The 115,343-nt window shown below is 39.4% G+C and carries 84 protein-coding genes, 1 tRNA gene, 1 rRNA gene, 1 pseudogene and 1 riboswitch (1 of these 88 running past the window's edge); of the genes and pseudogenes, 70 read left to right on the plus strand and 17 right to left on the minus strand.

The window, feature by feature from the left end:
- The 6 genes from rrf to tsaD all read left to right on the plus strand — a co-directional run.
- Nucleotides 1-104 (plus strand): 5S ribosomal RNA (gene rrf / locus BW986_RS26265); the annotation flags it as partial.
- Nucleotides 105-170: 66 nt separating this feature from the next.
- A tRNA-Met gene (locus BW986_RS26270) sits at nucleotides 171-244 on the plus strand.
- A 197-nt stretch (nucleotides 245-441) separates the two neighbouring features.
- Nucleotides 442-894: a tRNA (adenosine(37)-N6)-threonylcarbamoyltransferase complex ATPase subunit type 1 TsaE gene (gene tsaE / locus BW986_RS26275; protein WP_076372375.1), complete on the plus strand. Its 453-nt coding sequence runs from the start codon at nucleotides 442-444 to the stop codon at nucleotides 892-894.
- Nucleotides 894-1,586: a tRNA (adenosine(37)-N6)-threonylcarbamoyltransferase complex dimerization subunit type 1 TsaB gene (tsaB, locus tag BW986_RS26280; RefSeq protein WP_076372377.1), complete on the plus strand. Its 693-nt coding sequence runs from the start codon at nucleotides 894-896 to the stop codon at nucleotides 1,584-1,586. The genes tsaE and tsaB overlap by 1 nt, the downstream gene beginning before the upstream one ends.
- 22 nt (nucleotides 1,587-1,608) lie before the next feature.
- Entirely contained in the window at nucleotides 1,609-2,061 is a 453-nt protein-coding gene (rimI, locus tag BW986_RS26285; protein WP_076372379.1) for a ribosomal protein S18-alanine N-acetyltransferase, read from the plus strand.
- The gene (gene tsaD, locus BW986_RS26290; protein WP_076372381.1) at nucleotides 2,058-3,071 is read left to right on the plus strand and encodes a tRNA (adenosine(37)-N6)-threonylcarbamoyltransferase complex transferase subunit TsaD; all 1,014 of its coding nucleotides are present in this window, start codon (nucleotides 2,058-2,060) and stop codon (nucleotides 3,069-3,071) included. The genes rimI and tsaD overlap by 4 nt, the downstream gene beginning before the upstream one ends.
- A 280-nt stretch (nucleotides 3,072-3,351) precedes the next feature.
- Here the strand turns inward: tsaD and abc-f are convergent, their stop codons facing one another.
- Nucleotides 3,352-5,271 carry a ribosomal protection-like ABC-F family protein gene (abc-f, locus tag BW986_RS26295; protein ID WP_076372383.1) on the minus strand — a complete coding sequence of 640 codons (1,920 nt, stop codon included), beginning with the start codon at nucleotides 5,269-5,271 and terminating at the stop codon, nucleotides 3,352-3,354.
- Between the two features lie 133 nt (nucleotides 5,272-5,404).
- On the opposite strand from abc-f, the gene moaC reads away from it, so the two are divergent.
- Nucleotides 5,405-5,911, plus strand: a complete 507-nt coding sequence (gene moaC, locus BW986_RS26300) for a cyclic pyranopterin monophosphate synthase MoaC (RefSeq protein ID WP_076372385.1) — start codon at nucleotides 5,405-5,407, stop codon at nucleotides 5,909-5,911.
- Between the two features lie 33 nt (nucleotides 5,912-5,944).
- A complete protein-coding gene (locus BW986_RS26305) occupies nucleotides 5,945-6,604 on the plus strand; it encodes a redox-sensing transcriptional repressor Rex (protein WP_034306345.1) in 660 nt (219 codons plus the stop codon).
- 29 nt (nucleotides 6,605-6,633) lie between these two features.
- Here BW986_RS26305 and BW986_RS26310 read toward each other — a convergent pair whose 3' ends face one another.
- Together BW986_RS26310 and BW986_RS26315 are read right to left on the minus strand one after the other, a co-directional pair.
- Nucleotides 6,634-6,846 (minus strand): YdiK family protein, encoded by a 213-nt coding sequence (locus BW986_RS26310; RefSeq protein ID WP_034306342.1) that lies wholly within the window; start codon nucleotides 6,844-6,846, stop codon nucleotides 6,634-6,636.
- Entirely contained in the window at nucleotides 6,843-7,568 is a 726-nt protein-coding gene (locus BW986_RS26315; protein WP_076372387.1) for a CPBP family intramembrane glutamic endopeptidase, read from the minus strand. Before BW986_RS26315 ends, BW986_RS26310 begins: the two co-directional genes overlap by 4 nt.
- Before the next feature lie 334 nt (nucleotides 7,569-7,902).
- On the opposite strand from BW986_RS26315, the gene groES reads away from it, so the two are divergent.
- Together groES and groL are read left to right on the plus strand one after the other, a co-directional pair.
- Nucleotides 7,903-8,187, plus strand: coding sequence for a co-chaperone GroES (gene groES, locus BW986_RS26320; RefSeq protein WP_034306337.1), 285 nt, complete (start codon nucleotides 7,903-7,905; stop codon nucleotides 8,185-8,187).
- A gap of 59 nt (nucleotides 8,188-8,246) precedes the next feature.
- Nucleotides 8,247-9,884, plus strand: coding sequence for a chaperonin GroEL (gene groL, locus BW986_RS26325; RefSeq protein WP_053533467.1), 1,638 nt, complete (start codon nucleotides 8,247-8,249; stop codon nucleotides 9,882-9,884).
- Nucleotides 9,885-10,645: 761 nt separating this feature from the next.
- Here the strand turns inward: groL and BW986_RS26330 are convergent.
- Nucleotides 10,646-11,296, minus strand: coding sequence for a GntR family transcriptional regulator (locus BW986_RS26330; protein WP_076372389.1), 651 nt, complete (start codon nucleotides 11,294-11,296; stop codon nucleotides 10,646-10,648).
- A 234-nt stretch (nucleotides 11,297-11,530) separates the two neighbouring features.
- Between BW986_RS26330 and BW986_RS26335 the strand changes: the two genes are divergently transcribed.
- From BW986_RS26335 to BW986_RS26360, 6 genes are all read left to right on the plus strand, one after another.
- Nucleotides 11,531-12,211, plus strand: coding sequence for an RraA family protein (locus BW986_RS26335; RefSeq protein ID WP_179086175.1), 681 nt, complete (start codon nucleotides 11,531-11,533; stop codon nucleotides 12,209-12,211).
- Nucleotides 12,212-12,314: 103 nt separating this feature from the next.
- Complete coding sequence (locus BW986_RS26340; RefSeq protein WP_142244750.1) at nucleotides 12,315-13,631, plus strand: MFS transporter; 1,317 nt, start codon at nucleotides 12,315-12,317, stop codon at nucleotides 13,629-13,631.
- A 46-nt stretch (nucleotides 13,632-13,677) separates the two neighbouring features.
- On the plus strand, nucleotides 13,678-14,859 hold the full coding sequence (locus BW986_RS26345) for an aminotransferase A (RefSeq protein WP_076372395.1): 1,182 nt from the start codon (nucleotides 13,678-13,680) through the stop codon (nucleotides 14,857-14,859).
- 27 nt (nucleotides 14,860-14,886) lie between these two features.
- Nucleotides 14,887-16,563, plus strand: coding sequence for a M20/M25/M40 family metallo-hydrolase (locus BW986_RS26350; RefSeq protein ID WP_076372397.1), 1,677 nt, complete (start codon nucleotides 14,887-14,889; stop codon nucleotides 16,561-16,563).
- 274 nt (nucleotides 16,564-16,837) lie between these two features.
- Complete coding sequence (locus tag BW986_RS26355) at nucleotides 16,838-18,262, plus strand: amino acid permease (RefSeq protein ID WP_076372399.1); 1,425 nt, start codon at nucleotides 16,838-16,840, stop codon at nucleotides 18,260-18,262.
- Nucleotides 18,263-18,804: 542 nt separating this feature from the next.
- Complete coding sequence (locus tag BW986_RS26360) at nucleotides 18,805-19,368, plus strand: RraA family protein (protein ID WP_142244755.1); 564 nt, start codon at nucleotides 18,805-18,807, stop codon at nucleotides 19,366-19,368.
- A 73-nt stretch (nucleotides 19,369-19,441) separates the two neighbouring features.
- Here the strand turns inward: BW986_RS26360 and BW986_RS26365 are convergent, their stop codons facing one another.
- Nucleotides 19,442-20,311, minus strand: a complete 870-nt coding sequence (locus BW986_RS26365) for a LysR family transcriptional regulator (RefSeq protein ID WP_076372403.1) — start codon at nucleotides 20,309-20,311, stop codon at nucleotides 19,442-19,444.
- A gap of 218 nt (nucleotides 20,312-20,529) precedes the next feature.
- Here BW986_RS26365 and acnA point away from each other — a divergent pair, with 218 nt between their 5' ends.
- The 13 genes from acnA (at nucleotide 20,530) to BW986_RS26435 (ending at nucleotide 37,931) form a co-directional block, all read left to right on the plus strand.
- Complete coding sequence (acnA, locus tag BW986_RS26370) at nucleotides 20,530-23,283, plus strand: aconitate hydratase AcnA (protein WP_260321000.1); 2,754 nt, start codon at nucleotides 20,530-20,532, stop codon at nucleotides 23,281-23,283.
- 134 nt (nucleotides 23,284-23,417) lie between these two features.
- Complete coding sequence (locus BW986_RS26375) at nucleotides 23,418-24,719, plus strand: CitMHS family transporter (protein ID WP_076372405.1); 1,302 nt, start codon at nucleotides 23,418-23,420, stop codon at nucleotides 24,717-24,719.
- Nucleotides 24,720-25,445: 726 nt separating this feature from the next.
- Complete coding sequence (locus BW986_RS26380; RefSeq protein ID WP_076372407.1) at nucleotides 25,446-26,447, plus strand: LLM class flavin-dependent oxidoreductase; 1,002 nt, start codon at nucleotides 25,446-25,448, stop codon at nucleotides 26,445-26,447.
- 115 nt (nucleotides 26,448-26,562) lie between these two features.
- Nucleotides 26,563-26,883 carry an ArsR/SmtB family transcription factor gene (locus tag BW986_RS26385; RefSeq protein ID WP_076372533.1) on the plus strand — a complete coding sequence of 107 codons (321 nt, stop codon included), beginning with the start codon at nucleotides 26,563-26,565 and terminating at the stop codon, nucleotides 26,881-26,883.
- Between the two features lie 18 nt (nucleotides 26,884-26,901).
- On the plus strand, nucleotides 26,902-27,855 hold the full coding sequence (locus BW986_RS26390) for a TIGR03571 family LLM class oxidoreductase (RefSeq protein WP_076372409.1): 954 nt from the start codon (nucleotides 26,902-26,904) through the stop codon (nucleotides 27,853-27,855).
- Nucleotides 27,856-27,895: 40 nt separating this feature from the next.
- Nucleotides 27,896-28,873 carry a nuclear transport factor 2 family protein gene (locus BW986_RS26395; protein ID WP_179086176.1) on the plus strand — a complete coding sequence of 326 codons (978 nt, stop codon included), beginning with the start codon at nucleotides 27,896-27,898 and terminating at the stop codon, nucleotides 28,871-28,873.
- A gap of 536 nt (nucleotides 28,874-29,409) precedes the next feature.
- Nucleotides 29,410-29,838, plus strand: a complete 429-nt coding sequence (locus BW986_RS26400; protein WP_076372413.1) for a DMT family transporter — start codon at nucleotides 29,410-29,412, stop codon at nucleotides 29,836-29,838.
- A gap of 15 nt (nucleotides 29,839-29,853) precedes the next feature.
- A complete protein-coding gene (locus tag BW986_RS26405; protein ID WP_076372415.1) occupies nucleotides 29,854-30,327 on the plus strand; it encodes a DMT family transporter in 474 nt (157 codons plus the stop codon).
- Between the two features lie 511 nt (nucleotides 30,328-30,838).
- Entirely contained in the window at nucleotides 30,839-32,332 is a 1,494-nt protein-coding gene (locus BW986_RS26410; RefSeq protein ID WP_076372417.1) for an aldehyde dehydrogenase family protein, read from the plus strand.
- Nucleotides 32,333-32,459: 127 nt separating this feature from the next.
- Entirely contained in the window at nucleotides 32,460-33,362 is a 903-nt protein-coding gene (dapA, locus tag BW986_RS26415) for a 4-hydroxy-tetrahydrodipicolinate synthase (protein ID WP_076372419.1), read from the plus strand.
- 35 nt (nucleotides 33,363-33,397) lie between these two features.
- Nucleotides 33,398-34,789 (plus strand): flavin monoamine oxidase family protein, encoded by a 1,392-nt coding sequence (locus BW986_RS26420; RefSeq protein WP_076372421.1) that lies wholly within the window; start codon nucleotides 33,398-33,400, stop codon nucleotides 34,787-34,789.
- Between the two features lie 433 nt (nucleotides 34,790-35,222).
- Nucleotides 35,223-36,599, plus strand: a complete 1,377-nt coding sequence (locus BW986_RS26425) for an MFS transporter (protein ID WP_076372423.1) — start codon at nucleotides 35,223-35,225, stop codon at nucleotides 36,597-36,599.
- A 405-nt stretch (nucleotides 36,600-37,004) separates the two neighbouring features.
- Nucleotides 37,005-37,931, plus strand: a complete 927-nt coding sequence (locus tag BW986_RS26435; protein WP_076372425.1) for a DMT family transporter — start codon at nucleotides 37,005-37,007, stop codon at nucleotides 37,929-37,931.
- A 52-nt stretch (nucleotides 37,932-37,983) separates the two neighbouring features.
- Here the strand turns inward: BW986_RS26435 and BW986_RS31385 are convergent.
- Nucleotides 37,984-38,316 (minus strand): annotated as a pseudogene (locus tag BW986_RS31385) (IS3 family transposase); the annotation flags it as partial.
- Nucleotides 38,317-38,675: 359 nt separating this feature from the next.
- Between BW986_RS31385 and BW986_RS26445 the strand changes: the two are divergent.
- The 8 genes from BW986_RS26445 (at nucleotide 38,676) to BW986_RS26485 (ending at nucleotide 51,082) form a co-directional block, all read left to right on the plus strand.
- The gene (locus BW986_RS26445; RefSeq protein WP_076372429.1) at nucleotides 38,676-39,545 is read left to right on the plus strand and encodes a MurR/RpiR family transcriptional regulator; all 870 of its coding nucleotides are present in this window, start codon (nucleotides 38,676-38,678) and stop codon (nucleotides 39,543-39,545) included.
- A 1,074-nt stretch (nucleotides 39,546-40,619) separates the two neighbouring features.
- Entirely contained in the window at nucleotides 40,620-41,339 is a 720-nt protein-coding gene (locus tag BW986_RS26450; protein WP_076372431.1) for an SH3 domain-containing protein, read from the plus strand.
- Between the two features lie 2,184 nt (nucleotides 41,340-43,523).
- Nucleotides 43,524-44,864 carry a sensor histidine kinase gene (locus tag BW986_RS26460; RefSeq protein WP_081395820.1) on the plus strand — a complete coding sequence of 447 codons (1,341 nt, stop codon included), beginning with the start codon at nucleotides 43,524-43,526 and terminating at the stop codon, nucleotides 44,862-44,864.
- A complete protein-coding gene (locus tag BW986_RS26465) occupies nucleotides 44,861-45,496 on the plus strand; it encodes a response regulator (RefSeq protein WP_076372435.1) in 636 nt (211 codons plus the stop codon). Before BW986_RS26460 ends, BW986_RS26465 begins: the two co-directional genes overlap by 4 nt.
- A gap of 326 nt (nucleotides 45,497-45,822) precedes the next feature.
- Nucleotides 45,823-47,154 (plus strand): peptide MFS transporter, encoded by a 1,332-nt coding sequence (locus BW986_RS26470; RefSeq protein ID WP_076372437.1) that lies wholly within the window; start codon nucleotides 45,823-45,825, stop codon nucleotides 47,152-47,154.
- Between the two features lie 749 nt (nucleotides 47,155-47,903).
- Complete coding sequence (locus BW986_RS26475) at nucleotides 47,904-48,437, plus strand: DinB family protein (RefSeq protein ID WP_081395821.1); 534 nt, start codon at nucleotides 47,904-47,906, stop codon at nucleotides 48,435-48,437.
- A 581-nt stretch (nucleotides 48,438-49,018) separates the two neighbouring features.
- Nucleotides 49,019-49,438, plus strand: coding sequence for a hypothetical protein (locus BW986_RS26480; protein WP_076372439.1), 420 nt, complete (start codon nucleotides 49,019-49,021; stop codon nucleotides 49,436-49,438).
- Between the two features lie 351 nt (nucleotides 49,439-49,789).
- On the plus strand, nucleotides 49,790-51,082 hold the full coding sequence (locus tag BW986_RS26485) for a helix-turn-helix domain-containing protein (protein WP_076372441.1): 1,293 nt from the start codon (nucleotides 49,790-49,792) through the stop codon (nucleotides 51,080-51,082).
- A gap of 157 nt (nucleotides 51,083-51,239) precedes the next feature.
- Here BW986_RS26485 and BW986_RS26490 read toward each other — a convergent pair whose 3' ends face one another.
- Together BW986_RS26490 and BW986_RS26495 are read right to left on the minus strand one after the other, a co-directional pair.
- Entirely contained in the window at nucleotides 51,240-52,661 is a 1,422-nt protein-coding gene (locus BW986_RS26490) for a M20 family metallopeptidase (protein ID WP_076372443.1), read from the minus strand.
- A gap of 58 nt (nucleotides 52,662-52,719) precedes the next feature.
- On the minus strand, nucleotides 52,720-53,964 hold the full coding sequence (locus tag BW986_RS26495) for an MFS transporter (RefSeq protein ID WP_076372445.1): 1,245 nt from the start codon (nucleotides 53,962-53,964) through the stop codon (nucleotides 52,720-52,722).
- A gap of 981 nt (nucleotides 53,965-54,945) precedes the next feature.
- Between BW986_RS26495 and BW986_RS26500 the strand changes: the two genes are divergently transcribed.
- The 4 genes from BW986_RS26500 (at nucleotide 54,946) to gnd (ending at nucleotide 60,062) form a co-directional block, all read left to right on the plus strand.
- Nucleotides 54,946-55,677 (plus strand): GntR family transcriptional regulator, encoded by a 732-nt coding sequence (locus BW986_RS26500; protein ID WP_076372447.1) that lies wholly within the window; start codon nucleotides 54,946-54,948, stop codon nucleotides 55,675-55,677.
- Nucleotides 55,670-57,214, plus strand: coding sequence for a gluconokinase (gntK, locus tag BW986_RS26505; RefSeq protein ID WP_076372449.1), 1,545 nt, complete (start codon nucleotides 55,670-55,672; stop codon nucleotides 57,212-57,214). The genes BW986_RS26500 and gntK overlap by 8 nt, the downstream gene beginning before the upstream one ends.
- Before the next feature lie 18 nt (nucleotides 57,215-57,232).
- A complete protein-coding gene (locus BW986_RS26510; protein WP_076372451.1) occupies nucleotides 57,233-58,579 on the plus strand; it encodes a GntP family permease in 1,347 nt (448 codons plus the stop codon).
- A gap of 79 nt (nucleotides 58,580-58,658) precedes the next feature.
- Complete coding sequence (gnd, locus tag BW986_RS26515) at nucleotides 58,659-60,062, plus strand: decarboxylating NADP(+)-dependent phosphogluconate dehydrogenase (RefSeq protein ID WP_076372453.1); 1,404 nt, start codon at nucleotides 58,659-58,661, stop codon at nucleotides 60,060-60,062.
- A 220-nt stretch (nucleotides 60,063-60,282) separates the two neighbouring features.
- Here the strand turns inward: gnd and BW986_RS26520 are convergent, their stop codons facing one another.
- Nucleotides 60,283-60,630 (minus strand): hypothetical protein, encoded by a 348-nt coding sequence (locus tag BW986_RS26520; RefSeq protein ID WP_076372455.1) that lies wholly within the window; start codon nucleotides 60,628-60,630, stop codon nucleotides 60,283-60,285.
- A 332-nt stretch (nucleotides 60,631-60,962) separates the two neighbouring features.
- Between BW986_RS26520 and BW986_RS26525 the strand changes: the two genes are divergently transcribed.
- The 3 genes from BW986_RS26525 (at nucleotide 60,963) to BW986_RS26535 (ending at nucleotide 66,245) form a co-directional block, all read left to right on the plus strand.
- Nucleotides 60,963-61,157, plus strand: a complete 195-nt coding sequence (locus BW986_RS26525) for a hypothetical protein (RefSeq protein ID WP_076372457.1) — start codon at nucleotides 60,963-60,965, stop codon at nucleotides 61,155-61,157.
- A gap of 1,177 nt (nucleotides 61,158-62,334) precedes the next feature.
- Nucleotides 62,335-63,027: a coiled-coil domain-containing protein gene (locus BW986_RS26530; protein ID WP_076372459.1), complete on the plus strand. Its 693-nt coding sequence runs from the start codon at nucleotides 62,335-62,337 to the stop codon at nucleotides 63,025-63,027.
- Between the two features lie 38 nt (nucleotides 63,028-63,065).
- Nucleotides 63,066-66,245, plus strand: a complete 3,180-nt coding sequence (locus tag BW986_RS26535; RefSeq protein ID WP_076372461.1) for a biotin/lipoyl-containing protein — start codon at nucleotides 63,066-63,068, stop codon at nucleotides 66,243-66,245.
- 290 nt (nucleotides 66,246-66,535) lie between these two features.
- Here the strand turns inward: BW986_RS26535 and BW986_RS26540 are convergent, their stop codons facing one another.
- Genes BW986_RS26540 through BW986_RS26550 form a run of 3 tightly spaced genes read right to left on the minus strand, consistent with a single transcriptional unit; the run spans nucleotide 66,536 to nucleotide 70,432 of the window.
- Entirely contained in the window at nucleotides 66,536-67,750 is a 1,215-nt protein-coding gene (locus tag BW986_RS26540) for a Ger(x)C family spore germination protein (RefSeq protein ID WP_076372463.1), read from the minus strand.
- Nucleotides 67,734-68,837: a spore germination protein gene (locus tag BW986_RS26545; RefSeq protein WP_076372465.1), complete on the minus strand. Its 1,104-nt coding sequence runs from the start codon at nucleotides 68,835-68,837 to the stop codon at nucleotides 67,734-67,736. The genes BW986_RS26540 and BW986_RS26545 overlap by 17 nt, the downstream gene beginning before the upstream one ends.
- 26 nt (nucleotides 68,838-68,863) lie before the next feature.
- Nucleotides 68,864-70,432 (minus strand): spore germination protein, encoded by a 1,569-nt coding sequence (locus BW986_RS26550; protein ID WP_397223193.1) that lies wholly within the window; start codon nucleotides 70,430-70,432, stop codon nucleotides 68,864-68,866.
- A gap of 1,019 nt (nucleotides 70,433-71,451) precedes the next feature.
- On the opposite strand from BW986_RS26550, the gene pbp4b reads away from it, so the two are divergent.
- Nucleotides 71,452-72,825 carry a penicillin binding protein PBP4B gene (pbp4b, locus tag BW986_RS26555; RefSeq protein ID WP_397223195.1) on the plus strand — a complete coding sequence of 458 codons (1,374 nt, stop codon included), beginning with the start codon at nucleotides 71,452-71,454 and terminating at the stop codon, nucleotides 72,823-72,825.
- Nucleotides 72,826-72,925: 100 nt separating this feature from the next.
- Here the strand turns inward: pbp4b and BW986_RS26560 are convergent, their stop codons facing one another.
- Nucleotides 72,926-74,647 carry an ABC transporter ATP-binding protein gene (locus tag BW986_RS26560; RefSeq protein ID WP_076372471.1) on the minus strand — a complete coding sequence of 574 codons (1,722 nt, stop codon included), beginning with the start codon at nucleotides 74,645-74,647 and terminating at the stop codon, nucleotides 72,926-72,928.
- A gap of 102 nt (nucleotides 74,648-74,749) precedes the next feature.
- Entirely contained in the window at nucleotides 74,750-75,751 is a 1,002-nt protein-coding gene (locus BW986_RS26565; RefSeq protein WP_142244753.1) for an ABC transporter substrate-binding protein, read from the minus strand.
- A gap of 114 nt (nucleotides 75,752-75,865) precedes the next feature.
- Between BW986_RS26565 and BW986_RS26570 the strand changes: the two genes are divergently transcribed.
- The 15 genes from BW986_RS26570 (at nucleotide 75,866) to cuyA (ending at nucleotide 97,067) form a co-directional block, all read left to right on the plus strand.
- Complete coding sequence (locus tag BW986_RS26570) at nucleotides 75,866-76,927, plus strand: FecCD family ABC transporter permease (RefSeq protein WP_179086178.1); 1,062 nt, start codon at nucleotides 75,866-75,868, stop codon at nucleotides 76,925-76,927.
- On the plus strand, nucleotides 76,927-77,952 hold the full coding sequence (locus BW986_RS26575) for a FecCD family ABC transporter permease (protein WP_076372475.1): 1,026 nt from the start codon (nucleotides 76,927-76,929) through the stop codon (nucleotides 77,950-77,952). The genes BW986_RS26570 and BW986_RS26575 overlap by 1 nt, the downstream gene beginning before the upstream one ends.
- A 257-nt stretch (nucleotides 77,953-78,209) precedes the next feature.
- Complete coding sequence (gene hutP / locus BW986_RS26580) at nucleotides 78,210-78,659, plus strand: histidine utilization transcription antiterminator HutP (protein WP_076372477.1); 450 nt, start codon at nucleotides 78,210-78,212, stop codon at nucleotides 78,657-78,659.
- Between the two features lie 114 nt (nucleotides 78,660-78,773).
- Nucleotides 78,774-80,291 (plus strand): histidine ammonia-lyase, encoded by a 1,518-nt coding sequence (hutH, locus tag BW986_RS26585; RefSeq protein ID WP_076372543.1) that lies wholly within the window; start codon nucleotides 78,774-78,776, stop codon nucleotides 80,289-80,291.
- Nucleotides 80,292-80,616: 325 nt separating this feature from the next.
- Nucleotides 80,617-82,014 carry an amino acid permease gene (locus BW986_RS26590; protein WP_081395826.1) on the plus strand — a complete coding sequence of 466 codons (1,398 nt, stop codon included), beginning with the start codon at nucleotides 80,617-80,619 and terminating at the stop codon, nucleotides 82,012-82,014.
- 1,018 nt (nucleotides 82,015-83,032) lie between these two features.
- On the plus strand, nucleotides 83,033-84,238 hold the full coding sequence (locus BW986_RS26595; RefSeq protein ID WP_076372481.1) for a quaternary amine ABC transporter ATP-binding protein: 1,206 nt from the start codon (nucleotides 83,033-83,035) through the stop codon (nucleotides 84,236-84,238).
- Between the two features lie 4 nt (nucleotides 84,239-84,242).
- Complete coding sequence (locus tag BW986_RS31150; RefSeq protein ID WP_076372483.1) at nucleotides 84,243-85,970, plus strand: glycine betaine ABC transporter substrate-binding protein; 1,728 nt, start codon at nucleotides 84,243-84,245, stop codon at nucleotides 85,968-85,970.
- A gap of 1,050 nt (nucleotides 85,971-87,020) precedes the next feature.
- Nucleotides 87,021-87,371 (plus strand): thioredoxin family protein, encoded by a 351-nt coding sequence (locus BW986_RS26605; protein WP_076372485.1) that lies wholly within the window; start codon nucleotides 87,021-87,023, stop codon nucleotides 87,369-87,371.
- Nucleotides 87,372-87,970: 599 nt separating this feature from the next.
- A complete protein-coding gene (locus BW986_RS26615) occupies nucleotides 87,971-89,170 on the plus strand; it encodes an FAD/NAD(P)-binding oxidoreductase (RefSeq protein ID WP_076372545.1) in 1,200 nt (399 codons plus the stop codon).
- A 59-nt stretch (nucleotides 89,171-89,229) separates the two neighbouring features.
- Nucleotides 89,230-90,660 (plus strand): MBL fold metallo-hydrolase, encoded by a 1,431-nt coding sequence (locus BW986_RS26620; protein WP_076372489.1) that lies wholly within the window; start codon nucleotides 89,230-89,232, stop codon nucleotides 90,658-90,660.
- 221 nt (nucleotides 90,661-90,881) lie between these two features.
- Nucleotides 90,882-92,057, plus strand: a complete 1,176-nt coding sequence (locus BW986_RS26625) for a MalY/PatB family protein (RefSeq protein ID WP_076372491.1) — start codon at nucleotides 90,882-90,884, stop codon at nucleotides 92,055-92,057.
- A 62-nt stretch (nucleotides 92,058-92,119) separates the two neighbouring features.
- Nucleotides 92,120-93,565 carry a sigma-54 interaction domain-containing protein gene (locus BW986_RS26630; protein ID WP_076372493.1) on the plus strand — a complete coding sequence of 482 codons (1,446 nt, stop codon included), beginning with the start codon at nucleotides 92,120-92,122 and terminating at the stop codon, nucleotides 93,563-93,565.
- Nucleotides 93,566-93,799: 234 nt separating this feature from the next.
- On the plus strand, nucleotides 93,800-95,278 hold the full coding sequence (locus BW986_RS26635) for an amino acid permease (RefSeq protein ID WP_076372495.1): 1,479 nt from the start codon (nucleotides 93,800-93,802) through the stop codon (nucleotides 95,276-95,278).
- Nucleotides 95,279-95,375: 97 nt separating this feature from the next.
- Nucleotides 95,376-95,753 (plus strand): RidA family protein, encoded by a 378-nt coding sequence (locus tag BW986_RS26640; RefSeq protein ID WP_076372497.1) that lies wholly within the window; start codon nucleotides 95,376-95,378, stop codon nucleotides 95,751-95,753.
- Nucleotides 95,754-96,074: 321 nt separating this feature from the next.
- A complete protein-coding gene (gene cuyA / locus BW986_RS26650; RefSeq protein ID WP_076372501.1) occupies nucleotides 96,075-97,067 on the plus strand; it encodes a D-cysteate sulfo-lyase in 993 nt (330 codons plus the stop codon).
- 446 nt (nucleotides 97,068-97,513) lie between these two features.
- Here the strand turns inward: cuyA and BW986_RS26660 are convergent, their stop codons facing one another.
- Nucleotides 97,514-97,696, minus strand: a complete 183-nt coding sequence (locus BW986_RS26660; protein ID WP_076372505.1) for a hypothetical protein — start codon at nucleotides 97,694-97,696, stop codon at nucleotides 97,514-97,516.
- Nucleotides 97,697-98,072: 376 nt separating this feature from the next.
- Here BW986_RS26660 and BW986_RS26665 point away from each other — a divergent pair, with 376 nt between their 5' ends.
- The 7 genes from BW986_RS26665 to essA all read left to right on the plus strand — a co-directional run bounded on the left by BW986_RS26665 (nucleotide 98,073) and on the right by essA (nucleotide 109,530).
- On the plus strand, nucleotides 98,073-98,987 hold the full coding sequence (locus BW986_RS26665; protein ID WP_076372507.1) for a nucleoside hydrolase: 915 nt from the start codon (nucleotides 98,073-98,075) through the stop codon (nucleotides 98,985-98,987).
- Nucleotides 98,988-99,599: 612 nt separating this feature from the next.
- Complete coding sequence (locus BW986_RS26670) at nucleotides 99,600-99,890, plus strand: WXG100 family type VII secretion target (RefSeq protein WP_034306171.1); 291 nt, start codon at nucleotides 99,600-99,602, stop codon at nucleotides 99,888-99,890.
- Nucleotides 99,891-99,986: 96 nt separating this feature from the next.
- Entirely contained in the window at nucleotides 99,987-100,226 is a 240-nt protein-coding gene (yukD, locus tag BW986_RS26675; protein ID WP_076372547.1) for an ESX secretion system protein YukD, read from the plus strand.
- A gap of 71 nt (nucleotides 100,227-100,297) precedes the next feature.
- Nucleotides 100,298-101,605, plus strand: coding sequence for a type VII secretion protein EssB (essB, locus tag BW986_RS26680; protein WP_076372509.1), 1,308 nt, complete (start codon nucleotides 100,298-100,300; stop codon nucleotides 101,603-101,605).
- A gap of 54 nt (nucleotides 101,606-101,659) precedes the next feature.
- Entirely contained in the window at nucleotides 101,660-106,141 is a 4,482-nt protein-coding gene (gene essC, locus BW986_RS26685) for a type VII secretion protein EssC (protein WP_076372511.1), read from the plus strand.
- Entirely contained in the window at nucleotides 106,134-109,061 is a 2,928-nt protein-coding gene (gene esaA / locus BW986_RS26690; RefSeq protein ID WP_076372513.1) for a type VII secretion protein EsaA, read from the plus strand. Before essC ends, esaA begins: the two co-directional genes overlap by 8 nt.
- A complete protein-coding gene (gene essA / locus BW986_RS26695; protein WP_081395825.1) occupies nucleotides 109,048-109,530 on the plus strand; it encodes a type VII secretion protein EssA in 483 nt (160 codons plus the stop codon). The genes esaA and essA overlap by 14 nt, the downstream gene beginning before the upstream one ends.
- A 366-nt stretch (nucleotides 109,531-109,896) precedes the next feature.
- Here the strand turns inward: essA and BW986_RS26700 are convergent, their stop codons facing one another.
- Entirely contained in the window at nucleotides 109,897-110,847 is a 951-nt protein-coding gene (locus tag BW986_RS26700; protein ID WP_076372515.1) for an ABC transporter substrate-binding protein, read from the minus strand.
- A gap of 3 nt (nucleotides 110,848-110,850) precedes the next feature.
- Nucleotides 110,851-111,396 carry a hypothetical protein gene (locus BW986_RS26705; protein WP_076372517.1) on the minus strand — a complete coding sequence of 182 codons (546 nt, stop codon included), beginning with the start codon at nucleotides 111,394-111,396 and terminating at the stop codon, nucleotides 110,851-110,853.
- Nucleotides 111,397-111,554: 158 nt separating this feature from the next.
- Nucleotides 111,555-111,773: riboswitch (cobalamin riboswitch) on the minus strand.
- Nucleotides 111,774-111,961: 188 nt separating this feature from the next.
- Here BW986_RS26705 and BW986_RS26710 point away from each other — a divergent pair.
- The 3 genes in view from BW986_RS26710 to BW986_RS26720 are tightly spaced (at most 38 nt apart) and all read left to right on the plus strand, a layout consistent with a single transcriptional unit that may run on beyond the window.
- Nucleotides 111,962-112,918, plus strand: coding sequence for an AAA family ATPase (locus tag BW986_RS26710; RefSeq protein WP_076372519.1), 957 nt, complete (start codon nucleotides 111,962-111,964; stop codon nucleotides 112,916-112,918).
- A gap of 38 nt (nucleotides 112,919-112,956) precedes the next feature.
- On the plus strand, nucleotides 112,957-114,111 hold the full coding sequence (locus tag BW986_RS26715) for a DUF58 domain-containing protein (protein WP_179086179.1): 1,155 nt from the start codon (nucleotides 112,957-112,959) through the stop codon (nucleotides 114,109-114,111).
- Nucleotides 114,108-115,343 carry the 5' portion of a DUF4129 domain-containing transglutaminase family protein gene (locus BW986_RS26720; protein WP_076372523.1) on the plus strand. It continues 963 nt past the right edge of the window, so 1,236 of the gene's 2,199 nt are visible here — the first part of the coding sequence; its start codon is at nucleotides 114,108-114,110; its stop codon lies off the right edge, out of view. The genes BW986_RS26715 and BW986_RS26720 overlap by 4 nt, the downstream gene beginning before the upstream one ends.

A 115,343-nucleotide genomic window follows, 5' to 3' on the forward strand; every position in this document is an offset into this window, starting at 1 on the left:
AGCGAAGAGGTCACACCCGTTCCCATTCCGAACACGGCAGTTAAGCTCTTCAGCGCCGATGGTAGTTGGGGGTTTCCCCCTGTGAGAGTAGGACGCCGCCAAGCTATAATCTTTGTATTCTTTTTGAGTGATCGGGAATACTATATTTATAAAAGAAGCATTTATACCGTCGCGGGGTGGAGCAGTCCGGTAGCTCGTCGGGCTCATAACCCGAAGGTCGCAGGTTCAAATCCTGTCCCCGCAATCATGAAAAAACGAAACTTAGGTTTCGTTTTTTTGTTTTATCCGAAATTCGAATAATTATGTCCCTAACTTATTTGTTTCTTCTTTTGAAACAAGGTAAACTACATATAGAATGGTTTTTATTCCATAATATTGCGTTTATGGTTCTCGACATGAACTTTAGGACGTTTTCCTAATAATGATAAAGGTGATTGATATATGCAACAGGTTGAATGGATTTCTCAGAATGAGGAAGAAACAGCGCGATTTGCGCATGAATTGGCACAAAAGCTTTCAAGTGGCGATGTACTGGCTTTAGAAGGTGACTTGGGTGCTGGGAAGACAGCATTCACAAAAGGGCTGGCTAAAGGATTAGGTGTTACCAGAATGGTGAATAGCCCTACCTTTACGATAATAAAGGAATATATGGGTCGATTGCCTTTATATCATATGGATGTATATCGGGTAAGTGAATCGGAAGAAGATTTAGGCTTTGAAGAATATTTTGATGGTGATGGTGTGACTGTCGTTGAATGGGCCCATTTAATAAAGGATCACCTTCCAAAGGAAATCTTGACCATTTATATTTATCGTCTGAGCGATACAAGTCGGCGTTTTGTTCTGGAAGCCAAAGGCGAAAGATATGTAAAGTTATGTAAGGAGATTATTTGATGAAGGTTTTAGCTATAGATACATCGAATTTCACATTAGGGGTTGCCCTGGTGAACGGGACTCAAGTAATTGGTGAGTATACGACGAACCTAAAGAAAAATCATTCGGTCCGGGTCATGCCAGCAATTGAAACACTGCTGAGGGATTGTGATACTGAACCGAAGGATTTGACTAAGATAGTGGTCGCTCAAGGCCCAGGATCCTATACAGGCGTCAGGATTGGAGTGACGATTGCCAAAAGCTTGGCCTGGACGCTTCAGATTCCGTTATCGGGTGTTTCCAGCTTAGAGGTTTTAGCAGCTAATGGACGTTATTTTAACGGATTGATCTCTCCCTTGTTCGATGCAAGAAGAGGGCAGATTTATACTGGATTATATGAAATGGAAAATAACTCTTTAAAGACAGTCATTGAAGATTGTAATATTCTATCCTCTGAGTGGGCGAATCAACTGAAGGAATTAAATCGTCCTGTTTTATTCGTTGGTCAAGATGTGGACATCCACCGGGATGCAATTACGGAAGCATTAGGTGATTTAGCTGTATTTGCTCCGGTACAGTCATATAACTCAAGACCAAGCGAACTGGCCTTCATTGGTCTTGATAAGACTGAAGTCGATGTTCACCAGTTTGTACCGAATTATATCCGCATGGCTGAAGCAGAAGCTAAGTGGCTTGAACAGCAGGGGAAATAAATAAGGAAAGCGACCGATTATTATGAGTAAAACATTGACGTTCCGAAAGATGAATACGGAAGATATCGACCAAGTGCTTAATGTGGAAAAGCAGTCCTTTACTTTGCCTTGGAGCCGGGAAGCTTTTTTTAATGAACTGAATCATAATCAATATGCTGTATACATGGTGATAGAGGATGAAGGGAAAATTGCCGGTTATTGCGGTGCGTGGATCGTCATTGATGAATCGCACATTACCAATATAGCGATATTGCCAGAATACCGAGGGCAAAAGCTTGGGGAAGCTTTGCTCAGGAAGATGATTGAAATCTCCATTTCGATGGGTGTGGTGAGGATGACGCTTGAGGTCCGTGTCAGTAATTCAGTAGCCATTTCGCTTTATGAAAAACTTGGTTTCCAAAAGGGTGGAATCCGAAAAAATTATTATACAGACAATCAAGAAGATGCTTATGTTATGTGGGTGAATTTTTCATGAAAAAAGATCAATTTATATTAGGAATTGAAACAAGCTGCGATGAAACTGCGGCAGCTGTCATAAAAAATGGAACGGAGATACTGAGTAATGTCGTGGCTTCACAAATTGAAAGCCATAAACGTTTTGGCGGTGTCGTCCCGGAAATAGCTTCCCGTCATCATGTAGAACAAATTACGATCGTTCTTGAAGAAGCACTGCTGCAAGCCGGTGTGACCTATGAAGACTTGGATGCCATTGCGGTTACAGAAGGTCCCGGACTTGTAGGGGCACTATTAATAGGCGTGAATGCGGCGAAGGCTGTAGCTTTCGCACATGGAATACCGATTGTCGGTACGCATCATATCGCGGGTCATATCTATGCAAATCGTCTTATTCAGGAGATCGAATATCCTGCGCTTTCTTTAGTCGTTTCGGGAGGACATACGGAATTGGTGCTTTTAGAAGAACCGGGTTCTTTCAAGGTGATAGGGGAGACGCGGGATGATGCAGCAGGTGAGGCGTATGATAAAGTGGCCCGAACCTTGGGGCTCCCTTATCCTGGCGGCCCTCATATCGATAGGCTTGCACAAGAAGGCTCACCAACTTTGAAACTGCCTCGGGCATGGTTGGATGGCAGCTATGACTTTTCTTTCAGCGGGTTGAAATCAGCGGTAATCAACACGTTGCATAATGCTGAACAGCGCGGGGAAAAAATTGAACCTAAAGATTTAGCGGCAAGTTTCCAAGCAAGCGTGATAGAAGTGCTTGTAATGAAAGCTGTAAAGGCTGCAAAGGAATATAATGTGAAACAGGTATTACTTGCTGGAGGAGTTGCGGCAAATAAAGGCCTTAGGGAAGCATTAACGGAAGCTTTCAAGGATTTACCTATGGATATATCCATTCCGCCCCTCTATCTTTGTACGGACAACGCCGCCATGATCGGTGCTGCTGGCAGTGTCATGTTTGAAAAGGGAAAACGATCTGGTTTGGATTTGAACGGAAATCCTGGATTGGATATCGAAGCATTTTAATTGACGAGAAGACAGGATACCTCACTTCGGCATCCTGTCTTTTTATCGTGTTTATAAAAAAATAGAATATTCTGTGGATAAAGTTTTTTGGATAATCATACTGCATGTGTATAAAGCGGTGTTTTTGTGGATAAGTGGATATGTTTCTGTGGATAATGTGCATAACTCAAATTAATGGCTAGTGAACGGTAAGTGGTTTGTTAACAATTTTGTGGATAACTTTCAAGCGACGTTTTGATTGGAAAAAGAAAAAGACTGAGTCAATTGACTCGGTCTTTTGTCATTCTTCCAGTTCAGTCCATTCTTCGAGAAGCTGGTCCAAACTTTCCTGTGCATGATCAAGCTTTGTTTGGACCTCCATCACTTTTTCATGGTCCTGAAAAACACTTGGATCACAAAGGAGATCATTATATTCGTTTATTTCAATTTCAAGAAGCTCCATGGCTGCCTCGATTTCCTCAATGCGCCGTTTTCGCTGGCGTTCAGCTTTTTTTGCTTCTTTATCAATTTTGTAATTTGTTTTTTCTACAGCTGCATCTAAAGTTTTAGCCTGTTCCTGCTGTTCGAGTGCTTGGATTTCCGCCTGCTCCTGTTTCTTCTCTAAATAGTAATCATAATCACCGAGGAATTCTTCGTTGCCGTCTTTGGAGAGCTCGATCACTTTCGTTGCTATCCGATTTATGAAATAACGGTCATGTGAAACGAAAAGAATGGTTCCTGGATAATCGATCAAAGCATTTTCAAGCACCAATTTACTATCGAGGTCCAAATGGTTCGTTGGTTCATCAAGAATTAAAAAATTCCCTTTTTGCATCATCATTTTGGCTAGGGCAAGCCGGGCCTTTTCGCCCCCGCTTAGTGTGGAAACGGTTTTCAAAACATCGTCCCCGCTAAATAGGAAATTACCAAGTACGGTTCGAATATCCTTTTCCGGTTTAAGGGGATAGTCGTCCCATAATTCATTGAGTACGCGTTTATTGGAAACAAGGTTAGCCTGTTCTTGATCGTAGTAGCTGACTTCTACGTTCGTTCCAAAACGGAAACCCCCAGAAAGTGCAGGCAGTTTAGAAATGATCGTTTTCAATAAAGTTGATTTTCCAACTCCATTTGGGCCAACAAGTGCTATGCTTTCACCTTTAGTCATCCGGGAGTTTATATTCTTTGATACCGTTTCCCCTTCGTATCCAATAGCCAAGTCCTGGAGGTGAAGTACCTCATTTCCGCTTTGCCTTTCAATCTGGAAAGAAAAATTCGCGGATTTTTCATCACCTTGCGGCTTGTCCAATACATCCATCTTTTCGAGCTGTTTGCGTCTGCTTTGTGCTCTTTTCGTGGTGGAAGCCCTGGTGATATTACGTTGGACAAAGTCGCGAAGCTTCTCTATTTCCCCTTGTTGCTTCTCGAACAGTTTCATGTCCCGCTCATAATCTTCCGCTTTTCCCTCTAGGTAAGAACTATAATTACCATGGTATTTTTTCATGTTATTCCGGGAAATCTCATATACGAGGTTTACTACTTTATCTAAGAAATAACGGTCATGGGAAACAATAAGGACAGCTCCCTGGTAGCTTTGTAAATATTGTTCAAGCCAAGAGAGGGTTTCGATATCCAGATGGTTCGTCGGCTCATCCAGAATCAATATATCCGGTTTCCTTAAAAGCAGTTTCCCTAAAGCAAGCCTTGTTTTTTGTCCACCGCTTAAAGTGGAAATTGGGGTAGAATAGTCAAAGTCAGCAAACTGAAGTCCATGCAATACGGAACGGATATCCGCTTCATATTGATAACCGCCCTTCTCTTTGAATGCCACCATCAAAGTGTCGTATTCATTCAGCACTTTTTGGTAAATTGTTTCGTTTTCAAAGATGTCAGGTCTGGCCATATCAGCCTCAAGGCGACGCAGTTCCTTTTCCTGCTCTATAAGGTCCGTGAATACAGTCAGCATCTCATCCCAAATGGTAAGTTCGGATTCCAATCCCGTATCCTGGGCCATATAGCCGATGGTGACGCCTTTTGGTTTGATTATTTCACCGCCATCATGGGAAAGCTGCCCAGCTATGATTTTAAGCAGAGTGGATTTACCGGCGCCATTTCGGCCGACAAGTGCAATTCGATCTTTATTTTGAACTTCGAGCTTCATATTTGATAAAATAAGTTCAGCTCCATAATATTTCGATAGTTGATTGATTTGTAATAAAATCATAGATTTCACCTCAATTGATTAATGTTAGTGTAACGTATTTTAGTTATTATCGGCAACAGCTTGGTTCCAAGCTAAAACAAAAGCTGTTACATAAAGTGGAATAATAGTGTATGATTTAGGAGGGGTTACTTAAATGGGAGACTTAACGCATTTTAATGAACAGGGCAGGGCCAAAATGGTCGATGTGAGTGCTAAGCCTGAAACAACCCGGACGGCAGTAGCTCAATCGAGCATTTTATTGAATGACGAAATATATGAATTGGTCACGAACCATAAAATGAAAAAAGGTGATGTACTGGCTGTTGCGCAAGTTGCAGGAATAATGGCCAGCAAAAATACATCCAATATAATTCCGATGTGCCATCCCATTGCTCTGCAAGGGGTCAATATAGCCTTTGATTGGGAAAAAGAAAATCAAGGATATAGGCTTAGGATTGAAACGGAAGCTAAGACAAAAGGGAGTACAGGTGTGGAAATGGAAGCGTTAACAGCTGCATCCGTGACTGCCTTGACTGTTTATGACATGTGTAAGGCCATTGATAAGGGAATGGTGATCGGGCCTACATTCTTAGTGGAGAAAACAGGCGGAGTGTCTAGTAGCGATTATAAGAGGCAAGTAAAACAAACAGATAGAGATTAAGATGAAAAGCATGTGTGAAAGCGGGGAAGAACAATGAACCATGACCCAAAGATACCGCAGGCGACAGCCAAAAGGTTGCCATTGTATTATCGATTTTTAAAGAACTTACATTCCTCAGGCAAACAAAGAGTTTCCTCGGCAGAGCTAAGTGAAGCTGTAAAAGTGGATTCCGCCACAATTCGCCGTGATTTTTCCTACTTTGGCGCGCTTGGGAAAAAAGGCTACGGCTATAATGTCAATTATTTATTATCCTTCTTCAGAAAAACACTAGATCAAGATGAATTGACCAAAGTCGCTTTAATCGGGGTAGGAAATTTAGGAACCGCTTTTTTAAATTATAATTTCATGAAAAATAATAATACAAAAATTGAAATGGCTTTCGAAGTTTCTGAAGAAAAGGTCGGCAAGCGAATAGCTGATGTGCCCATCTATCATATGGATCAAATCGATACACTATTGCAGGAAAATAATATTACTGCGGCTATATTGACAGTGCCTGCACAGGTAGCCCAAACGATAACCGATCGTCTAGTCAAAGCCGATATAAAAGGAATATTGAATTTCACACCTGCACGGCTGACTGTGCCCCCATCCATAAGGGTTCACCACATTGACCTGGCCGTGGAGCTTCAGTCGCTCATCTACTTCCTGAAACATTATCCTGTAGTGGAAGAAGCCGCATTGGAGGAATGAAAAAAACGCTGCATCATTGCAGCGTTTTTTTATTTTTTCTTATTTTTTTGTGCAGCTTTAATCTTAAAGTGCAGCATGATCATGCGCAATCCCGATCCAAAATCAAGAGTTGCAATAAGGACCAGTATGTAGGCAAAGAGTCCCCATCCGGAAGAATTGACGGTTTGAATCGCGATGGCGGTAAAAAGAGCTCCTAAGCCTGCATAGATGATGCCCATGAATAATGGTGATTGACGTTTCATAATAAACCTCCGATGAAGGCCTGTGCAGTATCTAGCATCTTCTCAATATCCTCCCGATATACCACTTGAAGGATGATAACAAGCGTATTCATCGCAATATGAGCGCTCATGGAAACGAGAATGCGGCCTGTTTTCGCATAAAGGAAAGCAAAGGTGAAGCCCATTGCCGTATATAAAAGAAGATGTTCAAATTCACCATGCGCCAAGCCGAAAATAACTGAGCTGATTAAAGCTGAAATAAAGAAGTTAAAGCGTTTATGAAGTGATCCGAAAATGATTTTCCGGAAAATTAATTCTTCCAATATAGGTCCAATTACTGAAGTGACGAAAATAACCATGGGGACTTTGTAAATGAGTGAGATAAGTTGCTGCGTATTTTCAGATTCAGACTCCACCCCAAGCATTTGTTCAATGCTGCCGGCAATGCTTTGTGCAAAAAGTGCCATGAACACTCCTGCAATTGCCCATAATATGGACATCTGGACGGAAGTTTGATTTCTCGTGTCCAGCTTTTCCCTCATATCTTTTCTCATTAAAAAAAGAATCAAGAATAAAGCAGCGAGAAAACTGAAAACTATCCAGTATGCTGCAGATTTCACTTCGAGTTCATCTGCCGGCATTCCGGTATAAGACCCGATCAGCATGAAAATGGGTACCCCAACAATACTGGATAATTGCATGGCAATATAAGTGATGATGACGAACCAATATTCTTTTTTCAAAAATGAAAACTCCTTTTATAGTCACCCATCCCGTTCGGAACGTTCCTGATATGGGGACAATCTATAAACGCATACTCCAAAATGGTATCAAATATTGAGGCAGAACACCACTTAAAGGTACCCCTAACATAACATTTCAATTACATTATTAAGGAAAACATTATGCTAATGTAGTTTACCCGTAATTTATCAGAAATTAATAAAAAATTTTCAATAAGATACTTGCAAAAAAGGCTCGGTTTATTTAATATTATAAATGTGTTAGCACTCGATGATGAAGAGTGCTAATAATCATGAAACAAATTATCGAGAGAATATGAGGAGGTTGTTTCACTTGTTAAAACCATTAGGTGATCGCGTTATTATTGAACTAGTTCAAACTGAAGAAAAAACTGCAAGCGGTATTGTTCTTCCTGATACTGCTAAAGAAAAGCCACAAGAAGGTAAGGTAGTCGCAGTTGGTACTGGCCGTGTCCTTGAAAATGGCGAACGTGTTGCTTTAGAGGTTGCCCAAGGCGATCTAATTATCTTCTCAAAATATGCAGGTACTGAAGTTAAATACGAAGACACTGAATACTTAATTTTACGTGAAAGCGACATTCTAGCTGTTATCGGCTAATTATACATCATACTTAACTGAACGAAAATTTTCTTAAAATTTTAGGGAGGTACTTATAAATGGCTAAAGAAATTAAATTTAGTGAAGAAGCTCGCCGTTCCATGCTTCGTGGTGTGGACGCACTTGCAGATGCAGTTAAAGTAACGCTTGGACCAAAAGGTCGTAACGTGGTTCTTGAGAAAAAATTCGGTTCACCGCTTATCACAAATGACGGTGTGACAATCGCTAAAGAAATCGAATTGGAAGATGCATTCGAAAACATGGGTGCGAAATTGGTTGCTGAAGTAGCAAGCAAAACAAACGACGTAGCTGGTGACGGTACAACTACTGCAACGGTTCTTGCACAAGCGATGATCCGTGAAGGTCTTAAAAACGTAACAGCTGGCGCTAACCCAATGGGTATCCGTAAAGGAATCGAGAAAGCGGTCAATTCAGCAATTGCAGAATTGAAAGCCATTTCCAAACCTGTTGAAAACAAAGAATCAATCGCACAAGTTGCTGCCATCTCTTCAGCTGATGAAGAAGTGGGCCAACTGATTGCTGAAGCAATGGAGCGCGTTGGTAACGACGGCGTCATCACTATCGAAGAGTCTAAAGGTTTCACAACTGAATTGGACGTAGTAGAAGGTATGCAGTTCGATCGCGGATATGCATCTCCATACATGGTTACTGATTCAGATAAAATGGAAGCTGTCCTTGAGAATCCATATATCTTGATCACAGATAAAAAAATCACGAATATCCAAGAAATCCTTCCTGTCCTTGAACAAGTTGTTCAACAAGGGAAACCGCTATTATTGATTGCTGAAGATGTAGAAGGCGAAGCGCTTGCAACTCTTGTTGTGAACAAACTTCGTGGAACATTCAACGCTGTTGCGGTTAAGGCTCCTGGATTCGGTGACCGTCGTAAAGCAATGCTTGAAGACATCGCAGCTCTTACAGGCGGCGAAGTGATCACTGAAGAAATCGGACTTGATCTTAAATCTGCAACAATCGATTCATTAGGCCGTGCGTCTAAAGTGGTTGTTACAAAAGAAAATACAACAATCGTTGAAGGTTCTGGAGACACAGCTCAAATTCAAGCTCGTGTAAACCAAATCCGTGTTCAATTAGAAGAAACAACTTCTGAATTCGACCGTGAAAAATTACAAGAACGCCTTGCTAAATTAGCTGGTGGCGTAGCGGTAATCAAAGTTGGTGCAGCTACCGAAACAGAATTGAAAGAACGTAAACTTCGTATTGAAGATGCATTGAACTCCACTCGTGCCGCTGTTGAAGAAGGTATCGTAGCCGGTGGTGGTACAGCACTTCTTAACGTATACAATAAAATCGCTGAAATTCAAGCGGAAGGCGACGTTGCAACAGGTGTGAAAATCGTTCTTCGTGCAATCGAAGAGCCTGTTCGTCAAATCGCTCACAATGCCGGTCTTGAAGGCTCTGTAATCGTAGAGCGCCTTAAAGGCGAAGCAGTAGGCACTGGCTTCAATGCAGCTACTGGACAATGGGTGAACATGATCGAATCCGGTATCGTCGATCCTACTAAAGTAACTCGTTCAGCTCTACAAAACGCTGGTTCTGTAGCAGCTATGTTCTTAACGACAGAAGCTGTCGTTGCTGACAAACCAGAACCTGCAGGCGCTGGCGGAATGGGCATGCCTGACATGGGCGGCATGGGCGGAATGGGCGGCATGATGTAATCATCGCTTAAATCCCTTATAGGGGTTTAACGAGGATTCAGAATGAATGCTCACCTAACATGTGAATATCTTTAAAGTTGAAGGCCCCCCACAGTTTACTGTGGGGGGCTTTTTTCTTCACTGACAATCATGGTGCAATTGGAATGGAGTTTATAAATCGTTTGAAAGATAAACGAACTATTTATTTACGGGAATTTGAAGAGTACAGAAAAATCAGTTGAGAATGATGTTGCTAGAAGAATTTCTCTTCATTACTCCTTTGTGGTATTTATTGGAAGTGTTCTCGGTGACCTTTTTAATAGTGAAAGATTAGATGTGTTTCTAAACGCAAAGGAGGCACTTTTCTACACTATATATAATGAGAACAAGGCAGTAGATAGGCCTTTTATTGAGAGTGATTCAAAGCTTACTCTTTAGATTGCACCCAATTAAGTTATCTCCATTTAACAAGTACGAAACCAAAGTCAACTCTGGCTTATCGCCTTCATTTTGCTTTGTAATATAAGCCCTGCTTTGAAAAGAAGTTCCCTACAAAAAAAACCGTTAGAGTTTATGTCAGTAATATTCAAAAAGTCCACACCAATTATAGGTGTGGACTTTTTGAATATTACTTTGCAGTGTAATGAGTTACTTACAATAATATTTTTGATAAACAACAATTCAAATTGTAAATAGTGTTGTTTGTCTTGTAGAGAATGACAGATGATGTCAGTCCTTTTTTGGATTTTTTTGACTAGCATCACTCAATACTGCAGTACTATTCAAGAATCCAGGAGCGTTTTTCTGCCATATTGTAAGTGTTCTTCAATATGTCGAACGACTTCTTCCGTGTTGCCTTTTTCCAGGGCCTCTACAATTAATAAGTGTTCATCATATGTTTGTTTTAGGCGATCTATTTTTTTCTTTAATACTTCTTTTCCGTAAAATTTCAGTTTTTCTCTAATGCTTATAAATATCTCAAGCATTTGTTCATTTTTATTAATCTCCATTATTTTATGATGGAACCTCATATCGTATTCAAGTGCTGAATAGGAATCTTCATTTTTTATATACTCGTATTGCTGGTTTAAGATGTCATATAGTTCTTCGATTTGGTGCTTTTCAATAATTTGTGAAAGCTTTCGTAACGCAAATGTTTCAAGTGCAATTCGTATTTCATACACTTCATTGACTTGTTTTACAGAAATATCACATATATAGATACCTTGCTTTGGATGAATGCGGACCAATCCATCATGTTCTAAACGCTGAAGGGCAGACCGGATGGGAGTCCTGCTCATTTCTAACTGTTCACTAAGATCCCCTTCTTTAACGAATTCTCCTGGCGATAACTCTCCGTTCATAAGTAGTTTCTTAATCATCTCATAAGCTCGATCTTTTAAAAATTGTCGTTTGGGTTGGTTTATGCTCATTTTATCTATCCTTTTAAAAAGTATTAATACTACATAATAGTATATAAAAATTAAAATCAACAATGAATTTCTTTAGTTACTTTATTCTATCATATAAATCATGCATTTAAATTCAGAATAGATTGACTAATGAGTTTATCTGTTGTATACATATAATATACAACATAAATACAACAAGTCAAGAGAGGCATAATGTTAGTGATTGATAGCGTTTACAGAGAAAGGATGAATGTAATGATAACGGTAAATTCTATAACTCCAAGACCAAAACTTGAAGAAGTAAAGAAATTGGGAAATATTTCACCAAGTGATTATGGGCATCATTTGAATTTCCAATTAATCAGTACTAAGAAAATCAAGCCTTTATTCCCGATTGAAAACACATTTGCTGGGCCTGCAGTGACGGTCCGAATCCCTCCAAATGACGGTCTATTAGTTTATAAGGCACTGGATTTAGTACAGCCTGGTGATGTAGTTGTGATTGATATGAACGAAGAAGAGCGTTTTGCATGTTGGGGAGAAATTACGACAAGAGTTGCGATGGAAAAAGGAGCTATTGCTGCGATCATTAACGGGCCTGTTACCGACACTAAAATAATTAATAATTTGCAATTCACCGTGTTTTCTTACGCGATTTCACCTTTAACTACCAAGGTCTATAGTATTGATGGCGACGTAAACGTACCTGTATCCATTTCAGGATGCATCGTTAACCCTGGGGATATTATTGTTGGAAGTAATGATGGCTTGTTAGTTGTTCCACAAGAAGAAACATTAAGTTTTATTGAAATCGGCAAAAAGGAAGAAGAGGCAGATGAAAAACGACGCCAAGAGTTGCAAGCTTTAGGCGTTGAAAAATACCTTCGCCGTTTCGATCCTCTTTGGGAAAAGATGTTAGTTAATAATCAGAATTGACCTATTTACTAAAAATACTTATTTCTTTCACCTAGGCTCCCAACATAATCCTGTTTTATACTTTTTTCAGTTATCAATTCTTATAAAGGAAGTGGATAAAAAGATGAAGCCAGGGAAAATCGAAAAACAGGTAGAATTAATCACCGAATCTCAAGGCAAGGAAAGAAAAATTGGATTACGTTGGGGAATGGGTTTGATCTTTTTTATTATAGGTTTGATAGCGTACATGGATCGAGCCAATCTATCTGTGGTCGCTAAACCGATGATGGATGCTTTAAATATGAACAAAGTTGAATTTGGACTTTTGTCTTCCCTCTTTTACGCAGGATATTGTATTGCTCAAATTCCAGGTGGGATGCTAGCAGAAAAATTCGGGTCAAGGAAGATCATTATAATAGCGATTACCTGGTGGTCTGCATTTACAGCACTTTCAGCTGCCTCTACGTCTTACGTTGTATTATGCATTGTAAGGTTTTTATTTGGTGTTGGGGAGGGTCCAATGTATCCAGCCAACGCTGTCTTTAATTCATACTGGTTCCAAAAACATGAAAAGGGACGCGCAGCAAGTGCATTATTAGCTGGTTCCTTCTTCGGACCTGTTATAGCACCAGGAATTTCAGTGGCTATCTTGCTGCTTTTTGGATGGCAAGGCGTTTTCTATAGTTTCGCTATTCTTGGCATTGGGATTAGCTTAATTTGGTATATTGTAGGGCGTGATAAACCAGAAAATCATCCCTGGATTTCTGAAAAGGAAAAAAAACTTATTTGTGAAAATCGAAGCATCACCGGAACAGTAAAAAAAACCGCCCCGTGGAAGGTGTATCTAAGAAACATCAGATTTTGGGCAGTTGGGATACAATACTTTGTCGTTATCTATATGAACACCTTCTTTTTAACATGGTTACCTACTTATTTAATGGAAGCACGAAACTTCTCATTAAAAGAAATGGGGGTAGCGGCAAGTTTCCCTTGGCTGGCTATTTGTTTCACTGTTCTTGCTGGAGGCGCCTTATCGGATATCATCTTACAAAGAACAAACTCAAGAATGAAGGCCCGAGGTAGTCTAGCCTTGACCGGATTCATTTTTTTCATTATCGGATTGTATTTCGCTGCCTTCTCCACTAGTCCTTGGATGAACGTTGTCTGGTTGACACTAGCACTTGGCGCTCTTGGGCTGCCAATCGTGACTTCTTGGGCAACCGCAAACGATTTAGGTCAAGAATTCGCAGGGTCTGTCAGTGGTTGGATGAACCTTTGGGGAAGCATTGGTGGAATAACGTCTCCGATTATCTGCGGATGGTTTGCACAGGAAATGGGTTGGAATACAACCCTTTTAATCAACATCATCCCTATCGGACTTGCTATATTCTTATGGTTTCTCATTAAACCTGATCGTCCATTAATTCCGGCTGAAAATTAGAAACACCATGTAAAGATCAAAATAAATAAAAAAGGTGATAGGACAAATGGAAATTTCGATAAATAAAAGCGTCTCAACTATCAAGATTCCCGGTATAAGAACATTTTCCAACATGGTGATCCATTATACCGATGCGATTAATCTTACCCTTGGTCAGCCGGATTTCGCAACTCCTGAACATATAAAAGAAGCTGCAATAACAGCGATTAGACAAGATCGTACAGCCTATACACATAACGCGGGCCTATTGAGCCTACGGAAGGCTGCCGCAGATTATGTATTTCAAAAGTACAATCTCGTCTACAATCCTGAGGATGAAATCATTGTAACAAATGGTGCAACTGAAGCCATTGATAGTGCGTTCCGAACCATTTTACAAGCAGGGGATGAAGTCATTCTTCCCTCTCCCATTTATCCTGGATACGAACCGTTAATTACATTATGCGGAGCAGTTCCGGTTTACGTTGATACGTCAAAAAATTCTTTTAAAATGAATGCTGAAATGATTAAGAATAAACTAACGGAACGAACACGCTGCATTGTTCTTTGCTCACCTTCAAATCCTACCGGAAGGATGTTAAGTGAAGAAGATATCGTTGAAATTGCTAATGTACTTAGAAATAAAAACATCTTTGTTGTTTCAGACGAAATCTACAGTGAACTGTCTTATGATAAAAAGCATTGTTCAATTGCCTCTGTTCCAGGTATGAGGGAGAAAACTATCGTCATTAACGGACTTGCAAAATCCCATTCTATGACAGGTTGGAGAATTGGTTTTACTTTTTCGCCTTCCTTTTTATCTAGCCAGATGTTAAAAGTCCATCTTTATAATTCAGTATGTGCCAGCACAATTAGCCAATATGCGGCAATCGAAGCTTTAACCAAAGGGAAGGATGATCCGAGCCAGATGGCTGAAGAGTATCGAAAAAGAAGAGAGTACATCTGCCAAAGGCTCTCTGACATGGGATTAGATGTGATCGAACCAGATGGCGCCTTTTACGTATTCCCTTCTATAAAAAGTACAAAGATGAAATCGTTTGATTTTGCGTTGAAGCTACTCCAAGAGACAAGTGTTGCAGTTGTTCCTGGCGATGCGTTTTCAGAGTTTGGAGAAGGGTACGTAAGGATTTCTTATGCGGCTTCTATCGAAACGCTTGAAGAAGGATTAAATCGAATGGAGCAATTTGTTCATTCAATAAAGTGTAAGTCGTTAGCAACTAATAAATAAAAAAAATTTTTTAAGGAGATAACAATCATGTACAACGAAATTTACAACATGACAATGCCAGAAAAAGTAGAAGCGCTTACACGTGCTCTTGTAAGTATTAACAGCATTAACGGAACAATTGGCGAGGTGGAAGTGGCTAACTTTGTAAAAGAAACTCTTCTTAGCTTTCCCTATTTTCAACAAAACCCATCTCAAGTATGGGAACAGCCGGTTCCAAACGATATACTAGGCCGGAAAAATATTTTTGCTTTAGTCAAAGGGAAAACTGAAACTAAAGATACAATTATTTACCATTCGCATTTGGATACGGTTGGTATTGAAGATTATAGCAACATGAAAAAAGATGCGATGAATCCCGATGCGTTAGAGGATTTTTTCAAAATGTATGAATTTGACAAAGATGTACAAAAAGATGCTCAATCAGGAGAGTGGCTGTTTGGAAGAGGGGCCGTTGATATGCAAAGCGGGATCGCAATACACATTGCAAATGTTCTCCACTTTTCCGAACATCCTGAAGAATTAACGGGTAATATTCTGTTAATGGTGAACCCTGATGAAGAAAGCCAGCATAAGGGAGTGATATCTGCCATTGCTGAGTTGAATCGATTGAAAGAGGAGCAAGGGTTGTCTTATACGGTAGCCATTAATGATGACTTTATTACTCCTTTATACGATAATGACCCTCACCGCTATATTTATACGGGAGCAGCAGGTAAGCTTCTGCCGAGTTTCTATATTTATGGTCGCGAGGCCCACGTAGGTGAAACGTTATCCGGTATTGATCCAAACTTTATTGCGGCTGAGATAACGCGCCGTGTCCATAATAACCTGGATCTAGCCGAAAATATTGACGGTGAATTGGTTCTCCCACCTTCTTGTTTGTATCAACGGGATACAAAAGAATTTTACAATGTTCAAACCGCTACTAGTAGCTACCTCTATTTTAATTACTTTGTTTATAAAGCGACAACGAAAGAAGTCATGGATAAGTTAACTGCTGTAGCATTTGAGGCCTGCAGGGAAACAGAACATGTTCTATTCAAGCATTACAACGATTTTCTCATGCGAACTGGCTTGCCACCGAAGACACTATCCTGGAATATTGAAGTAACGAGTTTGGCCGATTATGTGGATGAGTTGGAAAAGATGGGTATTAATACAGCGGAAAGAATGAAGAAAGTGCTTAATGAGAATGAAAATTTAGAGCCAAGAATGCTTTGCTTCAAAATTGTCGAAGCCTTACAGGAACTTGATCCTAATAAAAAGCCGCGGGTTATCATCTTTTTCGCGCCACCTTATCTTCCGCACAACTATTTAAATCAAGATAATGAGAGGGACGCTAATCTGGAAAATGCGCTTAAAGAAGTATTAGAAGAAGTAGAAAAAGAAACCGACGAAAAGTTTGCGCTGAAAAAGTTCTTCCCCTATTTGGCAGATGGTAGCTTTTTATCATTGCACGAAACTGACGAGGACATCCTGTCGTTATTAAATAATTTCCCAGAATGGGAGTCCATTTATCCTTTGCCTATAAAGGACATTCGTAATCTCAATATTCCGTCTATCAATATCGGGGTATATGGAAAAGACGCTCATAAATGGACAGAACGAGTTTATAAACCTTATACTTTTGGCGTTTTACCTGGACTTTTAAGAGATGTAACTCTTAAGTTATTTAAAAAAAATGAGGGAGTTTTCACTCGGTAATATAATGTTTTCAGAAGATAGGGAGTAGAAAGAAGTTCTTATTCCTTCCTATCATTCCTAATAATTAATGTCTATTAATCATGTGTGTTTTAATAAAAGCTATCGAATTATTTTAAATAGGAGGGGCTGAAAGTTAGAGTAGTTTACTCTATTTCGAGGCTTTTGCAAAAGTAGAAATAACTCCTTTCTTAGAAATGTCTACGAAAGGTGGAATTAACTTTCCTAATATTTTCATGTTTGGTTTTATTAATGATATAAGAAAGAGTGATAATAAATGGGAATGATACACAGGGGAAACGATGAATTAAAGCGTACGATGAAAAGCAGACATTTGTTCATGATTGCACTTGGTGGTGTCATTGGAACTGGATTATTTCTCGGGTCAGGATTTACAATTAGTCAGGCAGGACCCGGAGGAGCCGTTCTTGCTTATGTACTAGGTGGGTTTCTTATGTATCTTGTTATGCTTTGTCTCGGTGAATTAACAGTAGCTATGCCAAATTCAGGCTCTTTTCAAGCATATGCTACGAAATATATTAGTCCTTCAACCGGATTTACGATTGGCTGGCTTTACTGGTTAAGTTGGGCGAATACGATTGGATTAGAATTTACATCTGCAGGTATTCTTATGCAACGTTGGTTTCCGGAAGTTCCTGTTTGGATTTGGTGTATGGTATTCGGTATTATCGTATTCTCAATCAATGCATTGTCCACTCGCAGCTTTGCAGAAACAGAATTTTGGTTTTCAAGCATTAAGGTGACTGCTATTGTTCTCTTTATAATCCTTGGGGGAGCTGCTATGTTTGGTTTCCTTAACTTAAATGGTGATGAATCTGCCCCATTTTTTTCGAATTTTACAGCTGGCGGTGGCCTCTTCCCAAATGGGATTCTCGCCATATTTTTAACAATGGTTACTGTGAACTATTCTTTCCAGGGAACTGAGCTCATTGGCATCGCTGCTGGAGAAAGTGAAAATCCAGACAAGACACTTCCTCGCTCCATTCGAAATATCATTTGGCGTACTATGTTTTTCTTTGTTTTGGCGATGGTTGTACTTGTTGCACTAATACCGTGGAAAACTGCCGGATTAGTTGAAAGTCCGTTTGTTACAGTATTTGATATGATTGGAATTCCATATGCTTCGGACATTATGAATTTTGTTATCCTCACCGCTGTTCTATCTGTAGCCAATTCAGGACTGTATGCAGCATCAAGAATGCTCTGGTCACTTTCTAAAACTGAAATGGCCCCATCTTTGGTAGGTAAATTATCTTCAAAAGGTATTCCGTTGAATGCACTAATTATCACAATATCCATATCAGCACTCTCACTTCTTACTAGTGTCGTGGCTGCAGAAACTGTCTATGTATGGCTTATTTCTATTTCTGGTGTGATTACCATTGTCGTATGGATGTCTATTTGTGCATCACAGTTCTTTTTCCGAAAACGGTTTATAGCAGAAGGTGGAAATGTAAACGATTTAAAATTTAGAACACCTCTTTATCCACTCGTTCCGATTCTTGGATTCGTGTCATACGGTATTGTACTAATTAGCCTTATTTTTATTCCTAATCAAAGACTAGGACTTTACTGTGGTATACCTTTCATGGTAGCCTGCTATATTTATTACCACGTAATAATAAAGAAGAGAAAAAAGCGCAAAACTGGTGAAGACAATGAACTTGGAAAAGCACAATGAGTTTATTGTGGATTACCCGATATACCCTAGAACCATTTTATTTATAGCATCTTAAAGGACACTTTTACATTCTTTAAATATATTGCTACTAACATTTTGAATAGATCATTAGGTCCTGTGTAAAAGAAGATGTTTAGACATTTTTGTCTAAACATCTTCTTTTAATCTTTTTATTAATACTTTTTCAGGGGTAGTCTGCCCGCTTAGAAAACAATTCAGAATGAAAAATTCGAATGCCTTTTTAAAAATTTTTCCAACTGTAACGCAGCGTTATGCCCTTGAATTGGAAACCAACGATAAAAAAATAAGGGTGAGATTTTATAAAGGTAACTAAATTGAAATAGGCAGGGTTAAATATGTCCATTCGAATTTTAAATAGATAGATATGAAAAATTTGAATTATTTATTTATTCCTCCTTTTATTATAATGAAATTAAGTCATTTATATAAAAATTTTCCAATTAATTTGATAGAGAGGTGTGTTTGTATTGTGTATTATTGAAAGGTTTTCAGAAATTCCTACAACATGTATATCAGATACCATGAAAGGACTTAATAACTTATCTCCTACCATTAAGCCAGTTAAAGATGATTATCGAGTTGCAGGGAGAGCTTTTACAGTAAAAATGCCTGTAGGTGATAATCTTGTTGTCTTAAAAGCAATTCGTGAGGCTAAACAAGGGGATGTTTTGGTTATTGATGCAAAAGGAGATACGTATCGAGCGATAGCAGGTGATTTTATTGTTGGTATGGCTCAAACATTGGGGATTAATGGGATTATTGTAGATGGAGTAGTACGCGACCTTGAAGGTATTAAGTCATTGAATTATCCAGTGTTTTGCAAGGGAACAACTATTGCTGCAAGTGGAAAGGCGGGTATGGGTGAAATTAATGTCCCCATTTCCTGCGGTGGGACAACGATACATCCAGGAGACATTGTTGTTGGTGATATTGATGGAGTAGTCGTAATTCCTAAACAGTTAGAAGAAAAAGTTTTGGATCAATCATTAGAAAAACTAGAAAAAGATAATGAGCGAGCAGAGAAAGTTTCAGGTAATCGAGAAGAAATAAGAAAATATCTAGATGAATTTATTTCAAATAAATAGTTTTTTTAAAAAAATGAACATTTGAAGGAATAGAAGGTAACACTCTATCCTTTCAAATGTTTTTTTATGAAATTTAAAGTGAATAAACATTTAAGGTTTTTACAAAATCCACAAATGCCCGGACAACATTCATATCTACTGATTCTTTATAATAAAACATCCATGTTTTTTGGGTTAAGCTATTCCCTTTCTTGTCTTTTAAGTCAATTTTATGAATATCTTTTATGCCATCCAAAAAAAGAGAAGGCATAATAGCATAGCCCAACCCGTTCAAAACCATTTCCTTACAAGTATCACCTTGGTCAACTGACATCGCGATGTATGGAGGCTGGGAATAATGTTCTGCCCACCAATTTTCAATGATTTGCTTATAGAGTTGATCTGTTCGGTAGTCGATTCTAGGGAGATTGGGAAGATCAGATAGGTTTATTTCATTTCTGGATACAATACAAAGCTCTTCTTCAAATAGTAAATGCTTTTCATCCGGCCAACTATAATCTCCGCGGATAAATCCGACATGAGAAACTTGATTATAAACTAAATTGAAAATATCTTTGCTATAGCCTGTGTCTACTTGAAACTCAACATCCGGATGTCGTTCTTTAAACAACTTTAATAAGAGTGGTAACTTATATTTACTAATAAAATTGGAAACACCCAATCTTAACGTTCCAGATACACTATGGTTAAAATTTTCTAGATCTTCTTTAATTTCGCGGAAAGAATTGATCATTTCTTCGGCACGCTTAGCTAAATATTCCCCTTCTGGAGTGAACCGCACTCCTTTTATTCCCCTATCAACAATTTTAACTCCAAATTCCGTTTCAATTTGCTTAAGGCGTTTTGTTAGCGTTGGTTGGGCAATAAATAGGCTTTGTCCGGCCTTTGTAATACTTTTTTCATTAAATAATGTATGTAATATAAGCCAGTCACGATCATCCATTTGCTTTAACTCCCTTAATTTTATCTTTATTTTAAAATTGTGTAACTATTCATGCAACTACACTTGAACAATAACATAAACAGTAAAATTTGAAAAATGACCGATGATTTAATATATAAAAGTTTCATGGCAGCCTATGAAATATTGATATTATTCGCGTAAGGAAATTTAAAATAAAATGAAGTTAATTAGTAATTACCAAAGGGGTTGAACGAAACTTGTTTAGTGGAATTGAAGAACGGTTTAATGTTCGGTCAGAGATTGTCATTACTGGAAAGATATATAGTTATTATCGAATTAAAACATTAGAGGAAAATGGATTAGGTGATATTTCCCAATTACCTTACTCAATAAAAGTATTATTAGAGGCTGCCATCAGAAATTATGACGGTGTAAGTGTAACTGAAGGGCATGTGAGTACATTAGCAAATTGGTCAGTCAAACGAGAACCAAATCAGGAGGTTCCTTTTAAACCTGCACGTGTTCTTCTTCATGATACAACTGGATTACCAGCAATGGTTGACTTAGCCGCGATGCGTGAAACAATGAATCACATCGGCGGGAACGTAACGGATATTAATCCATTAATACCGGTAGATCTTGTAGTTGACCACTCCGTAACTGTTGACTATTTCGGCAGACAGGATGCGATGCAGCTAAATGAAAAGGTTAATTTTGAAAGAAACATGGAACGTTTTCGTTTTCTCCGCTGGGCTCAGGGCTCCTTTAATAATTTTTCTGTAGTTCCTCCAGCAACGGGGATCATGCATCAAATTAATATGGAGTATCTATCATCAGTCGCAGCCACAAAGGAGGATTGTGGTACAACATTAGTGTATCCAGATTCACTTGTAGGAACCGATTCACATACAACAATGGTAAATGGACTAGGTGTGGTGGCTTGGGGAGTTGGAGGAATTGAAGCAGAAGCGGCAATGTTAGGTCAGCCAGTCTATTTTGTTATTCCTGAAGTAGTTGGATTCAAATTAACAGGATCACTCCAGGAAGGTGCAACTGCAACGGATGTTGCACTAACAGTTACAAGTCTCCTTAGAAGAAAAGGGGTTGTAGGTAAGTTCGTAGAATTTTTTGGACCTGGAGTAGGGGAAATGAGTATAGCTGACCGTGCAACTGTTGCCAACATGGCACCAGAGTATGGTGCGACAATGGGCTTCTTTCCTGTAGATCAGGAAACTTTGAACTATTTGAGGGTAATTGGTCGCAGTGAAGAGCAAATAACGTTAGTTGAGGCTTATTATAAAGCCCAAGGTATGTTTATGGAAAAAGATAGCTCTGAACCCGTTTATTCTGACTTAGTTGAACTCGATTTATCTACGATAAAACCATGCCTTGCAGGACCTAAACGCCCTCAGGATAAAGTGGAATTGACTGAGATGAAACAAAATTTTAATGAAGTCGCCCGTTCACCGATTGAAAAAGGTGGCTATGGATTGAATGAACTTGATTTAACAAAAGAGGTCCAAATTGAGCATGTTGTTAATGGAGAATCTGTAATTAAAAATGGATCAGTTGTTCTGGCAGCTATAACAAGCTGTACAAATACATCAAATCCGTCTGTATTGATCATGGCAGGTCTTGTGGCCAAAAAGGCTGTGGAAAAGGGGCTGCAAATACCTGCTTATGTGAAGACCTCGTTGACACCAGGATCACGTGTTGTAACAGACTACTTAGCGGAATCAGGGCTTTTAAGACATCTTGAAACACTTGGCTTCCATATAGCAGGGTACGGTTGTGCAACTTGTATAGGTAATTCAGGACCGCTTATTCCTGAAGTCAGCAAAGCAATTGTGGATCACGATTTAGTTGTCGCCGGTGTACTATCGGGTAATAGAAACTTTGAAGGCCGCGTTCATCCTCAGATTAAAGCAAATTATTTGGCATCACCGCCATTAGTTATTGCATATGCACTTGCAGGAACGGTTGATATTGATTTTTCAAGTCAACCCATTGGTTATAATCAAGCAAACCAGCCTGTTTATTTGCGAGACATTTGGCCTTCTTCAATAGAAATTGGGGAATTGTTAAATAATTCTGTTCGACCTGAATTATTCAGAGAAAGATATAAACGGGTATACGATGGAAATGTAAATTGGAACTCGATTCATATTCCTGAAGGGAATTTATATGATTGGGATCAATCTTCAACATACATTCAAGAGCCGCCGTTCTTTAAAGATCTTCCAGTGCAGCCTGCAGATATAAAGGAAATTAAAGGTGCCCGTCTAATTGCAAAGCTTGGTGATTCAGTAACTACTGATCATTTATCTCCTTCTGGAGCAATTAAGCCGGATAGTGCTTCAGGAATCTATTTACAACAGCAAGGAGTGAAAATTAAAGATTTCAACTCTTATCCATCGCGACGTGGGAATCATGAGGTTATGATTCGAGCGGCATTAGCTAATCTAAGAATTCGAAATCAATTAGTCCCTGGATCTGAGGGAGGCGTTACTAGATGCTTTCAAACGAATGAAATTACATCCATCTATGAAGCTTCCTTAAAGTATCAGGAAAATGGTACGCCATTATTTATAATTGCTGGTAAAGAATACGGTACTGGAAGTTCTCGTGACTGGGCTGCAAAAGGACCATATCTTCTTGGGGTAAAAGCAGTTATTGCAGAAAGTTTTGAGCGTATTCATCGAAATAACTTAGTTGGAATGGGTGTTCTTCCTCTTCAATTTTTAGAAGGCCAAAATGCCTCATCTCTTAATATTATTGGAAATGAAACGTTTGAGACTGTTGGTATGAGTAATGAAATTAAACCGGGTCAATTGATAAAAATAAAAGTGATTCGTGAAGATGGCAGTTCCTTTGAATTTGAAGTTATTGTTCGTCTTGATAGTTCGATAGATATTCTTTACTACCATAATGGAGGGATTATGCAAACTGTTATACGCCAATTGGTTAAAAAAGAAGAAGGCAGTTTAGAACCAGAAGTCTTCCATAAATAATTATGGGATTCATTTTTTAATGGAGATTCAAGCAGTCATTTAGTCTTGGATTTCCGATTTTTCTCATAAATGTACTTTTATTAATCGTAGGTAAATTAGATTGTAAGCGATTTCAATTGATCAGGGGGGATTTGGTGATTGCTTTATTAGGCTTTTTAATGATGATATGTTTTATCTTTTTTATAGTCACAAGAAGGATGTCTGCTTTGACAGCACTGATTGTTATTCCGCTACTCTTTGCTATAGTCGGAGGATTTGGAAAAGATTTAGGCCCCATGGTATTAGAAGGATTAATGGGTGTAGCTCCTACAGGAATTATGCTAATGTTTGCAGTCATGTATTTCGGGATAATGATTGAAGCTGGATTGTTTGAGCCACTAATATCTAAAATTCTTACTATTGTCAAAGGCGATCCTTTGAAAGTAGTGATTGGCACAGCTGTTCTTTCAAGTCTAGTTGCTTTAGATGGAGATGGTACAACAACCTATATAATAACGGTGTCAGCGATGTTGCCTCTTTATATCCGTTTAGGTATTAATCCACTCATCTTAACATGTGTATCAATGATGGCCTTTGGGGTGATGAACATTCTTCCATGGGGAGGACCTACTGCAAGAGCAATTAGTGCACTGAAACTTGATGCGAATGAAGTTTTTCTTCCTCTTGTACCAGTAATGTTAGGTGGTTTTCTATGGGTATTGTTCACGGCATATGTTTTGGGCAAAAAAGAACGTAAAAGATTAGGGATTCTTGATCTTGATTTGTCACAGCATTTTCTAGCAAATCAAGAGCAAGCCTCGGCGGTAGAAATAGATTTAAAACGGCCAAAATTTATATGGTTCAATCTATTGTTAACGCTTTCACTCATTGTTGCTCTTGTCCTAGGCGTCCTACCTCTACCGGTATTGTTTATCATGGCATTCTCACTGGCTTTATTAGTTAATTACCCTAATTTAGAAGTACAAAAGAAAGTGCTTTCTTCTCACGCTGACAGTGTAGTAATTGTTGTTGCTTTAATTTTTGCCTCGGGTGTTTTTACAGGAATTCTGTCGGGAACACACATGGTTGATGAAATGGCTAACAGTCTAATTTCAATAATACCTGAGCAACTGGGTTCATCTTTTGCGCTCATTACAGCAATTACAAGTCTTCCTCTAACATACGTAATGGCAAATGATCCTTATTATTTTGGAGTATTACCTATTATAGCTAAAACCGCCGCGGCATACGGAGTGGACCCAGTTGAAGTTGCACGAGCTTCTGTGCTGGGGCAACCGATTCATGCGATGAGTCCTTTAATTGCTTCGACTCATTTATTGGTAGGGATGGCAAAGGTGGATTTTGGTAAACATCAAAAGTTTATTTTAAAGTGGGCAGTAGGAACATGTGTAGTCATGATTCTTATTGCTTTAATCACAGGAGCTATTTCTTTATAGAGTTTATTCCAGGGAGCGATTCTTTACTCGTATGTAATAAAAGGGTGAATGAGGGCCAACCTACGATAGTACTGAAAGCAGTAAATCATTGCGAGTAGCAACCTATCACGCTCTGACAGCACAACAAGACTACAAGCAAGCCAAGGAGTACAGGGCTATGGTAGAGACAAAGAGAAAATCCCAAGATCAGGAATATATATGTCTCGTAGCGAAGTCAAGACCAAGCAGGCCAAACAATGATTGCGTTTTTTTAGGTGAATGGGAGCCATCTAAGTAAATTAAGGAAGGCAGCTAGAACCCCGCGAGTCGTAACCTATGCTAGTTCACAAGTACTTTGCAATCTCTAATTGGTATAGAAAATCCACTATATAAAACGTTACAAGCTTAGCACCTTAAACAGGTGCTTTTTTATTTGCTACCATACATATACCTAGATTTTTCTATCGAATAAATTAAAGATAAAAATCAACTTCTTAACTAAATACTCGACCAGACCGAAATTTATTAAAATTGATTTTATCTAAAAACTGAAAGATAAAAGGAAAATATATATTGGTTGACAATATCAATAAATAACTATAATATCGGTATATCGTAATATTGCGATTAACTCATCGGATTAGTCTTTCCGATAGACGAATAACTCAAACAAAAATATCGGTATATTGGGATTTACCGATAATAAATTGTTGTTCGAACTAATAAATAATAGAAAGGAGAAAACTAATGAAAATTAGTTTATTAGATCAAACTCAGTTATTAGAAGGCATTTCAGCAGAAGAAGGTTTTGCACAATCGGTTGAGTTGGCAAAATACGTTGATAAGTTAGGATACCACCGTTACTGGTTATCAGAACATCATAGTACAGATGCGTTAGCTGGAGCTTCTCCTGAAATTCTTGCTAGCCATTTGTTAGCTAAAACAGATAATATAAAAGTAGGTACTGGTGGTGTTATGTTACCACACTATAGTTCATACAAAGTAGCAGAGAACTTTAAGGTGATGGGTGCACTCGCTCCAGGTAGGGTAGATATTGGTGTAGGACGTGCACCTGGTGGTCATCATTTATCATCTATAGCCTTGCAAGGTGAAAGAGCTAGAAATGTTGATATTTTCCCTGAACAAATTGATCAACTGTTAGAATATCTACAGGACAGGTTGCCTGATACCCATCCTTTAAGAGGTTTAGAAACAACACCTGTAATAGAGAAAAAACCGGATTTATGGATACTTGGTACAAGTAATTCTTCAGCCCTTTTAGCTGCAGAAAAAGGATTACCTTATGCCTTTGCGCAATTCATTAACTATCAGCCAGGTGGAATGGAACAGGCATTAAAGTTATATGTCGATAACTTTAAACCATCAAAATATTTAGATAAGCCACAAGTATTGGTAACCATGAAGACTATTGTTGCAGACACCGATGAAGAAGCAGAAAAAATTGCCGAAAGTGCATTGCGGTTTAATTACTACTTACACCGCGGGCGACTTACACGTCTAGTAGATCCAGAAAGAGCATTGTCACATGTAATAAATCCGTCTGAAAAACGAGAAATAGAAACTGTCAAAGAAACCTATATTATTGGTTCTAAAGAAACTGTAGCTCAAAAAATAAAGGAATTAACGAATAAGTTCTCTATTGATGAACTAATGGCGATTACTCCTATTTATGATTTTGAAAAACGAAAACGCTCCTTTAAATTGTTAAAAGAAGCTGTTAGGGAATAATTATCTTCCTCATTGGCCTCTTTTTGAACTTACATGCTGAAATGTAATTTTTTCTAAAAGGAGAGTATCTTGTCTAAAGAAAGGATGCTGGTTAATGATGGGAAATCAACAAGAGATGAATGATGAAAAATTAGTAGATATGTTTAAAGCATTATCAAATGCAACTAGGTTGAAAATTTTAAAAATGCTAAAAGAGCCGGAAAAAAATTTTCCTCCTCAAGTCCATATCCATAAGGGAGACGATTTCTTAGGAGGGGTTTGTGTGGGCGATATACGAGATAAGATAGGCCTGGGGCAGTCAACGACTTCTCAATATTTAGCGCTGTTGCTGCAAAGCGGTCTTTTAGAGATGAAACGAATTGGCCAGTGGACCTATTACCGTAGAAATGAAGAAGTGATTAAACAATTAGAAGGTTTTATCGGTAAAAACCTGTAATATGATAGGAGGGATTATATGAGTCTCGAACAGCATAGGGCCTTTAATCGGATGTATCAAAGAGATAAAATGACTCTTGGGTTTTTAACACCTTTTGAACCGATGACAAATCAGCCTCCAAGAATGGAAAATACAGTCGAACTCGCTCGTAAAATAGAAAATTTAGGGTTTTCAGCAATTTGGTTGCGGGATGTTACAATGCATGACTTTAATTCCAACGATCATGGGCAACTTTATGATCTATGGATTTATTTAACTTACCTAGCTGCTCATACAAATCATATTGCAATAGGAACATCAAGTGTGGTTCTTCCGTTGCGTCATCCCGTTCGAGCAGCAAAAGAAGCAACGTCTGTCGACCGGTTGTTTCCTGACCGCCTAATTATGGGAGTAGCTTCAGGAGACCGACAAAAAGATTTTACTGCTTTAGGAATAGAGAGAGAAGAGAGAGGTCGCATATTTAAACAGAGTTTTGATTTCCTTAATCGATTGCTTAAGGAAGAACACCCAACGATTGATTCTACCCTAGGTGTCATAGAAGGCAGGAGTATGAAATTAATGCCAAACCCTGTTACCAGCATTCCAACAATGGTGACAGGGTTTAGCCAGCAATCCATTGAGTGGATTGCAGAAAACGGGGACGGCTGGATTCAATACCCACGCAGTATTGAAGAGCAAGCCTCATTAATTCGAAATTATCGTGCACTAGCAAACATAAAAAGCCCGGGAGCATTTAAACCGTTTACGCAAACTTTATATATCGATTTATCTGAAAATCCCGATGAAAGACCATCGCAAATTCCGTTGGGTTATCGTCTAGGAAGAAACCACTTATTGGAATTATTATTTCAATTTCAAAAAATCGGAGTGAATCATTTGGCATTCGTCCCTTATTTTGCTAGACGGCCAATGGAAGAGATGATTCAGGAAATTGGAGAAGAAATCTTACCCCATTTTCCTACACATGATTGATGATACTACTTTGAGAAAATTGATAGGAGTGAGAAATAAAGTGAATATAACTAATAATTTTAACACTGAATTCAGTGAATATGGCTCTAATCGTGCTGATATTGAACATATCTTTCTCACGTTTTCAAAGGCCCTTGAGTTAAATGATATATCTTCGATTAAAAATTACTTTACACGAGATGCAGAAGCGAATTTTAGCCATTTAGGTCAATTTAAGGGTATTGATGCAATCGAAGCAGGTTTGAATTATAGTGGACCTGAACTCGATTTGGTAAGGTATAAAATAACTAATTCATACGTAGCTGTATCTGATGATCGTGCTCAACAAAGTGTGTACCTTATGGGTGTTCTCGCTAATGATAGCGGAAATGGAGTACTTGACAGTTTTTTATTCGGTGGCCATTTTGTGAACACGTATGTACGTACCATTGAGGGTTGGAAAATTTCACATCTTCGGTTTGAACTCGATTGGCAGAGCGGCAACAAAAACTATGTAATGAATTGGAAGTTGGCTGATGGTACGGTCGGTTGGCATCAGAAAAAAGTAGCTCCGACAATACTAAGCGAGTTAGATGCACCTTGGATAGTTTTTCCAAATCCTGACGAGCGTGGGACTGACGAAGAGCAGGTCGCTGAAACGTATATTCGCTATTCATGGGCATTGGACCAAGCTGACTTTAGCTTACTGACAACTGTATTTACTGAGGATGCAAAAGCAGACATGTCTCCATTTGGCCCTATGAATGGACGTAAGGAGATTGTCAGTTTGTTGAAAATCTTGCGTTCGGGACAACCCTACATGCAACACGCAGCTACAAATTTTCGTGTTAACGTTACCGGAGATACTGCGACAATGGATATCTATCGAGTTGTTCCATTCATCCCGAATAGGGAGACCTTAGATGCTACGATTTTTGGTGCTCGTTATGAAAGTCGACTACGCCGTGATGGGGGGGTATGGAAGTTCGAGTGGCTTCGCTATATTCCAGGTTGGATTCACGGGGACAAAAGTTTTTAGGAACAAATACTTTATAGACCTATTTACGTTCTTACAAAAGCAGAAACATTACTTTAAAAGTTAGAGTTAAAGTAAATATATTCGGAGTGTATAATTATGAACGAGGTACAAGAGAATATTGTAAATATCGGTTTGGTATAAATCGTGGCGTCTTTATGTTTTCTTAAGCACGTATACGGTGATGAAAAAGATTATGGAAAATTTGGGAAATAAGGATTAGTAATTAAACTTCACAAGTTTTGGATAAACATAAATAAAACACAAACTTGAATGTTTCTCCTTTGTTTTATTACCTTGTCATATAAGGGAGATCATAAGTATAAGCATTTTTATCGATAAACTTTCATTGTCTGTATAATAGGTTATTTCTTTTAGCTTCCACTCTTTCTATATAAACATTATAAAGATATGCTAGACGAGATGAACAGACGTGATGCCTGCAACCTGAACGAGTTGCCCGCTAAAGTAATGTATAAAGAGGGGATCAGACAAAATTACATGCATGTGCATACATGCGATTAGATTGGAGAATATTCATGAAGGTACTATTTTATTTTTTAGCCCTTGTAGCAGGTGCTTCATTAAGTATTGAAGGGGCAATAGGGGGAACATTAGGACGAAATATAGGTGCGATAGAAACCACCTTATTTATGTTTACTATAGGGTTTATGACTATATTATTAATTACGTTGTTCTTTGGTAAAGGTGATTTAAGTCAGGTTTTCAAAGTACCAAAGTGGAAATTGCTTGGTGGTAGTTTAGGAAGTTTCTATAATCTGATGCTTGTCATTAGTGTGCCAATCATTGGAGTAGGAATTTCAGTTATTGCTGCTCTTGCTGGGCAGATCGTTATGAGTACAATGATAGAACATCATGGGTGGCTCAGATCCTCCAAAATTAAATTCAATAAAAATAAAGGTATTGCGATTGTATTAATAGCTGTATCGCTCTATCTTGTAAATTAAAAGGAGAGGTATCTTATGAGTATTCTTATTGTTATTCTTACGCTTATATCCGGAGCAGTTTTAGCAACACAGGCCCCAATTAATGCAGCTTTTGCAGCAAAAGCAGGATCGTTTGAAAGTACATTGGTTAACTACTTCTTTGGAACTGTAATAATGGTGATTGTAGTGGTTCTTTTTGGAAAGGTAGATATGATTGCTATTTCTGAAGCACCTACTTGGCAGCTTTTATGTGCTTTTTTTGGATTAGTATACGTATTACTATCGATTATTACTGTTCCAAAAATTGGAGTAGGTGCTGTCGTTATTTCGGTTATTATTGGTCAATTAGTAACTGGCATGGTAGTTGATAACTTTGGATGGTTTGGAAATGCGGTCATTCAATTTGATATGAAACGTTTAGCAGGTTTAGTACTAATGTTTATAGCACTTTATTTTACTCTGAAAACTGAACCTAAAACGCAACGGGCTCAAGAACAAAAAGCGGCATAATGATTCGAGACATAAAAGAACTAAAAAGTGAATGAGGAGAAATGAAAGAAAGGCTTTACACATTATAATTCTAACATATGGGGAAGCCCTGATGAGTATCAGGATGGAATATATGGGACTTTTAGATTACTTCAATTGTTATTGAACTGCATTAGTTGGAAATCAGAGCTGTCTTTAAGGCAGCTCTTTCTTTATGCAACTATCGATGCAGTTTAGTGCAATAAGGACTTTAAATGGCTATATAAAACAAAGAGGACCAGGTATTTTTCTATTAATGCAAACTATTTTTTCATATGCTGAACTCCCTTTCCACGCTCACCTCGGTTCTCCTATACCCGAATGTAAGATGTTGCGAATATAAAAAATGAATAAATATATTCCCTTTTTAAAAAAAATGATTTACAATCATTCGTTTTGTTGGTAAGATTTGTTTTAATAAATAATTTGAAAAATTCAGTTATTTATCGTTTTAAAACAGAAAATTTTAAAACTAAAAGGAGAGGTAAATAAAATGGAGGCAATTGATTACAATTTAAAGCCGAAAGTAAAAAAATTCTTGGAAGGATTTATCGGTCTTTATATTAATGGAGAATACGTACCAGCGGTTAATGGAGAAACATTCGATGTCATTAACCCTGCTAATGAAGAAGTGATTGCACAAGTTAGCGAAGCACAAACTGAAGATATCGATATTGCAGTAAGAGCTGCAAGAAAAGCATTCGATGAAGGTGAATGGTCAGAAATGAAAGCGGCTACACGTTCGCATCTTCTTTATAAGTTCGCAGATCTTTTGGAGGAAAACCGTGAAGAGCTTGCGCAACTTGAGTCCCTTGATAACGGTAAGCCATATAAAGTCGCACTAACAGATGATGTTGATGGATCAATCCAACACTTCAGGTATTACTCTGGTTTCGCAACGAAAATCCAAGGAAAAACGACACAAGTATCGCCGGAATATGTGAATTACACTGTGCATGAACCTGTTGGGGTTGTAGGCCAGATTATTCCTTGGAACTTTCCTCTTTTAATGGCTGCTTGGAAGCTGGGATCAGCTCTGGCTGTTGGTTGTACAGTGGTTATTAAACCAGCAAGTGAAACACCACTTTCTCTGCTCTATATAGCAAAGCTGTTCAAAGAAGCTGGTTTTCCAGACGGCGTTGTTAACATCACTCCTGGCTCCGGTAGAGTTGCTGGAGAAGCAATTATCACTCATAAAATGGTGGACAAATTGTCGTTCACTGGATCAACAGCTGTCGGAAAAGAAGTCATGAAGAAAGCGGCAGATCAAATCAAAGGAGTCACGCTCGAACTTGGTGGTAAATCACCGGCAATCATCCTGGAGGACGCCAACCTAGAAGAGGCAATTGAAGGGGCATTCAATGGTACGATGTACAACCATGGTCAAAACTGTAGTGCTTGTACACGTATCTATGTTCATCGTAAACATTACGAACAGGTAGTGCAGGCATTGGCAGAACGTGTGAACATGTTGAAACTGGGCCCGGGAATGGATCCGGAAACAGATATGGGTCCCCTTGTCTCAGCAAAACAGCAACAAACTGTTCTTGGCTACATCGAGCAAGGAAAAAGGGAAGGCGCACGTCTTGTTACGGGAGACGAAAAAGCATTTAATAAAGGTTATTTTGTTCAACCAGCGATCTTTGCTGATGTAGAAGATGACATGGCCATAGCGCGTGAAGAAATCTTTGGTCCAGTAATGTCGGTTTTGGTTTTTGATACTGTTGAAGAAGTTATTAAAAGGACAAATGATAGTGATTATGGTTTAGCAGCTAGTATTTGGACAGAAAATATCAAAACCGGTCACTATATTTCCCGTAAACTACAAGCCGGTACAGTTTGGATTAATGATGTTGGTCTTGAGTGGGAGTCAATGCCGTTCGGCGGTTACAAACAATCTGGCATTGGACGCGAAATGGGCGGAGAGTATGGCTTAGAGAACTACACGGAAGTGAAAAGTGTATATGTGAATATTAAACAAAAGTAGACATGGGAATTTTAAAATCATGTAAATCCGTTATAGCTACACACCTATATAGATAGATGTAGCTTTTCCAATAAAGAAATCAATTGGTAGAAATTTTGTTTAATTAACATTTATGAGGAGGATAATTATGTATAAACCTTTTGGAATGATTCCAGCTTTGCCAACACCTATGAATGAGGATAAAAGTATTGATTTTAAGGGGCTTGAACAGCTAATAGGACATTTGATAGATGGAGGAATGAACTGTCTTTTAGTGGGAGGAAGTACTGGAGAATACTCACTAATGAGCATGGAAGAACGAAAAGAAGTAATTAAATTTGTGTGTGAAACATCAAACGGCAGATTACCTGTCATGGCGGGGACAGGATGCCATCGAACAGAAGATACAATTGAACTTACTAAATACGCAGCCGAAGTTGGTGCAGATTGTGCCTTGGTCATTAATCCTTATTATATGACAACTAGCAGACAAGGAATCATTGATCATTACAAGGCAGTAGCGGAAAACTCTAGCATTGGAATTGTAATCTATCATTATCCGGATGCTACAGGCGTTGAACTTGATCCAGAATTAATTAATGAAATAAGTCAAATAGATGGAATTGTCGGTATTAAAAATACTGCCGATGGACAGCATACCTCTAAGCTTATTGCATTGACTAAAGACAATCCGAACTTTGCGGTCCTAACTGGATTTGAGCATTTAATCTTACCTACATTGGCATTAGGGGGACATGGTGCTATTGGAGTAGTCCACAACTTGGCTCCGAAAAAAATAGCAAAACTATATGATTTGATCGTAAATGAAAACAACTTAAAAGAAGCGACTAAATTAAATCAGGAATTGCTAGTTTTATATAATGCTATTGAAGAAGAAACGATTCCAGGAACAGTAAAGGCAGGCTTGGAAGCACTAGGATTATCAGGAGGATCAAGTAGATTACCGTTAGTGCCTGCTTCCGAAAAGTTCAAGTCAAAAATTGAAACAGTATTAAATGAATTAGGGGAACTAGGAGTGAAACAGCATTAATTGAATGATAAATACACAAGATGGGAGGAAATCCAATGAAAGATGTAATTATAATAGGCGGCGGACTTGCTGGTTTGTCTGCTGCCTGGCGCCTACAACACCATGATATTTTACTTTTGGAATCCGATGATCGTATTGGTGGGCGTGTACGATCTGAACGCCGAGGAGATTATTGGTTAAATTGGGGCGGACATCTATATGCTGGAGCTGGTTCAGCTACAGATGAATTATTTCAATCTGTAGGAATAACTGCATTACCTGTACCAGGAATTTTAACTGCAATGTCTTTGAATGGGAAGTTGCTTTTAGATGGTCCAGTTGAACTGTATCCATTTAGGGCCCCTATGGCATGGAAAGCTAGATTTGCTATGATACGTGCAGGTGCTAAAGTGCGTGCAGCTGTTATCAAGTATGGCAAAGTAGCAAAAAAACGTCCGGGAGAGGACTATAGAGTTCGACAACAACGAATTTTAGAATTTATGGGTGATCAAACCTTTGCCGAATTTACTGGTAAATTACCACCGGATGCAGATGCAATTTTTAGACCTACAGTTAGCCGTTCGACCGGCAGTCCTGAGACAATGACTGCAGGATCAGGTGTAGGATATTTCCACACTGTATGGAACAAAGATGATGGGTTAGGGAGAAATATTGTTGGGGGAGCATCAACGCTTACGAACACGATTGCAACAACATTAGGTGAACGGGCTCAACTAAATGCAAAAGTTTCAGAGGTTCTTCAGAAAGAAGACTCTGTTGTCGTACACTATACTCAAAATGGCGTGAAGCATGTGGTGGAAGCACGTTATGCAGTCCTCGCGACTCCTGCCACAATTACAAAAAAAATAGCGAAAAACATTGACCCGGAAATCGCAGACGCTCTTGGTCAGGTTAAATATGGTCCACATGTTAGTGCAGCATTTTTAACAAATGAAACAGGACCTCAAGTTTGGGATAATGTATATTCTTTTGCTACGCCTAAAAGGTCATTTGACATTATTCTTCATCAATCTAATCTAGTCCGTTCAATAGAAACTGAGAGACAGCCAGGTAGTAGTCTTATGACATTTTCACCGGGGGAAAGCGGGCGGCGGCTAATTGATAAATCTAATGAGGAAATCATTCAAATATATTTGAAGGATTTAAATGAAATATTTCCTGGTTTTAGTGATCATGTAGTGGAGGCTCACGTAGAAAAATTTCCATTCGGATCAGCTTATATTTTCCCAGGTCGTGCAGAAATACAACCAGTTTTAACAAAATCTGCGGGCCGATTGTTCTTAGCAGGTGATTATTTAGGCTCCTATTATACTGAAACAGCTATTCAAACAGGATTCACTGCAGCCCAGAGTATTAATAGCTTCCTGGATTTCGAGCTTCCTGCATCCCAAAAAGAGCAGAAATTCAAGACTGTAGTTTCTAATTAATTACCATGGTTTTGTTGAGAGAATCAGTTAAACTCATTTAAATCTTCGTCAGTCCAGCAGGTGCTGCATTCGTTCATTCGCCGGAGTTCCTTTTCTTGCTCTTGAGACAGAAAAGGAGTCTTTCCTGGTGCGCATTCCCGGTGAAGCCCCGTTATGGTTGCATTTCTTGGCATACTCGGAAATTGTCAAGTGAAGGTATTATAAATATTTAACCATTTTAAATGCATCCACATCTTTATCCATTCTTTTAGGAGCAGTGTGGACAGAAAAAGGTCGTTGTTAAATCCTGCGTGACTCATATTAAATCCAGTCTTACAATATGTCGAAATTGATGCGCAAAATGGAAGCGTTATCTTTTTGACAAAGGTAATATTTCGCTATTAGGAACAGATGAATCGAAATAAAAATATCTTTAATAATTGGGAGGGAATTTATGAATAAAGTCCGGACAATGGAAGAGCTTCCTTTAAGTAGATTCCATTTTAAAATGTTTGCCTACGCCAGTGGGAGTACATTCATCGATGGGTATATTATCGGAATTATTGCGGTAGCACTTTCTGCCATGCAGTCCCAATTCGATATGTCTTTAACCATGATGGGGTTGATTGGGATGGCAACTCTTGCGGGTATGTTTGCTGGCGGAGTAATAGGGGGCTATCTAACAGACCTTATTGGCCGGAAGAAGATGTTTCTCATCGATATGCTTATCATGGCTATTGTGTCAATCCTTCAGTTTTTTATCAACGATCCCATTCAGTTAGTCATTTTACGATTTATTTTAGGTGTTGCAATCGGGGCAGATTACCCAATTGCAGGAGCCTTGATGGCGGAATTTTCTCCGAAAAAAAGTCGTGGTTCCTTGCTTGGAGGGCTTAATGGACTCTGGTATGTCGGTTACGCCATTTCCTATTTGGTCGGTTTCTTATTGCTGTCCGTAGGTGACACGAGCTGGAGATGGATGCTTTTAAGCAGTGCTGTTCCAGTAATCCTCATGCTTATCGCACGTTTAAATATGCCAGAATCCCCTCTTTGGCTGGCTAGCAAAGGAAGACAAAAAGAAGCAAACGCTATTGTTCGGAAAATATTCGGGGATCATGTCATCATGTCAAATGAACCAGAGACCAAGGAGAAAACCACCTTTCTCGAAATGTTTCGAAATGGTTATGGAAAATGGATATTTTTCGTGTCTGCTTTCTGGTCGCTTCAAGTCATTCCAACCTTTGGAATAGGAACCTATATCCCTGAGATCCTTGCACAATTTGGTTTTGCTAATGGAACGAGGGAATATCTGGGATCGGCAGTCATTAATATCGTCTATCTTGTCGGCTTGCTTCCTGCCCTTTATTTAATCGAAAAATTCGGAAGAAGACCTACACTTATTGTTCCGTTTTTAGTATCTGCCATCACTTTATTCGTACTGGGAGCAACCTCTGGATTGAATACATCGTTTGTTTTTATCCTGGTTCTCTTCATAATATATGGAACGTTCAATACTGCGATGGGAGCTCATGATTGGATCTATCCGAACGAGCTTTTCCCAACCCATATCCGGGGTACGGCAATGGGCTTTATCACAGGAGTAACCCGTATCGCCTCTGCCATTGGTACGTTTTTCTTCCCGTTCATTTTGGAGAATTATGGGTTGGCAGCTACGTTGTATATTTGTGGGGCTTTGTTTTTCATTGGATTTTTAGTTTCTCTCTTCATGGCTCCGGAAACAAAGAATATGAGTCTAACGCAAACCAGCTCCATCAACAAATCCGGAAACAAAGGACAAGACAGCTTCGCATCGAAAAAATACATTAATTAGAAAAGGGAGAACTTTTTAGAACAGCAAAAACACGAGTTAATTAAAATTATTGTCTGGCAGGAAAAGTGCTGACAGGGGGTGAAACCGAAGGGGGGAAATGGCAAAAACCAATGAGATGTTGAGTTTCTGGAGAGGGTTTGACCCGGCTGGTGGCAAAGTGACTGGCCGGCCTCATTCCCTGTATGGTGAAAGATTTACATCTGGAATTTTAGCCATGCCTTATTGAAACCACTAGTCATCTTCCGCCTAGACGGATAGGTGGCTTTAAATTTGAAGTTCTATTTATGGGGCGGAACTCCAGAAGATTGAAATGTTGTCTTGCTTCAAGCGGATGGATTACACTAAATGGGAGATCATTATTTTGATGACTTAAATTAGCGTACAACTGAATAGGAGGTGAATGATATGAAAAAATTGTCGGGCCTGAGAATTTACTTCATTACAATTGCTGGTGCGGTATGTTGGGGACTTATTGGTTTATTTATTGCTCCATTGTATGCTCGCGGCTTCACGGCTTGGGACGTGGTTGCCATTCGGGGTATCTTTACCTTTGTTATCTTAATTCTACTTATGGCAGTTTTTTATCGTGATCAGTTACGTACCAGATTAAAAGATCATATTTTTTTCGCTGGTGCGGGAATCTTTAGTATCGCCTTATTTAACTTTTTTTACTTTGAAGTTTTTTCCCAATCGAGTTTATCCCTTGCAGTAACACTTTTATATACAGGTCCCTTGTTTGTAACCATCCTTTCTCGGCTCTTTTTTAAAGAGCCCTTGACGATTCGTAAAGGCTGGGCACTTGCTCTTGCTATTACAGGTTGCGCATTTGTCGTAGGTCTAGTGCCATTTGGCCAAGAAAGTATACCTATGAATACCTTGTTAATGGGGATTTTATCTGGATTTTGTTATGCGTTGTACAGTATTTTCAGTAAACCTGTAACGAAACGGTATTCTGCTTTGACAATTACCACGTACACATTTTTTTATACGAGCATTTTCATGTTTTTGACAAGTGACATAATAAGAAAGACTGATCAATTTCAATATGCAGATGTTTGGATGTCAGCGGTGTTGTTAGCGTTAGTATCAACGGTTGCAGCTTTTGTTTTGTACACTTCAGGACTAAAGTATTTAGAAGCCAGCAAGGCTTCCATTTTAGCGACGATAGAACCCATCGTCGCAGTAGTAACTGGAGTACTTTTTCTTGGGGAACATCTGCGGGGATGGCAGGTGTTAGGGATCGCATTGGTTTTGTATTCAGCAATCCTTGTCGCAGGGGGACGGTCTAAGGTTAAGAAAGCTTTTGATTACAATGATGGACTGGAACGATGATTCTTTATACATAAAGCGTATCTAAACCCTCCATTTCTTACACATTATTTAATTAGGCAGCCTCGAAGGCATGAACCCGGTAATCCACCGGGCTCATGCCTTTTAATTTCTCTTTGATTCGTCTGTGATTGCAGTAATGAATATGAACTTCTACTTCTTGTTTGAAATGCTCCATGCTGTCGAACTTCTGTATATAAAAGTAATGCAGATTTAGTAAGCCAAAGAAGTTTTCCATGGTGTCTAAACAATTTCCTTTTCGGGACGCATTTTGAGTAAGAACATGTAAGATTTCATTTGGTGAGCCAGCCTTGATCCGAATGAAGAATGGGGGAATCTTTCGACACGGGTCGCTAGTGGCTTGGTCAAGCATCTTGGAGTTAAGGGATAGATCGCAGGGTGATAAGATATGTAGGCATCCAAATCAGGATAGGAGAAAACCAAGATGAGAATGCATAAAAAGCAAACAAATTTGGTTATTATACTAATCTAATAACCAAATGCCTCCTCCCCAAACTCCCGTAAGAACCACTTTAATTTTCCCATATGCATATCCATTCCCCCGACTGCCTTATCCTATAAAAAGTAGGCTGATCAGGAGAACTGATTAACCTTATAATACGAAGCGGCGCCATCCAGAAGTGTCCTTTTTGAATCCGGCCATTTTCTTGAATATAAGATATAATGGACCCAAGGTTGATCAATTTTGACGGAAAATCTGCAAATCGAATGTGAAAGGGGATTTAAATGAGCTTATATAATCAAACAGCAACAATTAATAAAATTGTTGATATTAAAGATTCTTTACCAAAAAAACAAAGACAGTTATGCGATTATATTCTGAAAAATTATCAGTCAATAGGATTGATAACAATTAAAGAGCTTGCCAATAATGCCAATGTTGGAATTTCAACTGTAGTGCGTACGATAGAAGCCTTAGGATATGAACATTTTAATGATTTACGAAAAGATATTTATGATGAATCGGTGCCTTCCGTCTCAAAATGGACATTGAAGAAGTCTTTTACAGAAATAAAAAAAGAGGGAGGGAAGGTTCCAACTTTAGTGCAAGTTTGGAAAGAATCAGTCAATTTATTAGACAAATCATTGGATTCAACTTTAATGGAAAATTTCGAAAATGCAGTTGATTGCATTGAAAAATCAAGTTATATCAATGTTTTGGGTACTCGACCGTATAAAGCAACTGCATTATATTTCGAACTGTTGCTTGGGGAATTCTATCCTAAGATAAGGCAACTAGGACATGATACGGAAGTGATTTATGATAGGATCTTGCAATTTGAAAAGGATGAAACTTTAGTGGTTTTTGCATTCGAACCCTACACTAATCGAGTTATCGAAGCAGTTAAGCTGACCTATGAACTAGGCAATAAAATTATATTGATAACAGATCATATCTCCTGTCCAATTATTTCATATGCGTCTGTTACGTTGAAAGTAGAGGTTAGTGAAGAACAATTTTCAGTAATACCTATTATTGCATTGATAGATGCATTGGTAATTGAAATTGGTAAAAGGTCATCAGAAGAATCGATTAAAAAGTTGAAAAGACTTGAAAAAACACTTATAGAAAAGAATATAACGTTTACTTATTAAAACTAGAAAAACAATTATTTTATCCAATGTAATATGGGGTACAAGCTAAATTTAAACTGGCAGCTCATCAACACCAATTGGCGGCTATTTGAATGTCATTCCATTCTATAAACAATTAAATATTTAAGGTTAAATGATTATGATAGCTAGTCTTATGAAGTCTTGGACAAACAAAAAAACGGCAAGCATTAACTTATTTCCCGATTCCTCATCTTCTCTTAATGAAATAAGCAAATCAGTCAGGCCAATCCACTTATTGTTATTCCTCTACTATATCGTGATAAATGCTTTTTATTCTTTAACATACTCATTTAGCGCATATGCGTTGTTATTATGGATTTGGCCAAGGATCGCTTTCAAAGGAAATAAAAGATATAGCAGTTCAAATTGGATTTGAGCAATCTTTAACATTGTACAGTTTACCTTTGTGTTTAATTTTTATTATTAATGCTGTTATTTTAGCTGTGTATTTTTCATTAGCTGAACAAAAGTGGAGGATAAAACAAGAGCATCATTATGCGCAATTAGAAGCAATGCAGTCAAGGTCAGGACGGGAAGCGCTATATCTGGTCCTTGATTTAAAAACCCCTCTCACAGCAATTGAGGGGCTAAATCTTATATAATACGGACTATAGTAAGTATCGAAAATAATAGAAGAAACTGATCGAAAAGAAGCCTTTGCTCAACAGGATCAAAGGCTAAATTGTGATTCGGAAATAAACATCAATAAAAGAGAGAGCTTTATAAAGTATTAGCTCTCTGCACATAAATGTGTGTATTTAAAATGGATGCTAAGGACTTCTATTTTTTTTGCCCGAAAAAACATTTCACTACGGGATCAGGCGTCAGGCCCAACCAGATGTAACACCCACAATGGATAAGGATAGATAGAGGCTATGCAAGAGAAGGAGGGAAGCGAATAGATGATCTAATCCTAGATGGAAACAGAAGAAAGGAAAAGGAAATCTTATCGGTATCCCTAACAACTCTTCTTGATAGGCTATACTTATCTAGACAGAAAATTTAAGGTCAGGTAGACTACAGATACAACTAGTTAAAGAAAAGAGGTCCGATATGCGACGTGATATACAACTGAATGAACGAGCTTTCTCATCCAAGGAAGTGGCAGAAGAAGTGGGGATTGCAACTCCCACTGTTCGAAAGTATGGTCAAATCTTAGAGCGGAATGGATATGAGTTTTTGAAAGATGGAGATCGACGTATCTTTGTTCAATCTGACATCGTAGCGCTTGTAGCGCTACGCGATACGGACAAGCCCCTAGACGATACAGCTAAAGACCTTGTATCTCAACAAAAAGAAAGATTAGAAGCATCCAATGAAACACAGATAGCGATACCCGATACATATGAAAATTTACCCCACGACCCCAATCAATTAAACGAGGCCCTAATGTTTTTAGTCAATGAACTCGCAGCCACACGTGAAATGAATGTCCAACTGACAAACGATATGTCAGAGCTTAAAACAAAGGTTTCCCGGCTCCAGCAGGATCACCATGTTATAAGTTCTAGTATTGGAAATTCAGCGCAAAGAACTAATGCTAAAATTGACCAATTAACTGACCAATTAACTGAACAACAAAATACCCATTACGAAACATTGCTGGAACAAGAAAAACAAAAAAGTGAACTCTTACAAAAAGAAATACAAAATATGCGGGACGAACAGAAAAAAGAATGGAATTCACAAAATGAATTTAATAAACGTTTAGAAGTGACTATACAAAAACGTTCCGAAAAATGGCGGGGGCTTTTCTCCATATTCAAAAAATAGGGTGACTGTTAAGTTTTTGCCTAGCTGTGTATTGATTTGATGAAGAAACATTTGATGGATAAAAACATTGAGATGCGAATCCTCAAAACTTAAAAAAATTCATAGTGTCATATACGATTCGCGTAGCTTAAAAACAGAATTAAGAAGAAGTATTCAAACTTTACAGGATTTGGCACCTGTAAGAGCTCGGCGATACAATGTATCGGACGTTCTACCAAAGGCAAACGAAGGCTCAATTGAAATTCATTGGAGATTTGTTTAAGCGATATGCATCTAAAACAAGAGTCATCCTTACTATAGTTGCTCCAGACAGGGGTGTATCGCTGGGCGATATAACTTGCAAATAAATTCGAAACCTTTAGGTTTAATAGAAAAGCGGCGTTCGATATACAAACAGGATATACATCCGAATGAACGAGTATTCTTTTCTAAGGAAGTGGGGATGCAAAACCCACGTTCAAAAGTATGGTCAAAACTTAGAACGAAACGGATATGAGTTTTTAAGATGGCGGTTGCCTATCTTTATTCAATCTGACATCGAATCGCACATTGCGTTACGCGATACGGACAAGTTCCTAGAGGATACAGCTAAAGACCGTGTGTATCTCCAAAAAGATAGATTAGATGAATAAATAAAACAGAGATAGCGATACTCGATATATATGACAATTTAACCCATAATTTCAAGCAAATAAAAGAGATTTTAATTGTTTTAACCAATGAACTCCAGCTACGCTTGAAATGAACGTCCACAGACAAAGGATATTTCTCAGCTTAAAACAACGGTTTCGAAGCTCCAGCAAGATCCATGTCCCTAATAGTGTTCCTCAAGAAAGGGGCTTATCGGTTCTTTTATGTGTTGCGTATCGCTGGGCGATATAACATGAAAATAAATCCACAGAATCTTTATCTTTAATAGAAATGGAGGTCCGATATGCGACAAGATATACTCCGAATGAATGAGCATCCTCTTCTAAGGAAGTGGCAAAGAAGTGGAGATGCAAAATCAATGTTCGAAAGTAAGTTTAATACTTAGAGCGAAATGGATAATTATTGTTAAAATATGGAAAATAACTCCCCTTCGTTCAATCCGATATCGAAACGCTTAAAGCGTTACGCGATACGGACACCCCCCCTAAACGATAAAGCAAGAGACACTTATATAAAGAAAAAGAAGGATTAGATGGATTCAATGAAACAGAGATAGCGATACCCAATACATATGAAATTTAAACCCATGTTCGCATTTAATTAAAAGAGAGCTTAATTTTTAAACCAATGAACTCGCAGCTACGCGTGAAATGAACATCTCACTGATAAACAATATGTCATAGCTTAAAAATGAACAACAAAAAACCCATTACGAAATCTAAGGCAATCTTATCAAAAGTGTAAATTCTTTTGTTCCAACTATTCAGAATCACTATTTTCAAATTTCAACAATTTCCCGAGAAATATCTACAAATTCTGAGTAGATATCGACAAAGTTAGAATCTTCTAAAAGATGTAGTAAAACATAAGAAAAAGTAAAATGACAAAATTCTTAGCCAGGCACACTTATTGGATGAAATTGATATTCTATGCAGTAATTATGATGACGCTTTTTTAACTTATATACAAGTTGCCAAAGAGAGCTTCTTTATCGAGCATAACGAAGAGTTTAATATTAATGAAGTTAATACATTGGTGAAAGTCATGACCAAATGAGCTGTTACTTTATTAAAACTGAGGGATAACGGCTGTGAAAATGGGAAAAAATGGTTTTTCACTGATTACTTGTTTAAAAAAGAGCCATCGATATCCTTTTCATCTATGAATTCAATCTCTCTTTGGACAGACTTCACGCCTTGATGAAGTTTGTCATTTTCAGCCCAAACAGATCATCTCCACTCCATAGATGATCTGTTGGGCTGTTCGAAATGTTTTTAATCCAAGCATAGAACGGACTCTCTTATTCATCTCAGGAACAATATTGATGGACGTAACGCAAAATGGTTGTTTGAGATATGGGTAAGCCTCGTTCAATTTTTACACCATAACCCATTTTTTTGTAATTTTCATAATTACGTTGAATTGCGTATAATGGGATAATGGAAGGGGATACATACATTTAAATAATACGAAATGAAAGAATGGTTATCATTCTATTCTATAAGCAAATAATCTATTAAAGGTGAAATGATTATGATAGCTAATCTTTTGAAGTCTTGGACAATATGGATGAAAATTGGAGTAATGTTATTCGGAGTATTCTTATTATCGTGGCTGGGTCCTGACGAAATTGGCCTTACTGATTTGCTTATTTCATTAAGAGAAGATGAAGAAACAGGAAATAAGTTAATGCTTGCCGTTTTTTTGTTAGTGTCTTTAAATACAGTTTTAGCTTTGTTTCATTATATTGGTGCACTGCTGTTGGGAGACGAAATCGGTGATCGTTTAAACCGTCCATGGTTAAAGATCATCATTCCTCTTATTGTGATTCCTCTCGACTATATCGTGATAAATGCTTATTATTCTTTAACATACTCTTTTAGCGCATATGCGTTGTTATTGTTGTTAGCAATCTTATTATTGCAAGCCTTTGAAAAGGATAGGCTAAAGCCAATTATTAAAACGATTATTTGTTCTCAATTAATCTTCGGGATTGAATGGCTGAATGAGATTCCTTCTTTATCCCAATATGGATTTGGCCAAGGGTCGCTTTCAAAGGAAATAAAAGATATAGCAGTTCAAATTGGATTTGAGCAATCTTTAACATTGTACAGTTTAACTTTGTGTTTAATTTTTGTTATAAATGCTGTTATTTTAGCTGTGTATTTTTCATTAGCTGAACAAAAGTGGAGGATAAAACAAGAGCTTCATTATGCGCAATTAGAAGCAATGCAGTCTAGATCAGGACGGGAAGCACTATATCTGGTCCACGATTTAAAGACACCTCTCACAGCAATTGAAGGGCTTAATTCTTTAATTAGTTTGAAAGTGGACGATTCTAAAATTAAAGAATATTGTCAAAAGATTTCATCATCGATTCATTCCGTCAGCGACATGATTTCCGAGATTTTATATGATGATAAAAAACATTGGTGCCGTATAAAAGATTTAGTTGAATACGTGAAAGCAAGCAGACTGAGCGGGACAAACCTTAATTTGAAAGTAGACTTTCAAACAGATCCTGAAATTAAAATTTTAATTAATAAAATCCGAATGACAAGGGCATTAGTGAATTTAATTGACAATGCTTACGATGCAGTGAACGGAATGGAAGATGGAAAGATTTTGCTTAAGATAAAAAACTATGAAAATGAACTTTGGCTGGGCGTATCAGATAATGGGAAAGGGATTACACCTAAAGAGCAGGAGAAAATATGGAAAGCTGGGTTTAGTACAAAATCGCATCCAGGGATGGGGTTAGCTTTCGTACAACAAGTTGCTAAAGGACATGGTGCATCATTGGAAATTGACAGCAAGCTTGGACACGGGACAATAATTTGGATAAAACTAGCTGAGAGGAGTGTGTCAAGATGAACATTTTAGTCATTGATGATGACGCATCAATTCAATATATGCTAAGTGAAATTTGTGAATTTGCCGGCTGGAATGTAGATACGGCTAACAATGGAAAAGAAGGATTAATTGTGTTTGCAGAAAAAGGAGCGGATGTTGTTTTAGTTGATTATCATATGCCGGAAATGGACGGAATAAAAACAGTGGTTGGGCTTCGTAACCTTAATACTGATGTTCCGATTCTTGTATTAACCGTCGATGAACGACAGGAAATCGCTGATCGCTTTCTTGAAGCAGGCGCAACAGATTTTGCATTAAAGCCTGTAAAAGCGCCTGATCTGATTTCAAGAATTCAACTGCATGCACGCCTTGCAAAATTAACTCAATCAGCTACGCAGCAAAAACCCAGTGAAGAAAATGATGTATTTGTAACAAAGGGAATCAGTAAAAGAACACTTTGTCACGTTAGTGATTTTTTACATTCTAATCGTGAACCTTTTTCTGTTGATACAATTTCTAAAGAAGTTGGTTTGGCTTATCCGACCGTCTATCGCTATATTATGCATTTACTTGATGAAGGAAAAGTAGAAATTATTGTGAGTTATCAAAAAATAGGAAGACCGAAAAATTTATATCAATGGATTGTTGAATAAAAAACTGCCTTAATACAAGGCAGTTTTTTATTATAATGGGCTTATCCGTTGCTACGCAGATCGCTAATGCAGCAGACTTTTTTTCTTTTTTTTCTGTATTTTTATATTTTCTGATAATATAAAATTATTTTACAACACTAAAGATTCTAGAAAATTCACATGATTTCATTGAACGTCATTATTTAAGCAATAAGAATTATTCATTTCACATTATAGAAGTTTGCCATCTGATTCTTTTTGCACCAGAGACAAGATTAAAAATGTAAACGCTTACTGATGATGAGTTGGATGGTTTGATATTTAACCATATTTAGGGGGACTTTATTATGCAAGCAATTTTAAAAAATGATGTTCAGCAGCCAAACGAGTCCAGGAAAAAGCATCCCGCTGGACTGTATATGCTGTTTGCGACTGAGGCATGGGAGCGCTTCAGTTATTACGGAATGAGAGCAATTCTTGTTCTTTACTTAACAGCAACTGTTGTAAACGGAGGGCTTGGAGTCGACAAATCTACGGCTATGGGCATATACGGATTCTTTACTGGTGCCGTTTATATTACGCCAATGATTGGCGGATACTTAACTGACCGTTTCATAGGCAGAAGATTGGCGATCACGATTGGCGGCATTTTAATGGCGCTTGGTAACTTTTCGCTATTCGCGAGTCAGAGTTTGACAGCGCTATACATTGGTCTGGGTTTATTGATTATCGGCAATGGTTTCTTCAAGCCAAACATCTCGACAATTGTTGGTGATCTTTATGAAGACAACGATCCGCGTCGTGATGGAGCTTTCACCATCTTCTATATGGGTATTAACGTTGGGGCTTTCTTCGCACCATTGGTAGTTGGACTTATGAGCTATAAATATGGGTTCTTGACAGCAGCACTTGGTATGATTGTAGGGCAGTTGGTTTTCAACTTATTAGGCAATCGCTATTTAGGTGATATCGGTAAAGAACCTACTGGTAAACCGGAAGTTACAGCTGGTCAAAAATCAGCTGCACCGTTAACGAAAAGAGAACAAAAACGTACAGCGGCTATCGTGATTTTGGCAGTATTCGTTATTGCGTTCTGGGCCGCTTTCGAGCAGGCAGGAAGTTCATTGACATTGTATGCTAATGACCAAATTGATCGGAATGTATTTGGTTTTGAGGTTCCAACTGCCTGGTTCCAATCATTGAACCCATTATTCATCGTGATTTTAGCGCCAATTATGTCTGCTTTATGGTACAAGCTTGGCAGCTCAAAACGCGGTGACTTAAAAACTCCAACGAAGATGGCTCTTGGTTTAGTCACAGTTGGTTTAGGTTTCTTAGTATTGCTTCCTGCAGTTATGTATACAGGAAATGATACCGCGCTTAAAGTAAACATCCTGTTCATGATTGTAACGTATTTCCTTCATACATTAGCCGAATTAATGATTTCGCCAGTTGGTTTATCAATGGTAAGTAAAATTGCTCCAATCAAGCTTGCCTCTCTTCTAATGGGAGTATGGCTGGCAAGTTCGGCGGTGGCTAATATGGTGGCTGGCCAATTGGCTGCATATACGCAGTCTTTAGGTTATCTGGAAATCTTCAGTGTAATTGGTTTTGTAACAATAGGTTTAGGTATTGTATTATTGCTTCTTTCGAAGCCAGTAGCAAAGCTGATGAAATAATGAGAATAGGAGCTGACCCAAAAGGCGCATAATGTGCCTTTTGGGTCGAGCTTTTTTATTTAGTGAAAAAAATAAAAGAATCGGTCTAAACTGGTCGGCTTCGGTGAAGGAAATCCATCCAATTTGTTCACACCCATAAAACAGTAATAAAACAAGTGCACATCATTTTACATAATACGGACTATAGTAAGTATCAAACATAATAGAAGAAACTGATCAAAAAGAAGCCTTTGCTCAACGGGAGTAAAGGCTTCTTTTTGATCAATAGAAGAGAGAGCTTTTGTAAGGTATTAGCACTCTGCACATAATTGTGTGTATGTAAAATGGATGCTAAGGACTTCTATTTTTTTTGCCAAAAAAATCATTTCATTCTAGTTTCCAGTGAAATAGGTAAGGGAAGTATGTTTATTATTAGAATCCCCATAAAAGATAAATAGTATGGGAGCTTGAATCATTTAAAGTTATAGAGCATTTCGCTGTAATGTGGAATGCTTCTTATTTTGTCTGAAATTAAAAGGACTATCATATAAATAATAACAATGCTGCGGCGGCTTATTGAACTAACGGGGCAGGTAAGTTGAAGAGTGCTGTTTGACCTTTGTTCAGCAATTGACCATATTCTTGAATAAAACAGAAGGGATTATTTGTAAGTGAGTCGAAGTTAATTCAGAAGATGTTATTTAGTTTAGCATGGGGACGTACTACTCAACATTAAGGAGAAAGAAATTATAAAGAAAGAGGGAAATCTATTGGATACAAAAGAGATATTGAAGCGATTCGAACAGGTGGCTACATACTATATTGAAGAGTTAAGTAAATATTCGCTAGATGAGTTTACAAGGAAGCCTTCTGAGGATGAATGGTCATTAGGACAAATGTACAATCATTTAATAAAGAGCACCCTTCATCTTCATTTGAAAGCCATTAAGCAATGTGTTAATGGCACTACTTCCGATGGCGGTAAAAAAACAAAAATGGGCGAATCGATTTTCAAAGAGGGAACGTTTCCTCCAAACAGGTTAAAAGGTCCGGATACACCGGATTTCACACCGCCGAATCCTACAGGAAAAGAAGAAGTAAAGGAAGGACTGCTTCAAATCATTGAGAAAATGCAAGAGATAGAGAGAAAGCTCTCTGACATTCCGGCCAGCCAGAAAGTTCAGCACCGGAGAATGGGATATATAAATGCAGAGGAATATTTTCAGCTAATCGAAATGCATTTCCGGCACCACTTACGGCAAAAAGAACGTATCGATCAGTTTCTTTTAAAAGTAAGTAAATAATCTTTATTGCTGAAGCAGTTATTGACCGCCGGAATATCAGCAAGAGCCCAGTTGAGGGAGTTTAAAGAGCTGAGAGGGTGCCATTCAAGTTAAACCAATAAGCAGTTTACAACGAAGGTTGATTATGAAACTGTTGAATGACGAATAGAATTGTTCCGTTAAAGATCCCTTTAATGGAGTAACGAAAAAAGCCCAATTTCTCAATTTTAATACTGAGAAATTGGGCTTTTTAGTATCGAAATTTCCTTAACGTTATAAATCCGCGTTTTCCTGACGTTACCCCTTATAGAACTAACGAGTGCTTTAGCTTAGGATCGGAGCTGTCTTTAAGGCAGCTTTTTTCGGGGCAGGATAGTTCAATAAAAAACAAAGAAACAACGGTAAAGAAAAAGGGCGAGGATAGAAACAATTCGAATTCACAAAAAATGATTTGAGGTAAAGCAATTCTCCTTTTTTGTTACTTATAATTCAAATGGGGTGAGGGAATTACATGTTTTAAAAATAAAAATGGACAAGCACACAAGCGCTCAACATATAAAAAAATAAAATAATAACATAATGGATGAGAGGGGATGAATCACTTGGGCAGTAAAAAAGATGATAAGTATAAGAAGGACAAGAAGGACAAGAAGGACAAGAAGGATAAGATGGACAAAGATAAATACAAAAAGAACGATGATCATAAAGATTCAAAAGAATGTATTTCCTTCAAGCATGATAAAGATGGGCTAAAAATTTATATCAATATTTACAATACTAATAATCTTGCAAACGAAGGAAGCAATGCAGGGATAAAACAAGAAGCATCAGAAGGCTCACAGAGCTACACTGGTGCAGATGGGGAGCTTGCAAGTCAAGGCGGACAGATTGCTGGTAAAGATGGTCAAAACGCAAATCAATTTGGACAGGTTGCTAAAAAGGGTGGAAAGAATAAAATAAAAGATGCAAAAAATAGGCCAGGTACTAGCGAAGAGTCTGTTGGAGATGAATCAGAAGCTTAAAATTGGTTAAATCTTGGGGATAGAGAGTGACTGTGGTAGTTACTCTTTTACTTATTTTGAAACTTAATTAACTTTATTTGTTATAATTTTCCTGCACGGGATGTCATCTGTCATTTGCTCATAGGGGCTTTAAAGATTAGCACTTCATTGATAACAATATTATTATCTGAAAATGTGATGTAAGAAATCTTAAAGCATGAGAGTTAACAGTAGGCCATAATAGGGAATGTCCGATTAACTTTGAAAAAGATATTCCTGTTACATACTTTTGATATAATTAAGTCGGAACATAGAGTGGAAATTGAATTTCTGTCGTAACTTATGATTTAACATGAAAAAGGAGGGTTATTCTTGAAAATTCGTCTAGGACTGTTGGGTGCAGCAGACTCCTTTGAAATTATTCAGTCCGTTATAAATAAATATCCGGAAATCATTTGTACGCCCATTGAGTGTATAACAGAAGAGGACTTAAATGAAAAGGTACCTCCTCTTTTGGAAGAAGTCGATATGTGGCTTTGTACAGGTCCAATCACCTATAAAATTGTGCAGGAGTGGAAAGGAATTGAAGCTCCTGTATTTTTCGTTACATATACAGGTTCTACTCTGTACAAAACTGTCTTGCAAGTGTTATATGAACAAAAAATTGAAGTTGATAAGATCAGTTTTGATTCATGTGATGGCTCTATGTGGGAACAAGCCTTACAGGAGGCAGGGATAAAAATTAAGCCGCGATTTGTAGAATCGGAGATGATTTCTTTAGAAGGCTTAGTGCAATATCATTTTGAACTTTGGAAAAGTGGTAAAACTGAAGCTGCCATCACTGGCCACCCTATACATCATGAACTTCTACGTCTCGGTGTTCCTGCTTATCGAACCCTTCCATCAACTATGGCCGTTGAGGCAGTGCTTACTAATATACTTCGTACTTATGAAATGTTACATTTTAGAGCTACTCAGATTGCTGTACAAATAATTGAAATTGATTCTTTTGTTGGGCTGACAAAGGATACATTTTCTACTGATGACATTTTTAGAATTGAGATTAAGTACATGGAAAAGTTACTATCATATACAAAAAAAGTACATGGTTCAGTTAAACCTTCAGGATTTGGACGTTATGTTATTTTCACCACAAGAGGGTTATTACAGGATATTACGGGGAATTTTAGCCGGGTACCAGATATCCATGAATTTGATCAGGCCAGTAAAGAAGCAGTTACTTGTGGAATAGGTATAGGGCAGACTGTATATGATGCTGAAATTAATGCAGGAAATGCCTTATTACACGCTAAGGAATGCGGAAAAGGCACATGGATGGTTTGTTTTGATGATAAAAAGATAGCAGGACCGTTAGGAAAACCAGAGCAACTTACTTATTCCTATACATCAGAACAATTGGAATCGGTAAGTCAGCAAACATCACTTAGTGTTATAACATTAAATAAATTGAAATCTTCTCTAAAGAAATTATCGAGTGATGAACTTAATGCAAATGAGCTTGCAAACTATATGCAGATTTCCCCAAGAAGTGCTCGTAGAATTTTAACAGTACTTGAGGAAAAAGGGTTTGCAGAGGTTGTTGCCGAGGAGAAGCCGCATACACGAGGAAGACCACGAAAAATATATAAGATTTCACATTTTTAAATGAAGTAGAGAAGCCAGTTAACGGATTGAAAAAAGGGATAATGATAAACCTGGTAATCTTTAGTTTATCTTTATTTACCAAGGATAGTTTTGCATGTGGAGGGTTTATATCAATCAAAAGAGAGCACACAACACTTGTGCTCTCAATTTTCCTATATTAGGTGTTTTGTAAAATACGTACTTTATATTTTTTAACTTCAGCTGGTAATGGTGAAACGTATTCTTCGCCGTCACGAAGCTCAACTAACTCTGCTTTTGCCTTTTCAATTACCTCTGGGCGATAGAGTACTTCAACTGCTGTTGCGGCCATCACTTTTCCAGCGTGAAGCATTCCTTTATGAGCGATGGAAGTTGTTCCGGTTGCAACGAATTGCCATGTATGGAAGGGTGTTCCTAGTGCTTCGCATACTGTCATGCATTGTACTGTTGGAACGACCCAGCTTACATCCCCAACATCTGTAGATCCAGTCATTGATCCACTTGCAGGTATAAATGGGTCAATTACGTCCGATAAGTCCTTCCCAGCTAATTCTTTGTTCATTTGCACTTCAAGCTGTTTGTCGGCCTCGGAAAGCGATTCACGAATAGTTCTTGCAAATTGCAGTTCATCTTCCTCATGTTTAGGCACACCTAAAGCAATGAAGTTATCATACATAATTTTTTCTAATGTAGTGTTCGGTATTACGTTAGAGAGAGCTGATGCAAAGTCAACTTCCAATGCTGTTCCCGTCATTAAAGCAGCACCTTTGGCAATGTCCAAAACACGTTTGTAGACTTCTTCCGTTTGTGAGACGCGAGGAGCTCTTACGAAATATAAGACTTCCGCATCTGCTTGGACTACATTTGGTGAGAAACCACCTGTATTCGTAATAGCATAGTGTACTCTTGCCTCAGGAATAATATGCTCACGTAAATAGTTCACGCCAACGTTCATGAGTTCGACAGCATCAAGTGCACTTCTGCCTAAATGAGGACTGCCTGCTGCATGGGCACTTTTCCCTTTAAACTTGAAATATACTTCGTAACATGCGAGGGATTCCATCGACATAACGTTATTGCGTGTTCCAGGATGCCAACATAATGCAAAGTCTACATCATCAAACAAGCCTTCCCTTACCATGAAAGTCTTACCGCCACCAATTTCCTCTCCAGGGCAACCGTAATAACGGACTGTACCTTCAATTTTATTTTCTTCCATATAGTATCGAAGTGCTAAAGCTGAAGCAAGTGCACCTGTTCCTAATAGGTTATGACCACAGCCATGTCCGTTACCGCCAATTTTTTCAGGTGAGAATTGTGCAACGCCGCCAGCTTGACTTAACCCTGAAAGGGCATCAAACTCCCCTAAGAAACCTATAATTGGCTTGCCGCTTCCGAAACTGCCGATGAAAGCGGTTTCTATATTTCCCACACCTTTTTCAACAGAAAACCCTTCTTCTTCTAACGTTTGACATAACAATTCTGCTGATTTAAACTCTTCGAAGCCTGTTTCCGCATAGCTCCAAATTTTATCGCTCACTTGAATAAGTTTTTCACGCTTTTCTTCTATTATTTCTGATAATCGATTGCGATAATCCAATTCATTCACCCCTTGGTAGCTTTGCTAAATCAATAAGAAAATTTGCAATTAATTTGCCTTATGCTTTTACTTCTTGTGAGGTGCTTTCAAAAATACTAGTATTGTCTTTCGGTAATTTAAACAATACAGCACCAATCAATACTACAACTAATGCGCCTATCAGGAAGAAAAACGCTGCTTGGAACGACCCTTCAAATGCATCTATAAGTGCGCCCATTACTGTTGGAGCAATAAACCCTGCCAATCCTCCAGTAAAGTACATCGTTCCCATAAATGATCCAATTACATTTTGCGATACGTATTTAAGCGGTATAGATATGATTGCCATAGCAATCGCTGAATCTCCGAAAGAGAAAATACTTTGATATGTGATGGCTAATTGAATAGAAGGTGCCTTAAACATCAAAAGTAAAAAAATGCCAGATATGACAGCGCCAATTAATATGATGAACTTTTCTTTACCTGCCAACGATTTATCAATTAAATAGCCTGTTAAAATAGCGGATAACAATCCGAATGCTTGTGGAATCATTGCAAGAGAGCCAACTGTCTTTAAATTTAAATCACGTGTTTGCTCCAAATAAGAAGGTAGCCATGAAGAGAAGCCCCAATGCACAATACTTGAACAAAAATACATAATGACGAGGCCCCATAGTAACTTACTTTTATATAAGTCTTTCATCGGGATTTTTGGATAGGTATTACCTTCAAGTGTTGTTTTAATAACCTTAGGTGGATTGTAATATTTAAATAATAAAAGTGTTACGACAAGACCAATGCCACCAATAAGGTAAAACATGACACGCCATCCCCAAGTGTCCACGATTAAACCGGAAATGTACAAAGCAAGCACCCCGCCAATTAACTGAGCGGCAAGTAAAATCGACTTCACTCTTGCACGAACTTCCCTTTTGTAAATTTCCGTTATGGCAACACTGCTACCTGTAGGCAATCCACCATCACCTAATCCAAGAATCAATCGAATCGCTAAAATCGCTACAAATGAACCAACCATACCTGTTAACAATGAAAATAGTGATATGATGAATACCGCTATTACAATCACTTTTCTCGAACCGAACTTGTCTGCAAACCACCCAGCTAAAAGTGTTATGCAAGCACTGCTTAACCAAAAACTACTAATTACCATTCCACTCTGCGTTTGGGATAAATGCAATTCTTGACTAATAGGTATAATTGCGACATTCATACCAAACAACGTCAATGAATCAACAATCCATCCAAGAAATAACAACGAAAATATGAAATTACGTTTACCATTGCTCATTTGTATTTTCTCCATGGTAACCACCTTTTTGAAATATTGGGAAAATTAAGTTGGTAACAAGCCTAATTCCACCTCCATTTATTTACGGATAATAAAGGACTTGTCCATAATTATATATTTATCCCTAGTGTTTCGCAATAAACAAATTATTAAATTATTTAATATTTCGCTCATCTTTTTTAATGGGTTCTGATGCAAGGTTCATTTGACTAGATGATAAACATGAATCAAACCTATCTGAACGGCAAAATTATTAATTGACTTAAAAACCTGATGGACAAAATTATGGGCAGTAAAGGAGGGGGTGTCGCAGGCTTCTTTTATACACAGTTTGTAAACTCTTCAATCAGTCTTTATAATGTTGTCCAGTAAAATTGAACTAACCCCCGAATAATGGACACAGCTAAACCTTTGTAGAAAATGATTTGCATAAAGAAGGGAATGATACCGACATCACCCCAATTACATCATTACCGGAAATTTTAAAGGGGGAAAGGCGTTCTTTTTGCGATACAAAAGGTGAAGAGGCCAGGCTTGACGGTCAGCAATTAGAAGTAACCTAAGAAGGGAATAAACTTATCGGAGCAGGAAGAAGCTAAGCCGATAAGGTTTTACCGGTGGACGACACAGGTTTTGCTGGAATGAAGGGGATAGAAAAAATAATGGGTATTATCAAATACAATGATCTGATAAAAAATGAGGCGAATTCGATGTCGAATAAAAGAATAATCATGACAGGAAACTATTTATATGGACATGCTCCTCTTTCCATGTAAACGGATAGAATAGAAAAGTTGTTCGGAGTAGCTGGATGATCCTAAATTAAACAGGATAATGCCATTCCGTGTTTCCGTTTCATTTTTCACCAGAGCCTTCTAACATTTTTTACTTATATTAACAAGATCTAGTTACATTCAAAATGCTTGCATTATTCATTATTTTTATTATAAAATACTTGTATACAAGTGTACTTGAACTCTATTGGAAGGTGAATTTATGGCTGAATCAAAGGAGTTTCTATATCCTGTAAAGTGGCTTTCAAAAGCTTCAGCAGGTGATCGTGTAACATCCGAGCTTAGAATGCGTATTATTTCGGGGATGATTGAAAGCGGTGCCATCCTATCTGAAAATAAAATAGCTGCCGATTTCGGTGTAAGTCGCTCACCAGTTCGTGAAGCGTTAAAAATATTGGCCTCTGAAAATATCATCCGATTGGAAAGAATGGGTGCGGTTGTCATTGGTTTAACAGAAAAAAAATATGCAGAAATTTATGATGTGCGTATTCTCATCGAAACGTTTGTATTTGAACGGCTAGTAAGGATGGAAACGAATGAATTAGTGATGGAGCTCAGTAAAATATTGGAAATGATGAAAATTTCCATAAAATACCGAGATGCTGATGAGTTTTCCTATCAGGATGTCCTATTCCACGAAACGATTATTCGGTCCATCGATCATTCCTATATCCTCATGATCTGGGATAATTTAAAACCTGTGATGGAAAGTTTGATTCTTCTATCCATGCGCAGTCGTTTTAAAGAAAAGTATGAAGACTTTACACGGATCATAAATAACCATCAACTTTATATTGATGCAATCAGAACAAAAGATCGGGACCTCATGATTAAGTCGCTACATGAAAACTTTGATGATGTTCAAGAGAAAGTTGAAGACTTATGGATGGCCCAACAGATGCTTTCAAAAGGAGTCGAACAAGAAAATGACTAGCTATATGTTAGGTGTAGACATCGGTACAACAAGTACAAAAGCTGTATTATTCACGAAAAAAGGCGATGTCATCGAGCAGGAGAATATTGGTTATCCTCTTTACACACCGGATATGACAACAGCGGAACAAGACCCTGAAGAGATTTTTCAGGCCGTTTTGAAAGCCTTTACAAATATAACGAAACAGCATCCAGATAAAAAGATATCATTTATTTCATTTAGCAGTGCGATGCATAGTGTTATAGCCATGGATGAAAATGACCAGCCGCTGACCCGTTGCATCACTTGGGCAGATAATCGCAGTGAAGCTTGGGCGCATAAAATAAAAGATGAATTGGATGGGCATGAAGTTTACAAACGAACCGGAACACCGATACACCCGATGTCTCCACTATCCAAAATCACCTGGATCGTGAATGATCATCCAGAGATCGCAACCCATGTTAAAAAGTATATCGGGATTAAAGAATATATCTTTAAAAAGTTCTTTGATCAATATGTTGTCGATTATTCCCTTGCTTCATCTATGGGCATGATGAATCTCAAAAATTTGGATTGGGATGAAGAAGCCTTGAGAATTGCCGGAATAACGCGTGGACAATTATCTGAGCTCGTACCAACAACAAAGGTCTTTAACAACTGTGACACGGATTTAGCAAAACAGATCGGGATTGATCCACAGACCCCCTTTGTTATTGGGGCAAGTGATGGTGTTCTTTCAAATCTAGGTGTAAACGCGATCCGGAAAGGTGAAATCGCTGTCACGATTGGGACAAGCGGTGCGATTCGGACGATTATAGACGAGCCGAAAACAGACGAAAAAGGAAGAATCTTTTGCTATGCCTTAACGGAAAAGCATTGGGTGATTGGCGGGCCGGTAAACAATGGCGGGATGGTCCTTCGCTGGATTCGCGATGAATTTGCTTCTTCCGAGGTAGAAACAGCTAAAAGGCTTGGCATCGATGCTTATGAAGTCTTGACCAAGATTGCCGAACGTGTAAGACCAGGCGCTGATGGATTGTTATTCCATCCATATCTTGCAGGTGAACGTGCACCATTATGGAATCCGGATGTACGGGGGTCATTTTTCGGATTAACACTGTCGCATAAGAAAGAACATATGATTCGGGCGGCTCTAGAAGGGGTCATTTACAATTTATATACGGTATTTTTAGCCTTAACCGAATGTATGGACGGTCCCGTTACCCGAATTCAAGCTACGGGAGGCTTCGCAAGGTCGGCTGTTTGGCGGCAAATGATGTCCGATATTTTCGAATCGGAAGTCGTGGTTCCAGAAAGCTACGAAAGTTCGTGCCTGGGTGCTTGTATATTGGGGTTATATGCAACCGGGGAAATTGATTCCTTTGAAGTGGTTTCCGAAATGATAGGCAATACCCACAAGCACACACCGAAGGATGATTCTGTAAAAGAATATAGGCAACTACTGCCGATTTTTATTAACCTATCAAGGGTATTGGAAAACGAATATACACAGATTGCGAATTATCAAAGAAACTTAATAAATGCTACAAAGTAAAGACATGGAGGGATTACAATGCCATTAGTTATTGTCGCTTTAGGAATTGTTGCTTTATTAATTTTAATAATGGGCTTAAAATTAAACACCTTTATTTCCTTGATCATTGTATCGTTTGGAGTGGCTTTAGCACTTGGGATGCCACTTGATGGAATTGTCAAAACCATTGAAGCTGGATTAGGCGGAACACTTGGTCACTTAGCGTTAATCTTTGGACTTGGAGCGATGTTGGGTAAGTTGATCGCAGATTCAGGCGGCGCGCAGCGCATTGCCATGACCCTTGTTAAAAAATTTGGTGAAAAGAATATTCAATGGGCAGTCGTGGCAGCATCATTTATTATCGGTGTCGCATTGTTTTTTGAAGTGGGATTAGTATTATTAATTCCAATCGTATTTGCAATTTCAAGGGAATTGAAAGTTTCGATATTGTATCTTGGTATTCCAATGGTAGCGGCATTATCAGTAACGCACGGTTTCTTACCGCCGCATCCAGGGCCAACCGTCATCGCTGGTGAATATGGTGCAGACATTGGTCAAGTTTTACTTTACGGTTTCATTATTGCGGTTCCAACCGTTATTTTAGCTGGACCAGTATTTACGAAGATAGCTAAAAGATTAGTACCTGAATCATTTACGAAAACAGGCAGCATTGCCTCTTTAGGAGAACAAAAATCATTTAAACTTGAAGAAACACCTGGATTTGGAATCAGTGTATTTACAGCTTTACTTCCGGTTATATTAATGTCAATTGCTACGATTATCACTTTGATGCAAAAAACAATGGGATTTGAAGATAATGGTCTACTAGCAGCTATCCGTTTTATTGGTGAAGCCGGTACTTCCATGTTGCTTTCCTTGTTATTTGCGGTCTATTCAATGGGATTAGCAAGAAAGATTCCAATGAAAGATATTATGGAATCTTGTACATCAGCAATCTTGCATATCGGAATGATGCTTTTAATCATAGGGGGCGGAGGAGCCTTCAAGCAAGTATTGATCGACGGCGGTGTAGGTGATTATGTAGCTGAATTATTCAAAGGAACATCATTATCACCAATCTTGCTTGCCTGGATCATCGCGGCAATCCTGCGTATTTCCTTAGGATCTGCTACCGTTGCTGCCTTAACGACAGCTGGTTTAGTAATTCCGATGTTAGGTCAGACGGACGTTAACCTTGCTCTAGTTGTGCTTGCTACAGGAGCGGGAAGTTTAATTGCTTCACACGTTAACGATGCTGGTTTCTGGATGTTTAAAGAATATTTTGGTTTAAGCATGAAAGAAACATTTGCAACATGGACCTTGCTTGAGACGATCATTTCAGTAGCTGGATTAGGATTCATTCTATTACTAAGCTTATTTGTATAAGCCTTTCCCGGCAGTAAATCCCTCACTTATGGCAGGGATTTACTGCCTATTATTCTTAACATAGAAGGAGCAGAAATATATGTACAATACAATTGGTGTCATTGGTTTAGGGGTAATGGGCAGTAATATCGCTTTAAATATGGCTAATAAAGGGGAACAAGTAGCTGTCTATAACTACACACGAGATTTAACGGATCAGCTTGTTGCTGAATTGGACAGCCAGTCGCTCCATCCGTATTACGAAATTCAAGACTTTGTTCAGTCTCTGGAAACTCCAAGAAAGATTTTTCTAATGGTTACTGCGGGTAAGCCGATCGACTCGGTTATCCATTCATTACTTCCTCATCTTGAATCAGGCGATATTATCATGGACGGCGGCAACTCCCATTACGAAGATACTGAACGCAGATATGATGAATTGATATCCAAAGGAATCAGTTATTTGGGAATCGGTATTTCTGGTGGGGAAGTAGGGGCGCTAAAGGGACCTTCAATCATGCCGGGTGGAGATAAAGAGGCCTATGAAAAAGTCGCTCCGATTCTGACAAAAATCGCAGCACAAGTAAATGATGACCCTTGCTGTACCTACATCGGTCCTAAAGGAGCAGGTCATTTTGTGAAAATGGTACATAACGGGATTGAGTATGCAGATATGCAATTAATTGCCGAAACCTATACGTTTTTGAGAGAAAAGCTGCATTTGGAAGTTAATGAAATTGCTGACATCTTTGAAACATGGAATCAAGGTGAACTGAAAAGTTATTTAATCGAAATCACTGCTGAAATCTTAAGGAAAAAAGATGAAGTAACGGGCTTACCCTTGATCGATGTGATCCTTGATAAAGCAGGACAAAAAGGCACAGGCAAATGGACCAGCATGCAAGCAATTGATAACGGAATTCCAGCATCGATTATTACAGAGTCTTTGTTTGCTCGTTACATTTCCGCTTTAAAAGAAGAACGGGTTAAAGCAGAAAATATTCTAACAGGCCCTGAGAACAATCAGCAAAATTTAGATAAAAATGAGTGGATTGACTATATTAGACAAGCATTATATATGGGAAAAGTTTGTGCATACGCGCAAGGTTTCACTCAATATAAAATGACTTCTGAACTTAACGGATGGGATTTGCCTTTAAAAGATATTGCGCTGATTTTCCGCGGTGGCTGCATCATTCGTGCAGAATTTTTAAACGTCATTAGCGAAGCCTATCAAAAGCAGCCGGATCTGGCTAATTTATTGATCTCACCATATTTTGCCGAAAAGGTTACAGATTATCAGGTAGGATTGCGAAAGGTTGTCTGTGAGGGAATAAACTCCGGTATCTCGTTCCCATGCTTAAGCGCTTCACTTTCTTATTACGATAGTTATCGAACAGGCATTTCAAATGCTAGTCTTTTGCAGGCACAACGTGATTATTTTGGTGCACATACCTATGAACGACGTGATTTGGCAGGAGTCTTTCACACAAACTGGCAGTGATGGAAAGTGACAAAGAAACAGTCATTTTTCAATAACCGTTCATGAATTTAAGACAAGTACTTTACTTCAATAAGAGAGTTGCTTTGGCAGCTCTTTTTCTTATGTAACAAAAGGGGGGCTATCTCAATTTTTAAATTGGAGGGGGTGTGCGGGACTCCTGCGGGAAAAGCGTGTCCAGGGGAGATCCCGCAGGCTGGAATTAAGAGGCTGGAAATTTTAGTTATGGCATTTTAAATGGTGCATTTAATTGATGATAATCCCTATATGATCGATAAGATACAATTTTTTTATCCTGATAATGTCCATCCAACTGCAAAATTTTAGATTTATTTGTTTCTAAATAATAATTATACCCTTCTGTTTCTAAACTATGGAAGGTATAGGAAATTCCAAGCATTTGTTTCTTGGTGACTTTTGCATCAGGGTGATGTTGTATGAAATCAGCCAATTGTTGTACAGATGTTGATGGAGTGTCTGCGATATTAAATAATGTTTCCTTAATATTAGTCTTTACTTTATTCAAAGTAGTTTTTGCTTTATGTTTGATTTTGTTGGAACGCCTTGTCATAAATATCACTCCCACTCTGATTATAGTTAAAAGATTTATTATCTTATTTCCAATCAGCAAACGGAATAAACACAAAATTGAAACCTGGGAGAACTTCTACTAAAAGAGAAAAAGTCTTGGTGTAAAAGATAATGTTTTTTGGGAGGTTTAATACTCAGTATAAGTGGTATATAAAGGATATCGGTTTATAGCAGTTTATTCACACTGCTACCTTCATTATATTAGGGGTCCTTTACGAAATAGTATCGTTTCCTGAATAATGTCTACTAGTGGCTCATATTCTTCTTTTGATTATTACTAATTATTTTCAAATAATAAAGGAGTGATAGATCATGAGGCAAATGTGTATTTACTGTTTTAAATGGGCTGACATGGATACGATGACACCAATTTTTGAACAAGGCAGGGAGTTCGTCAATTATTATTGCGAAGATTGTGTTACTGCTGTTATGGATAATTTGTTTAAGCTTCCATGCAAACATGGTCGTTCCTATTCCGATGTATGCGAACAATCAAGAACCCACTAGCATCAAGCCAAGCCCTTTAATAGTAAAGTCCATCTCAAAAGAGAAGGGCTTTTTTTGTTCGGGTTCTTCCTTTTTTTAATAATATTGCATTTTGCTCAAAGCCTTAATATAGGGGGAAACGGGGATTCAGAAATGAGTGCTCACCTAACATATGAATATCTTTAAAGTCGAAGGTCTCCCACAGTTTATTGATGGGTGGCCTTTTGTTGGATTCTTTTCAATTCTACTCCTACATTAAAGAACTGCCTGGCTGAAATGAAATGTTACCGTCACATTTAAAAGCAATGTAACTGCAAGTAATTCCTCACGTAATTTGTCAGGAGGTTTAAAGCCTAGTTATTTCAACCCACTTAAACAATATGATCATGCCGAATATTATTAAGTGGTACTCATGAGGTAGTATATCGGATTGAGGAAAAATAAAATAGGATGTACATGATTTGAGCCTGAAAATTATGAATTTGGATTAGATATTAAACAAAATGTTCTTGCATACAACAGATGGGTATCTAAATAAAGTTATCGTAATTTGTCTCTAGCTTTAACAATATTGCTCTTTATTTCTTGGATAAGAATTTTATCAAAAAAAACAGTTAAGAAACTAAAGCATTTAAGGGGAAGATTAACCTGTTAAAGGAATTCTATGTTTGTTATACTCTTGACGCTGATGTTAAGTGGGAGAAAATAAAAAAAGGAATGAGCAGTAAAAAAGAGGATGTTTTACAAGAAGTCCTAAAAAGGATGGAACTCTGTGAGTATTTTATTGTAAAAAGTGATAGTAAACATCATATTATCAATACATCTTTAATCCGTTATATACGTATTTTTGATGAAAAAAAGTAATCTCACTACTGCTTTCTTATAATATAAGTTATGGTTGTATTCTCCTAACAGTCTATCTGGGAGGGGATTTTTCTTTGGGAAAAAAGGGGCAAACCTTTCATGCATATACAGAATAATAAAGCGTAAAGTTGCAAAAAAGTGATGTGCAAATAGCTAATTGGGTAAAAAAATTAAAAATAATGAGCCATTAGAAGACCAGCGTGGTATATCGAATCAGTAAATATTGAGGAAGAAAATTTTTATCTGAAAGCGCAGGTGGACTATTTGTACAAAAACAGCTGAGCAAGCTTAAGTTGTATTCATGGTCGGTTAACACTTTGAAAGGAGTGTAAAGATGAATAAAGAACTAGAGGATGATTTTATTGAGGCATTAATGGTTTCCCTTCAAGACGAAAGGGTCATTGAAAAGATAAAAGCAATAGCAGAATCGGGCTCGTTTAGTCAAATGGGGGTACCTAAGGAGCTGCTGAGAGAAAAAGAAAAAGAAATTGCAAAGCTCCAGCAAGAGATTGAGTCGAAAAAAGAGGAAATTAGTGAGTACCGAATAATGATCGACCTACTAAATGAGAAAATGGAATCCTATTTTAATGAATTGCAAAAGAGAAGAGCAGACTATCGGGAAGCAGAAGAACTTTTCGAAGCTGTTCAACAATTATCAGAAACCACTAAAAATTCCTTGAAAGGGATCTTCAAGGGCGGTTCAGTGCAGGAATTTATTGTCTGTGGTGTGCAATATGAAAACATTTCATCTTTGTGGGATTTTATAAAAAACGAGATTATGGAAGGGCGGGAGCAGGAAAGAGTTATTTTGCTTGATCTTTTTCAGTATTTCTTTCAACAATACAGTAAAACATACGATACTCCTTTATATAATTTACAGGAAGTGAAAATGAATGAGGTCTTCAGAGAAGACTTGTACATAAGAGCCCTCAATAGCAAAATATCCGGGAACATTACGGACATCCTGCTGCCAGGATATATGAGCATTAATGGTAAAACCATTAAAAAATCCGTTGTGAGAATTTAGCAGGCGAAAAAGAGAATGAAAATAAAGGAGAAATAACAATGACATCGATTATTATCCCAGAGATTGAAGAAGGCATTGAAAAAATCCTTCTTATGCAATGGTATAAACAGCCGGGCGATTATATTACGGTGGGCGAAAGCTTAGCCAAATTCAGCTGTGAGGGCATCGAATTTGACCTTTTTTCAGAAAAAGAAGGTACCCTTAAAGAATTGAATGTAGCGGAGGACACTATAGTCAAGATTGGTGATCTGATATGTTATTTGGATTCTGGAGAAGCTCTTTCAGAAGAATTAATAATAGAAGTTGAAAAGCAAGAAATGATAGAAGATGAAGAGCCCCTTGAGAACGTTACAAGTTTAGCTGAAAAAAATAACATAGACAGTTCTATATACTTAATGAACGAAGAGCCGGTTTTATACTCGCCTGATTCCCAAACCGTTCCAGTCTCAACCATTTCAATGACTTATAAAGAAGTGAGATCTTTAATCAGCCATTTATATCAGAGTGCAGAAGAAACCTTTTTTAAAGATGAAGCGAGCTTCTTTCAAGATATTAAAAAGATGCTCCGTTCCAGATGGGTTTACATGAATAACGGGAATGTTATATATGATCACAACATTGCAGCTTTATTTCCTTATAGAAAATACTATGAATTAATGGACGAAGATTTTGACTACAAAGAGCATCTGGACGTCTCCGGTTTTAAAGGTGATGCCATGACAAGGGAAGAAGCTGCCAAAAGTTTCAATACAACCGATCACCCTATATATAAGAAAATAATAGCTTTAGAGGATTACTCCACGAGTAAAAATCCTTCCATTTCAAGGATATTTGCCAATCAAACGGCTAACTCTTCTAAATCAATAGCGTTTAAATTCAACGGGTACGACATTCAAAGTTTCGATGTAGTAAATCAAAAAAACAATTTGCTGGGCAAAGGATTTTTCGTTCCCGTTTTCCGTTTAGATGGGGAAAATGCCTTTGGAATCAATGATCAAGTGGCTCTCCATCTCTGGCTGGAAAACCGTTTAGTACCAAGTGGATTAAGCGCAGAACGCCAGAAGGAGTATGATTATTTGCTGGCATTGTATCAATTAAAGGGTTTAGATCATGAAAGTTTTCTAAAAGAATTGCCATCAATAGCTATCGATTCCAAGACGTTTTATGAGAAGCTTTTAAACTCTGAAAAAGTAAGAGCTGATATTGATACATATGATGAAAAGATGCTAACAGATCCAAACCGTGGACATTGGGATTTATGGCCTGTCCTATCTGATGAAAAACCTTTAACGATAAAACTGAATGAAGAAATAATGGCCAGAAACCCCAAAATGGATATTAGGGAGGACGGCATAGTTGGCATTGATTTTGGAACCAAAAGTACAGTGGTCGTTCATCAAGAGGAGAGTGATTTTACTCTTCCCATGCGTATTGGGGTTGGCTACCTTAACACGGAAGTACAAGATTGGCATTATGAAAATCCAACCGTGATTGAATTTATTGATTTAGAACATTTCCTGGAGCTTTATCAAGAAAAGGAAGGAAGGCCAGATACAAGGTGGCAGGATGTGACGGTTTCCCACAATGCTCTTAACAATTTGATGAATGGAAAGAGTGACCATTATTATTCCATATTGAATAATCTAAAGCAGTGGGCTGGAGAAAAGAGAAACGAGCTCCGATTAAAAGACAAGAGGGGATATGCCGTTGTACTGCGTTCCTTTCTGGACTTAGCCGACCAGGAAATCAACCCAATTGAGTTATACGCTTACTATCTCGGTTTGTATATCAATAACCAGAACAATGGGATATACCTGGACTACACCTTGTCTTTTCCAGTGACGTATGAAAAAGAGGTAAGAGAAAAAATTATAAAGTGTTTTGAGTGTGGGTTAAAAAAGACGCTTCCTATGCCGATTCAGCAAGATGAAGAATTAATGAAAAAGTTTCGCGTAACCGCTGGGGCGAGCGAACCTGCTGCCTATGCCGTTTGTGCGTTACAGGAATACGGGTTTGAACCGGAAGATGATGAAAAGACGTACTATGGTGTGTTTGATTTTGGCGGAGGAACGACAGATTTTGATTTTGGTATTTGGCGTGAAGCGGGCTTGAAAGAAAGCAGATATGATTATGTCATCGAGCATTTTGCAGCGGGCGGGGACCGTTATTTAGGTGGAGAGAACATGCTAGAGCTTTTGGCGTTCCAAGTGTTTAAAAACAACCAAAGAACAATGCGTGAGCTAAATATTCCTTATACTCTCCCAGCAGAATGTGTCAAATTTCCAGGAAGTGAAACGCTGATTAATGAGTCACAAGAATCCTACTTAAATACGAAACAATTGGTAGAAAAATTAAGGCCGCTTTGGGAAAGGCATGAACGGTATGAAGAACAGTTTGGAAAAGGCATGATTCGGGCAGACTTGTTTGACAAAGCCGGACACGCAAAACTAAATGTGGAACTTTTGATCGATCAAGATGAAATGGAACAACTGATTGAGGAAAGAATTGAAAAAGGCATTAAAAATTTCTTTGAGTCATTAAGGCGCGCTTTTGCCCGATCAGAACCTAGTAAAATTAATAAAGTAAATATACTGCTTGCGGGTAATTCAAGTAAATCCCCGGTCGTTATGAATCTATTTAATAAATGGATTGAAAGGGAAGTGCAGAAAACTCAAAATTGGGGAGAAGTGTCTGATAATCTTTTTGAGATTCTTCCACCACTGGGGACGGAAGGCGCTTATTTAAAGCAAGAAGAGAGAAACAGAGTGGTTAACCGAGATATTTTAACAGCCCCTACAGGAAAAACAGGCGTTGCCTTTGGACTTCTACAAAGCAGAAAAGGCGGAAGTATAAAAGTTATTGACCGCGATATGATCAACGGTGAATCAAAGTTCAAGTATTTTCTTGGCATCGGGAGAAAAGGGAAATTAAAAACAGTGATTGATCAAGAAGAAGAGTATAACATATGGCATCTTTTCATTGATGCGTCAGAAGAAGATTTTGAAATTTATTACACAAGCCTGCCGGAAGCTAGTACCAACCAGCTTGATATTAAGCAGGCACAGAGGAAAAAGCTTCGAATTGGGCATGTAGATGATTCAGCTTTTGTTTATATTCGAACCATAAGCCCGACTGTTATTGAATATGTTGTTGCAGACGAAGACTCGATTTTAAATGGGGTATATTTATCTGAAATTACTAAAGTAGAATTAAGCTAATTTTGTTTGATTGATTCAAATGAATATATCAAGAGCCGGATTTGATTAATGAATTTAGGATATGAATAGATAAAGAAGCTATGTTTTATTTGCATGGTATAAATGGAATAATTCCCACTTGGTGCTTCGGTTAAGGTTTTATGTATGAGTGGAAAACAACCCAATTTAAAGGAAAAGGCCTCCGCAGTTTACTGTGTGAGGCCTTTTCATGCTCGTCGTACTTGTATCCTAAGAAAAAGTTTTCATTTTCAACATTTAATGCTAGAAGCTCTAAGTTTTTACCTGAGGGTTCATTTCTTTGATCCTCCTGAAGTACCATAATCATTAATCGTTAATTTTACATCGTAGTTGATCTGAGTTTCACTAAATGTTTGGTCCCAATTCTTTTTGACCTTATTCCATACTTTTGGGTGCTCAATTCTTAATTGATTTCCGAAGCCAGCAACGTCCACTTGGTATTCTCTTTGCATTTTTTCCAATACATTCCCCACCAAGCGTTTCACTTCTTTTTCAGATGATTTTTCTGCTTTTTTTAGGAATTCATTTTTAAAAGTATTTCCCTGATTCACCCAAGTTTCAGACAGTCTTCCCACGGATTCAATGTTTACATCAAAAGAGATGTTGTCGCCATTAACTCTTGGTATGATAGTGCTTTTCATGGACTCTATCTCAAACACAATCAGCTGACCGGTTTCTTTATCAAAGCTTTTCACTACACCGCCTTTTCCCTTACCTGTTATCCATGTTACGCCCTCCAGTTCTTCCTCATTTAAAAAACCAGTCATTTTGTGTGTCTTACCATCGATCACTGCAGCACCAGCAAATTTGACTTGCCCATTCACTGATAGTACATTTTGCAACAGAAAACTAGATTCTGATTTGATCTTACTTTCTATTTTAATTAGCGACATAGGAGGCAAAATCCTCGCTGTTCGATAGGCATTTTCCACAATGCCAACCAGACGAAACGCTGGAATTTCTCCTGCTGTCTTTGTTTCCAGTGTGTTCCTTGCTCTTCCTTTACTGATGAGCACAAGACAGCTTGGTCTAAAATCATTATCGCGGAGATTAAGATCAAGTAATTGTTCCAAACCATACGATTTTGCAAGCTCTTCACTTATAACAATCACTTTCATATGGTGAGCGGTTAAGGGTTGTTCACTTCTCAATGATAATTCACGAGTCATTTGAAGGACGGAATCTCCCGTTTGAGAAACATTCACATAAGATTTTTTTTGTGGTCCGGTTTGTTTCGTTGTTGAACTTGCTACTTGTGGAGTGATAATTTGATAGGTTGAAGTAAGCAGGTCTTTTCTCAAATACCCATCCCCTTGTTCATTTAACTCTTTCTCAACGAAGGTCTTCTTGCCTGTATCAAATGCCAAACCTATTCCTAAACTTTGCTCTTCAATTTCATGACTGCTCCAACATCCTGTAAGAAATAAGAGCAAAAGAACGGGGAGGGAAACGAGGAGAGGCCGGATATTTTTATGTGTTTGTTTCATATTTTTCTCCCTTTACTCTTGAGATAATAAGCAGGAGAAGCGGCAGTAAACCAAATAAGAACAGTGCGACATTGCCGAGGAAATCTCCAATTTTAAAGAGGTCATTGATATTCTTCGGAACCATTGCAATGATGTAGAGAATTGGAAGCAACCCAAACATAAATGGGTGAATGCTCTTTTTTGAAAGTTGAGCCAGCCCTAAAGCAGCTGCATAAAATGATATGGTGAATGTGGAAAAAATTTGCATGATCCATACCACGAGCAATAAAGAATCAAACCGTTCAAAGATCAAACCGGCGACTTCAAAACTTCGAATAAGATCAAGTGTCGGCCATGTTCTCGTGACCACTCCATCAATAGATAATGCCCCGATAACCATTACGACCGTTATCACGTAAAAAATCAGTGGAATGGAAACTCCAACAATAACTGCTTTTACTGCTTTTTTTGGCTGATTCATAAACGGAAGAAGCAGTAACATGATTTCAGCCCCTGTAAAAGCGGGAGCCGTAGTTTTTACTCCGTTAAGTACAGGGATAACTCCTTCTCCTAATACCGGACGCAGATTATCGATTTCAAATATTTTAAAGCTCATAAAGGTAACAACCAAAAAAAGGATAACTGTCAAAGGCAATATAATTTCAAAAAGACGGGCAATCGGGTTAATGCCGCCGATGATCAGATAGAGGCCCACCCACATAAACATCATGATAATTGCCCAGGTAGGCGTACCTTCAAGAAGTAAATACTTTACTACCTCCGCCATTGAACGGAGCTGAAACCCGGAAGTCAAAAGAAAATAACATATGATGCCTAAACTAAGTAAACTCCCGACCCATTTTCCTACAATATCGTTGATGTATTGATAAACGGTTTTTTTGGGAAACTGTTGGCTTAATTTGACAATGATCACCCCCGCGATAATCGCGATGACTCCGCCTAAAATAACGCTTATCCATACATCTGGTGTATGTACCTTCTCCGTAGATGATCTGGGTAGGGTGAGTAATCCTGTACCGAGTATGAAGTTGATGACAATGACAGCTGTTTGAGGAGTTGTAATTTTGTCTTTCGGACTGAGAATCATTCATTAACCACCCTTTCACCGATAGGTTATCCTTTACGCATGGGGTTTTTTGTATGCATCATCTTTGGACGGCGTTTCATCATCATAAGTGGCATGCGAACCATCAGGTCTTTCCACTCACTTAAGCGATAAGGAACGGCTGGACTCAAAAAAGGCACACCAAAGCTTTTTAATTTTACTAAATGGCTGCTCATTAAAAGAAAAAAGAGGATGACCCCGTATAATCCAAATGTGGCAGCACAAATCATAGCTGGAAAACGCAGAATCCGTATGGTAATCCCAGCACTATATTGCGGAATGGAAAATGATGAAATAGCGGTTAACGCTACTACAATGACCAAAACAGGGCTAACGATCCCTGCCTGTACAGCAGCTTCCCCAATGATTAAACCGCCGACAATTCCCATGGCGGGACCGATCGGCTTAGGCAATCGCAGTCCTGCTTCCCGCAAAATTTCGATGGATATTTCCATGAATAATGCTTCGATAAGTGCCGGAAACGGTACACCGGACCTGGTTCCGATAATGGAGATGGCCAGTTTGGTCGGAATCAACCCTGAATGAAAGGAGATAAAGGCTATATACAAAGACGGTGTAAAAAGGGCCAGAATAGCTGCGAGGTAACGAAGCATACGTATGAATGTGCCAGGAATCCACCTTTCATAATAATCTTCCGGTGATTGTAACATCATGCTTAAGGTAACCGGAACAATCAAAGCGAATGGTGTCCCATCTAATAAGATGGCTACCCGACCTTCCATCAAAGCAGCGATCACGCGATCAGGACGCTCTGTATTTTGTACCTGTGGAAAAGGACTAAGGTAATTATCTTCAATAAGTTGCTCTACATAACCTGATTCCGGCACACTATCAATATCAATTTTCTTAATTCGGTTTTCCACCTCTTGAACTAATTCGGGATCAACAATATCTTTTATGTAAGCGACGACCAAGTCTTTTTTTGAACGCTTTCCTACTTGGAATTTTACTAAGGATAAATTCTCGATTTCACCACTGCCCCTTAAAAAAGAGGTATTATCACTCAATGATTCAGTGAAACCGACCCGTGGGCCTCTGACTAACGCCTCTGATACAGGCTCTTCGATCGTCCTTGTTTTAAGTTTTGTAGTTCCAAGGATCAGCGCATCCATTGATCCATCAATTAAAAGAGCGGTAGAACCTGTGAGTACTTTAGATGCTAACTCTTTAATGGAACGAACTGCTTCTATTTCACTAATGGATAACACTTCATTTTTTATAAATTCTTTTGAAATGCTTCCTTTGAGGTAGGGAAGGTCCTGGTTATATTCTGCTGAAAAATCAGCCATCAACGAAGGCATAATATGCTTATCAATGAGATCTTTATCCGATAGTCCATCCGCAAAAATGATAACTGACCGTATACCGGTACGCCCTAGATTAAATTCCCGAAAATGCACATCCCAATTATGGCCAATTTCTTGCTTAACACATTCAAGGTTAAAATTAAAATTATCCGTAAACTGACACGTTGCATCTTGGGAGGTATTTGCTTCTTGTTTGTCTTTATCGGTACCTGTTCCTTTTTTACCAATCCTTGATATCCACTCTTTCATCATCATCACTCATCCTTTGAGGTACGAAGCCAATTAAACAATTTGCTGATTACAAACGGAATAACGAACGCAATAAAAGCTTGTATAAAAACCTGCCATTCTGGAAGGTAGGAAACAACCGTTTTCCACATTTTCATCACCCTATACTTGTCTCAGATAGCAGCTGAAATCTGTAAAATTCCTTTATTTCTCAAATAGTATTAATATCTTCTGCGTTTCTTATGCAATGAAGTTAAAAGCCATTAGCGTATTCGCAACACTTTATACTTCGTATTAGCTATGTGGAAAAAGTGATTTAGAATATAGTGGAGGAGAGAAAGAAAAGAAATCAATTTCTGGGACATATCCGAATGATTATAGTGAGATTTAATAAACAATTGATTGAGATGTTGAGTGAAGCTTTAGAAAGTAAAAAAGAGGGTTTTTTCTTACCGGTACTTTTACTGGGTATTTTAATTAATGATTTATAATAGGCTTTTCCTCTTGAAATTGAGAAGACTTATGCTCATGATTTGAAATATAATTTTAAAGGCTGTTTTCGCATACTTAGTTGCTATTCACCAAGTAATGCGGTGTGGTTGATTTCCCCTTCAATGCTCGCTTTCCGCGGGGCGGGCGGTGAGCCTCCTCGGCGTGAACGCCTGTGGGGTCTCACCTGTCCCGCTGCTCCCGCAGGAGTCTCGCACTTCCGCTCCAATCAACCTTAAATCGTTTCGTTTTAAAAACAACAATCTTTACGAAAAGAGCCATTTTTAAAAAAATATATATCAAATTGAAATGATGTTCAAAAACATATATACTAAAAATTGAGAATTATTTGTAAGTTTTATCTACTTATGTAAAAATTGAGCATTTATCAATTTGAGAACAAGATACCCAATCGCTACCCGGAACGGAAAAGGATACACGATTATCACAAAATAGATCGGAATAAATGAGAAGATTATCTTTCGATATGGGTCAAAAGGCAAGTTGTTCCTTAGTTATTAAGGTGCGATTTTTAAAGGGGTGAAAAAATGGTGAATATATGGACAAGCTGCACACTTAGTTCAATTCTGGCTCTTTCCTTACTAGCACCATCCGTGTCTTTCGCTAATGAAAATTCGAATCAGGAAGCCGCTGTGAGTAAGGAAACTGCCAGCCAGTATCCCATGTTAAAGAAAGCGAAAAAACCTGAAGAAGCGGGATTTTCGTCTGAAAAGCTGGAAAAGGTGGATCAGCTTATTGAAATGGAAGTGGCTGCCGGTTTCCCTGGTGCTGCCCTGATTGTCATAAAGGACGGAAAAATCGTTAAAAATGAAAGCTACGGGTACAAACAGAAATATAATGAACATACACCTCTTAAAAAGTTTCGGGAAATGGAAAATGAAACGCTATTTGACCTTGCTTCAAACACGAAGATGTATGCAACCAATTTTGCCATTCAGAAATTGGTCAGCGAAGGAAAGCTTAATATCCAGGCAAGAGTCCAGCAATACATTCCAGAATTCAAAGACACGGAGGAGGATGTGATCAAAGGAAAGGACAATCTGAGGGTTATTGATGTTCTTCATCATACTGCAGGTTTTAGACCTGATCCGCAATATCATAATCCAAAAGTTTCGAAAGAACTCTACTCCCAGGAACGGGATAAAACCATCGAGTTCATTTCCAAAACACCGCTCACATATGTACCCGGAACACAGAATGTATACAGTGATGTCGATTATATGCTGCTTGGCACCATTGTTGAGGAAATAACGGGTATGCGGCTTGACACCTATGTTGAAAATGAATTGTACAAACCGCTTGGTTTAAAGAATACAAAGTTCAATCCTCTTCAAAAGGGCTCTAAGCCAATGGATTTTGCTGCAACTGAATTGCTTGGTAACACCCGGGACGGCGTGATAGATTTCCCTAACATTCGCACATACACACTTCAAGGGGAAGTACATGATGAAAAAGCCTTTTATTCGATGGGGGGAGTTTCAGGGCATGCAGGTCTTTTCTCCAATACGAAAGATATGGCCGTCCTCCTGCAGGTGATGCTGAATGGCGGGGGATACGGTAAACATATGTTGTTTGATCAAGAAACCATCGATGAATTCATCGCACCGTCCGCGATGAATCCTACATATGGACTCGGGTGGAGACGAAATGGCGATGCTAGCATGGAGTGGATGTTCAGCCCTTATGCGAGCGACAGTGCCTACGGTCATACTGGATGGACTGGGACGGTCACGATCATTGATCCGGAGAAGGATTTAGGGATTGTGCTACTAACTAATAAAAAGCACTCTCCGCTTGTTAACCCTGTAGCCAATTCCAATCAGTTTTTTGGTGACCTCTTCAAAACAGGAAGCTATGGAAGTGTTGTGACTGCGATTTATGAGGCAATGGAAACGAATGAATGAATATATATATCCATAAAGTTAAAGGCCTCCGATTAAAGCCGGGAGGCCTTTATTCTTGTTACATGAATGTCTGGATTTCTTTTAGCTACACTTTAATCTTTTATACAGTTTGGGCAAGGATCAAATTTTTGTAAGCTCCGTCTTGATGGAGCAAATTATCATGGGCACCTTGTTCGATGATTTCCCCATTTTGTACAACGATGATGCGGTCGGCGTGTTTAATTGTCGCCAATCTATGTGCAATGACAAGTGTAGTCCGATTTATCGAGAGTCGTTCCAATGCTTTCTGAACTGCTTTTTCGGTCTCGGTGTCTAGAGCTGAAGTGGCTTCATCAAGGATTAATATCGGTGGGTTCTTCAGGAATATACGAGCAATCGAGACACGCTGCTTTTGCCCTCCCGATAATTTCACGCCACGTTCTCCAATCAACGTATCCAAGCCTTCGGGCAATTGTTCGATCAAGTCATTTAATTGAGCATCTTCGATGGCTTGGTTCAATTGGGCTTCGGTTGCCTCGGTATTGCCGTACATGATGTTATCCCGAATCGTTCCATCAAATAAAAAAACATCTTGTTGAACGATACCGATATGTTTTCGTAAAGAAGTCAATTTGTATTCCCTGATATCGATGCCATCAATCTTGATGCTGCCTGACTGGATATCGTAGAAGCGGGGCAGCAAGCTGCATAATGTTGTTTTACCACCGCCTGAAGCACCTACCAATGCCATCGTGTTACCTGCCGTTACAGAAAATGAGATATCTTTTAGTATCGTTCTTTCCGTTTCATAGCCAAAAGAAACATTCTCGAAAACTACATCACCTTTTACGGAATCAACTTCGATTGCATCCTCGACATCATGGATATCCGGGAACATATCAACCAGTTCCAGGTATCTTTTAAACCCTGCATAACCCTTGGGCAAGGTTTCCAAAATCGAGCTGATTTGTTTGATTGGTGCTATGAAAATATTGGATAGCATGATGAATGCCACGAACTCCCCATAGGTCATTTTTCCATGGATGACATACCAAGCCCCGCAGCCTAACACGGTTAAGGCGACCAATTTCATGAGAATGAAGTTCATCGATGTACTCCACGCCATGATTTTATAAGCAAGGAGCTTTGTTAGGCGAAATTCTGAGTTGCTGCGATTGAATAGCTGGATTTCATGATCTTCTTTAGTAAAAGATTGGACAACGCGGATGCCGCTAATATTATTTTCGATACGGGCATTATAATTCGCGATATCACCGAACATCATTTTGAAAGCCCTTGTCATTTTACGGCTGAAATAAACGGATAAAACGATTAAAAAGGGAACAACCGTAAATACGATGATGGCTAATTGCCAATTGATTTGGAACATGACGAAGAAGGCGCCAAAAATGGTCATGAACGCTATGAATAAATCCTCTGGACCATGATGTGCGATTTCCCCGATATCCATTAAATCATTCGTCATCCTGGATACTAAATGCCCTGTTTTATTATTGTCAAAAAATTTAAAGGATTGCTTTTGAAGCTTGGAGAATAGATTTTCCCTAAGGTCCGTTTCGATGTTTATACCAAGTTTATGTCCGTAGTAAGAAACGATGAAGTTTAATAGAGTACTTAATAAGTAGATGGCAAGAAGCGCTACGCAAGCTATTATTATGTATTTCCAATTGTTGGTTGGTAATAAATCGTCTATTATTCGGTTTACTGCAAGAGGGAAGACCAATTCTAAAACGGCAATTAAAACAGCACATGAAAAATCAATAATAAATAGCCTTTTATAAGGTTTATAATAATTTAAAAAACGCTTGATAACAGTAGACATGATACATCCTCATTTTTCCTTGATTTCATCATACATGATTCAAAATAGGTCCCCTATGGGGAAACAGGCAGAGGCCATCACTGCCTGTGATAGCCATAATTATTATTTCACTAAACTTTTTAAAACATTATCAATGATTTGTTCATTAGCGATTGCACCAGTGTATAACCAGCTTTCATCAGCAGAAAACTCATGAACATTTCCGGATTTAACAGCTGGTATGCTTTTCCATAATGATTCGTTCAAGGCTTTAGAGCCAGTGGATTCATCACTATTGATCAAGAAAAGGTGATCGGCGTCCAATTCCACTAACTTCTCCAATGAAATGGCACTCCAGTTCCCTGTTGCACTAGCGGATATTTCTTTTACCACATCGGGAACTTTCAAACCTAAATCTTCGTACATTACAGATCCGCTGGAAAGTGTTTCACTTACAACGAAGAATTTTCCGCCCACTAGCCAAATAGCTGCCACAGAAGGATTATCCGTTTCTTTTTTTAACGTTGCTTTTGCTTTTGCAGCTTTAGCATTATACTTTTCTAAAGCTTCCTTAGCGGCTTCTTCTTTGCCAAATACTTCTCCAACGCGCTTAAGCTCATCACGCCAGTCATTGTTTACCTCGGTACCGATTACATATGTAGGTGCGATCTTATTATATTGCTCATACTTTCCGCCTTCAACCATGCTGGCAGAGTCCATGATGATTAAGTCCGGTTCCATTTTTTGAACAGCTTCAAATGGAAGGTCATGTGGAATGGTAGGGATTCCATCAAGTTCGTCTTGTAAATACCCTTGTACACTTGCCCCATCTTTTACACTCCATTGAGCGACAGGCTTAATTCCGAGAGTGACAAGATTATCTTCAAGATATGTAGCGATGACACGTTTCGGATTAGCTGGGACAACCACCTTATTCCCCATTGCATCCGTTAAGGTTCTTGTTTTGGCTTCTTCTTGTTGGTCTTTAGTTGAGGTTTGATCTGTTTTATTTGTGGAAGATTGACTATCCGTTGCTTCTTCGTCACCGCAGGCAGCTAAGGAAAGTGCTAATAATCCAGCGCCCATCGCCTGCAACAGTTTTTTCGTGCTCATTACTTTATACATTTGAATCCTCCTAAAGATATGTTAAAATACACTGTGGATGATAATGATTATCGATTTCAATTAATTTAAATATAGAAACGAATGATTGTCAATCGTTATTTTTGGCATTTTAATATGGAGAGAGTAGTTGTTAAGGTGAATTCTAAAACGCAAATAAATAAGATACCGCTAAATACATATAAAAATAGATTAGTAAGTTTGATAATAATGATAGTAGGTATTGGGTTATTGTTCATTTCGGTTGTGGCTTCGATTAACTTTGGGGCTGCCGATTTAAATTATCGTGATGTTTATAACGCATTATTTCAATTCGATGAAGATAATCCGGCCCATACGATCATTCGGCAATTAAGGTTTCCGCGTGCGGTCGCAGCAATATGTGTAGGAGCTGCCTTAGCCGTTTCAGGAGCGATCATGCAGGGAATGACAAGAAATCCATTGGCATCACCTTCGATAATGGGGGTAACGGCGGGGTCTTCATTTTTAATTGCAATTGCTCTCGTGGCTATACCCGGTGTCACTTACCTAGGTTTAATGATGTTCTCTTTTGTAGGGGCAGGTTTAGGTGCTGCATTGGTTTTCGGGATTACATCTTTTTCGAGAGGTGGCATTACACCTGTAAAGCTCGCGTTGGCGGGCTCGGCCATTACGTCTTTGCTTAGCTCACTTTCTACGGCTGTCGGGATTAAATTCAATATTTCAAAGGATATAAGCTATTGGTTTGCTGGGGGAGTTTCAAGCGTTCAGCCGCAGCATGTTTTATTTACGCTTCCATTTATATTGGCTGGGCTATTGTTAGCTTTAGCCCTTTCCCGTTCTATTTCTATTCTCAGCCTAGGTGAAGAAGTGGCGAAAGGTCTTGGACAAAATACAAGTATAGTGAAACTAATAGGAACGATTGTGGTATTGTTGCTGACGGGAGCTGCGGTATCGATAGCCGGAATGATAGGATTCATAGGTTTGGTCATCCCCCACATTACTAGGTTTCTGGTAGGGAATGATTATCGGCTGATCATTCCATGTTCTGCAATTTTGGGTGGTGTTCTATTGATCGTGGCCGATATCGTCGGGCGTATGGTGAATGCCCCATTCGAGACGCCTGTTGGAGCCATCACCGCCATTATCGGTGTCCCCTTTTTCCTATATTTAGCACGTAAGGAAGGGAGGGGATTATGATGCATAAGCGTTCAGCCCAAAAAGAGGGAATGTTCAAGAAGCTGCTTTTATTAACTGGCGTTTTAACCATCGTGGTCTTTTTCATTAGTATTAATGCAGGCTACATTAAGATTCCGTTGATTGATGTCGTAAACACATTATCCGGAAATGGCACTGCTCAAAACGAGTTAACGATTTTGGAATTTCGTTTACCAAGAATCGTTTTAGCTATTTTAGTTGGTATGGGAATTGCCATTTCAGGGGCCATTCTACAAGGCATCTCTCAAAATCCCCTAGCTGACCCTGGTATTCTGGGCATCAACTCAGGAGCAGGGTTTACAGTTGTACTATATATGTTCTTCTTCCAAGGCACTGCATTTTTCAAGGGATGGTCATCGGTATTCATCATGCCTTTCACTGCTTTAGTGGGTTCATTCCTTGCTGCTTTTTTAATTTATTCACTATCTTGGAAAAAAGGACGGGTGACGCCTGCGAGGCTATTATTGGTGGGCATAGGAATTAATGCAGCATTCGGTGCAGGCCTGGTCATCTTCCAGATGAAAATGGAGCCGAACAATTTCATGAAGGCATTAATCTGGTTATCCGGGACGATCTGGGGGACGAATTGGACTTTTGTATGGGCGTTATTACCGTGGTTAGTCGTATTGATACCTTTGGCGATTTATAAATCCAAAGTATTGGATGTTTTGCGCTTGGGTGACTCTATTGCCATTGGAGTTGGAGTACAGATAGAAAAGGAACGCAGGCTTTTATTGCTGATTTCTGTCGCATTGGCAGGTGTATGCGTTTCGGTGGGCGGGGGCATTACTTTTTTAGGTCTGATTGCACCGCATATAGCCAGGAGATTAGTGGGGGCGAGACATGCAAAACTACTGCCACTGACTGCAATCTTAGGTTCCTTATTGCTGTTATCTGCCGATACTTTAGGAAGAGTCATCATGGCCCCAATGGAATTGCCAGTGGGGATTATCGTTTCGATTTTAGGAGCGCCGTATTTTATCTACTTGCTCTTGAAAAACATTTAGAATATATGGAGAAGTACATAAAAGTTTCAGAAAAAAAAGCCCATTTTCCAGGACGTTAATGAGAATGGGCTTCTTTGCATTCACGGGTTTTCAAAGAATATCGATGAGAGCTGTACGGGTAGAAAGCGGTATTGGGGAGTGATGGGTCATCCCCTAAAAGATTTATTTTTAAAAAATATATTGACTGAATAGCTTGTATCCGCTTACAATAATATTAGTTATTAGTGTATTTAGAAAATTGTAAAAGAGGTACCTGCATGACAAAGGAATTCGACAGAAGAATCGGGCGCCATGCAATCATGTACGCGTTTGCGGACGAAGAGGAAGAAGTCATATTGACGAATAATCTAAAGCGGATGGATTGGCTTTATGGAAAAGGTAAAGTCGGTTCAATGGAGCTGCAGAAAATAGTTGCGGCCATTGAGACATCAGCGAAAAGACTTGGATTAGTCAATCCCGATATGTATCGTGAAATGCATGCGCTGTATCATGCGATCATCGAAGCACTCCAAGGAGTGACACGCGGCCAAGTCGAGCTTGGCGGCCTTTTGAGGACTGCGGGCCTTCGGTTTGCAATCGTTCGGGGCAGGCCGTTTGAAAACGGGGACGAAGGTGAATGGATTGCTGTCGCCGTGTATGGAACGATTGGAGCACCGGTTCGGGGATTTGAACATGAAGCCGTTGGCTTGGGAATTAACCACATTTGAATAATTAAAAGCCTATAGTTATTTAGTGAAATAGGGGGCTGTATTGAAGGACTGGATAAGTCTGTCAATATGGCCTCCTTTTGTGTGTTTAAAAAAAGAATAGGGGTGCAGGAAATGATTATGTTAACGGGTCAAACTTTAACGATTGAAGAAGCGAAAAAAGTATTGTATGGAGAGGCATTTGTCACGGCTTCTGCCGAGAGTGTTAAGAAAGTGGAAAAAAGCCGGGAAGCGGTTGAAAATATCGTGAAACAAAAGAAGGTCGTCTATGGCATCACAACAGGTTTTGGAAAGTTCAGCGATGTTTTAATTGATGCAGAGGACGCAGAGCAGCTACAGTGGAATTTGATTCACTCCCATGCGTGCGGAGTCGGGGAACCATTTCCAGAGGTGGTTTCGAGAGCTATGGTCCTTCTCCGTGCCAATGCGCTATTAAAAGGATTTTCGGGCGTTCGTCCTGTCGTCATTGAACGTTTGATCGATCTTTTGAATGCTCATATCCACCCGGTCATCCCTCAGCAAGGTTCTCTTGGAGCAAGTGGGGACTTGGCGCCACTTTCCCATTTAGCGCTAGTATTGATGGGAGAAGGGGAAGTGTTTTATAAAGGAGAGCGAATGGAGGCCATCGTAGCTTTATCGAAGGAAGGCATTCTTCCAGTGACACTTAAAGCAAAAGAAGGTCTTGCATTAATTAACGGAACACAGGCCATGACGGGGATGGGCCTAGTAAATTACATTGAAGCTGAACAGCTGGCACATCAAACTGAAGCGATTGCTTCACTGACTTTAGAGGGATTACGCGGCATTGAAGATGCCTTTGATCCGGATGTTCATTTAGCACGCGGTTACCGCCAGCAAACAGAGGTCGCGGAGCGGATCCTTCGCATGATCAGCGGCAGCCAGCTCATCACCAAGCAAGGAGAACTGCGGGTACAGGATGCTTATTCGCTCCGCTGCATCCCGCAAGTGCATGGTGCATCATGGCAAACTCTTGATTATGTAAAAGAGAAATTGGAGATCGAAATGAATGCTGCGACGGATAATCCGCTTATTTTCGACGATGGGGAAAAGGTTATCTCAGGGGGTAACTTCCATGGCCAGCCGATTGCATTTGCGATGGACTTCATGAAAATTGCCGTTGCCGAGCTTGCGAACATTTCAGAGCGCCGCATTGAGCGACTCGTCAATCCTCAGCTGAATGATTTACCGCCATTCTTAAGTCCGTCGCCTGGCTTGCAGTCGGGAGCGATGATCATGCAATATTGTGCAGCTTCTCTCGTCTCTGAGAATAAAACACTCGCACATCCTGCAAGTGTTGATTCCATTCCATCTTCAGCGAACCAGGAAGATCATGTAAGCATGGGAACGATTGGCTCCCGACACGCACATCAAATCATTCAAAACGTTCGCCGCGTTTTGTCGATCGAGCTCATTTGTGCCTTGCAAGCGGTGGAATACCGTGGAATAGAAAAGATGGCTCCGTTTACAAAAGAGTTTTATACGGAAGCAAGAAAGCTCATTCCGAGCATTACACAAGATCGTATCTTTTCAAAAGATATCGAAGCAACGGCAAGCTGGTTACATCAAATCGATTGGAATTCATTTATTCATAGGAGTTTACCTACAACATAATATGAAGTGCGGAATATCCGAATAAACGTTAGGCTTATAGCCCATTGACTTGGGTTTTAAGCCTAATATCGTTATGTAAATGCTACTAGATCCCAGAAATCCAAAAAAAGGTCCCGGCAATAGAGAAAATGACCTTGAAATAGTAAGAAATGCAGGAAATGACCATTGATGGAATGATCGACTTTACCTATTCGTGCTAGATTAAATATGCATTTTTGGAGGGGAATCTAATTTGGAAAATCGGCAATTGCAACCACCTGTCATAAATGAACAAAACCAGCCGTCAAATTCTTTACAAAGGAAGCTGAAAGCGCGCCATCTTACGATGATTTCGCTGGGCGGTGCGATTGGAACAGGACTGTTTCTCGGAAGCGGGCCGGCCATTCATTCTGCAGGGCCTGGCGGTGCTTTGGTCGCTTACGCCGTAATTGGCATAATGGTTTATTTTATTATGACAAGCCTCGGGGAACTGGCATCATTTATGCCAGTCAGCGGAGCTTTCAGTACCTATGCTTCACGTTTCATTGACCCGGCATTAGGATTTGCGCTTGGTTGGAACTATTGGTTCACTTGGGCGATGACCCTTGCTGCAGAACTATCTGCCGCTACGATGGTAATGAAGTTTTGGTTTCCTGACAGCTCGTCTTTTTTATGGAGTTCTTTGTTTCTGGTTTTGATATTCTTATTGAATTACGTATCTGTTAAAGGGTATGGCGAAGGGGAATATTGGTTTTCCCTCATCAAAGTCGCAACCATCATCATTTTTATCGTTGTCGGAATATTGATGATATTCGGAATCATGAATGGGGAAGCGATTGGTTTTAAAAACTTCACAGTTGGTGACGCTCCGTTTGCCGGTGGTTTTTTGGCAACATTGGGTATCTTCATTGCTGCTGGATTTTCTTTTCAAGGTACAGAAATAGTCGGTGTTGCAGCCGGTGAAAGTGAAGACCCGGCAAAAAATGTACCTCGTGCAGTTCGCAGCATTTTTTGGAGAATCTTCCTCTTTTACATCCTGGCCATAGTTGTTATTGGATTGATCGTTCCCTATACGAATGGCAGTCTGCAGGGACACACGATCATGGTTAGCCCATTTACGATGGTGTTTGAAAAAGTGGGACTGGCATTTGCTGCTTCCGTGATGAATGCCATCATTTTGACAGCCGTATTATCCGCTGGTAATTCAAGTCTTTACGTGACAAGCCGAATGTTATACTCAATGGCAAAAGATGGGCTGGCACCGCGTATTTTCGGGAAGCTTAATAAACGCGGCGTTCCCATTTGGGGACTGGTTGTCACTTCACTTGTAGGGATGTTGGCTTTTTTTGCTTCCATTTTCGGTGATGGAGTTATTTATATTTGGCTTATGAATGCGGTTGGAGTCACTGGATTTATATTTTGGCTGGGTATAGCGGCTAGTCATTACCGTTTTAGAAAGGCTTACATTGCCCAAGGGTATTCACTGGACGATCTTCCCTATAAATCTAAATGGTTTCCTTTCGGACCGATATTTTCCTTTGTACTTTGCTTTTTCGTTTTATTGGCGCAAAACTATCAAGCCTTTCTTGGCGATGGCATAAACTGGGCAAGTGTAATCGCTGCCTATCTTGGCATCCCATTCTTTCTGATAATGTGGCTTGGTTATAAGTTCATTAAGAAAACAAAAGTAATACCGCTAGAGGAATGCCAAATCGATTTTGATGAACATAGGAATGCCAATTAGTTTGTATTGATGATATGCATCAGCCTTGAAATGAAATTGTTGTTTCAGGGCTTTTTTCTGTAAATGAAACACATTTCCACGTGTGTCTGCATTAAAATATACCGTATAAAAAAATAGGATATTCCAATCTTGCCAGTTCCAGAACCGCTTAAATTTACCCATTTTTTATGACTGAAAATCGCTTTTTCCGTTTTTTGGATCATTTTAGTTTTTAAAAAAAATGAAAAAAATTTGCGGCGGATGATGGGCGTTTATGATTATAGGAAGCCAAAGTGTTGGTATATCAAGGTTTTTAGAGTCTTTTGGAACCTTTGGAATCGATGGCGAAAATGGGCTTTTTAGGCAAGAATTCCGTCCCACATCATTTGAACTTATATTCATTCTTTGTTAAGGTAATGAAGTACTTTAGGGATACAGGTTCATTCTGAGTGCTTTGACTGAACAAAACTCTAAAATAAAAAACCATTATATTTCAGTTGGTATATGCTGTGCCTGTTAGTTTCCTCAGTTGTATTGCACCTCTTTTCCCTGCTCAAATTAAACACATTGGGAATCCCATAATCATATTTCTATGCGTTTTGGTGTTATACTGCACTGCAAGTATCATTCCACCTGGTAAAGGAAATGAAGTACTTTAGAGGGTAGTCGTAAGTCCATCATCCGGACAAAACTCTAAGTGGAAATCGTTTATATTACAGTTGGTATATGTTGTGCCTGCTAGTTTCCTCAGTTGTGATTGCACCTCTTTTTCCCTACTTGAAATGCTCAATTAATCACACATAATATAATCCAAGTAAAGAACTGCTTCTTGGGAATAATAAATATAGATTATTTTTTCTATGCACGTTATGCCCTGTGCCACTGAATAAGTGTCACTTCCGCTTTTTTTTTGAAAAAGATCGGGGTAGAATTTCGTTATTTCAAGGTACTTGTGCATTAATAATCATCACTCGCATAAAACGGGGGAATTCAGCAAAACTGAATATCATATGGGCAACTATTAGAATGGGGTGAATTGATGAAGCCGAATGTAGAAGTCAGAAATGTCTCGAAAATTTTTGGCAAATCTCCAAAAGCAGCAACAGACTTATTGAAGCAAGGCAAAACGAAAAAGGAAATCTTGAAAGAAACAGGACAAACGGTCGGAGTGAATAATGTTAATTTCGAGATTTATCCCGGCGAGATATTTGTCATCATGGGCCTATCCGGAAGCGGGAAATCCACTTTGATCCGCATGTTCAATCGATTGATCGATCCGACATTGGGTGAAATTTTAATTGATGATGAAGATATCGTGAAGATGAACGCGGCCCGCTTAAGGGAAGTCAGACAAAAGAAGATAAGCATGGTCTTTCAGAACTTTGCTTTATTTCCGCATAAAACGATATTGGAAAACGCTGAATTCGGGCTCGAAATTCAAAAAGTAGATCCAGCAAAACGTCATGAAAATGCGATGAAGGCTCTTGAGGCCGTTGGATTGAAAGGCTACGAAAATCAGCTGCCATCCCAGCTTAGCGGCGGTATGCAGCAAAGGGTTGGGTTAGCCCGGGCACTCGCAAGTGATACGGATATCCTATTGATGGATGAAGCCTTCAGTGCCCTTGATCCATTGATTCGTAAGGATATGCAGGATGAACTGATTCAAATCCAAGATCAGTACAAAAAAACGATCATTTTCATTACACATGACCTTGATGAAGCATTAAGAATAGGGGATAGAATTGCCCTCATGAAGGATGGAAGTGTAATTCAATTGGGAACCCCTGAACAAATCATGATGAATCCAGCCAATGAATTCGTCGAGAAGTTTGTGGAAGATGTTGATCTGTCAAAAGTTTTGACAGCGTCTCATGTGATGATACGCCCAGAGAAGATCGCGGTGGACAGAGGTCCGAGGGTTGCCTTGGAAATCATGCGTAAACAAGGGTATTCCAGCATTTTTGTTGTGGATAGAAAGCAGAAGTTATTGGGGGCCGTGACTGCTGAACAGGCTCGTCAGGCAATGAGCAATGACCAATCGATCTCAGAAGTGATGTCAACCGATATCCCAACTGTAAAAGAGGATGAATTACTTGGAAACCTCATGGATGTGATGGCGACTTCAAGCTTGCCAATCTCAGTCATCGATGATCAGAACAGAATTAAAGGAATCCTTCTTCGCGGTGCCGTTATCGGTGCTTTGGCCGGCAATAAAGATTCCTTGAATGAAATGGAGAGTGAATAATTCAATGAATATGCCGAAAATCCCACTAGGAGCTTGGGTCGATTCTTTGGTGGATTGGATAACTATTGTATTTGCTGGATTATTTACATTTATTACAAATGTGATCGAGGGTCTATTGAATATTTTGGTCGATGTAATGAGTGCAGGACCTTCGATCGTTTTAATCATCGTCCTGACCCTTCTAGTTACTTATACAAGCAGATGGCCATTGGGAGTATTTGCATTCATCAGCTTACTATTGATCGATAATCTAGGTTATTGGGAATCAAGCATCCAAACTCTGGCAATCGTTATATTGTCAGGAGCTTTAACGATAGTGATCGGGATTCCGATCGGAATATGGTGTGCCCAAAATAAAACCGTGCGCAATATCGTAACCCCGATCTTGGATTTCATGCAAACGATGCCTGCATTCGTTTATTTGATTCCTTCGATATTATTCTTTGGAATAGGGGTAGTGCCTGGGATCATTGCGTCATTCATTTTCGCTATCGCACCGACAATCCGAATGACCAATCTTGGGATTCAGGAAGTGCCTAATGATTTGATCGAGGCATCGGATGCTTTTGGTTCAACCAGCAGCCAAAAGTTATTCAAGGTACAAATACCATTGGCTACTCCAACGATTATGGCAGGAGTTAACCAAAGCATCATGCTCGCACTGTCAATGGTTGTTACAGCCTCATTGGTTGGAGCACCCGGACTTGGGGCTGATGTCTACAGGGCTGTCAGCCAAATTAATGTTGGGCAAGGATTTGAAGCAGGGTTATCCATCGTAATCATTGCAATCATTTTAGATCGTATCACGCAAAACCTTCGTAAACCAGCTTACGAACATATCGTTAGCAGGAAAATCATTTTTACAATATTGGCTTTACTTGTTGTAGGTACTGCACTATTCGGTGCTTTTACAAAAGAAAAAGCTGTGAACGGGGATGAAAACAGTCTTGCTGCCAAGGCCAATTATGAAATCATCGGAATTGAACCTGGAGCAGGGATAATGAAGCTGACTAAAACGGCTATAGATGATTATAAGCTGGATGATTGGAACGTGGTTGAAGGGTCATCGGCAGCGATGGTTGCAGAATTGAAAAAAGCAATTGATAAAAAAGAACCAATCGTCGTTACAGGATGGTCACCGCATTGGATGTTCTCGAAATATGACTTGAAATATCTCGAAGATCCGAATGAATCATACGGCAAGGCTGAAAATATCAATTCGATTGCCAGAAAAAGCCTTGAACAAGATGCACCTGGTGCTTATAAAATTCTTGATCAATTCTTCTGGGATACTAAAGATATGGAAGATGTAATGGTCAAAGTTACTGAAGGCATGTCTCCTTCAGAAGCAGCAGAAAAATGGATAAAGGAAAATCAGGACAAAGTATCCGCATGGACCAAAGGTGCTGAATCAGGAAATGGTGAAAAAATCAAACTGGTTTATGTTGCTTGGGACACGGAAATTGCCAGTACGAATGTGATTGGCAAGGTACTGGAGCAGAATGGCTATGATGTAACATTGAGTCAGGTCGAAGTGGGGCCAATGTTTGCTGGTGTAGCAAACGGTAGTGCGGACGCAATGGTAGCTGCATGGCTCCCGGGGACACATCTTGAATACTATAATAAGTATAAAGATGAAATGGTTGACCTTGGACCAAACTTAAAAGGAACAAAGCTTGGTCTGGTCGTACCGGATTACGTCGATATTGATTCGATTGAAGACTTGAAATAAGAATTATCCCCTACAGGTAGACTGAGGAAAAGGAGAGCATGAAAAATGTTCTTAACAGTTTACCTGGGAGGGGATTTTTCTATGGCAAAAAGCAGCAAAGAATTTATGCGAGAGGACAAACGTTTGAAGTTGGATGAGGGGTAGTCATATCGTGAGCGACTTGGTTTAAAAAGTGATATGCAAAAGGCAGGTGTCCAATAAAGCCTTTTGAAGATAAACGTGATGTGTGGAAGAATAAGTTAGACACAAATTCTGTTCATGTAAGGCCTATCCAGTCTCTTTGAGCCTGGCTTAAGATTGAACTGAAGGACGACAGCATACATCCAGTTTTAAATTCTATAATACCAGTAACGTTAAATCGCCTAAATAAATTGAAGGCGATTTTTTTCTTTCATCAGAAGTAACACATTAACATTGTTTATGTATCCTATTTCAGTTAACGGAAGCGGAAATGAAAGTTCTCGTTAACCGATATGTTAGAGAACCATTTTATACAAGTTGATTTTATTACAGGTGCAAAAGTGGTTCCCATTCCTAAGAAGGCATCAAGCTTGATGAGAAAGTCTTTTTAAGAGGAATGGTGGCAAAATTGAGAATTTATAAAGTGTGGGGTGTGCAAAACAAGCGGTTTTACAGGAGAAATTAGTTGGCATGGTTTTTGCATATATAAATAAGAGTAAATCAAGAAAGGAGGGAGGGCTGAATGGCCAAATATTCAGCTTTGTTGGTAAGAGTCTCAGGAGATAATGACGACTATTCAAGTACTCCTCTCCATTGTTTCATGAACTATTGTCGGATTCGTATTTGGTTTGCACGGCGGATGTGGATCAATTTACGGACGATATGGAATATATCATCCTGAATCCTGGTGCAAACGAATATTCCTGATGTATTTACGTGCGGATAAATACGGCCAAGCAATTACTGCTGCAGGAAGTGGTTGTATGGCTGCTCTGGATTGCGAAAGATATCTTGATGCAAGAGCGATCAAGTAATGGAGACAAACAATCAGTATAACATTGAGAACAAAATATAGGGAGGATTGTAAATATGAAAGAGATCAAAACCGAGCAAGAGTTTGACGAGGCGATTTTATCAACAAAACCAGTTGTTGCCAAATTTTATGTTGAATGGTGCCCAGACTGTCAGAGTACCAATTTATTCATGCCAATTGTAGAAGAAGCGTATAAAGAAAAAATAGATATGATCGCAGTAAATCGAGACCATTTTCCGGAACTATTAGAGAAGCTAGATGTGTATGGAATTCCAAGCTTTATTGCTTTTCAAGAAGGGAAGGAACTTAATCGCTTTGTAAGTAAAAGCGGAAAAAGCCAGGAAGAGGTTGAACAGTTTCTCAATCATATCGTAGAAGAAAGTGGAAAATTAAGGCTCTTTCCGTAAAGATTGTTGTTTTTAAAACGAAACGATTTAAGGTTGATTGGAGCGCAAGTGCGAGACTCCTGCGGGAGCAGCGGGACAGGTGAGACCCCACAGGCGTTTACGCCGAGGAGGCTCACCGCCCGCCCCGCGGAAAGCGAGCATCTGGAGGGGAAATCCACCACACCGATTTACTTGGAAAATAGTAACAAAGAAAATTAAAAAGATAATCATTTACTAGTATTTAATTGGGAGGGCGCCTATCCAAAAAGATTTCGGTGCCGCTTCCATCAAATCCAATACTGAAACTCAATTAGAGCTGCTCTACTTTGTAACGTTAATCAGAGACCCGCATTAATCTGAAGCCAATAAATATTGAATAGTTATTCAATATTTATTGGCAATATATTCAAAATAACCGGTTTTATCAACCTATTTTTTGCATAGGAACAATACAGCGTTTAGGTCTGGAAGAGAAGAATATATAACTTTTTTGCTTTAGGGGATTATGCTCGGACTTGTTGGAGGGGAGCTGTCGGCGAAACAAGCTAATCATTAATGCTGAAGCGTTAGATTGGTGAGCTACTTTATAAATTGGAGATGAGGTGCTTGGAATGGCAAAGATGAAGAATGAAAATCATTACAAAGTTTTGATTGTAGGAGGTGGCAGTGCCGGAATTACGGTCGCAGCCCGTCTTTTGCGTGAATCACGTACTCTTAGCGGAAACATTGCCATCATTGACCCTGCCACGAAACATTATTATCAGCCATTATGGACACTTGTAGGAGCTGGTGAAGCTGACAAAACTGTGACAGAAAGGGAGGAAGCATCCGTTATTCCGAACGGAGCCGTGTGGGTACAGGATGCGGTTACCACATTTGAGCCCGATGAAAATGTAGTTGTAACAGCATCCGGAAAGAAACTGCACTACGAATACCTAGTTGTTGCAGCCGGGATTCAAATTGACTGGCATAAAATCAAAGGTTTAAAAGAGAGCATTGGAAAGAATGGAGTATGTAGTAATTACTCTTATGATCATGTTGATAGCACCTGGGAGGCGATCAGAAACTTCAAGGGGGGGACTTCCATTTTCACCAATCCGAACACGCCGGTAAAATGCGGTGGGGCTCCTCAAAAAATAATGTATATGGCAGAGGACTATTTCAAAAAATCAGGAGTTCGCCAGCAATCTTCGGTTATTTTTGTTTCAGGGAACCCATCCATATTCAATGTGAAAAAATATGAACAGGCACTAAATAAAATAATTGAACGAAAAGAAATAGAGACATATTTTTTGCATCATCTTGTTGAAATTGATGGTGACAAGAAGCGAGCGACATTTGAAAACCTGAACACAGAAGAGCGCGTGAATATGCATTATGACATGATACATGTGGTACCACCCATGAGCGCTCCCGATTTTATCAAGAATAGTTCGCTCGCGGAAAGTAATGGGTGGCTGAATGTGGACAAATATACACTTCAGCATCAACACTATGACAATGTATTCGGCATAGGGGATTGCACAAACCTGCCTACGTCGAAAACGGGGGCTGCAATTCGCAAACAAGCGCCAGTGCTTGTGCAAAATTTACTTCATCGGATGCGTGCCAAACTTATGGTTCATAAATATGACGGCTATACATCATGTCCGCTTGTTACCGGATATGGGCGGCTTATACTGGCTGAGTTCAATTATGATTTACAGCCGCAAGAAACCTTTCCAATCGATCAATCCCGTGAGAGGCTCAGTATGTATTTATTGAAGAAAAACTTGCTTCCCATTATGTATTGGAAGGGAATGCTTAAAGGAAAGATGTAAAAACGTTGATAGCCATAACAAAACAAAAGTATCCGAGGTGCCTGAAAGGAGAAGGATTTATGCTATTAAAGTATTTTTATGATGATAAACTGGCTCAAGCTTCATACCTTGTGGGATGTCAGGCTACTGGAGAAGCGATCATTGTTGATCCGTCGCGTAATATAGAACCTTATATTAAAACGGCTGGAGCACATGGTGTGCGGATCGTGGGTGTAACGGAAACGCACATCCACGCGGATTTTTTATCTGGTTCACAGGAGCTAGCTTCAAGGCTTGGGGCCACATTGTATTTGTCTGATGAAGGAGGGGCGGACTGGAAATATGAGTACGCAACCGGGTATGAACACTGCCTTCTAAGAAATGGAGACGTATTTTCCATTGGGAATATCAATTTTGAGGTGGTACATACACCAGGACACACACCTGAACATATATCGCTGCTCGTAACAGATGGGGGTGCATCTACCAAGGATCCGCTCGGCATATTTACCGGAGATTTTGTATTTGTGGGTGATGTGGGGCGTCCCGACTTATTAGAAAAAGCCGCAGGGGTGCACGCTTCCTCGGAAAAAATGGCAAGCATGATGTATCGATCTCTGCAGCAGTTTAAAAACCTTCCTGACTATCTGCAAGTATGGCCAGGGCATGGAGCGGGCAGTGCCTGTGGAAAAGCGCTAGGTGCAATCCCGTCGTCAACCATCGGATATGAAAAACGGACAAATTGGGCATTGCAATATGATAATGAGGATCGCTTTATAGAAGCGCTGTTGGCTGGACAGCCGGAGGCACCCCCTTATTTTTCAATGATGAAGTGGTTGAATAAAGAGGGAGCGCAGCAAATTCGAAGGATAGCTACACCACATCATATGGAGGTTTCAATAGATATTGTGCAGGAATGGACGGAACAGGGAATTGTCGTTGATACGCGTCCAGCCAGCGAATTTGCCACCAAGCATATACGAGGGGTAATGAATATCCCTTATAACAAATCATTTGTCACGTGGGCGGGATGGTTGTTGGATTATGACCAGCCTATATATCTTCTAGCATGCAATGCTGATGTTGCAGGTATTGTAAAAGATCTCCAGTCCATTGGGTTTCGCGTCATTGCTACGATGGATCCAAATATCATTGAGCAGGTAGGAGAATCCGATTCGCGTGTTATGAATTATGAAGAAGTGACAATGGACATGGTAGATGACGCCATTCAGACAGAAAGCATATATGTGCTAGATGTCCGAAGCATGAACGAATGGAAGGAAGGCCATTTTCCACAAGCTAATCACGTCATGCTTGGCCATTTACAAGAACAGGCACCTAAACTTCCACATGATAAACCAATTTTGGTTTATTGCAAAACCGGAGGAAGATCAGCCATCGCTGCAAGCCTTCTGCAAGTTCATGGTTTTAAGGAAGTAAAAAGTCTTGTAGGCGGTTATGAAGAATGGAGTAAACAGAAGAAGTTGCCGCCCACTAGAGAAGTTAAATGAAATCTTTGAATTTTATCATCCATGCAAAAATTTTACCATGATTGCAAATGTGTAAATGCTTATGATCAGAGGGTTTTTAAAAATGAACGCGGTATTAGGGGATTCGAGCAAGTAATTCTATAAAAATAAGGAGATTTTATAGGAGAAATGGGTTGGCATGACAATTGCATATATAAAAAGAGGCAAGGTACACAAGCATACATGAGAAGGAGAGATACTCGATGAAATATAATTTTGACCAAGAAATCCGTCGACTGAACACTGACTGCGAAAAGTGGGATGATCTTGAAAATCATTTTGGTGTAAAGGATGTTATACCGATGTGGGTGGCCGATATGGATTTTCAGTCTCCACAACCTATCATCGAAGCATTAAAACAACGTGTGGAGCACGGTGTTTATGGCTACACGCTTAGACCGGACTCGTACATGGAATCCATTGTTGGTTGGCTGAAAAGAAGACATCGATGGTCCATTGAGAAAGAATGGATTACCCACAGCCCAGGAGTGATTCCAGCTCTCTCGTTGGCGATTCAGTCCTTCACGCAGACAGGGGACAAAATAATTATCCAACCTCCTGTATACCATCATTTTGCCCGTGTGATCCAAGCGAATGGCCGTGAAATTGTAAACAACCCGCTTAAGCTTGAAAATGGGCGTTATTTAATAGATTTCGAAGACCTGGAGGCAAAGATAGATTCATCGGTAAAAATGTTGATTCTGTGCAGTCCCCATAACCCGATCGGAAGGGTATGGAGCAAAGAAGAATTGACGAGACTGGGGCAGCTTTGTATGAAGCACAATATTCTCGTTGTCGCAGATGAAATTCATTTTGACTTTGTTTATAAGACACATACCCATATTCCTTTTGCTTCTATATCAGAAGAGTTTGCGAACCATTCTCTTACCTGCATTGCTCCAAGCAAAACTTTTAACCTAATGGGTGTGCAGACGTCAAGTATCATTATTCCAAATCAGCAACTGCGCGATAGGTATGAACGGGAACTTCATACATTATCCATTGGTTCGCCGAACATATTTGGCGTTGTTGCGTTAGAGGCTGCTTACCGACACGGAGAAGAATGGCTGGATCAGCTCCTTGAATATTTGCAGGGGAATTTGGAGTTCACCATGAATTACTTCAGCAAAAACATCCCGCAAATCAAAGTCATCCAGCCTGAAGGCTCCTACCTTGTATGGCTTGATTGCCGGGAATTGGGAGTTGAAGAAATGGATCAATTTATGTTGCACCGAGCAAGGGTTGCAATGAATGAAGGGCAGATTTTCGGTATGGAAGGTGAAGGGTTTATGCGGCTCAATATTGCTTGTCCACGTTCGATGTTGAAAAATGCTCTGGGTGGCATAGAAAAAGCTGTCTCCTCTTTGTGCAAAGCGTAGAAATTTATTTTATAATAAATTTATTTTATTATTCATAAAGCGCAATAGCAAAGGAGGATAATATGGCAGGCTTTATCGGCATGCAGCAGTTTATTCAAGATTACGCTGAGAACACAGCAGGAATCCTTGGTCTGGATATAACCGTGCTTGATGAAAAGGGAGTTCGTATTAGCGGAACTGGCTACTATAAAGATCTCATTGGCAAAACGGCTCCGGAAGGCTCCTTTTTCAGAATGATATTGGAAACAGGGGAGCCTGGAGTGGTTTACGATGTGAAAAAAGATGAGTCGCAGTGTAGGAGTTGTAAATTCGTAAATCAATGCAAAGAACTCGCTACAATCGGGTTTCCAATTGTAAAGCAGGACAAACCGGTTGGCGTAATAGGCATGATTGGTTTTTCCCATGAACAAAAGGAGAAAATGATTATAGAATCAGAGAATCTGATACAGTTTCTACGCAATGTTAGTACATTGTTAGTCCATAAATTAGCAATGCTGGACCCTGATAAAGAACCAGGTTGCAAAATTCAAGAAGAGATACCGATCCCCCAAAAAGCTATTTCTTTTGAAAACATTCTTGGTAAAGATTCCGGGCTTCAAGATGTTATTAAAAAAGCAAAAAAGATTGTAAACAGCCCATCCACAGTGTTGATTAGGGGAGATAGCGGTACGGGGAAGGAATTATTAGCCAAAGCGATTCATTTTGAAAGCAAGCGCCGAATGCATTCATTTGTGGCAGTAAATTGCGCAGCCATACCTGAGAGCTTATTGGAAAGTGAGTTGTTTGGTTACGAGGGCGGATCATTTACCGGCTCGAACCGGAATGGGAAAATGGGGAAATTTGAATTAGCGCACAAAGGAACCATTTTTCTTGATGAAATTGGTGATATGCCGCTTTTCTTGCAGCCAAAGTTATTACGGGTTTTACAAGAAAGAGAGATTGAAAGAATCGGTGGAAAAAAAGCAATCGAGATTAATGTACGGGTGATTGCAGCCACTCACCGAAACCTGGAGGAAATGGTGAAAAACGGAACTTTCCGCGAGGATTTATATTATCGTCTCAATGTCCTCCCTCTCCATACCAAACCTTTGAGAGAACGGCGTGATGACATCGCTTTGTATCTCGAACATTTCATTCATAAACATTGTATGATCATGCAAAGGAATCCACTGAGACTTGACCCCATGCTGGAGCGATGGCTTATTCGCTATGATTGGCCAGGTAATATAAGACAATTGGAAAACGCCGTAGAATATATGATCAATATGGCCGAATCGGATATTGTGGGCTTTCAAGATTTACCTGACTATCTCTTTCAACAGGATCATCTCACTGTTGAGTGCAGTGGATTAAGCTTAGAACAAATGATTTCAGAATATGAAAAAGACGTAATCCAGAGTTATTTCCTGGCTGAAAAATATCGAAATGATAAAGAACAAATTGCCAGGGAACTACAGATTAGCCTGTCTACTCTATATCGCAAGTTGGAAAAATACCAATTATGTTAACTTCATTTAAAAGATTTCTATTTTACTCATATAAAGTTACTTGAAATGAAAGAGAGGGTGCTCATATCAATTTCTCGCCTGAGTTTTTTTGTGAGGACAAAAGCAAAAGGTAGAGGTATTTCAACAATTTACTGAAAGTTCTTTAAATAATCAATAAAGAGATTATTCAAAAGAACAGCCAGAGGAGCCTTGCATACAAAGTATTTGAACTATGAGTAAAAAGGGGGATACACTATGGGGAAATTAGAAGCAGAGATAAGTAACACCCTAAAAGAGCGAAATTCAAAAGGATCCTTACAAAGGAAGCTGCAATCCAGACATTTAACGATGATGGCCATTGGTGGTGCTATTGGAACTGGATTGTTTGTATCCAGCGGATCGACGATTAGCACTGCGGGGCCGGGTGGAGCGCTTGCTGCATATATTCTGGTTGGAATCATGGTCTATTTTGTCATGAATAGTTTAGGAGAGCTATCGGCCTTCTTACCGGTCCCGGGGGCTTTTGACATCTATGCATCAAAGTATATTGATCCTGCGTTAGGCTTTGCGTTAGGTTGGAACTATTGGTATACAACCGCAATAACGGTTCCTGCAGATTTGGTGGCCTCCACTCTTATTATGAAGTATTGGTTCCCTGACTCACCTTCTATCTTGTGGAGCGCACTTTTTCTGGGTTTGTTGCTAATTTTAAATGTTTTATCAGTCAAGGCATATGGGGAAAGTGAATACTGGTTTGCTGGTATTAAGGTCATCTCGATCATCGTGTTTCTCGTTATTGGGGTTGCCATGATTTTTGGAATTATGGGAGGACATACGGTCGGGCTCAGTAACTTTACCCATGGAGATGCTCCTTTCCATGGCGGGCTTGTATCGATCTTTAGTGTTGTGCTAATCGCTGGCTTTGCATTCCAGGGAACTGAGGTGATTGCGACGGCAGCCGGTGAAACCGAAAATCCATCGAAAAACGTACCGAAAGCGATTCGGTCAATCTTCTGGAGAATCCTTATTTTCTACGTGTTGACGATTTTTGTTATCGGTTTGATTATCCCTTATACGGATCCAAACCTGCTTAAATCCGGCGTTCAAAATGTATCTATCAGTCCTTTTACGCTCGTTCTTCAGAGAGCTGGGTTGGCATTTGCCGCTTCCGTCATGAATGCAGTGCTCCTTACCTCTGTATTATCAGCTGCAAATTCAGCAATGTATGCTTCTTCACGTATGCTATGGGCACTGGCGAAAGAAGGAAAGGCACCACGAATCTTTGCAAGTCTTAACAGGAAGGGAATTCCCATGTGGGCCCTTTGTACAACTGCTTTTATAGGGCTTGCCTCTTTTTTGGCTTCCCTTTTTGGAAATGGTTCCGTTTTTATTTGGTTGGTAAATGCTTCAGCCCTTACCGGATTTATCAAATGGTTCGGGATTGCCGTTAGTCATTACCGCTTTCGTAAGGCCTATGTAGCCCAAGGCAGAGATCTAAATGAATTGCCGTTTAAAGCCAAATGGTACCCTCTGGGCCCGGTTATCACACTATTATTTTTTGTGGTTTTCATTTTTGGACAGACTCTTTTTTTCGGACATCAGATTGGCTGGGCGGAAATACTGGCTACCTACATTGGTCTTCCTATTTTCTTGCTTCTCTGGCTTGGTTATAAAATCATTAAGAAAACAAAAATGGTTCCTCTGATGGAGTGTGATTTTGAGCACAAAGAATAAGAGGGAAGGCTTATGATGAATGTAAGCGTTTTATTCAAGGGGAATTAAATTCTATTACGTATTAATAGGATTACATACAAAAAAAGAGGTGGTTTATATGATAAAAGAAGCAATCATAACAAAAGAAGCCCCCAAGGCTATCGGACCTTATTCACAAGGTATTAAGGCAGGAAATACAGTTTACACTTCAGGGCAGCTGCCAATTGATCCTGAAACTGGAGAAATGCCTGATAATATTGAAGAGCAAACAAGGGTGTCATTGGAGAACCTTAAGAAGGTTTTAGAAGCGGCGGGATCAAGCTTACAGCAGGTAATAAAAACAACGGTTTTCTTAAGCGATATGAATCACTTTGCCGTGATGAATCATGTATATGGAGAGTTTTTCCCTGATAATTATCCGGCAAGAAGTGCGGTTGAAGTTGCTCGTTTACCTAAAGATGCTTTTATTGAAATAGAAGCGGTGGCTATTATTTAATGATATATAATTGAAAAGGGAAGGCAGATTGATATTGAATTTTCTTTAATGTAAATATGCCCAGTCTTAAACAAAGGCTCTTTTCGTAAAGATTGTCGTTTTTAAAACGAAACGATTTAAGGTTGATTGGAGCGGAAGTGCGAGACTCCTGCGGGAGCAGCGGGACAGGTGAGACCCCACAGGCGTTCACGCCGAGGAGGCTCACCGCCCGCCCCGTGGAAAGTGAGCATCTGGAGGGGAAATCAACCACACCGCATTACTTAGTAAATAGCAAAGTATGCGAAAACAGTCTAAACAAAAATATCAGGAGGATTTTTTAAAATGAATTTAGCACAATTCCCCAGACAGCGATATACACCAACAGAAACACCCATTGAGAAGCTATACCATCTTTCCGAAGTTCTTGGTGGTCCTTCTATTTATCTTAAACGAGACGATATGCTTGGTCTGACGGCTGGGGGAAATAAAACAAGGAAACTGGAATTCCTTGTTGCAGATGCATTGGAAAAAGGTGCGGATACGTTGATTACATGTGGAGGCATTCAATCCAATCATTGCCGTTTAACATTAGCGGCAGCGGTTAAAGAAAAAATGAAGTGCATTCTTGTGTTAGAAGAAGGTCTTGAAAATGCTGAACCAGATTTTAACGGTAACTATTTTCTCTATCATTTATTGGGCGCTGAACAAATAAAAGTAGTGCCTAATGGAGCGGACTTAATGCAGGAAATGCAGAAAATAGCTAAAGGGGTAAAAGAGACTGGACATAGCCCGTACATCATTCCGGTTGGGGGATCGAATGTTATTGGTGCAACGGGATATGTTGCTTGCGCACAGGAGATCTTGGCACAGTCATTTGACCAAGGGATTGATTTGAAAGCAGTTATTTGTGTAAGCGGAAGCGGAGGAATGCATGCTGGTTTGGCGGCCGGATTTCATGGAAACCAAAGTGGAATATCGGTAATCGGAATAAATGTAAGCAGAGGAAAAGCTGAACAAGAAGAGAAAGTTTATCAGCTAGTTAACGAAACTTTATCACACATCGGCATTCCAAATTCAATTCCTCGTGAGGCTGTTACGTGTTTTGATGAGTATGTCGGTCCTGGTTATGCTTTGCCTACACCTGAAATGGTGGAAGCAGTCAAGCTAATGGCAAGAACGGAAGGGATTTTGCTGGATCCGGTATATACGGGTAAAGCGGCAGCGGGACTCATCGATTTAATACAAAAAGGCACCTTTAAACCTGAAGATAACATTCTATTTGTTCACTCTGGTGGAGCTTCATCGTTATACGCCAATACTTCACTATTTTATTGAAATTTGATTATTATATGGCATAGTGTGAATCAAAAAAACAATAAATATAGAAGGCAAAGGATCTTCTGGTTCTAAGATGCATTTATTCGAAAGAGGTATATAGAATCAGCCCCATGAAGCCATACCAAATAGTATATGAATGAATTTCATCTGATTTGGTATAGACTTTAACAATGCTTTTTCCTGCTGTGGGATGGAATATGAGTTATTCCGTAAATAGACTGTAAATAAGGGTTGGTATGTTGCATTCGTCAAAAATGAGGTGGATGAAAATTTCCGGCTCATTAGAATCATAGTTTTTAAGAAAACATTCACCATAATGTACATGTCCTTTCCTTCCACATATTCAGTTTTTTCCAAGTCGCTGGTTCAATCCCATCGACTTGGAAAGGAAAATCTCCATTTGGCTAAGCAGCTTCCAGCTTAACCAAATGGAGCTTTTTAAATCAATGGATGGAAATGAATTTACTCCTCAATTCCTCTTCCGTCACTTCGATCTTTCCTTTCAAATCTTCAGCCAGTAATACATAACTTTTCACGCCAATGAATTCTGAATGTGATATTAAAAAGAATTTTGTTCCTTTTTTATACGCAGAAGGAACATCTTCAATCAGCTTAAACATTTTCATCCTTTTTCCACCTTGGATATCATAAATTCGTAACGGTTGTATTCATAACTGCTTTTGTAGTAGACGAAATGGCATTGAACAAGTTGATGAGGAATAGGTCACTACTCAGATGCAACTTCTTCTTCTCACTTTTTATATCATTGATATTTATGAGCGGTCAACTATTATTACGGTAGATACAAGAAGCAGCTGGCATTGTCATTTGTTTGCGAATTAAGAGTATTCCTAACTTTCTGTGGAACTGCCTTTCGTTGAATGTTAAAATTCAGTTGGAAAACAGTGTTTCATGATACGAAAGAGAAAAGAGAGGGCAGTCAATTTGTTATTTCTCTATTGAAAAAGCTCTCAAAAAGTGATTTTGGAAGGTGTGGAAATATTGAAACCAATCATATTTGATGTTGATACTGGGATTGATGATGCCATGGCAATGGCATATGCTTTAAATTCCCCGGAATTGGAAGTGCTCGGATTCACCACTTGCTTTGGTAACGTGCCCGTTGTTGAATCGACCCGCAATACACTTGCCGTTTTGGAGAAATTAAATAGGCGCATTCCGGTTTTTGAAGGTGCTGACCAAACTTTGGTGCGAGGAAGGAAGAAGAAATATCCGAAGCATGTTCATGGGGAAGACGGGTTAGGAAATACTCTTCAGTTTGAACCAACCATCAAAGCATCACAAGGAAATGCAGCAGATTTCATTATCGATCAAGTGAAAAGCCGACCGCATGAAATTACGATTATTGCAGTTGGACCACTGACTAACATCGCATTGGCGATTAAAAAAGCCCCAATGGTCATGTCCTTAGTAAAAGAGGTCGTTATTATGGGCGGTGCCGTAAACGTACCAGGAAATGTAACGCCCTATGCTGAAGCGAACATAATATCAGATCCTGAAGCAGCTGATCAGGTATTTGCTTCAGGACTGCCAATCACCCTAGTGGGGCTTGATGTTACACTCCAAACATATCTGTTGAAATCGAATCTTGATGATTGGCGTGCCACTGGTAAGGAAAGCGCCAAATTTTTAGCGGAAATGACCGATTATTATATGAAAGCATATGAAAACTCCCATCCAGGCTTGGGCGGTTGCGCCCTTCACGATCCGCTTGCTGTCGGGGTTGCGGTTGATTCAAGTTTTGTGAATACAGAATGGATGAACGTCAAGGTGATGACAGAGGGTGAAGAAACAGGCAGGACAATTGGTCAAAAGGATGGCGAACCAAGAATAAAGGTCTGTACGAATGTGGAAAGTGATCGGTTTTTGAAACATTTTTTGGAACGGGTTATTTGACTAAGCAACGAAAGTGAATCATGTATTAAGTATAAAGGCCATCACTTTTCCAAAAACCTTTGGGAAGAGATGGCCTGTTTCTGTTGGATATACAGATTCCCGTTATATGACGTATTCCTGCTTTAGCTGAGGTGAGTGGTTAGCCGAAATAATAGGCCGAAAAAAGCGGAACCAGTTCCAAATATCTTTGTAAAAAAGGACCCCCGTTCATTCGGATGTCCATTTTTGAATGATTTGGGATTCAATCAATTATAAAATCGAACAGTATGGAAACGTTTGATTTTCAGGTTTTAATCAAACGTTTGATTAATTTCCTAGAAAAGAACGTCTAAAGTCCCTAATATTATGTTTGAAACCATATTATTGGATGATGGTTCAGAAATAATGGGTATAAGGAACTTTATTTACCATAAAAAAGTAAAAAGTTAAAAATTAATTTAAAAAAGGGTTTAAATATTTGGGAAAACAGGTACATAGACTTTCGTAATGCCATATTTAGGATTTTTTGCATAATCATAATTTACCATTTTTCGACTTTGCGTCTATTTATATGGCAGAAAATGTATGGTTCTATTAAAATGTACTATATAAGATAAAAGGAGGATTTTTTCTATGTCACAAATTCGTGTAACACCTTCAGAACTGAAAGATGTAGCTAGACAATATGATAATGAGAGCCAACAAGTAACGGATATGATTGGTCGTTTAGATAGAATGAGAGATCATTTAACTGGTATTTGGGAAGGTTCTTCCAGTGAGGCTTTCGTAGGTCAGTACGAAGAATTAAAGCCTTCATTCATGGATATGGCTCGTTTGTTGAATGAAGTTTCTCAACAATTGAATAAATCAGCTCAAATCCTTGAAGACACAGATAATCAGATTGCTAGTCAAATTCGCGGATAATCATTAGGTCAATGAGATAAAGAATTTTCTAGGAAAAAGCGCCGCGACTCTTTATGAAGATCGTGGTGTTTTTTTGCTTTAAAAGAGGTGGTTTCCATATATATTCAACTGACGATCGATTTAAACAGGTATACAGGGGAAGTGTTTGATTTGCAAGTGTCGAATTACCGCTCCATCAAGAAGGTTGTGGAAATAATATGGCAGGTAAAGGGTATTGCCAGTGCACCTAAAGAAGGTTATTGGGTGCGGGTCCAGAATAAAGAGTTCGTATGTTCAGGTTATGAAACCCTGCTTGATAGCGGAATTACGACGGGGGACCGCCTTGAGATCCTCTAATGGATTAAGTGTGGACTCTTTATAGGAAAAAAGTCTAAAGCCCTTTAGCAGGGGTAAAGGAGTTACATAAAATGGATGAGAAAAAATCCTCATATCTGGAGAAAAAAACAGAAGCTGCAATGATGAAGGATGATAAGGGGCTTTCGTTCGTTTTCCAACGGGCCAAACTATTGATGCAAGACCCACTGGAATTACAGCTTATTCATGAAGCGGATGATGCTCTCCAGAAACATATAGAAGTGACAGAGGACGAGGTGAAGATCAGAGTAAATCCACCAGCCTCTTTTTTTGTTTTTTCCAAAGCTAAAGATAAAAATCCATTGAGTAGATGGTTATCTTCTTATCAAATCTTGAAGAAAATCAGGAATCATGAATTGAGTCGCCTGCAACTAGTCGTCTGTCCAGAAAATATCGTTTTTGATTCAAGCTTGGCCCCATATTTCCTGCATTATGGCGTAAAAGACAGTTTGCCTCCTTATGAGAATGATCAAGATGAGCTATTTAAAGAAACGAAGGCAACGGTTTCGGCGCTAGTGGATGGGCAGTATACATTCGAAGAGTACCTGCTATACCATAAAACACTGAAACTATCGAATGAAACACAAAGTATATTGGCATCGGGGACTTGGGATGAACTTTCCACAGTCATTCAAAATCGGATAGATGCTTTAGAGAAGGAAGAAAAAGCATTTGTGCATATCCCTGAAAAGAAATGGAAAACGGGCCGTTATACACTTAGGGGCACGGTGATCGTTCTAGTCCCACTGCTGTTGTTCACGATTTACACACTATTTTTCTCCCACCCTAAGCAGGAAGCATATGTAGCAAGCGGTGAAAGCTTCTTAAAACAAAAATACAGTGAAGTCATTGACCGTTTGGAAAACTATGATCCGAAAAAAATGCCGTATGTCGTTCAGTATGAACTGGCGAAGTCCTATGTCACTTATGAGCCGTTGGATGATGTCAGGAAGAAGAATGTAGAAAATGCAATCACATTGCAGACCGATAGTCAGTATCTTCTATATTGGATTTATATAGGCAGGGGAATGAACGAGGACGCGATCGATTTGGGGAGAATCATGGAGGATCGCGAATTGATTACATATGGACTGTTAAATCAGAAAGAACAAATCAAGTTGGACGATAACCTTTCTGGGGAAGAAAAGGAAACGCAAATTAAAGAAATCGATACTGAGTTGTCCGAATATGAAAAGGAACTAAAGGAATTGCAAAAGCAATTGGAGGAACAGCAAGATCAGAACCAGTCTTCAACAGAATCGAATATAGAGGATAAAGGCGCAGCGGAAACAAAACCTGCTGTAAAAGAAGAAGCGGAAAAGGAATCTGCTTCTAAGGATTCCTCCAATAAATCATCTTAAGAAAAAGAGAAAAGCAAAGAGTGAGCAATAGGCCTTTTGCGGAGGTGAGATTTAATGAGTTTATTATGGATTTATTCTAAGGAGACCTACCAATCCTATACGATCAAGGATGATCATAACGGTCCAATTACGATTGGGCCATCAAAACAGGATACGATTATGGTTTATTCGATTCCCTTTCAACATGGTCCCATCAAGCTGAAAAAACATGAAGGACTTGATGGATATGAGGTGTTTAGAGAGGACAAGAAGCTTGGCGATGTAAAGCCATTCCAAAGCTTCACCTTTCGTGAAGGAGAAGAAACGGTCGAGATTTTTTATACAGCAGGGGAATTGGAAGAAAGCCTCTATTATATAGGCAATTTGAAAGAAATCACTTTATCGGCCAAGGTGGGAGCGACTATCCGTAAAGAAGGACCAGTTTCCGGCAATGGATTTTCCTTTTTGCTTCATAAAGGGCAGTGGCTTCTCATGCCAAAGGAAAATAGCACGATATTCCTGAATGGTGAAAGGGTGACGAAGGCCGTTCCCATTCAAAATGGTGATCTGATTTGCTGGCCGAATATGGCGCTGAGATTGGTTGAAGGCGACTTATTGAGGGTTCACTGTGCCGAGAGTTATGAAACATCTTTATCTAAAATGAAGAAGCCAATCTCTGAAATGAAAAAAAACTATCCACAATATCGCAGGACGCCAAGGATGATCTACGAATTGCCGGATGAGAAAGTGACAATATCTTTTCCGAGCCAGGAATCGGAAGATAATAATAGAGGGTTATGGCTAATCCTTATGCCGCCTTTAATGATGTTAATCGTCATGGGGGTCATCACGGTCATTCAGCCTCGGGGCATTTTCATCATCATATCGATTGTGATGTTCACAACGACTTTAGTTACCTCGACGGTACAATACTTTAAAGACAAAAAGAGGCAAAAATCCAGAGAAGAAAAACGTCAACGTGTATATACCAGGTATCTAGAGCAGAAGAGGGAAGAATTGCAAGAGCTATCTGAAAAACAAAAGAATGTGCTGTTCTATCATTACCCTTCCTTTGAAAGGATGAAGCTTCTCACTGAAAGTATCAGCGACCGTATATGGGAGCGAACTTTGGAAAGTGAAGATGCCCTGCACTTTAAGATTGGAACGGCGACCATACCCTCAAGTTATGAGGTATCGGTAAATAGTAGCGATATGTCCAATCGGGATATCGATGATTTACTTGAGCAGTCGCAAGAACTTGTGGATGTATACAAAAACCTGGATGATCTTCCGTTATCCATCGATTTATCAAGCGGATCGATGGGCCTTGTCGGAAAGGAATCGATTGTTAAACGGGAGCTGCAACAATTGATTGGGCAACTGGCCTTTTTTCATAGTTATCATGATGTTCGATTTGTGGCCATTTTTCCGGAAAAGGATTACCAAGAATGGGAATGGATGAAATGGCTCCCTCATTTTCAATTGCCGCATGCCTATGCAAAAGGCTTTATATATAATGAGCAATCACGTGACCAGTTACTGACCTCGATTTATCAGCTATTGAGGGAAAGGGATTTGGATGAGAACAAAGGGAAAGTGAGATTTACTCCCCATTTTGTCTTTATTGTCACGGATCGTAATTTAATTGCGGAGCATGTCATTTTGGAATATTTAGAAGGTAAAACAGGCGATTTAGGCATCTCGACTATTTTTGCAGCGGATGCAAAAGAAAGTTTGACTGAAAATGTCCATACGCTTGTGAAGTATATAAATGATCTTGAAGGTGAAATTCTCATCCAGCAAACGAAGGCCGTTCATACTCCTTTTAAACTTGATGCCCATTCAAAAGAAGGGAATGAGCGTTATGCACGTACGCTGCGTTCACTAGATCATCAAAAAGGCATGAACAATTCCATACCGGAAACGGTATCATTTCTGGAATTATTGAAAGTTCGTGAAGTGGAAGATCTGCCTATTAGCCAAAACTGGCGGACCAATCAGTCTTCCAAATCCTTGGCAGTGCCCATTGGATTGAAAGGGAAAACGGATAGGGTTGAATTGAACTTGCATGAAAAGGCGCATGGCCCCCATGGTTTGGTTGCTGGAACGACAGGGTCGGGGAAAAGTGAATTACTGCAAACCTACATCCTATCATTAGCCGTTCATTATCATCCGCATGAAGTTGCCTTTTTGCTCATTGATTATAAAGGTGGGGGAATGGCACAGCCATTCAGGCAGATTCCGCATCTGCTCGGAGTCATTACGAATATTGAGGGAAGCAAGAACTTCAGTGCCAGGGCACTAGCCTCCATTAATAGTGAATTGAAGAAACGCCAGCGCTTGTTCGACCGATATGAAGTCAATCATATCAACGATTACACGGACTTATACAAAGAAGGCAAAGCGGATGAACCGTTACCGCATTTATTTTTGATATCAGATGAGTTTGCGGAACTTAAAAACGAAGAACCGGATTTCATCCGTGAATTAGTGAGTACGGCGCGTATTGGACGGAGCTTGGGAGTTCATTTAATTCTTGCTACACAAAAGCCGGGCGGTGTAATTGATAACCAGATTTGGAGCAATGCCCGTTTTAAAATTTCCTTGAAAGTGCAGGATGCCAATGATAGTAAGGAAATTCTTAAAAATAGCGATGCGGCAAATATTACTGTCACAGGACGGGGATATTTGCAGGTAGGAAATAACGAGGTTTATGAATTGTTCCAGTCTGCGTGGAGCGGTGCACCATATTTAGAGGATACGGTTGGATCTGAGGATGAAGTGGCACTTGTCACGGACCTCGGCCTTGTTCAAATCTCAAATGTATCGGAACAGATCACTAATAAGAGGAAAGAAAAGATTAGTGAAATTGAAGCCGTGGCGGATCGAATTGTGGCGACACAGGAAAAAATGGAGATCAAGAAGCTGGCAAGCCCGTGGCTGCCGCCTCTTTCAAATCGTTTATCGAGAAACGCTGAAAGAAGCCTGACGAGCAATCAATTCCACTTGGGAATGAAGGATGAGCCCGAATTGCAGAGCCAGACAAATTATGTATATAACTGGATTGAAGATGGGAATATTGGGGTTTTTGGTTCTTCCGGATACGGCAAGTCAACCACCGTTTTGACACTTCTCTTTAGTTTTGCAGATCAATTCAGTCCAAAAGAGCTGCATTATTATATTTTCGATTTCGGGAATAACGCTCTATTGCCAATGCGACAGCTGCCTCATACAGGGGAATACTTTAGGTTCGATGAGCTAAGGAAAATTGAAAAATTCATGTTATTCATGAAGGTGGAAATGGAAAGGCGTAAGCAGCTCTTTTCAGATAAGGAGCTTAGTAACATAAAGCTTTATAATGCATTAGTGGAAGATAAATTGCCGATTATTTATATCGTGGTCGATAATTTTGACTTAGTGAAGGATGAGATGCAAGACCAGGAAGCGCAATTCGTTCAGTTTGCACGTGATGGACAATCACTTGGAATATTCATGATTTTAACGGCAACGAGAATCAATGCGGTTCGCCAGCCGTTAATGAATAGTCTTAAGACGAAGGTCGTCCATTACTTAATGGACAGTTCTGAACAATATTCGGTTTTGGGGAGAACCCCATATGAAAATGAACCTGTTCCGGGCAGGGCGTTGGTGAAAAAGGACCAAACCTATCTCACGCAGGTTTATCTACCAGCCGATGGTGCGGATGATATAGCCGTTTTGGAAGAAATGAAACAAGCCGTGGCAGAACATAAGGTTAAATATGAGGAAACGGCCAAACCGCCGGCGATTCCGATGTTACCGGCACATCTTGATTCCAGCAGCTTCAAGAGCTACTGCTCACAAGCCATTAAGAAGGATTCCATTCCAATCGGGCTTTCAGAGGAGAGTGTTGCACCTGTTTTCGTGGAGTTGAATTCCAATCCATTCCTGCTTGTCGTAGGACAGTCACGTAAAGGGAAAACGAATGTCCTTAAAGTGCTCTTGGAATCGTTGCTTACACAGGCAATTGGGGAAATTGGTTTATTTGACGGAGTTGACCGTGGCCTATCTACTTATGCTTTAGAGGAGAAGGTGAGCTATGTGGAAACAAAGGATCAGATAACCGAATGGCTCGATCATATCACTGAAATATTTGAAGAACGTGAAAGAAGTTATCTAGCGGCTTTGGAAAATAAACCGATGAAGCAACTGGAATTCCCGCCGATCATGTTTGTCATAGATAGCATTTCAAGGATCCAGCAAACGATAGACAGCAGGATTCAGGATAGGATCAGCGGTTTGATGAAACAGTACAGCCATCTCGGCTTTAGTCTGATTGTCGCTGGAAATGCCAACGACTTCACGAAGGGGTATGATTCTTTGACAACCGAACTGAAACAAGTCAGGCAGGCTGTTTTGCTTCTTAAAAAATCGGACCAAAGCTTGTATACCCTCTCCTATTCCAGAAAAGAAGAAGAAATACAGCCGGGTTACGGATACTTTGTTCTGAATGGCCAGGAGAGTAAAATCCAAATACCTCTAAGTGAAGAAAGAAGGAGAGTGCAAGAGAGTGTCTGAAAAAATAAAACCGATGCTATTAATCGGTAAAATACTGGTGATCTTAGCGTTGCCGATCTTGTTTTTTTCTTATATTGGTCAAAATCCAATGAAAAAGACAGAAACGGCTTCCCGTGAAATCGCCATTGTAAATGAAGATAATGGCACTGAATTTAATAATAATCCTATTTTCGTGGGCTCAGAGCTTGTTACTACATTGGACAAGGATTCTGAATATCAGTGGTTTGTGGTAAATAGAAGTACGGCGGAAAGTGGACTTGCAAATGAAAAGTATGATGCAATTATATATTTTCCGTCCGATTTTTCAGAGAATATTTATACGTTCGATGATGAACAGCCTGTCAAGGCGGGGATAAAGTACAAGGTACAACCTAGTTTGAATGCAGAGAACATGGAAAAGGTACAAAAGGAATTAGAGAAAACTAAGAGTAAAATGAATAAGCATATTTCAACACAGTATTGGAGCTATGTTTCCCAATCGGTCGAGGACATCCGTAAGAAGTTCGATAATGTCCTTGCTAAAGAAATCGCTTTTCAAAACACGATGTATGAGTTTTATACTCCAAGCTCGGAAAGCCTTGCCGGTGAAATCAAGCAGCATAAGGACATGCTTGAAGGAGTATTTGCCCAAACGAAGGATGCTGGCAAAACGAGCAATGAAACAATGGATGAAATAGGGAATACCAAGACTCAAATGGCTTCCTTTGTAGAAGATGTAGTTTCTTTTGAGGAATATCAAAAAGCTCAAAGTATTCTTTTTGAGAAGGCTTCGGCTCAAAATCAGCAACTTGTCAACGAGAGTGTTCAATCATATGACAAGGTGCTGAGTGAGGGGAGCCAGTCGATACCTGATATTCAGCAAGGGATGAATACGAAATACAGCCTTAATGATCAAGGCATTAGTGAGAATGTTGGAATCATGCAGCAGAAACTCGATTCCAGCAGTAATGAATTGGAACAATTTTCAACAAGCATGAAAGACAAACAAGTAGAACAAATTACGAAAATCACCCAAGATCAACAAAGCTCGATTGAACAATTGAAACAAACGGAAGAGACGGGTCTTGATAACCTTCAGTCTACCTTGCTTGTTCAAAGAGGAAATCTTGCAAGCAGATCTGGTGATGGGGAGGTCATTGATGAAGGAACGACGCCTATAGAAGATATTGAAACGGAAACGGAAAAAGGTGAATCGGTTGCTGCACCTGAAAAGAAGGACCCGATTGATGAACTGTCGCTACAGGTATTGCTGGATCAAATAAATGGGATCAACACGGCACTTGAAAGTTTGGTGCCGGCTGAAGGAAGTGAAGGAGCTGCTGAACAAATCAACATCCTTACAGCAGAACTCCAAGCGGAAATCAATAATCTGAGCGGAACGGTAAACGGCAGGACAGGGAATTATAACCAAGTGATAACTGAGTTTAATACACTGGTAGATTCATATAATGAGCTGCTGGCGCAGTTTACGCAATTACAAGCTGATTATAATGAACTCGGCACGAATTATAAGGATTTAGGTGACCAATGGAAAAAGTCACAGGAAGATATTCAAAAATTACAGGACATCCAGAGTATGACAATCGATGAGGCCATCGCGGAAATTAAGACTCTCGAACAGTCACTTCTTGAAAAAGTGGGGGGAGAAAGGCGAGCGGTTCTAGTGAGGGCCTTTGAGAATCCTATCACCAACCGGGATTCAACTACCCTCCTTGCCTATTACGGTTCACTCTCATCTTATGGAGAATTGGCTGAAAGAGTCACGGAGGCAAATGTAGATAAGGTATTTGCAGCCAATATAAAAGAATTGGAAAACTTGAAAAATGGGGTTTCCGTAAACGTAGATGAAGAAGCGAAACTCGTTAAAGCCAGCTTAGCAGGAGTCAATGAGAACTTCGGCATGTTCTCAGATTCCATTAAGGGTTATATGAAAGAATATGATGCTAACGTTGAAACGGGGCAGAAAGCCACTTTAGCTGAATTAGCGGCAATTACCGGTAAGGCTCAAGAAGTGTCTGCCAGTTTGTCAGATCATATGGAAGTTCCTGAAATGGAGGCCGAACCTCCAGTTAATCTTGATGGAGAAATGTTTGTATCACTTCAAGACAATACGGCAACAACTGTCGGCTTCATTTCCGAACTTGTCAATTCTGTAGCGGAACGACAGGCCACGGTCACGAAGGATACAGCGGACCTGCAAGCGAAAGTGGGGTCAGTACAGGAAAGGGCCGATCAGCTTAATGATAATTGGTCCCAAAATGTAGACTCAACCGAAAGAATCAAGACGGACGTATATAGTGTATTGAACAATACTCTAGTCGATGATCAGCAGAACGGGTATGTGTACGAATATTTAGCGAATCCCGTACAAATCAGCGGGGAAGTCCTTCATCAGGAAAAGGTTAATATCCCGCCAATCGTCATGTTGGTGATCATACTCATTTCTGGGTTATTGATCGGTTTCTTCCTGCATCATTATGAAACCATTCCAATGATGGTCCATGCGGCCTTGTTTACCTTATTGAACCTGATCGTAGGTTTAATCATCAGCATGTATGGGTTGAAGATCTATCCGCTGGGAGATATGCAGGAGATTAAATGGACCGTTTTCACCGTCCTGCTTTTATTCTTCTGTTCAGCGTTTACTCGACTTGCCTTCTCGATTGGGCCGTTTGTCGGTGCTATCCTGGTGATTGGTTTGATCAGTTTCTTTACCATTCCATTATTGGATTTAATCATGCCTAATTTCAATGTAGACCACCCGGTTGCAGACGTATACATGTCCATTCAATTCGGTAATCAGTCGGCATTCATTCCGGCTAGTATCATCTTGATTGTGCTGACGCTTATTGCAACGATCATTCCGTATATAGTGAAGCGTCTTACAGAAAGAAGAGCAATGGCCCATGAAGTGGAATAAATACGTGATGCCTGTCTTGCTCATCCTGTTTTTTAGCCATGCGCCTCATGGCGGGGCGGAAGAGGAACCCATGGTGGAGCCCAATGAATATCAAGAAAAGGATATTGATATTCAAACGGAGTATTTCCATGAAGAAGGATTGTTGGAACAAAAGCGGAAACTGCCTGAAGAACAAAAGGACCTCACTTTTGAAAGAGGGAAATATGATGCCGTTGACTCGGTGAAGGACTCACTGTTTCTGTCTCCGGTAACGGAGAATCAGAATAATACCATCGCTTCAAAATCAGAACAGCTTGGATTATTCTCGGAAGTCGCCATTCGGACGAGAAGCGAAGAAGAAACAGAGCCTTCCCTTAATTTTGACCTGACGATATTGCTCGGCATCGTTTTGGCACTTTTGGTTGTTTGTTTGTTTTTTATCCTTATCCCGAAATTGGGGAAGCTGAATGGAGATGTTAAACGAAAATGAAAACAGCCCGATTCCTAAGTCAGGAATCGGGCTGTTTTGCTACATATCCATAACGGTTTTAATAAGCCCTAAAAGAAGGGCGGCCGCGAAGATCAAAATGAAGAATTTTTTATACATGATCAGTACCTCTTATATCTTATGACTGGATTGCATTCATTTTAGCATAAACAAGACAGAAAAGAAGTTTCCTTAAAATGTACAGATCGGTAGGGAGTGGCTTCATTGCCCTGATGACCGGGGCGGGAAATTATGAAAAGGTGGACCATTTATTGGAGTTTCTAAAAGGGGTTCGGAATTTTTTAATTCCGAACCCCTTTTGTCTACAAACTTAGATGCGCCGATTAATTGGTGCATCCTCCTATCGTGTTATTTGAACAAGTCAGGATAAACAGTCTTTGCTGCGAGTTCCACAGCTTCCCCGATCCTTGGTCCAGGACGTGACATGACATTTTCATCAAGCAAATGGACGTCATCGTTCTTCACAGCATCGATATCTTCCCAGCCCTTACGCGATTTAATTTCACCAACGGCATCATCTGCATACGTGGCGGTGGTGATGATGGATTTAGGGTTCCTTTTGACGACTTCTTCATCGGATACTTTAACCCAGCCTTTTTGGTCATCAAAGATGTTTTTTATGCCGGCAGAGTCAAGGATTTCATTTTGGAAGGTCTCCGATCCTGTTGTATAGATTTCCGGAGCAGGACTAACTTCAAAGTATGTTTGTTCCTTTTCATCTAAAGTTTTCACTTTTTCTTCGACACTTGTAATTTGGGATTTGATATCTTTCACTAATTCATCCCCTTTTTCGGCAACACCCATCACTTTAGCGATCTGCCCGATATCACCATATACATCATCGAAATTAGCCGCAGATTTAATGAGGAATACAGGGATGCCGGCATCTTCGAGGGGTTTCAGTGCCGTTTCATCACCAATGCTATAAGCTATGATGGCATCAGGTTTCAAGGCAATGATTTTTTCTGCATTGATATTAACAGAGTCTGAAACATGTTCGATATCCTTCGCTTCCTCTGGGTAATTATCGAAGTCTGTCACGCCAACGACTTTATCACCTTGTTCAAGGGCAAATAAAATTTCCGTATTGCTTGGCTGAAGTGAAACGACCTTTTCCGGTATTTTCTCGAATTTTATTTTCTTGCCAGTATCATCCGTAACGGTATAGTCTTTGATTTCTTCGCCCTTTTTAGTATCTTTATTATCCTTTGAGGATTGATCATCGTTCACTCCGCATCCGGTAAGCAAAAGCGTAAGCATCAGCATGGAAATCCAACTGAATCGTAGGGTTCTCTTCATTATTTATTCCTCCGTTTTCTTTTTCATTGTTTTGGTCGGGTATGATTTACTCATAAAAGGAATCTCCTCGATCCCCTGTTGCTTATTGACGTAGACTGCCATCACGAAAAATACATTTGCAAGCAAGTGAGCATAATCAAAAAGAATTCCCGGAATTTCCTTTTCCAGACTTACCTTGTGTAAAGCTCGCACGGACTTTTTGGCTTCACTGCGGCAAGTATGCAAAGTACATGCTGCGGTTGATCCTTGTGGGAGGACGAATGTTTCGATTCGATCCTTCACTTCGGCGACATACCGGTCGTAGATTGCACTTAAACGGTCGAGGTCATCGCCGGTAATGGCTAATTTCCCACGGACTGAACCATTTAAATGGTAAGCCATGGGCAACAATTCCATTAAGTCATGGTATACATCGGGGACATCCTCAGTAAGCGAGGCGGCCAAGCCGATTTGTGTCGTCAATGAGTCTGTACGGATTTCAAAATCGACGGTCGATACGGACTCACGCATGTATGGGTAGCATAAAAAACGAAAGTCTTTCTTTGCCATAAATCTTCCTCCTTTTACGTTTTGGGTGAATGACCTCCGTATTGCTTTTCCCAGCAAGACAAATAGCCGACCAAGGGTTTCGGTCGGCTTCGGGCATCTATGTATCTGTAGTAGAAAAAAGATGGGAGAGCCGTACAATCTCCCATCTTCCGAAGAGCATAATACGATGAAAAAAGGCAGGTCTCCTGGCTTGTGCGTCATTTTACTCTAAGAACCTTCCCATTTGGGTTAAATGGACGGTAATCAGCGTGCGATTCATCCTCAAATAGTGGTATGCTTCTTATTTCATTAGCACTTACAGTTGCGGAAACAGCTTCGGTTTTAAACCGAATTCCCTATTAAGCTGACAATGCAGCACCTTTTTCTGCAAGGTTCATATTCACTTAGCAACAGTTTACCATACCTTTTTCAATAGACTGCATTAATATTTTTAGACAAATTCGTTTATGGTTTACCGAATATCTAGTAAACTTACAATGTAAGGGTTAATTGGAGCTTAATGTAAAAAAATGATATAAAAAAGGTATGAAATAATAGTGATACTGTGAATCCCGGGAGGTAGAGAATGATTTATAAGCAGGTCAATCAAAAACTGGAAATGGTTCTGGGGAATGTCGAAAAGGTGATTATCGGAAAACGGGATATAGCAGAACTAAGTATCGTGGCACTCCTTTCCGGTGGACATGTCTTATTGGAGGATGTTCCGGGCGTGGGGAAGACAGTCATGGTAAGGGCACTGGCAAAATCTATAGGTGCAAGCTTTAAGAGAATTCAATTCACACCTGATTTACTTCCTTCTGATGTTACTGGTGTTTCGATTTTCAATCCTAAGGAACAAGAATTCATTTTTAGGCCAGGTCCGATAATGGGACATATTATTTTAGCCGATGAAATTAACCGGACTTCGCCGAAAACTCAGTCTGCATTGCTTGAAGCCATGGAAGAGGCAAGTGTGACGATTGATGGTGTCACAAGGGGATTGGAGAAGCCGTTCTTCGTAATGGCGACACAAAATCCGATCGAGTACGAGGGAACATATCCGCTTCCGGAGGCTCAATTGGATAGATTCCTATTAAAAATGAAAATGGGCTATCCAGGTGTGGAAGAAGAGATAGAGGTTCTTAATAGAGCTCAATACACGGTACCGCTTGATGAGCTGGAATCCGTCATCACATTGGATGAATTGATAGAATTACAGGCTGATGTAAAAGCTGTGATAGTGGATGACACAATAAAACGATATATTGTTGAATTGGCGAATCGAACACGTACGCATGAAGGGGTCTATTTAGGTGTAAGCCCGCGTGGATCGATAGCATTGATGAAGGCAGCCCAGGCTTACGCGCTGATCCAGGGCAGGGACTATGTTCTGCCGGACGATGTTCAATATTTAGTTCCATTCGTATTTTCCCACCGGCTTATTTTGAAACCTGAAGCGAATTATGATGGCTTCGATGCTGGAATGGTGATACATGAAGTTGTGGCGACAACACAGGTGCCAGTGAAGCGGGCTATGACCTGATGCGCAAATTCATCAACATTTTAAGGGGAAATATGAGTGTGTTCGGACTTGTATTACTCATGACCGTTTCCTTTTGCTATGCAATGTTTCAAGGCGGTTTTGTCAGTTGGTTCATTTTTTATTCATTTTTGCCGTTTTCTGTGTACGCTTTGATTCTGCTGTTTTATCCGCTGCAGGATTTGACCGTTGAGAGAAAGGTCAATAAAAGGGAATGCCAGGCCGGCGAATCTGTTGAAATAGCATTGACGTTTACCCGTAAAAACCGGCTGCCTCTATTATTTATGGTGGTAGAGGAGGAATTGCCTCAGCGGCTGGAAGATAGGGGGGTCCAAAGGAAAATAATTATCTTCCCGGGATTCAGGCGTACCTTCAACATGTCATATACCTTGGAAAACATGGAGCGTGGAGAGCATTCCTTTCAATTGATCCGCTTTTGGATTGGGGACTTTTTCGGGTTAGTTGAAAAGGAAGCGATATATAGTTCACCTCTGAAAATAACTGTTTTTCCTCGTTATCATGAGCTTGCCTACAGTGATCTTGATCGAGTGTTCAATCAGGGGGCAGTGGTTTCATCGAAGAAAACACAACGGGAACATTCAGTGGTCTCCGGAGTAAGGGAGTATCAGCCAGGCGATCAAATATCATGGATTAATTGGAAGGCGACGGCCAGAACGAGTGAAATCATGACGAAGGAATTCGAAATGCAGAAAAACCGGGATGTATTCATCATGCTTGATGAAAAGCCGTCTGATTTATTCGAAGAATCCATTGTAATGGCGGCTTCTCTTGCCCATGCCATGTTAAAGAAAGGCATGGAAATTGGGTATGTGAGTATGGGATCGAGGTTGATCATACCGGCAGCGGCAGGCAATAATCAGAAACGAAAGATTTTTTACAGACTTGTTAAAGAAGAGCCGGGTGTTGTAAACGCATTGAACGAAAATGTCAAGAAGGGCATTATTCCGGCAAACGCTGCTGTGATATTCATCGTTTCAGACTTAACCTTAGAAAAGGTGGACATATTGAGTGCTTTCCGGCCTAATCAGGGATTAATGTTATGTGTTAAGAAACAGGCAGATCTTACTGATGAGGAAAGGTTGTCAAGTTCTACTGCTGTTTCGAGGGGGATAAAGGTTAGCTTTTTTGAGCATGGCCAAATAAAGTTTGATAGACCAGGGGTGATGGCAAAATGAATGTCACTACCGAAAAGCTGGAAAGGTTCATGCATGTCCTAATGTATGTATTTGGTCTGGTGTTGATTACTGAATGGTTAAGGCCTGTCGATAAACTCACCGATACAGGTAATATCATCATTTTCATCTTATTTTTGGTCTATTCCCTGCTACTGCATTATTTCCGCATACATTGGTCAATCCGATTCATTCTCATTAGTGCTTATATAATGATTTCATTACAGTTCCTCCATTCAAAAGACGCTTTATTTCAATTGTCATGGCTGAAAGGATTTCTAGCGGATTTTAAGGGCAATCTTGGTTTTATATATGATGGGAATTGGGAGTTGATCACAAATCCATTTCGAACGTTTTTATTCTTTGTCCTTCTTTGGCTTGTAACATATTTGATCCATTACTGGGTGATGGTGAGGCAAAGCATCTTTTTCTTTTTTATGTTAACGGTGATTTTCATATCTGTACTCGACACATTCACACCTTATGTGGGGGATATGGCAATGATTAGAATAATCATCATCGGGTTCTTGATGCTGGGCCTGCTTTCCCTGCTGCGACTGACGATACAGGAGAGGATTAAGATTCCAATGGCTTCCATCAATAAGTGGATCTTGATGCTGGCCGGCATGATATTGGTAAGTGTCCTTGTTGGCTTTGCTGCACCTAAGCTTTCTCCGCAGTGGCCGGACCCGGTGCCTTATATTACTTCTTATTCTGATAAGGCGGGGAAAGAAGAAGGTGGTTCGAAGCGTAAAAGTGTCGGATATGATGAAGACGATTCGGAACTTGGAGGTTCGATAGAGCCGGATAGTTCCATCGTTTTTTATAATAATGCTCCTGCAGGACATTACTGGAAAGTCGAGAACAAGGATATTTATACCGGTAAAGGGTGGGCTTCCATAATGGAAACGGACTTTCACACTTTTTCCAACGGGCAGGATATGGCATTTTTAGGTATTTACGACGTTCCTGAAGTGGTGAGGACAGAAGAAATGACGGCAAAAGTGTCCATGACGGAATCATATTCCCATATCCTTCATCCGCAGTCCGGGTATTTAAAAAAGGTTGAGGCCAAAAACGGGATGGATTTCAAATATTATCAGGGTATGGACAAAGTGATTTCCGAACAGGGTAATGGCGAACGAATGTCCCTGAAAGAGTATGAGCTTTTCTATGATATGCCGAGTTTTGATATAGCTGAGTTAAGGAAGGTAACGGATCCTGACGAATCGATG

Source organism: Peribacillus simplex, assembly GCF_900156045.1.
GTDB classification, from domain to species: domain Bacteria; phylum Bacillota; class Bacilli; order Bacillales; family DSM-1321; genus Peribacillus; species Peribacillus simplex_D.

Excerpts from the sequence above, each read along its gene's own strand:
- BW986_RS26305 (WP_034306345.1), top strand. The coding sequence starts at position 5,945 with ATGAACCATGACCCAAAGATACCGCAGGCGACAGCCAAAAGGTTGCCA.
- BW986_RS26545 (WP_076372465.1), bottom strand. The coding sequence starts at position 68,837 with ATGATTCTCAGTCCGAAAGACAAAATTACAACTCCTCAAACAGCTGTC.
- abc-f (WP_076372383.1), bottom strand. The coding sequence starts at position 5,271 with ATGATTTTATTACAAATCAATCAACTATCGAAATATTATGGAGCTGAA.
- BW986_RS26535 (WP_076372461.1), top strand. The coding sequence starts at position 63,066 with ATGACATCGATTATTATCCCAGAGATTGAAGAAGGCATTGAAAAAATC.
- BW986_RS26365 (WP_076372403.1), bottom strand. The coding sequence starts at position 20,311 with ATGGATGATCGTGACTGGCTTATATTACATACATTATTTAATGAAAAA.
- BW986_RS26525 (WP_076372457.1), top strand. The coding sequence starts at position 60,963 with ATGAGGCAAATGTGTATTTACTGTTTTAAATGGGCTGACATGGATACG.
- BW986_RS31150 (WP_076372483.1), top strand. The coding sequence starts at position 84,243 with ATGAATATGCCGAAAATCCCACTAGGAGCTTGGGTCGATTCTTTGGTG.
- BW986_RS26340 (WP_142244750.1), top strand. The coding sequence starts at position 12,315 with ATGAAGCCAGGGAAAATCGAAAAACAGGTAGAATTAATCACCGAATCT.
- hutH (WP_076372543.1), top strand. The coding sequence starts at position 78,774 with ATGATTATGTTAACGGGTCAAACTTTAACGATTGAAGAAGCGAAAAAA.
- BW986_RS26355 (WP_076372399.1), top strand. The coding sequence starts at position 16,838 with ATGGGAATGATACACAGGGGAAACGATGAATTAAAGCGTACGATGAAA.
- gntK (WP_076372449.1), top strand. The coding sequence starts at position 55,670 with ATGACTAGCTATATGTTAGGTGTAGACATCGGTACAACAAGTACAAAA.
- groL (WP_053533467.1), top strand. The coding sequence starts at position 8,247 with ATGGCTAAAGAAATTAAATTTAGTGAAGAAGCTCGCCGTTCCATGCTT.
- BW986_RS26570 (WP_179086178.1), top strand. The coding sequence starts at position 75,866 with ATGGAGAGAGTAGTTGTTAAGGTGAATTCTAAAACGCAAATAAATAAG.
- BW986_RS26465 (WP_076372435.1), top strand. The coding sequence starts at position 44,861 with ATGAACATTTTAGTCATTGATGATGACGCATCAATTCAATATATGCTA.
- BW986_RS26635 (WP_076372495.1), top strand. The coding sequence starts at position 93,800 with ATGGGGAAATTAGAAGCAGAGATAAGTAACACCCTAAAAGAGCGAAAT.
- BW986_RS26335 (WP_179086175.1), top strand. The coding sequence starts at position 11,531 with ATGATAACGGTAAATTCTATAACTCCAAGACCAAAACTTGAAGAAGTA.
- BW986_RS26460 (WP_081395820.1), top strand. The coding sequence starts at position 43,524 with ATGATAGCTAATCTTTTGAAGTCTTGGACAATATGGATGAAAATTGGA.
- BW986_RS26360 (WP_142244755.1), top strand. The coding sequence starts at position 18,805 with ATGAAAGGACTTAATAACTTATCTCCTACCATTAAGCCAGTTAAAGAT.
- BW986_RS26710 (WP_076372519.1), top strand. The coding sequence starts at position 111,962 with ATGATTTATAAGCAGGTCAATCAAAAACTGGAAATGGTTCTGGGGAAT.
- BW986_RS26550 (WP_397223193.1), bottom strand. The coding sequence starts at position 70,432 with ATGAAAGAGTGGATATCAAGGATTGGTAAAAAAGGAACAGGTACCGAT.
- BW986_RS26540 (WP_076372463.1), bottom strand. The coding sequence starts at position 67,750 with ATGAAACAAACACATAAAAATATCCGGCCTCTCCTCGTTTCCCTCCCC.
- moaC (WP_076372385.1), top strand. The coding sequence starts at position 5,405 with ATGGGAGACTTAACGCATTTTAATGAACAGGGCAGGGCCAAAATGGTC.
- BW986_RS26405 (WP_076372415.1), top strand. The coding sequence starts at position 29,854 with ATGAGTATTCTTATTGTTATTCTTACGCTTATATCCGGAGCAGTTTTA.
- tsaE (WP_076372375.1), top strand. The coding sequence starts at position 442 with ATGCAACAGGTTGAATGGATTTCTCAGAATGAGGAAGAAACAGCGCGA.
- BW986_RS26620 (WP_076372489.1), top strand. The coding sequence starts at position 89,230 with ATGCTATTAAAGTATTTTTATGATGATAAACTGGCTCAAGCTTCATAC.
- essB (WP_076372509.1), top strand. The coding sequence starts at position 100,298 with ATGGATGAGAAAAAATCCTCATATCTGGAGAAAAAAACAGAAGCTGCA.
- BW986_RS26425 (WP_076372423.1), top strand. The coding sequence starts at position 35,223 with ATGAATAAAGTCCGGACAATGGAAGAGCTTCCTTTAAGTAGATTCCAT.
- BW986_RS26595 (WP_076372481.1), top strand. The coding sequence starts at position 83,033 with ATGAAGCCGAATGTAGAAGTCAGAAATGTCTCGAAAATTTTTGGCAAA.
- BW986_RS26470 (WP_076372437.1), top strand. The coding sequence starts at position 45,823 with ATGCAAGCAATTTTAAAAAATGATGTTCAGCAGCCAAACGAGTCCAGG.
- BW986_RS26520 (WP_076372455.1), bottom strand. The coding sequence starts at position 60,630 with ATGACAAGGCGTTCCAACAAAATCAAACATAAAGCAAAAACTACTTTG.
- BW986_RS26400 (WP_076372413.1), top strand. The coding sequence starts at position 29,410 with ATGAAGGTACTATTTTATTTTTTAGCCCTTGTAGCAGGTGCTTCATTA.
- BW986_RS26615 (WP_076372545.1), top strand. The coding sequence starts at position 87,971 with ATGAAGAATGAAAATCATTACAAAGTTTTGATTGTAGGAGGTGGCAGT.
- BW986_RS26390 (WP_076372409.1), top strand. The coding sequence starts at position 26,902 with ATGAGTCTCGAACAGCATAGGGCCTTTAATCGGATGTATCAAAGAGAT.
- essC (WP_076372511.1), top strand. The coding sequence starts at position 101,660 with ATGAGTTTATTATGGATTTATTCTAAGGAGACCTACCAATCCTATACG.
- cuyA (WP_076372501.1), top strand. The coding sequence starts at position 96,075 with ATGAATTTAGCACAATTCCCCAGACAGCGATATACACCAACAGAAACA.
- BW986_RS26380 (WP_076372407.1), top strand. The coding sequence starts at position 25,446 with ATGAAAATTAGTTTATTAGATCAAACTCAGTTATTAGAAGGCATTTCA.
- BW986_RS26410 (WP_076372417.1), top strand. The coding sequence starts at position 30,839 with ATGGAGGCAATTGATTACAATTTAAAGCCGAAAGTAAAAAAATTCTTG.
- BW986_RS26445 (WP_076372429.1), top strand. The coding sequence starts at position 38,676 with ATGAGCTTATATAATCAAACAGCAACAATTAATAAAATTGTTGATATT.
- rimI (WP_076372379.1), top strand. The coding sequence starts at position 1,609 with ATGAGTAAAACATTGACGTTCCGAAAGATGAATACGGAAGATATCGAC.
- BW986_RS26510 (WP_076372451.1), top strand. The coding sequence starts at position 57,233 with ATGCCATTAGTTATTGTCGCTTTAGGAATTGTTGCTTTATTAATTTTA.
- BW986_RS26420 (WP_076372421.1), top strand. The coding sequence starts at position 33,398 with ATGAAAGATGTAATTATAATAGGCGGCGGACTTGCTGGTTTGTCTGCT.
- BW986_RS26565 (WP_142244753.1), bottom strand. The coding sequence starts at position 75,751 with ATGTATAAAGTAATGAGCACGAAAAAACTGTTGCAGGCGATGGGCGCT.
- BW986_RS26500 (WP_076372447.1), top strand. The coding sequence starts at position 54,946 with ATGGCTGAATCAAAGGAGTTTCTATATCCTGTAAAGTGGCTTTCAAAA.
- BW986_RS26350 (WP_076372397.1), top strand. The coding sequence starts at position 14,887 with ATGTACAACGAAATTTACAACATGACAATGCCAGAAAAAGTAGAAGCG.
- essA (WP_081395825.1), top strand. The coding sequence starts at position 109,048 with ATGAAGTGGAATAAATACGTGATGCCTGTCTTGCTCATCCTGTTTTTT.
- BW986_RS26705 (WP_076372517.1), bottom strand. The coding sequence starts at position 111,396 with ATGGCAAAGAAAGACTTTCGTTTTTTATGCTACCCATACATGCGTGAG.
- hutP (WP_076372477.1), top strand. The coding sequence starts at position 78,210 with ATGACAAAGGAATTCGACAGAAGAATCGGGCGCCATGCAATCATGTAC.
- BW986_RS26310 (WP_034306342.1), bottom strand. The coding sequence starts at position 6,846 with ATGAAACGTCAATCACCATTATTCATGGGCATCATCTATGCAGGCTTA.
- BW986_RS26345 (WP_076372395.1), top strand. The coding sequence starts at position 13,678 with ATGGAAATTTCGATAAATAAAAGCGTCTCAACTATCAAGATTCCCGGT.
- tsaB (WP_076372377.1), top strand. The coding sequence starts at position 894 with ATGAAGGTTTTAGCTATAGATACATCGAATTTCACATTAGGGGTTGCC.
- BW986_RS26330 (WP_076372389.1), bottom strand. The coding sequence starts at position 11,296 with ATGAGCATAAACCAACCCAAACGACAATTTTTAAAAGATCGAGCTTAT.
- BW986_RS26630 (WP_076372493.1), top strand. The coding sequence starts at position 92,120 with ATGGCAGGCTTTATCGGCATGCAGCAGTTTATTCAAGATTACGCTGAG.
- BW986_RS26495 (WP_076372445.1), bottom strand. The coding sequence starts at position 53,964 with ATGGAGAAAATACAAATGAGCAATGGTAAACGTAATTTCATATTTTCG.
- BW986_RS26670 (WP_034306171.1), top strand. The coding sequence starts at position 99,600 with ATGTCACAAATTCGTGTAACACCTTCAGAACTGAAAGATGTAGCTAGA.
- BW986_RS26385 (WP_076372533.1), top strand. The coding sequence starts at position 26,563 with ATGAATGATGAAAAATTAGTAGATATGTTTAAAGCATTATCAAATGCA.
- BW986_RS26605 (WP_076372485.1), top strand. The coding sequence starts at position 87,021 with ATGAAAGAGATCAAAACCGAGCAAGAGTTTGACGAGGCGATTTTATCA.
- BW986_RS26590 (WP_081395826.1), top strand. The coding sequence starts at position 80,617 with ATGATTTCGCTGGGCGGTGCGATTGGAACAGGACTGTTTCTCGGAAGC.
- BW986_RS26575 (WP_076372475.1), top strand. The coding sequence starts at position 76,927 with ATGCATAAGCGTTCAGCCCAAAAAGAGGGAATGTTCAAGAAGCTGCTT.
- BW986_RS26700 (WP_076372515.1), bottom strand. The coding sequence starts at position 110,847 with ATGAAGAGAACCCTACGATTCAGTTGGATTTCCATGCTGATGCTTACG.
- BW986_RS26640 (WP_076372497.1), top strand. The coding sequence starts at position 95,376 with ATGATAAAAGAAGCAATCATAACAAAAGAAGCCCCCAAGGCTATCGGA.
- BW986_RS26625 (WP_076372491.1), top strand. The coding sequence starts at position 90,882 with ATGAAATATAATTTTGACCAAGAAATCCGTCGACTGAACACTGACTGC.
- BW986_RS26560 (WP_076372471.1), bottom strand. The coding sequence starts at position 74,647 with ATGTCTACTGTTATCAAGCGTTTTTTAAATTATTATAAACCTTATAAA.
- tsaD (WP_076372381.1), top strand. The coding sequence starts at position 2,058 with ATGAAAAAAGATCAATTTATATTAGGAATTGAAACAAGCTGCGATGAA.
- gnd (WP_076372453.1), top strand. The coding sequence starts at position 58,659 with ATGTACAATACAATTGGTGTCATTGGTTTAGGGGTAATGGGCAGTAAT.
- dapA (WP_076372419.1), top strand. The coding sequence starts at position 32,460 with ATGTATAAACCTTTTGGAATGATTCCAGCTTTGCCAACACCTATGAAT.
- BW986_RS26660 (WP_076372505.1), bottom strand. The coding sequence starts at position 97,696 with ATGAAAATGTTTAAGCTGATTGAAGATGTTCCTTCTGCGTATAAAAAA.
- BW986_RS26450 (WP_076372431.1), top strand. The coding sequence starts at position 40,620 with ATGCGACGTGATATACAACTGAATGAACGAGCTTTCTCATCCAAGGAA.
- BW986_RS26530 (WP_076372459.1), top strand. The coding sequence starts at position 62,335 with ATGAATAAAGAACTAGAGGATGATTTTATTGAGGCATTAATGGTTTCC.
- BW986_RS26435 (WP_076372425.1), top strand. The coding sequence starts at position 37,005 with ATGAAAAAATTGTCGGGCCTGAGAATTTACTTCATTACAATTGCTGGT.